This window comes from Pantoea sp. EKM10T (assembly GCF_011800685.1).
Taxonomy (GTDB): domain Bacteria; phylum Pseudomonadota; class Gammaproteobacteria; order Enterobacterales; family Enterobacteriaceae; genus Pantoea; species Pantoea agglomerans.
In genome coordinates, this window is record NZ_JAALEU010000007.1 from 1 (window position 1) to 114,990 (window position 114,990).

Sequence of the window (114,990 nt, forward strand, 5' to 3'; positions counted from 1 at the left end):
CGGGGTGGAGCAGCCTGGTAGCTCGTCGGGCTCATAACCCGAAGGTCGTCGGTTCAAATCCGGCCCCCGCAACCAATCATTTAAACACCTGAAAGGGTGTTTTTTTGTTTCTGACGTTCCCAAAAGCCGCTTTAGCCTCTTTCTGCCCTGAAAAGCGCGCGGATAGCCCGGCTACCCGCACTCTTTTACCGATGGGCCAGTGCCGCCCCACTCTCCACATACGCTTTGATGCCGTTCAGAATCGCCTCTGCCACCTGATGCTGGTAACGGGTGGTTCGCAACTTGCGCTCCTCCTCCACATTACTGATAAACGCCGTCTCGACCAGAATTGACGGGATATCAGGCGCTTTCAGCACCGCAAATCCGGCCTGATCCACGGTGCGTTTGTGCAGATGGTTGATGCGCCCCATGCGATGCAGCACCTCTTTGCCGAATTTAAGGCTGTCATGAATCGTCTGACGCTGCACCATATCGAACATGGTGTGATCGAGATAGCGGTCACCGCTTTTGCTGACGCCGCCAATCAGGTCTGATTCATTCTGAGTCTGAGCCAGGAAACGAGCCGCCGCCGAAGTGGCACCGCTGGTTGATAAGGCAAACACTGAAGAGCCACGTGCCGCGCGGCTGGTAAAGGCATCCGCATGGATCGACACAAAAAGGTCGGCACGCTGTTTACGGGCTTTGGCAACCCTGACGCGCAGCGGAATAAAGACATCTTCATTACGCGTCATATAGGCTTTCATATTGGACTCTTTATCGATCAGCGCTTTGAGTCGCCGTCCAATCTTCAGCACAATATCTTTCTCGCGGGTCTTATATTTGCCGTGCGCGCCCGGATCTTCCCCGCCGTGACCGGGATCGATCATGATAATGATCGGACGATCGCGCCCCGCTTTGCCGGGTAAGGGCGCCTGCACCCCTTCATCTTTCTCCAGATCGCCCTGGTTGTAATCTTTCAGCAGGGCCAGCAGAGGATCGTCCTCAACCTGGTTCTGGCTCGGATAGAGATCGACCACCAGCCGGTGATTGATCCCGGCGACCGGCGAGAGATTAAAGATCTTCGGCGCGACGTTGCGCTTTAATTCCAGTACCACGCGCACCGTGTTGCTGTCGAACTGACCGACACGGGCATTTTTAATAAAGGGATCGTCGACCCGAACCTGCTTATCTACCCCTTTCAGAACCGGATTGAGATGCAGCCCCTGAATATCAATCACCAGGCGTTCGGGATTGCTCAGCGCAAACTGCTTGTACTTCAGCGCGACATTGGACTCCAGCGTCATCCGCGAGTAGGTCGATGAGGGCCAGATACGCACCGCCACAATGTGGTTCTTCGCCGCCAACCCTGTCCGGCTGACGCTTAACAGCAGTAAGGCGCCCGTCCCCTGTAAAAATCGTCTGCGTGAAAAATGGGAATTAACGTCTGACATGCCGCTCCAGCTGCTGTGTAATGTCTAAAAAAGCGCCAGTTACTAAAATGGCGGCGAAAACTTTATCCAATCCGCAGCATGATGTCACCCCGGAAACCCTAAATAATGCAGGCTGTTAGCGGCTTTGACACCCAGAAAAACGTAAATTTTCGTCAGGATTAAGACTTGCAAAACCGGACGTAAAAGCATAAAAATACAAAAAATACGAATAAACATTCACTGAGGGTTGGCCGTGAAGGAACGTAGTACCGAACTGGTTCAGGGTTTTCGCCATACCGTTCCCTATATCAATGCCCACCGGGGTAAAACCTTTGTCATCATGCTGGGTGGCGAAGCGATTGAGCATGAGAACTTCTCTGGCATCGTTAATGATATCGGCCTGCTGCACAGCCTGGGCATTCGCCTCGTCGTGGTGTATGGCGCACGCCCGCAGATTGATGCCAGCCTGGCTCAGCAGCAGCTGGAGCCGGTTTACCATAAGTTTACCCGGGTCACCGACGCGCAATCGCTGGAGTTAGTGAAGCAGGCCGCTGGCCGACTGCAGTTAGATATCACGGCCCGCCTCTCAATGAGTCTCAACAACACGCCGCTGCAGGGCGCGCATATCAACGTGGTCAGCGGCAACTTCATTATTTCACAGCCGCTGGGCGTGGATGATGGCGTGGATTACTGTCACAGCGGCCGTATCCGTCGTATTGATGAAGAGGCCATTCATCGTCAGCTGGATAACGATGCGATTGTGCTGATGGGCCCGGTTGCGGTTTCTGTTACCGGCGAAAGCTTTAACCTGACTTCGGAAGAAGTGGCTACCCAGCTGGCGATTAAACTCAAAGCGGAAAAAATGATCGGCTTCTGCTCTGAGCAGGGCGTGCTGAACAGCGAAGGTGAAATCATCTCCGAGCTTTTCCCGAATGATGCGCAGGCCCGTATCGATGAGATTGAAAAGGAAGGCGATTATCTTTCCGGGACTGTCCGCTTCCTGCGTGGGGCGGTGAAAGCCTGCCGCAGTGGTGTACGCCGCAGCCATTTAATCAGTTATCAGGAAGATGGCGCGCTGTTGCAGGAGCTCTTCTCACGCGACGGTATCGGTACCCAGATCGTTATGGAGTCGGCAGAGCAGATCCGTCGCGCCAATATCAATGATATCGGCGGCATCCTCGAACTGATCCGTCCGCTGGAGCAGCAGGGTATTCTGGTGCGTCGCTCGCGCGAGCAGCTGGAAATGGAAATTGATAAGTTCACCATCATTCAGCGCGATAATCTGACCATCGCCTGTGCAGCACTCTATCCGTTTATGGATGAGAAGATTGGCGAAATGGCCTGTGTGGCGGTTCATCCTGACTATCGCAGCTCTTCACGCGGTGAGATGTTGCTGCAGCGCGTGGCACTTCAGGCACGCCAGATGGGGCTGGAAAAACTGTTTGTGTTAACCACCCGCAGCATCCACTGGTTTCAGGAACGCGGCTTTACGCCGGTAGATATTGAGTCCCTGCCCGAGAGTAAAAAAGAGATGTATAACTATCAGCGCCGTTCAAAAGTGTTGATGGCCGATCTCACCTGATTCAATCCGTAAGGGACAGGCACCCCCTGCGTGGTCTGTCCCCTCTCTTCTCAGCCAGATTCCCCCAGTCGCTCCACCAGACCGCTGCGACGCTGCGTTTGCAGCTGCACGGCACGCTGAAATACGCCGGGTTCGCTGTAGATGGTCAGTTGCCGCCGTGCACGTGTAATCGCGGTATAGACCAGTTCACGGGTCAGCACCGGCAGAAACTGCGTGGGCATCACCAGCGCGGTATGATCAAACTCCGAGCCCTGTGATTTGTGCACCGTCATCGCCCAGGCCGTTTCATGTGAGGGTAACCGGCTCGGCTGAATCGCCTTGATCGATCCATCCGGCAGCGGGAAAAAGACCTTCAGGTTGCCCTCTTCATCCCGCATCGTCATGCCGATATCGCCATTAAACAGGCCGAGCGCGCTGTCATTTCGGGTGATCATCACCGGACGCCCTTCATACCAGCGGCTGCCCATGCCAGGACGACGGATGCGCTGCAGCTGCATCAGTCGCTGCTCAATACGCTGGTTCAGACCCTGCACGCCAAATGGCCCGTCACGTAATGCACACAGCAGCTGATAACGGCCAAAAGCGGCAATCACTTCTGCGGGCGGCGCCTGCTGTCTGATGAGCTGCAGGAAGGGCTGATAACCCTGGGCTACCTCATCCAGCATCGCCTGATAAGCGTCAGCGCTGTTCAGCGGCTGGTAACTGATATCCTCATAAGCCGCAGCAAACACCGCTCTGACCTGCTCTGCATCGCCACGGTTGATCGCTTTTGCCAGCTGGCCGATGCCAGATGAGTCATCAAAACGATAACTCTTCTGCAGCAGACAGATACTGTCGCGGACTGCGGGTGCCTGCACATCGTCACTGCCCTGCAGTGTGCAGCCGGTCAGCAGGGCAAGCTGTTCAGCCCGTGCCAGGCTGTAACCGCTTTCGGTGCAGCGGCAGATGTCGCCCAGCACCGCACCGGCTTCGACCGAGGCCAGCTGATCGCGATCGCCCAGAAACACGACGCGGGCATGGGCAGGCAGCGCGGCGATCAGTTTTGCCATCATTGAGAGATCGACCATCGACGCTTCATCAACCACCAGCACATCAAGATGCAGTGGGTTACCGGCATGGTAGCGCAGCCGCTGAGTGTCGGGCTGAGCGCCCAGCAGGCGATGCAGCGTGGTAGCTTCGGCAGGAAAACGCCGGCGTTCTTCGTCGCTGACCGCCAGATCCTGCAGTGCGCTGCCCAGTGACTCGGTCAGTCGCGCGGCGGCTTTGCCGGTCGGTGCCGCCAGCTGAATCCGCAGTGCACCGGGATTCAGGCGAATCAGGGCAGCGAGGAGTTTCGCCACAGTGGTGGTTTTACCGGTACCCGGCCCGCCGGAAATAACCGCAGTCTTGCGGGTCAGCGCCACGGCCGCCGCAATTTTCTGCCAGTTCTCCGGCTGGTCGTCAAACAGGCTATTCAGCACGTCGCCTGCAGCATGCATATCAAACGCAGTTTTTACTTCCTGCGCAGCGAAGAAGTCGGCGACCCGGCCTTCGCTTTGCCACAGCCGATGCAGATATAAACGCTGATTGCTCAGCACCAGCGGCGTAACCAGGCTGCCATCACTGACAGCCGACCAGTCAGCAAAGCGTGCTGTCCAGTCTTGCGGCGCACCAGCAGCGTGCCAGATCGCCTGAGCCAGCGCAGGCTGGCGACCAGCGAACAGATTCGCTTCGCAGAGGTTGCTCAGCGGTAAACAGACGTGCCCCTCACCCGCGTCAGCGCTGACGCAGGCCGCAGCGAGCAGCAGCCCAGGCTGTGATTCCGGGGCCACCAGTTGGGCAAACTGTATATCCAGCGGCCGCAGGAGACGCTTCTCTACCGCCTGCAGCAGCAGACTCAGCATGTCACTCATAACATCTCCCCGGTTTCACCAAACAGTGCATCAATTTCTTCCACAAAGGCTTCAGCAGGTCGGGTGGCGAAAATGCCGTTGTCCGGCGAGCTGCCATCCATCCCGCGCAAAAACAGATAAAACACCCCACCAAAATGACGCTGATAGTCGTAGTCCGGCAAACGATGCTGCAGATAGCGATGCAGCGCCAGCGTATAGAGCTGATACTGCAGATCGTAGCGGTGGCCAATCATCGCCTGCGCCATCGCCTCTGGCGTGTAAGCGGCGTGGCTATCCCCCAGCCAGTTCGATTTGTAGTCGAGCAGATAATATTTTCCCTGCCAGCGGAAGACCAGATCGATAAAGCCCTTCAGCATGCCCCGCACCTGACGAAAATCCAGGGGGGCGGCCTGCTGAGAGAGACTGTCGTGCCGGCGCAGCAGAGCGTCAAGATCCGCCGCAGTCAGCAGATTGTTGATCGGCAGATAGAACTCCATCTCAATCAGGCGTTCGCTGCTTTTTATCGCCGACAGCGTCAGCCCCTCAGCATTGAGCGGCGTATGTAAGACCCGGTCAATCCACTGTTCCAGAACCGGCAACCAGCTCAGCGGATAGCCATTATGCTGCAGCTGATCTTCCAGCCAGACCCTGTCCGGCGGTTCGGTAAAGTCGATCGACTCAAACAGACCGTGCAAAAACGTACCAGGTGCCGCTCCGCGCGGAAAGTGGTGGGGTGTTAATGCAGCCTCTTCACCCTTCTCTTCTTCGCCCGCGGCATCAATATCAAAGTTGGGCATCGCATCCAGCAGCGGCGAGCTGTGATGCTGTTGCAGGCCTGAATAACTGGTTACCCGCCAGACGTCAGCCAGCGCGCGCGTAATGTCGCGGCTGCTTAAAACCTCATCGCCCTGCTGCGCATCCTGCCACATTTCTCCCGGCAGCAGAGCCTCTTCAACCAGCGCAATCCCTTCACCGGTTAACGCATTCAGTCGCTGAGTGAGCTGCTGCGCATCCGCCGCCTCGCCCTGCTGCACCAGGTAGCCCAGCGCGCTCTTGTGCAGATCGCTTTCGCCCTCTTTTTTGCGGGTGCCTTTGATCAGTGGCGCAATGCCGACGCTGCAGTGATAGACCGAACGGGTCAGCGCCACGTAGAGCAGACGCAGATCCTCCGCCAGGCGCTCCTCTTCGGCCAGCGCCAGACTTTGTGCATCACCCTGCACATCCAGCAGTGCCGTGAACGTGTCGCGATCGTGATAAAGCGCGCTGGCCGCCTCGCGGAACCCGGCAGCAAATGGCAGCCAGACCAGCGGATATTGCAGTCCTTTCGATTTATGGATGGTGATGATCTGCACCAGATGGCGGTCGCTTTCCAGACGCAACTGCTGGCTGGAGGCCTGGCTGTTTGGCCGGGCAATCTGCTGCGCCAGGAAGCGCACCAGGGCGTGCGGACTCTCCAGCTGCACCGAAGCCTCCTGCAGCAGTTCACCCAGATGCATCAGATCGGTCAGGCGACGTTCACCGTTCTCCGAGGCCAGCATATTCTCTGCCAGCTGCCGCCTGATCATCACGTCACGCAGCATCGGTAACACGCCGCGCTGATGCCACAGCTGCTGCCAGACGGCAAACTGCTCCACCAGCGCATCCCACTCGCGTTCATTCTGTGTCAGCGCGTCTAGCGTTGCTGCATCAATAGCAAAGATTGAGGTCGCCAGCGCGCTGCGCAGCAGACGTTCCTGCTCAGGTGCCTGTATCGCCTGCAGTAACCAGAGCAGTTCGCGCGCTTCCGGCGTGGTGTAGACGCTGTCCCGGCTGGAGAGATAGACCGAAGGAATCGACAGCGCATTCAGCGCGTCGCGGATTAAACCGGCCTCATTACGACTGCGCACCAGCACGGTGATATCGGAAGCCCGCACCGGCTGCAGCGCCTCGCCTTTGCCCAGGCGGGCGCGCCCCTGCTGTCCGGCCACCAGCCAGCGGCTGATATCGGCCGCACACTGCTGTGCCATAAACTGCTGGTAATCGCTGTTACCCACGCCCTCGCCAGGCTGCAGCCAGAACCGTAACGCCGGTTGCTGCTGCTCGTCAAAAATCAGTTTCAGCGACTGATTGGGCGCCGCAGGCTTAACTGGCTGAAAGGGGATCGCCGAGAACAGAAAAGGCGAATCGAGCTGAGAAAAGAGGCGGTTGACGCTCCCGACCATCTCAGGTGATGAACGCCAATTGGTATCGAGCGTGTAGTGAGCGCTGACTTCGTTTCTGGCCCGCAGATAGGTAAATATATCCGCACCGCGAAACGCATAGATCGCCTGCTTAGGATCGCCGATCAGAAACAGTGCCTGTTCAGGCTGATTAATATAGAGCGTGCGGAAGATGCGGTACTGCTGCGGATCGGTATCCTGGAATTCATCAATCAGGGCCACCGGGTAACGCGCCCGGATGGTTTCTGCCAGCAAAACGCCACCTGGCTGCTGCAGCGCTTCATCCAGTTTACTGAGCAGATCGTCGAAGCCTAACAGTGCACGTAACCGTTTCTCGCGCTGCACTGTGGCGCGTACATCGGTCAGCGCCTGCGCAATGATGACATCCCGCAGCGACAGCGGTTCTGCCAGAAACTGATCGATCGCCTCAAACAGCGAATGACGCGGCGCTTCACCCTTTTTAGTTTTCTCCTCCAGCACCTGCTGTCCAAAGCGCTCCAGCTCTTTGGGCAGCTGATAATCCAGCGTGTCACTGCTGGCCCACTGCGTGACGCGGGCGACCCAGTTGGGCAGATGTTTACTGCTGTAGCTGCGCTTATCAACGCCAGATGCAGTGATAATGCCCTCAACATCGGCGCTGAGCGCCTGCCACTGCTGCTTGATGGCCTCGATGCGCGCCAGATTGCGGGCGTGCCGTGATGCCAGCGTCTCATCGGCGGCAGGCGGACGTTTCAGCCCCGGGGACTCCCCCTGTAGCCAGGGGCGCAGCGTGGCCAGCAGACTGTCCGGCCCGCTCCACTCTGCGGCGATGATCCGCGCCACATCCAGACTCAGTGGATAGCACTGACGACGCCAGAAATCGGCGGCCGACTGCTTCAGCAGCGCCTGCTCATCTTCAATCAACTCCTGCTCGAACAGCATGCCCGACTCAAAGGCATTGAGATTCAGCATCCGCTGACAGAAGCCGTGAATGGTGAAAATGGCGGCTTCATCCATCTGCCGCTCGGCAGCCAGCAGCTGCGCGGCGGCCTGACTCAGATCCGGCATCTGCTCCAGCAGTAACTGGTGCATCGGATTGCTGCTTTTGCCGCGGATACAGGCCAGACGTAGCTGATGAATATTCTCGCGGATGCGCCCACGCAATTCGGCGGTCGCGGCCTCGGTAAAGGTCACGACTAAAATTTCTTCGACAGAGAGCGGCCGGCTGTAGGCGTTTCCACCGCCCAGCCCCAGCAGCAGGCGCAGATAGAGCAGACCAATGGTAAAGGTTTTTCCGGTCCCCGCTGACGCCTCAATCAGCCGCTCGCCTCTGAGCGGCAGCGTTAAAGGATTCAGCGATACGGGAGGTAACTGCGTCATTGGGTCTCACTCTTTACCGGCAGCGACTGCTGCAGTTGTGCCACTTCACTCCAGGTTTTCCAGCCAGCCTGACGGGCAAACTCAACTTTGCCATTGCCGGTGCCTGCAATCTGCGAGGTCATCACCATGCCCTTATGTTCGATCACGGCCTGCCGGAAAAAGTCTGCCAGGCTGGCCGGGGTTAACCGCTGAACCTGCTCTGTCATTTTTTGCCGGGTATCAAAATGATCATTCTGCCGATCAAAGTCGCGGCTAAAGCGATCCGCTTCCTCAAAGAGCGTCTGAGGACGCTGCTGCAAATCATTGATCATCGCCTGCTGATACTGGGCAAAGTCTGCCTGGCTCATACTGCGCAGACGTTTTTCCGCCTGCGGGTAGAAGGCCTGATAGCGCTGCAACAGCCAGCCCGGTTGTTTGCTGTTACTTTGCAGCAGGAAGCCGATTCCCCACTGGCGACCCACTGGCATCTGGAAGGCAAACACCGCGTAGCCGAGCTGCTCTTTGGTCCGCAGCTGATTGTAGAACCACGGCTGCACAATCTGGCTCAGCATGGAGCTGTGCGCCATGCTCTGATATTCACTGTATCCCAGTGGAACATAGAGCGCGGCAAGGGCGGAGTCGGTGCTGCTGCCTTTTTGTTGCAGGTTGGCTTTCAGCGGTTTTTTAATCGAGACATACTGACTATGCCAGTCGCGGGTCGCATGACTCTGCATCTGCTGTTTGAGCTCATGCCCCAGCTGCGTCACGCTGTCAGCACTGAGGTTGCCCACTACCAGCATCTCCGGCGTCGCGTCGCGGAACAGCGTATCGCGATAGTCAGTAACATCCTTAAGTGAGAGTGTGCTTACCAGCTTGCGGCGAGCCTCGCGCTGGGTATATGGCAGCTGCGACAGCAGTTGCATCGGCTGAATCGCCTGTTCAAACGCTTTGCCCTTTTCCGCCGCGTCCAGCCGCTCCAGATACCAGGATTTCGCCTGCTCCAGCTGCTGTTCTGTCGGCTGGAAAGTGGCGTAACCTTCCACCAGTTTCTTCAGCAGTGTCGGCAGACGCTGGGTGAAGCCGTTGGCGCTGAACACCAGCCCTTCATCTTCACCCGTTGAGAAGCTGATGCCGCCCACTGAAGCCTGTGAATTTAGCTCGTCCAGCGCCAGGCTGGAAAGGTAGTCATTCAGGCCAAACAGCACCTGCTGACGGGCATCACTGATGGTGTGCTTATTGCGTAACGCCAGGGTGATCGCCGCTTTTGGCTCGCTGGCGTAATAACGACTGGGCATCCAGTAAATACGCATATCATCCTGGTTATCCAGTCTCACCGGATGCTGATACGTTTTGCCGTCTGACGGTAACAGGGTGAAGTCGTCCGGGATATAGGGGTTCAGCACGGGCATCGCCAGCGTAATCTGGCTGGCGCGCTGCTGCCAGTCTGCAAAGGTTTGTGGAGTGATCTTCTCAACCTGATAAGGCGCATCCACAAAATAGGCTTTTTTGTTGTGCGGCTCCTGCGGGCTGATATACCAGATACGCGCATGCTGCGGGGTCATCTCTTCCAGCCGGGCATTAATCGCGGCGGCATCGTACTGATCCGCCAGATAGGGTGCATCCAGCGTATGTTCAACCGGTACGCGCAGCATGGTGTCGGCCAGCCATTCAATGTAATCCATATCGCGGGTAATTGAGGGATAGCGGAAGTCGAGCGCCAGCACATGCGAAACTTCATCGAAATAGCGCTTATCATCCCCCTGCTGACGCAGCAGATTGATGTAGCTGAATATCGCCGCCACGACCTGGTCGCGCTGCGCCAGACCTTTATCAGTCAGTGACGCGGTAATCGCAAACACGCCGCTGTTACGCTCGGTCATCGGGTCAGCGCCCGCATTCACCCCGTCGGCCAGCCCCTGTTTTTGCAACCAGTCAGTCAGCGTGTTTTTGCTGCGGTTACTGATTAAATAGCTGATCAGCGTGTCGGTTTTACTGCGGAACCGATCGCTGTTGTTGGCAATGCGGAATTCAATTTTGAGCTGCTTGCGCGGCTGGGCCGGAACGTAATGGATGATGATGCCCTGCTGCGCATCGGTCACCACCGGCACCGTAATCTCCGGCACGCTGGCGTCATGATTTTGCACCCGGCCAAAGGTTTTAGCCGCAATCGACGCCATCTCCGGCAGCGGTTTGTTGCTATAGATCACCGCTTTCATCAGATTGGCGGAGTAATGCGTATGATAAAAGTCCTGCAGCGCCTGGTGCAGTTTGCTGCCTGGCTTATCTTTCAGGGTCTCAAGATTGCCGCCCGAGAAACGTGACGCCGGATGCGCCGGGTTCAGGGTTTCTGCGCCGACCTGGGCCATACGCAGGCCATCGCGCGAGCGCGCCATGGTCAGCTCGGCATTCACGGCGTGGCGCTCGCGGTCAGCGTTAACCGGATCCAGCAGCGGCTCAGCCACCGCATCCGCCAGGCGATCAACCGCCGGTTCCAGCGCGTCATTTTCCACTTCCAGATAAAAGGCGGTGCGGTAAGAGGCTGTGCTGGCGTTGTGGCTGCCGCCATGCTTTTTCAGGAATTCGGCCAGGTTATCGGGCTGCGGGTAGTGCTTTGAACCCATCAGCACCATATGCTCAAGGTAGTGCGCCAGTCCCGCCTGCTGATCGGGATCGTCCAGCGATCCTATCGGCAGCGTCAGCGCCGCCAGCGATTTCGGTGCCACAGGATCGGAAACCAGTAACACCGTCATCCCATTATCAAGCCGGATAGCCTGATAGTGGCGGGGATCCTGTTCACTTTTGCGAATAGTGTCGTTAACCGGCTGCCAGCCTGATGATGCCTGCTCCTGCGCCTGCGCTGTGCAAGCCATCAGGCTTAACATTAGCGCCGCTATCCAGCGTGCGTGTACCCGCATGTAAACCCCTCTCGTTTCCCGATAAACCGCCAATGTCGGACGCGGCGGCTCAAAGCAGAGCAAAATTTCTGTGTAATGAGTCAGTCAGCAAAAACGCCTTCTGATCGGCTATTCATCATCCTGATGTGCAGCCAGTACCGGTAAATACCAGCGCTGTGCCGCCTCAGTTATCTGCTGTAGTTGTGGCTCATCCAGCACCCGGCAAAGACGTTGCAGATAGGGATCGCTGCCTTCACCCTCAAGCTGATAGCTGCCTGACCAGGCCGTCAGCAGGCGATTACGCGCCTTAAGCTGGGTTGCCTCATCAGTCAGTAACTGCTGACTTTTTTTGTCGTAGCTGGCGGTCAGCCATGCGCCGCCACTTTTGTTAAGCAGCATCAGCGGCTGACGCATACCCGCGAGATACCCCGTGACATACTCATTCAGCGCAGCAATCGCCTCTGCCTGCGGCACAGCAAGGAAGCACCAGCGGCTCTGCTGCCGGCCAAACATCCGGCTGCTGCCGGTGCCGCCCAGCGCGCAGTAGACCAGATGTTCCAGCCAGAGTAGCAGTCCGTCGTTCATGTTGAGTACGCCAGGCCGCCAGCGCAGCAATCCATCACTCTGAACCTGCGTCAGCCACCCGGTTAAGCTGACCTGCTCCAGTTGCAGATTCACTTCCCAGCTCTCGCCGTCGCTGCGCTGGGTGACCACTTCTGCCGCTACTTCCTGCATCTCATCGCGCTGCGCCTGCCAGAACAGCTCACCGAACGCGCCATAAGGCAGATTACCGGCCGCACGATGGTGCGCATAAAGCCGCTGAGTATCCTCGCCTTCGACCAGGGCATTCAGCAACTGCGCGTTAATCTGATAACGCTCAAGGTTGTCGAGCGCAAACGGCTCGCTGTCGGGCAGTTCGTTCTCCTCCAGCCAGAAACTCACGCCAAGCCGCTGGTGGAACCAGGCCCGGACCGGATGTCGCCAGAAGCGCAGGAACGCCTCCAGCGTCAGCGCGTCAATTAACGGCGCCTCCAGCGGCTGCACAAAATCGGGCTGCGGCTGCCCCGCGCCTCGCGCAGCAGGCAGCCACTCACGGGCGAAACTTTGCAGTCTGGCAGCAGGCTGGAAATTCTCGGCGGCAAACGGCATCCGGCTGTGCAGGTGCTGCAGGTGCATCCGCACCCGTTCGGCACTCTCATCCAGCTCAAGATGGCCATCACCGTCCAGATAAAAACTCTGTCCAATGTAATCCAGCAGTTCTGTGACCAGCACCGAGGGGTAGCGTTCCGTATTATCCTGAATCGCCCGGCCGATATAACTGATATAGAGCTGCTGCTGCGCCGAAATCATCGCCTCCAGGAAGAGATAGCGGTCATCATCGCGGCGACTGCGGTCGCCTTTGCGGGACTGCTGCTGCATCAGATCAAAACCTAACGGTGCTAAAGTACGGGGATAGACGCCGTCGTTCATGCCCAGCAAACAGACCAGCTGAAAAGGAATGGAGCGCATTGGCATCAGGGTACAGAAGTTAATCTGCCCCGCCAGGAAACGCTGACTGATGCGCTGTTGATCAAGCCGGCTACGCAGATCATCGCGCAACAGCGCCACCGGAATCGCCTCTTCAAACCGCGCATCCATGCCATATTCAATCAATTGCTGCCACTGCTCTTCCACCAGCAGCAAGGCGGCCTCGGTTTCTGCATCGGGGCTGAAAAAGGCATTGAGCAGTTCCCGGCACATGGGCAGCCAGGCCGCCAGTGGCCGGGGTTCGGCAAGCAGCTGCCGCCAGTGATTAAGCCGGGAGAGCAGCTCGGCCAGATGTCCCGCCAGCTCCCCCACCAGACCACCCGACTCGTCATAAGGCAGAATTCCTTCCCAGTCACCGTTGTGGCTCTCCATCGCATAACCCAACAGCATACGCTGCAGGCCAAAGCGCCAGGTGTGCTGGCCGGTAACCGGAAGTGACAGGGCTTCTACGCTGGCATCATCCAGCCCCCAGCGTACCCCCGATTCGCTGACCCAGCGCCGCAGTAAACGCAGGCCGCTTTCATCAATGGCGAAGTGGGAAGCGAGCGCCGGGACATCGAGCAGCGCCAGCACATCCTCCGAGACAAAACGGCTGTCCGGCAGTGCCAGCAGATGCAAAAACGCCACAATGGCCGGATGAGCCTGACTGGCACGGCGATCTGAAATCGCAAACGGCAGATAGCGATCGGCAGGTGCATTGGCGAACACCGCCTGAATAAAAGGGGCGTAGGCGTCGATATCCGCCACCATGACGATGATGTCACGTGCTTTCAGCGTCGGATCGGCCTCCATCATCGCCAGCAGATGATCCTGCAACACTTCAACTTCGCGCTGGGCACTGTGACAGACCTGCACCGCAATTGACCGATCTTCCGGATCCAGGCAGCGCTTCTGATCGCTGTGTGCCAGTTCCGCCGCATTCAGTCCGATGATGGCGTTATCCTGCAGATTGAGAAGATCGTGCTGCATACAGTGCAGCAGGTTGTCCGGCTCCACATCGACAAAAGCATCGATGTCGTCGTTTGACTCCATCTGACTCAGCAGAAACAGGTTGTCACGTCCCAGCTTGCCCCAGGAGGCGAGCAAAGGGTTGGTCAGTTGCTGTTCACCAGCGTCGTTAAACAGCGCCGGTGCCTGCTCAGCATCCCGGAAGAGTCCGCGTGATTCATCAGCACCATGGCGTAGGCGCTGACGACTTTGTAGTTTCGCCAGAAACGCATAATCCTGAATATCGCCCCAGTAATCGCGGCAGGGATTGGTGAACAGCAGATGGATGTCGATGTGACGTCCCAGCGCCTGCAACGCCTGCAGATAGACCGGCGGCAGCGCAGAGATGCCACAGATAAAGACCCGTTTGGGCAGATTTTCCGGCGTGCTTTTCGCCTGATCCAGCGTCTGGATAAATCGCGCATAGAGGTTAGCGCGGTGCCATTCAGGCTGGCGCAGGGCCTGGGTATAACTCACCAGATCGCGCCACAGGGAGGCCTGCCAGCGCTGCGCCTCGCCCAGCCCCTCAATGGTTTCGCCACGCTCCCAGCTGTTGAGCCAGTCGGCACGATAGACCAGATACTGGTCGAACAGATCGGCCACGCGGGAGCTGAGCTGAAACAGTTTACGCTTGTCGCCATCGTCATGGAGATAGTGGCGTAAAGAGGTAAACTCTTCATGCTTCAGCATCTCCGGCAGCCGGTGCATCAGCTTCCAGCCCATGCTGGCCTTACTGAAAGCACTTTCTACCGGGATATCGGGCAGTACGCGGACGAACATCTCCCAGATAAAACTGGCAGGCAGCGGGAATTCGATATTGGCAGCAATTCCAAAAGTTTGCGCCAGCTCCATCTGCAGCCACTGCGCCATACCCGGACTCTGCACCAGCACCATTTCTGAGGCGAAAGGATCATCAAGAGGGTCATGTTTAATCACCGCAGCCGCCAGAATCTTCAGCACATCAAGCTGATTTGAGTGATAAACGTGAAACATGAAAACTCCTGTGATAACTCAGAACGTGACTGCGGTATTGCGGCTCTGTCACTTTACCGCGTATCGCGGTTGAAACCCATCAAAAGGGCGACCGGGGAGAGTTAACATCGCAGCCGCGTCAGGGTGGCACGGCGCTGATAAGGTCCCGTCACGTCAGCCCGATCCAGGGTGCAGCCTGAAGGACCGCTCTGCTGTTGCAGTATTGAAGTCCAGCCGGGACTCTCATGTCCCATCAGTTGCTGCTCAGCCACCCGCCATGCCTCACGCTGATACCACTGCTGGCTGAATCCCAGTGCCAGTGCGCGATGATAGTGCAACAGCGTGCTGCTGCTTAATGCCATTAACAGCAGAGCAAACAACACTTCCGGCAGGCTGAATCCACCGCGCTTACTGGCAGGTGGCCGGGGGCGTGAGCGGGCAGTAGTCAATCCAGCCGTGCGGCAACGCGGTAATCTGATTGCCCCGTAACCGCACCCACTGCCAGACTGCCATGCCACTGCCGCTGGCCTCCCCTTTAAGCAGACCTTCATCCTTTTCACCTCGTTGTAAACAGCTGCGCCAGCCCTGGCGATCATCCTGCTGACAGCTGGCCGCCTCACTGGCTGACCAGCTCAGGGAGAAGCCCCATTGCAGCGCAGACTGCGCCCGCCAGAAACCCTGAATAAACTGCTGCTCATCCGCCAGCAGTCGCATTCCCTGCTCAGACATCTTACGGCTGGCATGCAGCGTAAAGCTGCCGATGACCATAATCATCAACACCATGCCCAGAGCGCTGCTGCCTCGCTGCTTCACAGGTTATCTGCCTCAACCCAGCTCTCCATCGTTTCAAGCCAGCGTCCGGCCCGTGCCTGCAGCACTATCCTGACCTGCGTGCCCTGCTGGCTGACGCTGAACTGCTCCAGCGTCATAAACACGGGATCGGAGAGCCGCTCCCAGCCCGCTGACTGACACTGGTCAACACCTCGCTGCATCTCAAGCTGCTGTTGTCGCAGGCGATAACCGTAATAGTCACTCTCTGCATGGCTCACCCCTTCCCATTTACCGTTGCTGTTCTCATCCCAGCGCAGCAGCAGGCAGTTCTCTCTGATTTGCAGCGCCTCACTGCCACACTCACCGTGACAATAACCGGCACGCCGCACCGCTTTTTCCAGTGTCGCCATCATCTGCTGTAACTCCTGACGCAGCTGCGCCCGTTGCATCACGCCGGCGTTCTCTGCCAGCAGCAGCGGCAGAAAACGGCCAGCACTTAACATCACGACGGCGCTGATTGCTAAGGCGATCAGCATCTCCAGCAGGCTGAATCCGGCGACTTTCAACGGCACGTCTCCTCATCCGTCATGCAGAGGCGAATACGGGCTCTGGCCGAGATAATCAGCCGCATTCGTCCGGCGCTGTTACCCAGCTCAATGCTACCCGCCCGGGCCACATTACGTCGGCCATAGAAGCCCGGTTCACCCCGGATGCCATAGAGCGAAACGCCAGCGTGCGGCGCCACGAATTGCAGCCGTTTTCGGCTATCACACCCTGCAACGGGGAGGCTTCCGGCACCGATGCACCAGGGATCGCCAGGCCGTGACCATAAAACCAGATCGCTATTTTGCCGGTTGGCCTGGGCACGCAGCCGAAGCAGGAATCCCTGCAGTTGCTGGACGCTGTCGCGCAGTTGCAGCCGCTGTTGCCAGCGCTGCCAGCCATGCAGCGCGGCAACGCTCAGCATGCCGGCAATCACCATCACCAGCAGCAGTTCCGGCAGGGTAAAACCGCGTAAGTGTGCTGTTTTCATAGCGTCAGAGTGCGGGTGATGAACAGATGAAACAAGGCGCGGTTTGGCAGGCTGGAAAGCACGTCGCAGAGAATCTTCCCCAACAGCATGATTTGGCAGAAGCGTGCGAGCGTTGCCGCAGATTTACCGGTTTGCGGGCAAAAAAAAGCCCCGGCGATGAAGCCAGGGCGTTATCTTTTATCGCGAATCAGATGGCGACAGGGGCTTTGATCGCGGGATGCGGATCGTAGCCTTCAATCTCAAAATCTTCGAACTGATAGTCAAACAGCGACGCCGGTTTGCGTTTGATAACAAGTGATGGCAGCGGACGCGGTTCGCGGGTCAGCTGCAGGCGCGCCTGCTCCAGATGGTTACTGTAGAGGTGGGTATCACCGCCGGTCCAGACAAAGTCGCCCACCTGCAGATCGCACTGCTGCGCCACCATATGTACCAGCAACGCATAGCTGGCGATGTTAAACGGCAGGCCCAGGAAGATGTCGCACGAGCGCTGATAGAGCTGGCAGGAGAGTTTGCCGTCCGCCACGTAGAACTGGAAGAACGCGTGGCAAGGGGCCAGCGCCATCTCGCTCAGCTCGCCGACGTTCCAGGCAGAAACGATAATCCGGCGTGAGTCGGGATCGCGCTTCAGCTGCTCCATCACCTGGCTTAACTGGTCAATCTCCTGGCCGCTGGCCGTTCCCCAGCTGCGCCACTGTTTGCCATACACCGGGCCGAGATCGCCATTCTCATCCGCCCACTCATCCCAGATGGAGACGTTGTTTTCTTTGAGATAACCGATGTTGGTATCGCCTTTCAGAAACCACAGCAGCTCATGAATAATCGAGCGGATATGACATTTCTTGGTGGTGACCAGCGGAAAACCATCCTGCAGATTGAAACGCATCTGGTGACCAAAAATTGAAAGCGTACCGGTGCCGGTACGGTCAGCTTTTGGCGTGCCTTCGTGCAGCACATGTTGCATTAAATCCAGATACTGTTTCATTTTTCCTCGCGAAATTGTGGCTGCGGGCGACGACGATACGCCCAGGTCATCATAATAATACCGGCAATAATCATCGGCACAGAGAGGATCTGTCCCATACTGATTCCGCCTTCAAACAGGCCAAGCTGGGCATCCGGCTGGCGGAAGAACTCAACGATAATACGGAAGGCGCCATAGCCAATCAGGAACAGGCCAGAGACGCTGCCCATCGGGCGTGGCTTACGAATAAACAGATTCAGGATGATAAACAGCACTATCCCTTCCAGCACCAGTTCATAGAGCTGCGAAGCATGACGCGGCAGCACGCCGTAGGTGTTGAGCAGCGCCTGGTATTGCGGATTGGTGGCGGCCAGCGCGACATCTTCGCTGCGGGAGCCAGGGAACAGCATGGCATAGCGGAAGCCCGGATCGACACGGCCCCAGAGCTCACCGTTAATGAAGTTGCCGAGACGACCGGCACCCAGACCGAACGGGATCAGCGGCGCGATGAAATCAGCCACCTGGAAGAAATTACGTCGGGTGCGGCGGGCAAAGACCAGCATGACGACAATCACCCCGATGAGGCCACCGTGGAACGACATGCCGCCATCCCAGACTTTGAACAGATAGAGTGGATTTTCCAGGAACAGCGGTAAGTTGTAGAACAGCACATAGCCGATGCGTCCACCCAGGAAGACCCCCAGGAAACCGGCATAAAGCAGGTTCTCCACTTCCTCTTTTTTCCAGCCGCTGCCCGGCTGATTGGCGCGGCGGACAGCCAGCCACATGGCGAAAACAAAGCCCACCAGATACATCAGACCGTACCAGTGAAGCGAAACCGGTCCAATCGAGAAGATCACCGGATCGAACTGCGGAAATGCAATATAGCCGTTATTCATCATTCACCGTCTATTTTTCAACCCTGAAAAGGGGGTGTTGTCAGGCACATAAATTAAGGCTGCGCATCATAGCACAGCCGGTTTTGTGAATTGTCCCGCAAATGTAAACGCGGATAACGCCCAGAGTCTGACTCGTGAGGCGTACATTGTTGCAGCCAGACTGGTCACGGACAGCGCGCAACAACCGGAGCGTACACGTAGTACGTGAGGATTACTCGCTGTGCTCGCCCCTTCAGGGCCGCCCTGACGGGCGTTCAGGTTGCTAAAGCAGCCTGTGTGAGCACTGCCCAGGGCCAGAATGGCAAATAAAATAGCCTGAAGTAGCGCTTAGCGACCGCCGCGGATTAATCCACCCAGCCCGCGACGCTCCATAAAGGTCGAGACCAGATGACGAACCTCAGTGGCGGTATGAGCATTCATCCCCTGCTCGCTGAGCTGCTGTGCTTCTTCGTGATCCAGATGGCGCAGCAGGTATTTCACCCGTGGTACGTTTTTGCCGTTCATGCTGAGATGGTGATACCCCAGCCCGACCAGCAGCGCCACGCACATTGGATCGCCGGCCATTTCACCACACAGGCACAATTCCAGATTGGCCAGACGGGCTTCCTGCGCAATCGTATTCAGTGCACGCAGCATCGCCGGATGCAGCGAGTCGTAGAGATTGGCCACGCGGGTGTTGTTGCGATCCACCGCCAGCAGATACTGGGTCAGATCGTTGGTGCCAACCGAGACAAAATCGACCCTTGACGCCAGATGCGGGATCATAAACAGCATCGACGGCACTTCAATCATGATGCCGATGCGCGGCGCGGGGATCGTATAGCCCAGCATCTCTTCGACTTCGCGTCCTGCGCGATCGATCAGCTTTTTCGCTTCGTCGATCTCATCGATATGGCTGATCATCGGCAACAGAATACTGAGGTTGCCGGATGCGGCGTTAGCACGCAGCATCGCGCGCACCTGCACCAGGAAAATTTCCGGCTGGTCAAGCGTCAGGCGGATGCCGCGCCAGCCCAGACAGGGATTCTCTTCACTGATAGGCATGTAGGGTAGCTGTTTATCTGCCCCCACATCCAGGGTACGCAGCGTCACAGGCTTGTTGTGAAACAGCTGTAACATGCCCTGATACTGCGCCACCTGCTCCTCTTCCGACGGGAAGCCGTTCTGCAGCATAAACGGGATTTCGGTGCGGTAGAGACCGATGCCATCCACCCAGTTGCCCAGCGTCTGCTCATGCTCCGGGCTTAAGCCGGCATTCAGCATCACCTGCACGCGCTCGCCACTTTTCAGCTCACCGGGCTGATCGACCACGCCTTCCGCCATTTTGCTCAGCGCATTCTCTTCGCTGATCAAACGCTGGTACTCCTGCACCAGCACCGGCTCGGGATCGATCAACAGCTCACCGCGATACCCATCGACGATAAGCAAACGTTTGTTGAGCTGATGAGGCTGGATGTCAGCGCCCATGACCGTCGGGATCCCCATCGCGCGCGTCAGAATCGCCGCATGGGAGTTGGCTGCGCCGTCACGCACCACCACGCCCGCCAGCCGCTCATGCGGCAGCTCAGCTAAAGTGGTGGCGGTCAGCTCATCGGCCACCAGCACAAAGCGTTCCGGCCAGGCATTGGTCCCGACCAGCGTATCGTCAAGGTGAAACAGCAGGCGCTGACCCAGCACCCGCAGATCGCCTGCGCGTTCACGCAGGTAGGTGTCCGTCAGGCTGGCAAACTGTTCAGCAAACTTCTCGATCACCTGTTTCACTGCCCATTCGGCGACCGATCCGCGTTCGATCTCGTCGAACAGATCTTTTTTCAGTCGGGCATCGGTTAACAGGTGAGAGTAAAGGTCGAAAATGGCCGCACTCTCTTTCTGAGCGCTGGCGCTGAAGCGTTTACTGAAGCGACGAAATTCACTGGTGGCTTCGCTCATGGCGAGCGACAGACGCTCACGTTCGCGATGAACATCCAGCGTTGAGGCAGCCGAAACCTGATCGAGCAGTGGCTGCGTCTCATCCACCCAGCCCGGTGCCACCGCCACGCCAGGCGCAGCTGCAATTGCGCGCACCCGCGTCTGCCGGAACTGACCAAACAGCTGAGCCATCTGCGACTGCGACAGCAATGCCGCCATCTGGGTGGCAAGGGTGACCAGAAACGACTCTTCGCTTTCATCAAACTGACGGTGCTCGCGCTGCTGTACCACCAGCACGCCCAGTAACTGGCGACGGCTGATAATCGGCACGCCGAGGAAGGAGCGGTAGCGCTCCTCTTTCACTGCGGGGATATATTTAAAGCTGGGATGACTCTGGGCGTCAGCAAGGTTAATCGGTTCGGCCAGACGGCCCACTAAACCGACGATCCCCTCGTCAAACGCCAGGGTCACGGTGCGGCCACGCGGTTTTTTAAGTCCGCGCGTCGCCATCAGGTAGTAGCAGTGACGATCGTGGTCGGCGAGGTAAACGGAACAGACTTCCGTATCCATCGCCAGACAGATCTCATTAACCAGGATGTCGAGTGCTTCATTGAGACGCGGCGCACTCGCCACTTTTTCTACAATTTCGCGCAACTGAGTGAGCATAAAGGGCGTGGCCTATCCTCTCTTACGTCGATGGGCAGGATTATTTCGCTGCCCCGCACTCTCCTGCATAGACATCACCACGCCAGCGAATTCCTTCATCACCCGACGATAAACGTCGCGCTTAAAGGAGACAACCTGACGCACCGGATACCAGAAACTGACCCAGCGCCAGCCATCGAACTCGGGCGTGCTGCTGTGCTGCACATTGATATCCGCGTCATTACACATTAACTGCAGAAGAAACCACTTTTGTTTCTGGCCGATACATACCGGCTTTGTGTCCCAACGCACCAAACGTTTTGGCAACTTGTAACGTAACCAGTTACGGGTAGAAGCAAGTATTCGAACATCTTTCCGGTGTAATCCGACTTCTTCGAACAGTTCGCGATACATCGCCTGTTCTGCGGTTTCACCGGGATTGATGCCTCCCTGAGGAAATTGCCAGGAGTGCTGTCCAAAGCGCCTGGCCCATAACACTTGTCCCTGCCGGTTACAGATTACGATACCAACATTCGGGCGGTAGCCATCATCATCGATCACCGGACTACCTCAAAGCAAAATTTGAATGAGCTGATTGTTTCACACTCCTTACAGGCGGTAAACCACTGGATTCATGGGGGGTTAAGCCATCATCGCCGGGATAACTCACAGAAAATGGCAAAGTTATAAACAATGACCGAGAAAAAGATCGATCTTATTCACCTTTTCTGTGGATAGCTTTGTGCAGAACGCGGGAGTTATCTGAATAACCTTTTCCGTGCGCGCTGAAGAGCCAAAATGAGCCAGCAACACATCCATCTGATTTTTAATGAAATTAAATCGAAAACCTTACCGGTAAATCTTTTATAAACAGTGAATATTTTCATGGCAACTGACAATTGCTTAAAATATAAGCACACTGCTTTTTATCCACAGATAATCGCTCAGGGTTAGGCCAGAGCGGCGAAATTATGGCCAGATCGTGAAAAGTCAAGGCTGTAAATGGAACCAGTACCGCACTCAGACGGTGGTTATCCCATTTTTCTGTGGATAACCGGGCTGGAGATCCTGTTCATTGTTGCGGGTAAGCTGGGATAACCCTGAAGCACCTGGGGCGGCGAGCGTGCAATCCGCTAAAAAAAGCACGATCTATCATGTTATTATCGATCCCTGACGCGGATTATTTATGTGAGAAACGTGACTCACCCGCTGCTGTACAAATTTTAATCATTGCGAGTGTTCACCATGAGTTACCAGCCAGGACCACCTGAAGATGAAGCCAGCCTGCTGGCACGCGCGCAGGATTTAGCCGGTTTAACCCTGGAAACCCTGGCCGCGCGCGCCGGTCTGCCCATGCCTGCGGATCTCAAACGCGACAAGGGCTGGGTCGGCATGCTGCTGGAGTGGCATCTTGGTGCCAGCGCAGGCAGCAAAGCGGAGCAGGACTTTGCCCATCTGGGTATCGAACTGAAAACCATCCCGATTGATGCGCAGGGTAAACCGCTGGAAACCACCTTTGTCTGCGTGGCACCTCTGACCGGCAACAGCGGCGTGACCTGGCTCACCAGCCATGTGCGCCACAAGCTGGCGCGGGTATTGTGGATCCCGGTTGAAGGCGGGCGTGAGATTCCGCTGCGGGAACGCCGTGTCGGCGCGCCGCTGTTATGGAGCCCCGATGCGGAAGAAGATGAGATGCTGCGACAAGACTGGGAAGAGCTGATGGATATGATTGTGCTGGGTCGCGTAGAGCAGATTACCGCGCGACATGGTGCCTGGCTGCAAATCCGGCCCAAAGCCGCCAATAGCAAAGCGCTGACAGAAGGAATCGGCGATCAGGGCCAGCCAATCATGACGCTGCCGCGCGGTTTCTACCTGAAGAAAAGCTTCACCGGGCCCCTGCTGGCGCGTCATTTTCTCCTCTGATTGTCGCCACCCGCGTTGATGTGTCGCAATTTTGTGGGAGATCGGCGAATTGAATGCGTATAATCGCCGTTTACTTTTCGTTTAGGATTAAATGTCGGTATGTTTGAGTGGATTTCCGATCCCAACGCCTGGCTGGCGCTGGGCACCCTGACCATCCTTGAGGTGGTGCTGGGTATTGATAACATCATTTTCCTGTCGCTGGTGGTTGCTAAACTGCCAAAACACCAGCAAGCCAGCGCACGTCGCATTGGTCTGATGGGCGCGATGCTGATGCGTCTTGGCCTGCTGGCTTCTATCGCGTGGGTAGCCCGTCTGACTAACCCGCTCTTTACGCTGATGGATCATGCGTTCTCGGCGCGCGATCTGATTCTGCTGTTCGGCGGACTGTTCCTGCTGTGGAAATCGAGCATGGAGATCCATGAAACGATTGAAGGCAGCGAAGGCGAACACAACACCCGCGTCCATTCCTTCCTGGGTGCGATTGTGCAGATCATGATGCTCGACATTATTTTCAGCCTCGACTCGGTGATCACGGCCATCGGCCTCTCCGATCATCTGTTCATTATGATGGCGGCGGTGGTTATTGCCGTGCTGATGATGATGTTCGCTGCGCGCGCGATCGGTGAGTTTGTTGACCGCCATCCGTCAGTGAAAATGCTGGCTCTCTCTTTCCTGATTCTGGTCGGTTTCACCCTGATCCTGGAGAGTTTTGCGGTCCACGTACCAAAAGGTTACATTTATTTCGCTATGTTCTTCTCAATGGCGGTTGAGTGTCTTAACCTGATGCGCAGTAAGAAAAAGCACGCCTGATAAAGTCAAGGGCGAGCCTGCTCGCCCGGTTATTTTCAGATTCATACGATTAACCCTGCCGGCAAAACCATTTATTACTACACTGTTTGCACTTGACCATTTGTGAGGATTAGGCGTGATGAAAGGGTTGGCAGGAGTAGCACTGGTGATGGTAACCGCCGCATTCTTAAGTGGATGCAGTTCTGATTATGTCATGGCGACCAAAGATGGCCGGATGATCATGACCGAAGGCAAGCCGAGCATTGATAAAGAGACCGGCCTGGTGGAGTACACTGACCAGACGGGTCATATGGTGCAGATTAACAGCGATGAGGTTTCTACGATCATTGAACGTTAAGTGCCCGATTTAATCACCTGCCACCGATTCCCGGCTGGCAGGTGATTTCCCCGACTTTTCCCCCTTCCTTCCCCGCCATTGCTCGCGCTATAGTCCCTGAGGACACAACATTCCATTCCATAAAGAAAAGGAAGCTGGCAATGCACTATCATCGTATTCCCCACAGCACGCTGGAAGTGAGTCAGCTGGGGTTGGGCACCATGACGTTTGGCGAACAGAACAGCGAAGCCGACGCCCATGCTCAACTGGATTTAGCTATCCGTTCCGGCATCAACTTTATTGATACTGCCGAGATGTATCCGGTGCCCCCGCGTCCGGAAACCCAGGGTCTGACCGAACAATATATTGGCAGCTGGCTTAAACAGCGCGGCAGCCGCGACAAAATCATTCTTGCCAGTAAAGTGGCCGGGCCTTCACGTGGCAATGATGCGTCGATTCGCCCGGATATGGCGCTGGACCGTAAAAACATCCGCGCAGCACTCGATGCCAGCCTGAAACGCCTGAATACTGACTACCTTGACCTCTACCAGCTGCACTGGCCACAGCGTCAGACCAACTATTTTGGCAAGCTTGGCTATCAGTACAGCGAAACCACTGCTCAGGTGACGCTGCTGGAGACGCTGGAAGCGCTGACCGAACAGGTGCGCGCTGGTAAGATCCGCTATATCGGGGTGTCGAACGAAACCGCGTGGGGCGTGATGCGCTATCTGCAGCTGGCGGAGAAGCATGAGCTGCCGCGCATTATCAGCATTCAGAATCCCTACAGCCTGCTGAACCGCAGCTTTGAAGTGGGTCTGGCCGAAATCAGCCAGCATGAAGGCGTAGAGCTGCTGGCATATTCCAGCCTGGCGTTTGGAACGCTGAGCGGCAAATACCTGAATGGCGCGCAGCCTGCGGGCGCACGCAACACGTTGTTCAGCCGCTTTACCCGCTACAGCGGCGAGCAGTCACAAAAGGCGATTGCCGAATATGTGGCACTGGCTCAGCAGCATCAGATCGACCCGTCGCAGATGGCCCTGGCCTATGTGCGTCAGCAGCCGTTTGTGGCCAGCACGCTGCTGGGCGCTACCACGCCTGAACAGTTGCAGATCAATATCGACAGCTTCAATCTGACCTTAAATGCAGAGATCCTGGAAGGCATTGAGGCGATCCATCGTCGTTATACTTATCCGGCTCCCTGAGCGTTCTGTTGCCAGCTGCCGCGTGGCGGCTGGCATCACTTACAGGTCGCGATAATAGAGTTTTACCGGCTTAGCGGGATACTCCAGCGCTTCACCCTGTGGCAGCCAGCCATAACGTTCGTAGTAACCCTCAAACGTTGACCATAACCACAACTGTGGATAGCCCCGTGCCTGTGCATAGGCGATGACATGCTGCTGCAGCGCTTGACTGACACCTTTGCCGCGCACCGACTCATCAACATAGAGCGCCGCCAGCCAGGGGAAAAGATCCTGACGGCTGATCAGGTCGCAGCGCCAGAATCCCACCGTGCCGACTGCCCTGCCCGCCTCCACGGCAACGAAAGTCACTGGAAAATCAGCACCGATAAGGCTGCTGTTCACCACACTGGCAAAGAACGCCCGGCTGGTGGCTTCACCAAATGCGCGCCACTGCCAGTCGATGATCTGATCGGCAAATTGGGGGGCATCGCTGAGCGATACAATCTCAATCACATCAGTTTCCCCTGAAAGATCGGGACTGAATCAAACAGGTAGCCATCAAAGTCAGGCGCATCGGCGTCGGAAAGCTCCAGCAGCGTATTCTTGACGTTCTCAAGGTGCTGCCAGGTGGATTGCCAGGCCCCCATCACATCACGCCGACGCAGAGCGGCCAGGATTGTCTGGTGATCGCCGAGCCACTTCAGGCGATAGGCGCGGGTTTCAAACTGCGGGCGCAGCTGCTGCCAGAGCGGGCTGCTGTCATGATGTCGCCAGATACTGGTGACGGTATCGAGCAGCATCTGGTTCTGACTGGCACCCGCCAGCAGCAGATGAAACAACTTGTCGTTGTCCTGACTGCTGTCGTTGGCGGCAATAGCACGCTGCTCCTGTTCCAGCGTTCGGCGCAGATTTTCAATGTCCGCTTTGGTCGCCATTTTTGCGGCAAAGGCTGCAATATTGCTCTCCAGCAACTGACGTGCCTGTAGCATTTCAAACGGGCCAACGTCGCTGCGGAAGAAGGCCTCTTCTTCGTCATCACTGGCGGAAGGAATACGCATCACATAGACGCCGGAGCTCTGGCGGATATCCACCGTACCTTCCAGCTCCAGCATCAATAATGCCTCGCGCACGATGGTCCGGCTGACGCCCCAGGTTTCAGCCAGCTGACGTTCAGGCGGCAGGCGCGATCCCACCGGATAGTGCCCGTCACAGATCTGCTGACGCAGGTGCTGACCAATTTCCTGATACTGCTTTTTTTCTTGCGGCGCTTCGGCTTTGTCCACACTGTCACCCTTTGCAATCAATGCGCTAACGGCATTGCCGCGGTTCCCTGCGCGACAATGCCCGCGAACCGGAGAGGCTGGCTCGCAAACTGGGGCTCAGTGTATCAAAGCCAGCGCCTGATCGAGTACCTTTGCACCATTCAGCGTGCCGTAAGCAACAGTATCGATCACCGCGATGGGCAACTGATAGCTGTCGGTAAGTTTTCTGTTCTCCTCCAGTTTGAAGCGCACCTGTGGCCCGAGCAGCACGACCACCACCTCGTTGCCGTAGTTTTGCAGCTCTTCACGCAGGTTTTGCTCCGGAATGGCGTAGATCTGAAATGCCAGTCCGCGAGCGGCAGCCTCCTTTTCCATCCGCGTCACCACCATTGAGGTCGACATGCCCGCAGCACAGGCCAGAACAATTCGTTTCATGCTCGTTTCCTCGCGTTATTTCGGCTCATCATCAAGCCACAGGGTAAATTGCTGCGTGTCGCGCAGCGTACGGAACCAGTGGGCAGATTTCTTCATACGGCGCTGACGCTGCTTATCTAAGTCGATTTCGATAAGACCATAGCGATTTTTAAAGGCATTCATGGGCGAGACATTGTCGGTAAACGCCCACAGCATGTAGCCCTGACAGTTAATACCCGCCTGACTGGCGCGTATCGCCTGATGCAGGTGCTCGCTGATAAACGCGATGCGGTAATCGTCCTGAATCTCCCCGTCGGCATTTTTGAACTGCGCTTCGTTCTCAATTCCCATACCGCTTTCAGCCACAAACCACGGGATATTGCCGTACTCATCGCGCATCCGCTGCGCCATATCCCAGATAATTTCAGGCTGAATTTCCCAGCCGCGTGAAGGGTTCATCCGTCGCCCCGGCAGTTCAAAGTGTTCGTAATACCAGGCGGGATGAAAGGGTGTCTCGGGATGCCAGGCGCGGGACGGTGCCTTCACGCGATGCGGATAGTAGAGATTAAGCCCGACTTCATCGACGGTATTGGCGGCAATAATCGCCAGCTCTTCCGGGGTGGTTTCCCACTCAATCTGATGCTTATCAAGCAGCGCCAGCAGCTCCGCCGGATACTCGCCTTTAATGGCGGGGTCGAGAAACACCCGGTTGTAGAACAGGTCATAAATATGCGCCGCCTTCTGGTCGTGCGGGGCTGACGATCGCGGATAGGTGACTTCCGGATTGAGTATGGTACCAATGCGACCGGCATAGCCTGCCGCGCGGAACAGCTGCACTACCCGGGCGGTAGCAAGATTTTTGTGGTGGTTCCACTGCATCCATTTATGGGTGTTCTGCTCATAAGGCCAGCGCAGCGCGTCAAGATAGACGCGGGTCTGCACCACAATCGGCTCGTTAAACACAAACCAGCGCGTGACCCGACCGGCATAGCGTTTAAACACCTGTTCGACATAGCGGATAAAGAGTTCAACGACATGCTTTGACTGCCAGCCGCCATACTGCGCCAGCAGCGTGGCGGGCAGCTCGTAATGCTCCAGACAGAGCATCAGTTCAATGCCCTGGCGCTGCATTTCATCAATCAGCCGGTCATAGTAAGCCGCGTACTCCTCATCGACCGTAGCGGTTTCGTAATCGATCAGGAAACGCGACCAGTTGATTGAAGTGCGGTAGTGGGTCAGCCCGCTGGCCTTCATTAGCGCCACATCCTCACTAAACCTGTTGATAAAGTCGGTGGCAACCGCCGGGCCATAACCGTTGTGCCAGACGTGACGATCCTGTTGATACCAGGCGTCAGGCCAGGAGTCCTGCCCCGCTTTTTTTCCGCTCCAGCCTTCCGTCTGCCAGGCGGAGGCAGCAGCTCCCAGAATGAAATTCTCAGGTATGTGGACAGTCTGACGACTCATAACACCTCCGTTCGGTTAGGGTTCAGCTCAGGTTGCAGGCTCTTTGCTTCCGCTGCTTCTGCTGCATCCGCGCGGCGGGCTGCGACTTTCACAAATGGCAGATAGATAAGTACTGACACCAGAATGCAGACGATCTGCGTCACCACCGCACCCATCGATCCGGCCGTTGACAGCCAGGCATTGATAATCGGAGGCGTGGTCCATGGCACCATCACCACGGCTTTCCCGGCAAATCCCATCACCGTAGCGAAGTAGCCGATAGAACCTGTCACTAGCGGTGTGATGATGAAAGGGATAGCCAGTATCGGGTTAAGCATAATCGGCATACCAAATATAACCGGCTCGTTGATATTGAAAATGCCTGGCCCGAACGACAGTTTGGCGATTTCACGCATCTCTTTGCGTCGCGTTGCCAGCATCACGGCGGTGAGCAGCCCGATGGTCAGGCCGGAACCGCCGATGCTCATATAAACATCCCAGAACGGCATGGTGATGATGTTCGGTGCCTCTTTTCCCTGCTCAAAAGCGGTCATGTTGACCATAATCGCGCCCAGCAACAGCGGCTCACGGATCGGCTTCACCATCTGGTTGCCGTGAATACCAATCACCCAGAACAGCTGGGCGACGAACATCAGAATCAGAATGCCCCACAGGCTCTGCACCACCGACTCCAGCGGCTGCTGCACCACCTGGTATACCGCATCGTAAAGGTACATGCCGGTGACGCGATGGAAGATAAAGCCAAAAGTCGCTATCAGCGTCACGGTGATGATTGAGGGGATTAGCGCGGAGAAAGAGGCGGCCACGTTGGGCGGCACCGTGTCGGGCATTTTGATTTTCAGCCGCTCAACCTGTTCGAGGCGGCAGTAGATCTCTACTGATAGGATGGCGATAAACATGCCGAGAAACAGGCTTTTGGTATCGGAGAATTGTTTGGCCAGCACGTCGGTGACCAGGTGCATCTGCCCATCGACCATCATCTGTAAGGTGGTCGGCGTCACGGATACAAAGCAGATGATAGCCAGCAGGCCGGGAAACAGCGTTTTTATACCGTTGATGCGCCCAAGCTCAATACCAATCAGGAACACCGCACCAATGTTGAGAAAGCTGAGCGTGGCGTAATTGATACTGCTGGTGATGGGCTTGAGGTCAGCTAAAAAAGCCAGGGCGGCAAAGCTGGCAAGGCCATTTTTGCTGTCCAGCACCATGTTAGAGATCAATACCGAGAAAGCGCCAACAATGATCACCGGCATCAGGGTAATGAATGAGGCTTTAATCGCCATGATGTAGCGATAACTGTTAAAGCGGGTAGCAAAGCTGCCCAGGGAATCGATAAGGCGGTCCTGTAGAGACATGATCAACCCTCAGAGATGTAAGATCGGTATTCCTGTAATCGTCGTGGTCTTCCCTGTTAGTGGCATACCAAAATGACGAATCCCCTCGGTTTTTTCTGTGACGAGCCTCCCGGAAACGCTTATTGGCATTCCAGTATGATTAAAACGGCCAATTTGGCATACCAATAGCGGAGGCGTTATGGATTACGAACAGACCATGATGGAATTGCTGATCAATGCAGGGGAAGCCCGTTCGTCGGCGATGATGGCGATTCAGTGTGCGCGCAAACGCGACTGGACCGGGGCTGACGCGGCGCTGGCAGCTTCAGATACCGCGGCAAAAGCGGCACATAAAATTCAGACCGCGTTGATTGGTGCAGACGAGGGAAGCGGAAAATTGCCGGTCACGCTGATTCTGGTGCATGCGCAGGATCATCTGATGAATGCAATGCTGTGCCGCGAGCTGGCAGAGGAGCTGGTCATGCTGCGCAAAGAGATCTATGGCTGACAGGCGGCGCGCCGGCCGCCTGAGCGAGGTGATTAGCTGATTTCCAGTGCCAGTAGCGACTCAATAGTCTGCGCGCGGCGGATCTCGCGCGGCTGGCCCTGCTCAAACAGCACTTCCGGGATCAGCGGACGGCTGTTGTAGTTAGAGGACATGGATGCACCGTAAGCACCGGTGTCGTGGAAGACCAGGTAATCGCCAACCTTTGCCGCCGGAATCGCGCGTGGTTCGACCATGCCGCCCTCCAGCTGGGTAAAGACATCACCCGATTCGCACAGCGGGCCAGCGACCACCGTGTCGATAGTCTGCTGCTCATCAATGGCCCGTTCATCGCCCGCCATCAGCGAGATATGGTGATAGCTGCCATACATTGAGGGGCGCATGAGGTCACTGAAACCGGCATCGACCAGCACGAAGTGACGGCTGCCCATCGACTTAACCGCCCGTACCTGAGAGACCAGCACACCGGCCTCGGCCACCAGGAAACGGCCCGGTTCGATCTCCAGCTTTATCGCGTGACCCAGATGCTGGGCAATACGCTGCCGTGCTGCATCCCACAGGCCGAAATAGTGATCGGTATCGATCGCCTCTTCACCATAGCGATAAGGCACAGAGAGGCCACCGCCCGCAGAGATCGCGGTCAGATCCTGACCCGACGCCATCACCAGTTCAACCATCGCATCACAGACCTGCTGCAGATGCGCATAATCGACGCCTGAGCCGATATGCATATGAATGCCCACCAGCTGCAAGCCGTGCTGCTTAATCGCCGCCAGCGCCTCGGCTAAATCGGCGTGCCAGATACCGTGCTTGCTGTTTTCGCCACCGGTATTGGTTTTCTGACTGTGGCCGTGACCAAAACCAGGATTGACCCGCAGCCACACCGCATGTCCCGGTGAGACCGCGCCGAGCTGATGCAGCATATCGATCGATCCGGCATTAACCGGCACCTTTAACGCGGTCACCCGCACCAGCGTCGGCTGATCGAACAGATCCGCGGTAAAGACGATCTCATCACCGCCAGGCTGGTAACCCGCGGCCAGCGCACGTTCGATCTCACCCAGCGATACCGAGTCCACTTTCACGCCTGCTGCGCGCATCAGGCGCAGGATATGCGTATTCGAGCAGGCCTTCTGCGCAAAGCGCACCACATCAAATGCCTGCAGCTGGGCAATACGCGCCTGAATAATCTGCGCATCATAAGCCCAGAATGGCCCGGCGTAGCGGCGTGCCAGCGGCAGCAGGTTAGCGGCGCTGAGTGCGATTTCGGTACTCTGTAAGGAACGTGGCATGGCAATTCTCCTGTGGCAATAGCTGCATTAAGCCAGAATCGTGTCATAGCGAAAAATATCTGTTTTAATAGCATCTATGCAGAATGGATATAGGAAGGGTGCGTGGCGAACATTAACTGGCGGCATATCGAGATTTTTCATGCGGTGATGACCAGCGGCAATCTGACTCAAGCCGCGACACTGCTGCACACCTCACAGCCGACGGTGAGCCGGGAGCTGGCACGCCTGGAGCAGCAGCTGGGATTAGAGTTGTTCGGACGGGTTCGTGGTCGCCTGCAACCGACGGTGCAGGGATTGCGTCTTTTCGAAGAGGTGCAGCGATCCTGGTACGGACTGGATCGCATCATGGAAGCGGCTGAAGGGCTGCGCCAGTTCCGTCAGGGTGAGCTGTCGATCGCCTGCCTGCCCGTTTTTTCGCAGTCGCTGCTGCCACCACTGTGTCAGCCCTTTTTACAGCGCTACCCGGATGTGAGCCTGAATGTGATTCCGCAGGAGTCGCCGCTGCTGGAGGAGTGGCTGTCAGCACAGCGCTACGATATCGGCTTAACCGAAACCCAGCACGCTCCGGCCGGCACTGACCGTCTCGCCCTGCTGACCTGCGATGAAGTATGCGTATTGCCTCAGCATCACCCTCTGAGTCAGCGTTCAGAGCTGACGCCGCACGATTTTGCGGGCGAACAGTATGTGAGCCTGTCGCGCAGTGACAGCTATCGTCAACTGCTGGATGCGCTGTTTCATGAGCAGGGCGTCGAGCGGCGGCTGGTGATGGAGACGCACAGTGCCGCTTCGGTGTGCGCCATGGTCAGAGCGGGCGTGGGCATTTCAATTGTGAATCCGCTGACGGCGCTGGATTACGCCGACAGCGGTGTGGTGATGCGTAAGTTCAGCGTGGCGGTTCCGTTTACCGTCAGCCTGGTGAGGCCGCAGCACCGCCCTGCATCGGCGCTGGTCGATGCCTTTGTCAGCCATCTGCAACGGCAGGTGGCTGACTTTCCGGCACGCATCTCCGCCCGCCTGGCTTAAGCGCGAACCCTGGCGGCTGCGCGGCCCGATTTGCGGAAGGTGATCAGACAGATCAGCAGGCCGATTGCCGCCAGCGCAGCGGCAGCAACCGGCACCGCCGTCAGGCCATATCCACGGCCAATCACCGCACCGCCGACCCAGGCACCCAGCGCATTGCCCACGTTAAACGCCGAAATGTTCAGGGTTGAGACCAGGTTAGGCGCCTCTTTGCCGTGCCGTACCACGTTGATCTGCAGACCCGGCACCGTCGCAAAGGTCGCCATCGCCCACAGGAACAGGGTGATCTCCGCCAGCCACAGCGCATGGCTGGTCCAGCTGAACAGCAGCGAGAAGATGGCGATCAGTGAGAAGCTGAGGATCAGGCTAAAGGAGACTTTCCAGTCGGCCAGTTTGCCGCCAAGAATATTACCGACCGTCAGGCCTGCGCCAATCAGGAACAGCGTCCAGCTGACGCCGCGATCGCTGATGCCCGTCACCTCTAGCAGCAGCGGCGCAATGTAGCTGAACAGCGCAAACATCGCCGCGGCAAAGAACACCGTCATCAGCAGCGACAGCCACAGTTTCCCGTTGGCCAGTGCACCAATTTCACTCGCCAGGTGAACCGGCTTTTCCTGTTTATTGTTGGGCAGACTCACGATCAGGGCGATAAACGCCAGCACGCCAATCACTGCCACGCCCCAGAAGGTGGCTCGCCAGCCAAACATCTGTCCGAAACTGGTTCCCAGCGGAACGCCCAGCACGTTGGCTAAGGTCAGTCCGGTGAACATCAGTGCGACAGCGGAAGCCTGACGACCGGCTGGTACCAGACTAGCGGCGACCACCGCGCCAATACCGAAGAAGGCACCGTGACAAAGCGCGGTGACGATGCGTGCCAGCATCAGCAGGTTATAGTTGTAAGCCAGCGCACACAGCAGGTTGCCGACAATAAATATCACCATCAGCAGAATCAGCGTTTTTTTACGCGGCAGCCTGGCGGTGAGCAGCGCCATAATCGGCGCACCTATCGCCACGCCCAGCGCGTAGCCGCTGATCAGCCAGCCCGCCGACGGAATCGACACCTGAAGGTCACGCGCCACCTCCGGCAGCAATCCCATAATGACAAACTCAGTGGTTCCGATGGCGAACGCACTCAACGCCAGCGCCATTAATGCTACAGGCATAACACTCTCCCAATATCATTTGCAGGTGAACTGCACAGACGCGCAGCCCCTCGACGCTTATTAAAATTTGATCTGCGTCACGGTGAGCATTACAGCACAGTGCTGATGCGCGACATAGCCTGCGCGCAGCAAAGGATTATTGCCGGGGCCGCAATAATCCTGCCGCTTTGCCGGAAAAAATGGCTTTGTCAGCCTGCTGGCTAAGCCCGTTAAAGCGCACATGACCCAGGGTCAGGTTGTCATTTCCCGCGAACCCGTTACGCTTTTTAGTGCGTATTTAATTAATAAATCCTTAACGTTGCCGATATATCCCTAATCAATTGCCAGGTGATGTGATCAACTTCTGACGCAGGGAGAGAGAATGCAACGACTCATAGCCTTAATGGTGTTTGGCTTAACCGGTTGCTCGGTGGGTCATTATGAGTACAGTAAAGAAGCTGAAAAACGGGTGGATATGACCGTGACCGGCATTCCCACCGTGCTGGGTTTAGGCACGCTCGGTACCACCATCCCACTGACGCCGGAGTACAGCCTGACCGCCGCACATGTGGCAAAGTTTTCGCTTTACCGGGTCAAAGCCTGGCATCCGCAATGCGATCTGGCCGTGGTCTACCACAAAAACAGCGAAATGAACCTGCCACCCAACTTTCGTAACAGCCACATCGGCGATCAGGTCAATCTCTACGGCTACAGTTTTATTTCGGCCATGCCGGTCAGTTCCAGCGGGCAGAACCTGATCAATACCACGCTGGCGAACAGCTGGAACAAATCAGACTGCGTCGTGGTGGCGGCGAATGCGGGGGTGGTTAAAGGGATGTCGGGCGGCGCAGTCTATAACGCCTCTGACGATACGCTGGCGGGCGTGATTATTGGCTACAGCAATAACATCAACGACAATGTCAGCGGTAAGACACTCTATAAGAACGTTGCGCTCTATGTGCCTTACTCGCGATTTCAGACATGGCTGGATCAGGCGATTAAATCCTAAGATTTTGTGTCGGGCAAACCTGGATGGTTGCCCATAAGATGTTCGGGCGGATTAAGCCATCTGTCTTTACGGGTTGCTTCGTATTCCGGGTTAAGAGGATAAGTAATACGATTTTCAGGCTTGCTGGTCTCCCCCACCACTAAAAAGCGTGCCTCGTGCTCGCTGTTATTGATAAAGGTGTGGCAAATGCCAGTGCCCGCCGGAAAAGCCACTGCATCGCCCGGCGACAACGGGTACAGCTCGCCGTTGATCCAGGCGTCAGGATGACCTTCAAGCACAAAAATGAACTCTTCTTCTGCGCTCTCCGCGTGGGGATAAGACATGCGGCGTCCGGGCAAGAGCCTTTCATGGTGAATGCCAAGGCGGGTTAATCCCAGCAACTTAGCCAGTGGCGCACCAATCGACATGCGCTCATCGCTGTCAGCATAATGTTCGTTATCTTCGCCTTCAAGCGCTTGCCAGTGGCGAATACAGTCGGGACGTTGTGTCATGATGGTTGCTCCAGGTTGAGACATTCAGCCTGGCAGAGGGAGCGACATGACTCAAGCATGGCGAGGCGAACAGCAGACATAAAAAAGGCCGGGATGCCCCGGCCTTTTCTGAGAACAGTCAAACTTACTTGCTGCCTGGACGCAGTGCCGGGAACAGAATCACATCGCGGATAGTGTGGCTGTTGGTAAACAGCATCACCATACGGTCAATACCGATACCCAGACCGGCGGTTGGCGGCAGACCGTGCTCCAGTGCGGTGACATAGTCTTCGTCGTAGAACATCGCTTCGTCGTCGCCAGCATCTTTGGCATTCACCTGCTGCAGGAAACGCTCAGCCTGATCTTCCGCATCGTTCAGCTCGGAGAAGCCGTTACCGATTTCACGACCGCCAATGAAGAACTCAAAGCGATCGGTGATTTCCGGGTTCTCGTCGTTACGACGGGCCAGCGGAGAGACTTCAGCCGGATATTCGGTGATGAAGGTCGGCTGAATCAGATGCGCTTCAGCGGTCTCTTCAAAGATTTCGGTTACGACACGGCCCAGACCCCAGCTTTTCTCAACCTTGATGTGCAGTGATTGAGCAATCGCCACCGCTTTATCAAAGTCTTCCAGATCGGCCAGATCCGTTTCCGGACGGTATTTCTTGATCGCTTCACGCATGGTCAGTTTTTCAAACGGCTTACCGAAATCAAACTCCTGCTCGCCGTAAGGCACCACGGTGCTGCCCAGCACATCCTGCGCCAGCGTACGGAACAGGCTTTCGGTCAGCTCGATCAGATCTTTGTAATCCGCATAAGCCATATAGAGTTCCATCATGGTGAACTCTGGGTTATGACGTGGCGAAATACCTTCGTTGCGGAAGTTACGGTTGATCTCGAACACGCGATCGAATCCGCCCACCACCAGACGCTTCAGATAAAGCTCTGGAGCGATACGCAGATACATGTCGATATCCAGCGCATTGTGATGGGTGATGAACGGACGCGCAGACGCGCCGCCAGGGATCACCTGCATCATCGGGGTTTCCACTTCCATAAAGTCGCGGCCCACCATGAACTGGCGAATGCCGGCCATGATCTGCGAACGAATTCTGAAGGTGTTACGCGACTCCTCGTTGGCGATGAGATCAAGGTAACGCTGACGGTAGCGCGTTTCCTGATCGGCCAGGCCGTGGAACTTGTCCGGCAGCGGACGCAGTGCTTTGGTCAGCAGGCGCAGTTCAGAACAGTGAATCGACAGTTCGCCGGTTTTGGTTTTGAACAGTTTGCCGCGCGCGCCCAGGATATCGCCGAGATCCCACTTTTTGAACTGCTCGTTGTAGATGCCTTCAGCCAGATCGTCACGCGAGACGTAAAGCTGAATCCGGCCACCCACATCCTGCAGGGTCACGAAAGAGGCTTTACCCATGATACGACGGGTCATCATACGTCCGGCAACGCTGACTTCGATGCCGAGATCTTCAAGCTCTTCGTTACTCTTCTCGCCATAGCTCTCATGCAGCTGGTTTGAGAGACTGTCACGACGAAAATCGTTAGGAAACGCCACGCCGTTTGCACGCAGCACGCTCAGCTTTTCGCGACGCGCTTTCAGTTCGTTATTTAACTCAACGGCGGCATCAGCGCTCTGCGGTTGTTGTTCAGACATGTCGGTTCCTTATAACCCTGCTTTTAAACTAGCTTCAATGAATCGATCCAGGTCGCCGTCCAGCACCGCCTGGGTGTTACGCGTCTCTACGCCGGTGCGCAGATCTTTGATGCGTGCATCATCGAGAACGTAAGAACGGATCTGACTTCCCCAGCCGATGTCGGACTTGTTGTCCTCCAGCGCCTGTTTCTCAGCGTTTTTCTTCTGCATCTCAAGCTCATACAGCTTCGCTTTCATCTGCTTCATCGCCTGATCTTTGTTCTTGTGCTGAGAACGGTCATTCTGACACTGGGTGACGGTACCGGTTGGAATATGGGTAATACGTACCGCAGATTCCGTCCGGTTAACGTGCTGGCCGCCCGCCCCTGACGCGCGATAGACGTCAATGCGCAGATCGGCTGGGTTGATGTCGATATCAATATCGTCATCCACTTCCGGATAGATAAAGGCGGAGCTGAATGAGGTGTGACGACGGCCGCCGGAGTCAAACGGGCTCTTACGCACCAGGCGGTGCACGCCCGTTTCGGTGCGCAACCAGCCAAAGGCGTAGTCGCCTGACACGCGAATGGTCACAGATTTAATGCCTGCAACTTCACCTTCAGACTCTTCGATAATTTCAGTTTTGAAGCCTTTGGCTTCAGCCCAACGCAGATACATACGCATCAGCATGCTGGCCCAGTCCTGCGCTTCGGTGCCGCCGGAACCCGCCTGCAGATCGATGTAGCAGTCGGCGCTGTCATACTCGCCAGAGAACATGCGGCGGAATTCCAGCTCGCCCAGCTTGCTCTCAAGGACATCCAGCTCGGCAACCGCTTCGTCGAAAGTCTCTTCGTCTTCCGCTTCTACCGCCAGTTCAAGCAGACCCTGCACATCTTCCAGGCCCTGCGACATCTGATCCAGCGTCTGCACGATCGCTTCCAGCGAGGAGCGCTCTTTGCCCAGCGCCTGAGCGCGTTCAGGTTCGTTCCAGACATCGGGCTGTTCCAGCTCGGCGTTTACTTCTTCGAGGCGTTCTTTCTTGGCATCGTAGTCAAAGATACCCCCGAAGAACGTCGCTGCGCTCACTGAGGTCCTGAATACGGTTTTTGACCGGGTTGATTTCAAACATGGCTTTAGCGTCTTTCTTATGTTCGATGGGACAGGAAATTTAACGCACAAGTTTACCCGAAACTGGCGGCAGATTGTAGCGCTGAGACAGCGGGCTGATGCCGGGGCGGCGTGACGCGTTGCATTTGCTTATCGGGCTGCGACGACAACCGCTCGCACAGCAGGTTAACGCAGGGAAAAAACAGGCTGACGCGCCTCTGCTGTGACCGGAGACGCGCGCGCCTTAGAAAAATCAAAGCGGCCAGATATGGTCAATGATCAGCTGTACCGAGCGGTTACCACGATACTCATTGATATCCAGCTTATAGGCCAGCTCGACCTGACGAATGCTGCTGTCGGGCCACAGGGTGGTATCGACATTAAAGGCGATCCCGTCGATCAGCGGACCGCCGTCCAGCGCTTCGACCATCACTTTCAGATGTCGCTCGCCCACCAGCCGCTGTTGCAGCAGCTTAAATTTGCCGTCAAAGGCGGGTTCCGGGAACGCCTGGCCCCAGGGCCCCGCTTCGCGCAGCATCTCAGCGGTCTGCAGCGAAAACTCCTGCGGCTGCAACGCACCATCTGACCAGATGATGCCCTGCAGAGATTCGCCATCCAGCCACTCACCGACCAGATCGGCAAAGCGCTGACGAAACTCCTCGTAGCGTGCGGTTTCCAGTGATAAGCCTGCCGCCATGGCATGACCGCCGAACTTCAGCATCAGGCCGGGATTCAGCGTATCCAGACGCTCCAGCGCGTCGCGCAGATGCAGACCGGCAATTGAGCGGCCTGAGCCTTTCAGCGTGCCGTCGCCCGCCGGAGCAAAGGCAATCACCGGACGATGGAAACGCTCTTTCAGACGGGAGGCGAGGATCCCCACCACCCCCTGATGCCATTCGGGATGATAAAAGGCCAGCCCCAGCGGCAGATCGCGCTGCTCACGCTCCAGCGCCTGACACAGCGCCAGCGCTTCGCTCTGCATGCCCTGCTCTATCTCTTTTCGTGTCTGGTTCAGCGCGTCCAGCTCACTGGCTAACATCCGTGCCTGACTGAGATCCTCAGTCATTAACAGCGCCACGCCCACCGACATATCGTCGAGCCGGCCTGCGGCATTGAGCCGTGGCCCCAGCGCAAAGCCGAGATCGCTGGCTGCCATCTGACGCGCATCGCGATTAGCAATCTCCAGCAGCGCCCGGATGCCTGGCCGGCATTTTCCCGCCCGGATGCGGCTGAGTCCCTGCCACACCAGAATGCGGTTGTTGACGTCGAGCGGCACCACGTCGGCAACCGTGCCGAGCGCCACCAGATCCAGCATCTCCGCCAGATTGGGTTCGGTGCGAGTGGCACCAAACCAGCCCTGGGTGCGCAGATGGGCGCGCAGCGCCAGCATCAGATAGAACGCAACGCCCACGCCCGCCAGTGCACGTGAGGGAAAGTTGCAGTCCGGCAGATTGGGATTAACGATCGCCTCAGCGGCTGGTAAGGTCTCGCCCGGCAGGTGGTGGTCGGTAATCAGCACCGGAATCCCGTGCTGATGGGCACATTCAACGCCGGCGTGGGAGGAGATGCCGTTGTCGACGGTCAGGATCATCGCCGCGCCGCGCGCCCGCGCCTGCTCAACCACTTCAGGGCTGAGGCCATAACCATCTTCAAAGCGGTTAGGCACCAGATACTGCACGTTGCCGCCGCCCATGCTGCGCAGCGCCATGACCGTCAGCGCGGTACTGGTCGCGCCATCGGCATCAAAGTCGCCCACCACCATAATGCGACGCCCATCCAGCAGCGCCTGATGCAGCAGTTCCACTGCGCTCTCAATCCCGCTTAAGGACTGGTACGGCAGCAGGTTTTTCGCCCCGCGCTCCAGCTCTGCCGCGTCGCGCACGCCGCGTTGCAGATAGAGTCGTTTCAGCAGCGGCGGCAGCGTCGCCGGAAGCGCATCGTCAACCGTCACCTCACGGCGACGGAGTTCCACATCCTGTTTTACCACCGATTAACCACCACGCTTCTGATTGTCCAGCACCTGCTTCAGCTCCTGCGGCGACTGATAACCTGGGATCATCATGCCGCTGTCAGTCAGCATCGCGGGCGTGCCCTGAATGCCGAACAGCACGCCAAGTTTATAGTGCTGGGCGATATCGATTTTGCAGCTGTCTGGTGCGGCCATCTTCGGCGCATTGCCTTTCATCGCCTCATCAAACGCTTTATTGCGGTCGGCGCTGCACCAGATCGCTTTCATCGCTGGCTCAATCTGACCATTCAGCCCTTCACGCGGAAACGCCAGGTAGCGCACGGTGATGCCCAGCGCATTGTAGTCCGCCATCTGCTCGTGCAGCTTGTGACAGTAGCCACAGGTGATGTCGGTAAAGACCGTGATCACGTGCTGCTCTTTAGGCGCTTTGTAGACGATCATCTCCGGCACCAGCGCTTCGACTTTTTTGTCCAGCAGCTGGTTGGTGACGTTGACCGGCTGTTTGCCGCTGACGTCATAGAGCGGGCCCTGGATCATGTGTTTGCCGTCGTCGGTCACGTAGAGCACGCCGCTTTCTGACAGCACGGTTTTAAAACCCGGCAGCGGTGACGGGCTGATCTCCGTCTGGTTCAGACCGAGCTTTTTAAGTGATTGCTGAATGGCGCTGTCATCGGCCTGTGCGAGACCGGAAAAGGCGCTGGCTAAAAGAGCCAGCATGGCAAAATGCTTGTTCATTTTTGTCCTTATCGCCGCGGTTCAGGCCCGCGGATGGTGTTGTTGATGCAACTGACGCAGGCGCTCAGTGGCGACGTGCGTATAAATTTGGGTGGTGGAGAGATCGCTGTGTCCCAGCAGCATCTGTACGACACGCAGATCGGCACCGTGGTTCAGCAGATGGGTCGCAAAGGCATGGCGCATCACATGCGGTGATAACTTTTCGCTGTCAATCCCCGCCAGCGTGGCGTAATGCTTGATGCGATGCCAGAAGGTCTGGCGCGTCATCTGCTGCGCCCGATTACTGGGAAACATCACGTCCAGCGTCTGACCGTTGAGCAGCCACGGACGACCATGTTCCATATATTGCTCCAGCCAGTAAACCGCTTCTTCACCTAAAGGCACCAGCCGCTCTTTATCCCCTTTACCGATAACCCGGACAACGCCCTGGCGCAGGCTGATGTCGCTGAGCGTCAGGCCAATCAGTTCGGAGACGCGCAGGCCCGTGGCGTAGAGAAGCTCCAGCATCGCTTTGTCGCGCAGCTCCAGCGGGATATCGATATTCGGCGCCTGCAACAGTCGCTCGACCTGCGCCTCACTGAGATCTTTCGGTAAACGCTGCGGCAGTTTTGGTGCTGACAACAGCGCGCTGGGATCGTCCGGGCGCAGCTTTTCGCGGTAAAGATACTGGAACAGGCGACGCATGGCGCTGAGCAGCCGCGCTGAGCTGGTCGCCTTGTAGCCTCCCTCCAGCCGTTCAGCCAGAAACTGCTGCAGATCCAGCGGCGCAACGCTAAGCAGCGTCAGCTGATGATGCGCCAGCCATCCGGTCAGCGTCTGGAGGTCCTGGCGATAAGAGGAGAGAGTGTTCTGCGCCAGATTGCGTTCAATCCAGAGCGCATCAAGAAACTGTTCTGTCAGATCGCTGTCCTGCACGTTATCTCCGCCGTCTGGTGTAAAATCATGCTCATTATGCCTGATTCAGCAGCGCTTCTGGTACAATTGCGCCAAAGTCAGTATTTACAGAGTGTTATCTGCATGAAAATCGGTCTTTTTTACGGTTCCAGTACCTGTTACACCGAAATCGTAGCGGAGAAAATTCGCGATTTTATTGGCGAAGAGTTAGTGACGCTGCATAACGTGAAAGATGACGACCCACGCCTGATGGAGCAGTACGACTTGCTGATCATGGGCATCCCGACCTGGGATTTCGGTGAGTTGCAGGAGGACTGGGAGGCGATCTGGCCGCAGTTGCCCGCGCTGAATCTGCAAAACAAGATTGTCGCACTGTATGGCATGGGCGATCAGATTGGCTATGGCGAGTGGTTTTTAGATGCGCTCGGCATGCTGCACGATTTGCTGCAGCCGATGGGGGTACGTTTTGTTGGCTACTGGCCGCTTGAAGGCTATGAGTTCACCAGCCCGAAACCGCTGAGTGCCGATGGCTCGCAGTTTGTGGGTCTGGCGCTTGATGATGTGAATCAGTTCGAGGTCACCGATGAGCGCGTTGAGCAGTGGTGCGAACAGGTGTTAACCGAAACCGCAGGACTGCTCTGACGGCCCTTCTGCCGGTGTCGAACCCTGGCATGAACAGGTGAGCGGCTTTAATCGCTCTTGCCTGTCATTATTGAACCGCAGTGCAGGCAGATGAACGGCTTCAGACGCTCTTGCCTGCACTGCTGCCATTAATGCCGCGCCGGGCTGAAGCAGCAGGCGCGTAACGCCCGCCATTCGCCAGGCTGCATATTGTCCTGCATCAGCCACCAGCGCAGCGTGGCACCCTGTTCGCTCTTCGCCACCAGCAGCACGCCAACGGGTAACCAGCGTAGTGGCTGAGTTGGCCGCCAGCGTTTTCCCTGCCAGATCCAGCAATGGACGCTTTCCCGCTGTAACGTACCCTGCCGTTGAATCAATCGCCAAACGCTGCGCCAGCCCTCAGCCAGCAACAGCAGAATAATCGGCGCTTTAACCAGCCAGCCGCCTGCAGGCAGCGTCATCAGCACCACGCCAGTCACGGCTGCTATCAGCCAGGCGCAGACTAACCCGCACGCCAGACGAGAGGGCCGCAGCTTACATTGCCACCGGGCCGCGAGCATGGTTACGCTGCTGGATCAGGTTCACCATCCGCTTAAGCTCCGGATCCTTTGGCTCACCGTGATTCATCAGCCAGTTAAACAGATCGGGATCGTCACTCTTTAGCAAATCCACAAAGACCTGCTTATCGGTGTCGCTCAGCGTCTCATACTCAAATTTGAAGAACGGCATAATAGCCACATCCAGTTCCAGCATGCCGCGACGGCAGGCCCACTGAATGCGTGATTTATCATTAATATCCATGCATCAATTTCCACAATTCACAACGTGGCGCCTAGTGTAACCTGGTTTAATGCGGCTCGCAGGCGCAGCGTCGCATGCTGTGCAACCTGCCACATTTCAGGCTGGATCTTTTCAGGGTTATCACGCCTTTTGTGCGCCGTTTTCCGTAAACAGGTTGCATTGCCAGTCGGCTATTTTAACATTAAAGATATTATTCCGGATGAACCTTCTTATACAGGATATCTCCATGCCCACATTTACTTTACCGCCGCGCCAGCCTGCCGCGTCGTCTCGTCTGCCGTTAACCCTGATGTCACTGGATAGCTGGGCGCTGGTTTCCATTACCGGCGCCGACAGCACCTCTTACCTGCAGGGTCAGTTAACGCTGGATGTCGCCGCGCTGGATGCCGACCACCATTCGCTCGCCGCACACTGCGATGCTAAAGGCAAAATGTGGAGCAATATGCGCCTGTTCCATCGCGGTGAAGGCTATGCTTATCTGATCCGTCGTGAGCTGCGCGACATCCAACTGCCCGAGTTAAAGAAATACGCCGTGTTTTCGAAAGTGTCGATGGTGGCTGATGATGAGTCAGTATTGCTGGGCGTGGCCGGTTTCCAGGCGCGCGCCGCGCTGGCAAATCTGTTTGATAGCCTGCCCGACAGCGAGAAACCGGTGGTGCAGCAGGGAGAAACCACGCTGCTGTGGTTTGCCCATCCGGCCGAACGTTTTCTGATTGTCACTTCGCTGGCCCAGGCAGAAGCGCTGAAGCAGAAGCTCAATGACGATGCACAGTTTAATGACAGTCAGCAGTGGCTGGCGCTGGATATTGAAGCGGGCATTCCGGTGATTGATCCCGCCACCAGCGTGCAGTTTATTCCGCAGGCCACCAACCTGCAGGCGCTGGATGCCATCAGCTTTAAAAAAGGGTGCTATGCCGGTCAGGAGATGGTGGCCCGGGCCAAATATCGCGGCGCCAATAAACGCGCGCTCTACTGGCTGGCGGGTCAGGCAAGTCATCTGCCAGAAGCCAATGCCCCGCTGGAGTTGCAGATGGGTGAACGCTGGCGTCGAACCGGCAGCGTGCTGGCTGCGGTGCAGTTAGATGACGGGATTAGCTGGATTCAGGTCGTGATGAATAACGATCTGGAGCCGGACAGCGTGCTGCGGGTGGAAGGTGATGAAGGCGGACATCTGACCATTCAGCCACTGCCCTACTCGCTGGATGAAAGCTGATTGAGCGTATGGCCCTTCCGCTAAGGGAAGGGCCAGTGCCACAATTCAGAGCAGGCTCAATTTAGCGCACATAAAAGTAGATAGCGCAGAAGTGACAGAGACTGCCGCCCAGCACGAACAGATGCCAGATGGCGTGATTAAACGGAATGCGGCGCGCCACATAGAAAATCACCCCCAGCGAATAGATAATCCCGCCTGCGGCAAGCAGCCAGATGCAGCCCGGCGGCAGGATCATCGCCAGCTGATAAACCACAATCAGCGACAGCCACCCCATACAGAGATAAGTCACCAGCGACAGCGCTTTAAAGCGATGTGCAATCGTGAACTTGAACAGAATACCGGCCAGCGCCAGCCCCCAGATCACCGCCATCAGTCCATACGCCAGCGGCGTCCTCAGCGCGACCAGCAGAAACGGCGTATAGGTGCCGGCAATCAGCAGATAGATGGCGCAATGATCAAACTTTTTCAGCCAGGGTCTGGCCGGGCCAGCCGGAATAGCGTGATAGAGCGTCGAGGCCAGAAACAGCAGGATCATGCTGCCACCATAGAGGCTGTAACTGATAAAAGTGAGGGTGTCGGCCTGCCTCTCCGTTGCCTGATTAAGCATCAGCACCAGTCCGACGATACCGAACAGGCAGCCAAGACCGTGACTGATACTGTTGGCAATTTCCTCGGCGAACGAATAGCCCGCAGCGTGTTGATGTTTGTGAGAGAGTGTGGGGGTCATAACAGGTTCCTGATCAGCTCCATAGCAGTGATATCGTTATCCAGCGTAGCCAACAATTTTTTCAGTGTACACTTGTACGCTAAAATTATCCTGGTGAAATTCACTATCCCTTAAACCGGGTGATGAATCTGGTAAACTGGCCGCCAGTCAACTGTTCAATGAGTCATTCATGTTTTCGCATAGCGATCTCGCCCGCCTTAACGATCTGGAAATGCAGGTCTATCAGTTCATCATTAAGCACCGCGAAGGCGTCAGCTACATGACGATCCGCGAGCTGGCTGAGCAGGCTGGCGTCTCCACCACCACCGTGCTGCGTTTCTGTCGCAAGATGGGCTGTGAAGGCTGGTCGGAATTCCGCATCCGCCTGCGCTTAAACGAACAGCAAAGTGCGCCAATGCTCAACACGGCGGGCGTCAGTGAAATGCTGAGCTTTTTTAAGAGCATCAATAATCCGGAGTTTGAACAGCTCATCGCTGAGGCCGCGCAGAAGATTAATCAGGCTGAGCGGGTCTTCTTTATTGGCGTCGGCACCTCCGGCAGTCTGGCAAAATATGGCGCACGCTTTTTCTCTAACCTCGGTAAATTCAGCCACGCGATTGACGATCCCTATTATCCGGTCAGTCCCGATCTCTATGAAAACGCCATTGCCATTATTTTATCGGTTTCCGGCGAAACGGAAGAGATCCTGCGCATTGCCAGCCAGTTCAGCCTGAATAAGTGCAAAATCATTGCGATAACCAACACGGAGAGCTGCTCGCTGGCGAAGATCGGTGATTTCAACCTCTGCTACCATGTGCCCATCATCCGTATGGCGGACAATTCCGACATTACGACTCAGGTGCCAGTGACCTATATTATTGAAGCAATCGGCCGCCAGCTGGGGAAATAAAACAGCCTGTTTTTTGGATGTAACAAACGTAATTATTGCCGCGCTGTTATATCGTGACTTTCATTATTGCCTTGCTACACTCAGCTCAATTTCAATATCCGTAATGGGGTGAAGCATGAGTGCAGAATTGCAGTTACCAAAAGGCTTTCTTTGGGGCGGAGCGGTGGCAGCGCATCAGGTTGAAGGCGGCTGGGATCAGGGCGGCAAAGGCGTCAGCATTGCTGACGTGATGACTGGCGGTTCACACGGCGTTGACCGGGTGATCACCGACGGCGTGCAGCCGGGTCATTTCTACCCGAACCACAAGGGTGTGGAGTTTTACTCCCACTACAAACAGGATGTCGCGCTGTTTGCCGAGATGGGCTTCAAATGTTTCCGCACCTCGATTGCCTGGACCCGTATCTTCCCTAACGGTGACGAGCAACAGCCCAACGAAGCGGGCCTGCAATTCTATGACGACCTGTTTGATGAACTGCTGAAGTATGGCATTGAACCGGTCATCACCCTTTCGCACTTCGAAATGCCTTATCACCTGGTCAAAGAGTATGGCGGCTGGCACAACCGCAAAGTGGTCGACTTCTTTGTGCGCTTCAGCGAAGTGGTGCTGAACCGCTATAAAAGCAAAGTGAAATACTGGATGACCTTCAATGAGATCAACAACCAGCGTAACTGGCAGTATCCGCTGTTTGGTTACTGCTGTTCAGGCGTGATCTTTACCGAACATGAGAAACCTGAACAGGCGATGTATCAGGTGATGCACCACCAGTTTGTTGCCAGCGCAAAAGTGGTGAAACTCGGCCACGACATCAATCCTGACTTTCAGATTGGCTGCATGATCGCCATGGTGCCGGTCTATCCCTTCTCCTGCCACCCGGACGATGTGGTGCTGGCGCAGGAATCGATGCATCAGCGCTATGTGTTCAGTGACGTGCAGATGCGCGGCTACTATCCGGCCTACACCCTGAAAGAGTGGGCGCGCAAGGGTTACGACATTCAGATGGAAGCGGATGATGCCGAGACGCTGCGCCAGGGCTGTGCAGACTATGTCGGTTTCAGCTACTACATGAGCAACGCGGTGAAAACCGATGCCAGCGGCGTTGACGATCCGATCACCGGCTTTGAAGGTGTGGTGAAAAACCCGCATGTGAAAGCGTCCGACTGGGGCTGGCAGATCGATCCGGTTGGCCTGCGCTATGCGATGAACGAACTGTATGAGCGTTACCAGAAGCCGCTGTTTATTGTTGAAAACGGCTTTGGTGCTATCGATAAGCCAAATGCCAATGGCGTAATTGAAGATGATTACCGCATCGACTATCTGCGTGCGCATATCGAAGAGATGAAGAAAGCCGTGGCGTACGATGGTGTTGAATTAATGGGCTATACGCCGTGGGGCTGCCTCGATTGCGTCTCGTTTACCACCGGCCAGTACGACAAACGTTACGGCTTTATTCATGTGAATAAAAACGATGATGGCAGCGGCGATTTTTCTCGTGGGAAGAAAAAGAGTTTCAGCTGGTATCAGCAGGTTATCGCCAGTAACGGCGAAAACCTGTAAGTCATCACGCCGCATCAGCGGCGAAGTGAGTTAACGCCCACCGGCAGCGTCAATGATGCTGCCGGTGACGTAAGAGGCCGCGTCGCTGGCCAGCCAGACGATCGCTTCCGCCACCTCTTCTGCTTCACCGCCGCGTCCCATCGGGATCACGCTGGCAAGCCTGTCTACTCTGCCTGGCTCTCCGCCATCGGCATGCATCTCTGTATAGATGAATCCCGGACGCACGCCGTTGACCCGAATCCCCTGCTGCGCCACTTCCAGCGACAATCCTCTGGTCAGCGTGTCCATCGCCCCTTTTGAAGCGGCGTAATCGACATATTCGCCAGGCGCACCGGTACGCGACGCTGCTGATGAGACGTTGACGATGGAGCCGCCCTGACCGCCGTGATGTGTGCCCATCCGCTTAACCGCCTCACGACAGCAGAGAAAAGACCCAATCACGTTGGTGGCAAAGACCTTATGCAGGCGTGCCGCATCCAGCTGCTCGGTGCGACACTGCTGAAACAAAATCCCGGCGTTGTTCACCAGCAACGCCAGCGGTTCGGACTGCTGGTCGAGCTGCGCAAACATCGCCATCACCTGGGCTTCATCACTGATATCTGCCTGAACAGCAAAGGCTTCACCGCCCTGCTGCCGGATCTGTGCCACCACCTGTTGAGCTTCCGCTTCGCGCTGACGGTAGTTCACCGCAACCCGATAACCCCGGACGGCCAGTAACAGCGCCGTGGCCCGCCCGATACCGCGCTGCCCCCCGTAACCAGTGCCAGTTTCATGCTGATTCTCCAGTACAAAGGGCCGACGAATCGACCCTTTGTGGTTAACGTTTGCCTGCGGGGAAATTACTGATAGTCGCTCATCGGCACACAGGAGCAGAAGAGATTACGGTCGCCAAACACATCATCCAGACGTTTTACCGTCGGCCAGTATTTGTTGTGGCTGCCCGCCGGGAAGACTGCCAGTTCACGGCTGTAAGGATGTGACCACTCACTGACGATTTCCAGCTGAGTATGCGGCGCATTAACCAGTGGGTTGTCATCCAGCGGCCATTCACCTGACGTCACCCGATCAATCTCCATGCGGATCGCCAGCATCGCGTCGATAAAGCGATCCAGTTCGATTTTGCTTTCCGATTCGGTCGGCTCCACCATCAGGGTGCCCGCCACCGGGAAGGACATCGTTGGTGCGTGGAATCCGTAATCGATCAGGCGCTTAGCAATATCCAGCTCACTGATGCCGGTCTGCTCTTTCAGCGGACGGATGTCGAGAATACATTCGTGCGCCACGCGACCGTCACGGCCAGTGTAAAGCACCGGATAGGCCGACTGCAGGCGGCGGGCAATGTAGTTGGCATTCAGAATCGCGACCGAGCTGGCCTGTTTCAGCCCTTCCGCGCCCATCATGCGAATGTACATCCAGCTGATTGGCAGAATGGATGCACTGCCAAACGGCGCTGCGGATACGGCGCCCTGCTGCGTCAGTACACCGTCGATCTGTACCACGCTGTGCCCCGGCACAAACGGGGCCAGGTGCGCTTTGACGCCAATCGGTCCCATACCCGGGCCGCCGCCGCCGTGCGGAATGCAGAAGGTTTTATGCAGATTCAGGTGCGAGACATCCGCGCCGATATAGCCAGGCGTGGTGATGCCGACCTGCGCATTCATGTTCGCGCCATCCAGATAGACCTGACCGCCATACTGATGCACGATCTGGCACACTTCGCGGATGGTCTCTTCATAAACGCCATGAGTTGACGGGTAAGTCACCATGATGCAGGAGAGCCTGTCGCCCGCCTGAGCCGCTTTCTCGCGCAGATCGCCAAGGTCGATGTTGCCCTGTTTATCGCAGGCCACTACCACCACGTCCATGCCCGCCATCTGGGCTGAGGCCGGGTTAGTCCCGTGCGCCGAGCTCGGGATCAGGCAGAGATGACGATCACCCTCGCCACGGCTTTCGTGATAGCGGCGGATCGCCAGCAGTCCGGCATATTCACCCTGCGCGCCGGAGTTTGGCTGCATACAGAGTGCATCATAGCCGGTGAGCTGCACCAGCCACTGTGAAAGCTGGCCGATCATCTGCAGATAGCCGGTAGCCTGTTCAGCCGGGCAGAATGGATGCAGCTCCGCAAATTCCGGCCAGGTGATCGGGATCATCTCTGCCGCGGCATTGAGCTTCATGGTGCAGGAGCCCAGCGGGATCATCGCCTGATTCAGCGCCAGATCCTTTTTCTCCAGGCTGTGCATGTAGCGCATCATCTCGGTTTCGCTGTGATGACGGTTGAACACCGGATGGGTCAGGATCTCGCTGTGGCGTTGCAGGCCAGCAGGAATTGCATGGCTTTCGCTGGCCACTTCGCTGTCGAGCTTTTCCAGGTCCTGGCCGTGTTCATCACCCAGCAGAATGGCGAACAACGCCAGAATATCTTCGCGGCAGGTGGTTTCATCCAGCGTGATACCCACGGCATTATGGATGTCGCTACGCAGGTTAACGCCAAAGCTCAGGGCGCGGTTCAGCACGGCGGCTTTATCCGCCACTTCCACCGTCAGCGTATCGAACCAGTGCTGATGGCGCAGCTTCAGGCCGCCCTGTTGCAGTCCCGCCGCCAGAATGTTGGTGAAGCGATGAATGCGTGAGGCAATGCGTTTCAGGCCCGCCGGGCCGTGGAACACCGCATAGAGACCGGCGATGTTTGCCAGCAGCACCTGCGACGTACAGATGTTGGAGTTGGCCTTTTCACGGCGGATATGTTGTTCACGGGTCTGCATCGCCATACGCAGCGCCGTGTTGCCCGCCGCATCACGTGAAACACCAATGATACGGCCTGGCATAGAGCGTTTATGCTCGTCGCGGCTGGCGAAGAATGCCGCGTGAGGGCCGCCGTAGCCCATTGGCACGCCGAAGCGCTGAGCTGAACCAAAGACAATGTCTGCACCCTGTTTGCCTGGCGCTTCCAGTAACACCAGCGACATAAAGTCCGCCGCCACGCTGACCACCACTTTGCGGGCTTTCAGTCCGGCAATCAGCGCGCTGTAATCGTGCGCTTCGCCGGTGGTGCCCACCTGTTGCAGCAGCACACCAAACAGGTCGTCATGATCGGGTGCTTTGTCCGCGCTATCAATAATCAGTTCGAAACCGAACGTCTCCGCACGGGTGCGGACCACATCCAGCGTCTGCGGATGGATATCATCGGCAATGAAGAATTTATTGGCATTTTTGAGCTTACTGACGCGTTTTGCCATCGCCATCGCTTCAGCGGCAGCGGTCGCTTCGTCCAGCAGTGAGGCGGACGCGATATCCATGCCGGTAAGATCCAGCGTCAGCTGCTGGAAGTTCAGCAGCGCTTCCAGACGGCCCTGGGAGACCTCAGGCTGATACGGGGTATAGGCGGTGTACCAGCCCGGATTCTCCAGCATATTACGCAGGATGACCGGCGGGGTGATCACCGCGCTGTATCCCATACCGATCCAGGATTTGTAACGCAGATTCTGGCTGGCAATCGCTTTCAGTTCGGCCAGAGCCTGCTGTTCAGTGGCGGCTTCGCCAACCGCTGGCGGGCCTGGCAGCTGAATGTCTGCCGGCACAATCGTGCTGATTAACGCTTCCAGCGAACGGGCACCAATAGCGTCAAGCATCTGCGCCTGCTGCTCAGGTGAAGGACCGATATGGCGCTCAATGAATGCACCGTTGTGTTCAAGCTGGCTGAGAGTCTGAGTCATTAGCAGTAAATCCTGAATCGGGCTGGGGGAACCGGAGAGCAAACATAAATCTGCGGCCTCTGTGTGAGGCCGCCTGACGACTACTCGTCGATGGAGGCTTTGTAAGCATCCGCATCCAGCAGCGTGTCGATTTCAGACGCGTCGCTGGCTTTGATTTTGAATAACCAGCCGCCTTCATAAGGCTCGCTGTTGACCTGCTCCGGTGAGTCAGTCAGTGCTTCGTTGACCGCCACAATCTCACCGCTGATCGGCGCATAGATATCTGAAGCCGCTTTAACGGATTCCGCGACCGCGCACTCTTCACCGGCGGCAAACGTCGCGCCCACTTCCGGCAGATCGACAAACACCATGTCGCCCAGTAGCTCCTGCGCGTGTTCAGTGATACCCACGGTGTAGCTGCCATCTTCTTCTTTGCGCACCCACTCGTGGCTGTCGCGATACTTCAACGTATTCGGCACATTGCTCATTGGCCATTTCTCCTGAATAAAATTTACTGAGCGACCGGTTTACCGGCGCGGACAAAAACGGGACGGGTAACCTGGACGGGCATCTGGCGGTTACGGATCTCAACGATGGCGGTGCTGCCGACTGAGGCCGGTACGCGCGCCAGGGCGATGCTGCAACCCAGCGTCGGAGAGAAAGAGCCACTGGTGATGATCCCCTCCTGCGGCTGCCCCTGGTCATCGGTGAAACGCACCGGCAAGCCGTTACGCAGCACCCCTTTTTCTGTGAGGATGAGTCCTACCAGCTTTTCGGTACCGCGTTCACGCTGCAGTTCCAGCGCTTCCCGGCCGATGAAATCGCGGTCAGCAGGTTCCCAGCAGACCGTCCAGCCCATGTTGGCAGCCAGCGGTGAAACGCCTTCATCCATCTCCTGACCATACAGATTCATACCCGCTTCCAGACGCAGAGTGTCACGTGCGCCCAGTCCGGCAGGTTTAACGCCAGCAGCCAGCAGACGCTGCCAGAAATCGGCTGCCTCCTCTGCAGGCATAGCAATCTCATATCCCGCTTCGCCGGTATAGCCGGTGGTGGCGATAAACAGGTCGCCTGACTGCACGCCGAAAAATGGCTTCATGCCGGCAACAGCCTGACGCTGCTCCTCGCTGAACAGCGTCTGTGCCTTCTGCTGCGCCTGCGGACCCTGCACGGCAATCAGCGCCAGGTCGTCGCGTTCCGTCAGCGTAATGCCATAGCCCTGCGCGTGTTGCGTGATCCAGGCGAGATCGTTTTCACGGGTGGCAGAGTTCACCACCAGGCGGAAGAACTCTTCGCTCATAAAGTAAACAATCAAATCGTCAATGACGCCACCCGAGGCATTCAGCATCCCGGTGTAGAGCGCTTTGCCTGGCTGGGTCAGTTTTGCCACATCATTTGCCAGCAGGTAGCGCAGGAATTCACGGGTACGCGGGCCTGTCAGGTCGACGATGGTCATGTGAGAGACATCAAACATACCGGCGTCGGTGCGCACCACATGATGTTCATCCATCTGGGAGCCATAGTGCAGCGGCATCATCCAGCCATGAAAATCCACCATGCGGGCACCGCAGGCCTGATGCTGTTCAAACAGAGGTGTTTGCTGAGTCATAACCATCCTGTGCAGAAGCGAGTAAGTGCAAAAGTGCGCCGGAATTCAGTGCCGACGCAAACGTTCTCTTAGGGCTGACGTTACCACCGAATCTGACGATTAACCATAAGCAAACCGGGGTCGAAAGCAGAGGCACAGCCTAACCAGGAACGGCTGCTAACAGGATATAAAACTGCAATTTTGTGATTAATCGCGCAATAAATGCAGGGAATTTAAATATACGCAGCAAATTTATGCGGGATGGCATTCAGGATGTTAAAAAAATCCCGCGCCAAGCGGACAGAAGAATGAGAAAAAGTAATGCGAATTCGCCCGCAAAATTAGAATAAATCAAACGAAGACCTCTGCTGGTGCAGCGTTGCCTTTTTGTGGTGCAGCGCGGTGTCAGGCATAAAAAAAGCCAGCAGAAGCTGGCTTAATAGAAGGGCAGATTTAGCGTAGCCAGGCGGGCAGATCATTCAGGCCCATCGCCTGCTTCAGCATCATGGGTTTAACACCCGGCAGGCGGTCAGCCAGTTTCAGACCCACGTCGCGCAGCAATTTTTTCGCCGGATTATTGCCTGCGAACATTTCACGGAAGCCCTGCATTCCCGCCAGCATCATTGCGGCGCTGTGCTTACGGCTGCGCTCATAGCGTCGCAGATAGAGGTGCTGACCAATATCTTTGCCCTGCTGATGCAGGCGGCGAATCTCACCGATCAGCTCGGCGGCATCCATAAACCCAAGGTTAACGCCCTGACCCGCCAGCGGATGAATGGTGTGAGCCGCATCGCCCACCAGCGCCAGACGGTGTGCCGCGAAGTTGCGGGCATAGCGCGCCACCAGCGGAAACGATTTGCGCTCGCTTTCCAGCTGGCACAGGCCGAGCCGCATATCAAACGCCACCGAGAGCTGCTGATTGAACAGCGCTTCCGGCATGGTTTCCAGACGGCTCGCTTCCTGCGGCGAGAGCGACCAGACGATGGAACTGAGATGCGGATCCTGCATCGGCAGGAAAGCCAGAATGCCGTCGCCGTGGAATACCTGGCGCGCTACTGCGTCGTGCGGCTTCTCAGTGCGGACATTAGCCACTAACGCATGGTGATCGTAATCCCAGAAGGTCAGCGGGATATCGGCTTTGTTGCGCAGCCAGGAGTTAGCGCCGTCAGCGGCAATCATTAATCGCGCACTTAACATGCTGCCATCCTGCAGGGTAACAAAGGCTTCGTTGTCACCAAACGCGACCTGCTGTAACTGCGAGGGTGCCATAATCGTCACGTCGCTGCAGGCGCTGGCACGTTGCCAGAGCGCATTGTGGATCACCGGGTTTTCGATGATATGGCCCAGATGCGACAGGCCCTGCTGCTCATCATCAAAGGCGATGGAGCCGAAACTGTCCTTATCCCACACTTCCATGCCGTGATAAGCGCTGGCGCGCAGCGAGAGAATGGTCGACCAGACATCCAGCTTCTGCAGCAGCCGTTCGCTGGCGGCATTGATTGCCGACACGCGAACTGACGGTGACGCACTCAGCGCCAGCGGTGGCTCCGGTGATTTTTCCAGTACGGCGATGCGCAGTCCGCTGCCCTGCAAGCCGCAGGCCACCGCCAGTCCCACCATACCGCCACCGGCAATCACCACATCAAAAGTTTGCATCTGAGCCTCTTTATTAACGCTTAACCCAGCCAAGCGTGCGCTCAGCCAGTTGATTTCTTAACCACGGCAGATGATCCATCGCCAGCAGGCCCAGGTTACGTCCTGCCACCAGCGGGCCATAGCGATTCGCAAAGACGCGAACCAGTCCGTCGGTGATACCGATGGTGGCGGCGCGGTCGGGCTGACGACGCTGCTGGTAATGATGCAGCACCGCATAGCTGCCGGGGTCCTGCTGCTGCCGATGGGCGGCTGCCAGCGTTTCAGCCAGCGACATCACATCTCGCAGGCCCAGGTTGAAGCCCTGCCCGGCAATCGGATGTAGCGTCTGCGCCGCATTGCCCACCACCGCCACGCGATGCGTCACTGGCGACATCGCCCGGTGCAGCGCCAGCGGGTAATACTCACGCTGGCCGGTGTGGGTAAATTTACCCAGCCGCCAGCCAAAGGCACGCTGCAGCTGGCGGAGGAATTCGGCCTCGCTCCACTGCTCAATGCGTTCACGCTGCGAAACCGGATGACACCAGACCAGCGACAGGCGATTGCCGGACATCGGCAACAGCGCCAGCGGGCCATGTTCGGTAAAACGTTCAAATGCCCGGCCCTGATGGGGCAGCGCGGTGGAGACATTGGCAATCACGGCAAGCTGTTGATAGTCGTCTCTTTGCCACTGAATGCCGCACGAAGCCGCCAGCGCAGAGCGCGTGCCATCCGCCGCCACCAGCAGTTTGCCGCTGAGTGGTTCGCCACTGTCCAGCGTCACCTCAACCTGCTGCTCATGGCGGTTAGCCTGGATGACACGAGCCGGACAGCGCAGCGTTACGCCGGGTGCTTTTTTCAGTTCCGCAAACAGACGCTGACCGACGTCAAACAGCTCGACAACCTGTCCCAGCGCCGGAATAGCGTAGTCAGACGCCGCCAGCGACACAAAACCGGCGTGACCGCGATCGGAGACATGGATGTCGGTAATCGGCGTGGCACAACGGGCGATGTGCTGCCACAGATTGATGTCCGCAAGCTGCTGGCAGGTACCGGCAGAGAGCGCAATAGCGCGGCCATCGAAACCGGGATGCGCCCGACTGCCAGGCTCGCTGCTTTCAATCAGCGTTACCGGCAGAGTGCCCTGGGTCAGATGGGAGATCGCCAGCGCCAGCGTCGCCCCGGTCATGCCGCCACCAGCAATCAGAATCGTCATGCCTGTTTTGCCGCCGCCATCAGTGCTTCAATCTCATCCGCCTCTTTAACTACGCTGTCGGTGAGATTTTCAATGCCATCTTCAGTGATCACAATGTCATCTTCGATTCGGATACCAATGCCGCGATACTGCGCGGGCACGTCGGCATCCGGTGCGATATAAAGACCCGGCTCGACGGTTAACACCATGCCCGGTTCCAGTACGCGGTCGCGGCTCGGGGTGCCGTAGTGGCCGACATCATGCACATCCAGCCCCAGCCAGTGGCCCAGGCCATGCATATAGAACTGACGATGGACTTCCTCGGCGATAAATGTATCGACGTCGCCCTCCAGGATGCCCAGCTCCACCAGCCCGGTGACCATGATGCGCACCACTTCATCATTCACTTCACGAATGCTGATGCCTGGCCGGAACAGTTCAAGCGATCGGTTCAGGCAAGCCAGCACGATGTCATAAATCGCGCGCTGCGCCGGGCTGAATTTGCCGTTAACCGGGAAGGTGCGGGTGATATCGCCTGCATAGCCGTGGAACTCACAGCCTGCATCGATCAGCACCAGATCGCCGTCGCGCATTTCGCTTTCGTTTTCGGTGTAGTGCAGAATGCAGCCGTTAACTCCGGCACCCACAATGGTGTTATAGGAGGGAAAACGCGCACCGTGACGGTTAAATTCGTGCTGAATTTCCCCTTCGAGCTGATACTCGAACAGGCCTGGCCGACAGGCTTGCATGGCGCGGGTATGCGCCAGTGCACTGATTTTCCCGGCGCGACGTAACAGTTCAATCTCATCCGCATCTTTAAACAGGCGCATCTCATACACCCAGGGACGCCAGTCAGTGAGGGTATCGGGCGCACTGAGATGCTGGCGGAAGCCGCGACGCAGCTTATCCAGCGCGCTGAACACCAGTGTGTCCGCGTGGGCATATTCGCCCTGCGCATGGTAAACCACATCCAGGCCATTCAGCAGCAGGTGCAGCTGGTCACCAATATCATTCCAGGGTAAAGCGCGATCGACGCCCAGTTTGTCGGGTGCGGCCTCCTGACCCAGACGACGGCCAGACCAGGTTTCCGCCGCAGGATCGCGCACGCGATTAAACAACACGCTGTGGTTATGATTCTCATCGCTTTTGATCAGCACCAGCAACGCCTGCGGCTCGTTAAAACCGGTGAAATACCAGAAGTCGCTGCTCTGGCGGAACGGATATTCGGTGTCATTACTGCGCATCACTTCTGGCGCAGCAAAGATTAACGCTGCGCTGCCAGGCACCATCTTCGCCAGCAGCGCCTGACGACGCTGCAGGAATCGTTCCAGTGAAATCATCTCTGCACTCCCTGTAAACTGACCGGTTAAACTCGTTGACCTGAAATTAGTGTAGCGTCGGTTTTTGCACTTCTGGCGCGGTTGGCTGCGGGCGGGTGAACGTATCGTGGCACAGCAGCGCGGCGACACGAACGTACTCAATCACCTCCTCCAGCGACTGCTCCAGCTCCTCCTGGTCTTCATCTTCTTCGTAACCGAGCTGTGCGATAGTGCGCAGATCATCGATCGCTTCGCCGGTTTCGCCGGTGACTTTATCCAGTTTAGGCTGTGTTACGCCCAGGCCGAGCAGAAAATGGTTAACCCAGCCCGCCAGCGCGTCGGCACGGTCAAATACAGTGATGTCGTCGTCAGCAGGCAGCAGCAGCTGAAACAGGAAGCCTTCATCTTCCAGCGTGGTCGCCGTATGCTCGTGTAGTTCCGCCAGTGGCACGGCAAGAGTGTGTGAAAACGCCATGCCTTCGTTAGCCAGATCGTGTACCAGCGTCTTCCAGCTGGTGTCCTGGTTACCACCGCAGAGGATCCCGCTCAGCAGGCCATGCATTTCCGCGGGCGTCATTCCAACGCCCTGCTGTGAGAGCACCGCCGCGAGCGCGTTGTAATCGGGGGTTGCGTTCTGTAAGGACATAAGTTTTCATCGTCGTTGGCAGAATAAGTTCGTGTTATGCTACCACTAGCTGCCTCAAGGTTTCCAGAAAAGGGGTTGTATCTTATTTCGTGGGTCTATATAGTTGCCCGCCTCCCAAGCCATTGACTGCTAAGGGAGTTGCGAGCGAAGTAATCAGTCAGGAAGGTGGCATGTCTGCACAACCGGTAGATTTACAAATTTTTGGTCGTTCGTTGAGAGTAAATTGTCCGCCAGAGCAGCAAGATGCGCTCAATAGCGCGGCTGAAGATCTCAATCAACGGTTGCAAGATCTAAAAGTTCGCACTAGAGTCACCAATACAGAACAACTGGTGTTCATCGCCGCGTTAAACGTCTGCCACGAGCTGGCGCAAGAGAAAGTGAAAACGCGCGATTATGCTGCTAATATGGAACAGCGTATCCGTATGTTGCAGCAGACGATTGAACAGGCATTAGTTGAGCAGGGTCGCATCTCTGAGCGTGAGGGTGCGAAGTTCGAATAAAACTTCATGGTTGCTATACTTAAGTAACGGTGAGGTAAATTTTCTCTGAGATGTTTGCATGTGGGCCAGTCCCCTGAGCCGATATTTCGAAAAAACAGAATGTGACGCTCGTAACCTGTGTGCATGCTCGGTTCGTCCGAGAAGCCTGATGGTTATGACGGCATGTTCACCTTGAACCAAGGGTTCAAGGGTTACAGCCTACGGCGGCATCTCGGAGATCTCTCTTCCTGTAGTCCTGCTTTTTTCCCCTGACTGACATGTTATAGTCGCTCAACAGCGACTTATCCGGCGGGGAAATCATGTCTGAACCTTCAATGACCCAGCGTCAGGCGATTCGCCAGCATGTGCGACATCTGCGACGGGCACTTACCGATGAGCAGCAAACGCAGGCCGCTGAGCAGCTCGCCGAACACGCGCTCAACTACGCCCCGGTGACTGAAGCGCGCAATATCGCCCTGTTTCTGTCGGTGGATGGCGAACTGAATACCCGTCCGCTGATTGCCCGCCTCTGGCATCTGAAGAAAACGGTCTGTCTGCCGGTTTTACACCCCTTCTCCCCCGGTAATTTGTTGTTTCTGCGCTACTCGCCCGATACCCCATTGCTCAAAAATAAGCTGCGCATTCCTGAACCGCCGCTGGATATCCGGCAGGTGATCACGCTTGATCAACTGGATCTGATGATGGTGCCGCTGGTGGCGTTTGATCAGCATGGGCAGCGTCTGGGGATGGGCGGCGGCTTTTATGATCGCACCCTGCAGAACTGGCGGCAGCACGGTTTTTTGCCGGTGGGCCTGGCACACGATTGTCAGCAGGTCGATAGCCTGCCGGTGGCAGAATGGGATGTGCCGTTGCCGGCGGTAATGACGCCGTCAAAACTCTGGCAGTGGGAGTAGAAGAGTCGCTTTTGCAGACAAGTGAAAACCCACATCCGGGCGCATCTGGCTGCAATGAAATAGCTCAACGCGCAGGGAACATGGTCATAAGAGGAAAGCGTCCCGCCGCCCGGATAAAAACGCCGGGAGCGTTTTTGAACAACGCCACGCGTTGGCCCGGTTACGGGCGCACCTCAGGGATGAGGTGCGTAATCGCGCGGGCCGGACATGCCATGGATGGCGGCTTTTGCGTCTTTCCGATCTGACCGTGTTCTCTTCGCAGTCCCGGTCTTACAGCAAATCGGGACAGCCTGTATTAACTACCTGAAGAGACGCAACTAAGCGCCTGTTCAGGTTGGTAGCGCTTAGTAAAGCAGACGGGCGCGGATAGTACCCGGAATCGCCTTCATCAGTTGCAGCGCGTTCTCAGCCACTTCCGGCTCTGCATCAATGTCGATCACCACATAGCCCATAAACGGCGAGGTTTGCAGATACTGGGCGGCGATGTTGATGCCCTGCTCGGCAAAAATCTGGTTGATGGCCGTCAGCACGCCAGGGCGGTTCTCATGGATATGCAGCAGACGACTGGCGCTGATACCGTGAATCGGCAGTGACACTTCAGGGAAGTTAACAGCCGAGAGAGTCGAGCCGTTATCGGAGTATTTCGCCAGCTTGCCCGCCACTTCAATGCCGATGTTCTCCTGCGCTTCTTCCGTCGAGCCGCCAATGTGCGGCGTCAGGATCACGTTGTCGAACTCACTCAGTGGAGAGATAAACGGCTCGCTGTTGGTAGCTGGCTCGCTCGGGAAGACGTCGATGGCTGCGCCACCCACATGCTTGCTGGCCAGCGCATCGCACAGCGCCGGGATATCCACCACAGTGCCGCGTGAGGCGTTAATCAGCAGCGCGCCAGGCTTCATCTGCGCCAGCTGCTCTGCACCAATCATATCCTGTGTAGAGACGGTTTCCGGCACGTGCAGGCTGACCACATCGCTCATGTTGAGGAGATCGGCCAGATGGCGTACCTGCGTGGCATTACCCAGCGGCAGCTTGTTTTCAATGTCGTAGAAGAAAACATGCATACCCAGGCTTTCTGCCAGCACGCCCAGCTGCATTCCGATGTGGCCGTAACCGATAATACCCAGTTTTTTGCCACGCGCTTCAAATGAGCCTTTGGCAATCTTATTCCAGATGCCACGGTGTGCTTTCGCATTCGCTTCCGGGATGCCACGCAGCATCAGCAGCATCTCACCAATCACCAGCTCCGCAACCGAGCGGGTATTTGAGAACGGCGCATTGAACACGGGAATACCCCGGCTGGCAGCCGCCTGCAGATCAACCTGGTTGGTGCCGATACAGAAACAGCCAACGGCGACCAGCTTTTCAGCCGCCGCAAAAATCTCTTCAGTGAGCTGGGAGCGGGAACGGATACCAATAAAGTGTGCATCACGGATCGATGCTTTTAACGCGTCGGAATCCAGTGCGCCCTTATGGAATTCGATGTTGGTATAACCTGCAGCCCGCAGGTTCTCCAGCGCGCTCTGATGGACACCTTCCACCAGCAGGAACTTAATCTTATCTTTTTCCAGTGATACCTTTGCCATTTCCCGATCCTATTCAGCATTCAATGAGGACTACCATAAGCCAGCCTTCTGTCAAAATATCAAAAAAATCGCGTCGGGCAATACAAACGATTGCCCGGCCGCCAGCACGGCAGCGGCTGACGGCAGCACATTGCCGGACAAAATAAGGAGGTCGGACTGGAAGAGAGAACGAACCCGCTGCCGATGACGGTTATGTGACATAAGTCACCAAATTTCACCGCAGCGAGAAAAGATGATTTGCAGGCAGAAATAACCGACGCCGCATCGACGCCGGACAGATCATTTTTTGATGGTTTTCACGCCATCAGGCCCGCCAATCAGTGCAATATCGGCACCACGCGCGGCAAAAAGGCCCACGGTCACGACGCCAGGCAAGGCGTTGATGGTTTTTTCCAGCTCAATGGGATCGAGAATGCGCAGATTATGCACATCGAGAATAATGTTGCCGTTATCGGTGACCACGTTCTGACGATACTCAGGCAAGCCGCCCATTTTCACCAGCTGACGCGCCACATAACTGCGCGCCATCGGGATCACCTCGACCGGCAGCGGGAAACGGCCCAGCACATCGACCTCTTTTGAAGCGTCAGCGATACAGATAAAGGTTTCAGCCACGGCGGCCACGATCTTTTCGCGCGTCAGCGCCGCGCCGCCGCCTTTGATCATCTGCATCTGTGGGTTGATCTCATCCGCGCCATCTACGTACACCGACAGCAGGTCAATCTCGTTCAGGTCGAACACCTGAATACCCAGGCTCTTCAGCTTCTGGGTTGAGGCATCCGAGCTGGAGACGGCACCTTCAATCTGATGCCTGACCGTGGCAAGCGCATCGATAAAGTGGGCAGCGGTGGATCCGGTGCCCACACCAACAACGGTGCCCGGCTGCACGTACTCAAGTGCAGCCCAGCCAACGGCTTTTTTCAGTTCATCCTGGGTCATGGTATGTTTAAAACCTGTGCGACAACGAAGTGCGCGTAGTATAAAACAAGGCTTGCTGAAAATGCTCGGCTGACCGACGCGGATTTATCGCTTTGGAAGCCAGCCCACAAAAAACAAGAGAGCCATCACAGGTGACACTTTTGTGGCATAGTGACATCCATCCTGAAGGAGAGAGAAGAATAATGAAACGCCCGGATTATCGAACGCTTCAGGCGCTGGATTCAGTGATCCGCGAACGCGGATTTGAGCGTGCCGCTCAAAAATTATGTATCACCCAGTCAGCGGTTTCACAGCGTATCAAGCAGCTGGAGAATCTGTTTGGTCAGCCGCTGCTGGTGCGCACGGTGCCACCACGTCCGACCGAACAGGGTCAGAAACTGCTGGCTTTGCTGCACCAGGTGGAACTGCTGGAAGAGGAGTGGCTGGGCGATGAGAACAGTGGCACCACGCCACTGCTGCTGTCGCTGGCGGTCAATGCCGACAGTCTGGCGACCTGGCTGCTGCCTGCACTGAAGGATGTGCTGGCAGATTCACCCGTACGCCTGAATCTGCAGGTCGAAGATGAAACCCGCACCCAGGAGCGTCTGCGTCGTGGTGAAGTGGTGGGTGCGGTGAGTATTCAGCCGCAGCCGCTGCCCAGTTGCCTGGTGGATCAGCTCGGTGCGCTCGACTACCTGTTTGTGGCATCGCGCGACTTTGCCGATCGCTTCTTTCCCAACGGCGTCACCCGCTCTGCCCTGCTGAAAGCGCCTGCGGTGGCGTTTGACCATCTTGATGATATGCATCAGGCCTTCCTGCAACAGAACTTTGATCTTTCACCTGGCAGTGTGCCCTGCCACATCGTGAACTCCTCTGAAGCCTTTGTGCAGATGGCGCGACAGGGTTCGACCTGCTGTATGATCCCGCATCTGCAGATTGAGCGTGAGCTGGCGAGCGGTGAGTTAATAGATCTGACGCCAGGCTTGTGTCAGCGCCGGATGCTCTACTGGCATCGTTTTGCGCCGGAAAGCCGGTTAATGCGTCGGGTGACCGATGCGCTGATTGCGCATGGACATCGGGTACTGCGTCAGGATGACGTCGCAGCCTGAAAACAAAAACGGGGCGAAAGCCCCGTTTTTACTGCTGACAAATTATGCCCCGAACGGCTGTAAGGATGGATTGGCTCAGGGAACAAGGTCAGATCGGAAAGGCGCTTAAGCCAATCCCTGGCCGCTCGGCCCGCGCCGTCCATGGCGCGGGACGCTTTCCTCCTCTGACCATGTTCCCTTCGCTTTGAATTTATTCATTGCGGTCAGATCCTGAGATTCATCGGCAGTCTTAACGGGGCATCAGCCCCATTTTGCACTATGGCGTATTGGGCTTGATCTCAAACACCACATCAACCTGATCGTCAAAGTTGATGCTCTGCTGATCGTAGGTCTCCTGCGCCGAGGTATCTGCCGCTGCAGCCGCTTTATACATACGGTTCATCGGCATCGGCTGATAGTTAGCGACCTGATAACGAATGCTGTAGATCGATCCCAGCTTCGCGTTAAAGCCTTCAGCCAGCTGTGATGCCTGCTGAGTCGCATTTTTAATCGCTGCTTTACGCGCCTGCTCTTTGTAGCTCTCCGGATTTGCCACGCCTAACTCGACGCTACGCACCTCATTCAGACCGGACTTCAGCGCCCCGTCCAGCAGATCATTCAGCTTGTCCAGCTGACGCAGGGTTACCTGCACCTGACGCACCGCACGGTAGCCTTTCAGGACTGATTTACCCTCTTTGGTGTAATCGTACTCAGGCTGGGTGCTCAGGTTTGCCGCATCAATATCTTTCTTCTCAATGCCGTTTTTTTGCAGAAAATCGAAATATTGTGCAACCCGGCTATCCGCCTGCTTTTTCGCATCTGCGGCATCTTTTGACGACACGTTCACCACGATAGAGAGCGTGGCGATATCGGGACGGGCATCGACCGTTGCCTTGCCTGAGGTCACCACGTGTGGCCCGTTCGGTAACTCATCAGCGTGTACGCCAGGCAATGCCCCGGCGCTCATGATTGCGGCCAGAGCCAATGCTTTCAGTTTCATGAAAGTCCTCCTTGAAAAGGTACTATGACGGCTTCCAACCGGCGAAGCCCAACAGCGCATCGGTATGCGCCATGCTTTGAGTGGTCATTATGGCAAAAGTTCGGCCTCCGCGCGGCAATAACCGCACCGGATCGACGTTGGGATCAAAATCCGGCAATGCCCTGGCGCGCCAGTTGCAGGGCGATAAACCACATCACCGCGCCTACCAGCAGGTTAATGATGCGCTGGGCTTTGGCGGTGCGCAGGCGTGGTGACAGCCAGGCGGCCAGCAGCGCCAGACCAAAGAACCACAGGATCGACGCACTGATGGTGCCCAGCGCAAACCACTGACGCGCAGTGGTGGTCGGCAACTGACCGCCAAGACTGCCCAGTACCACAAAGGTATCGAGATAGACGTGCGGATTGAGCCAGGTCACTGCCAGCAGCGTCGCGATAATGCGTCCCCTGCTCTGCTTTAATGGCTCACCGTCCGCCAGATCGGCGTCGCCGCGAAAAGCGCTACGCAGTGCGCCCCAGCCATACCACAACAGAAAGGCTACGCCCGCCCAGGTGATCACCATCAGCAGCAGTGGAGACTGGCTCAGCAAGGCGCTGCCGCCAAAGATCCCACCGCAAATCAGCAGAATATCGCTCAGCGAGCAGAGGGCCGCCGTCATCAGATGATATTGACGCTTCACGCCCTGATTCATCACAAAAGCGTTCTGCGGGCCCAGCGGCAGAATCAGCGCGGCGCCCAGGGCAAGCCCCTGAAAATAGAGAGATAACACAGGATTATTTCCTCACATCGTTAGAGGAGGAGAAGTATAAAGAGAGAGGATGATTAGCGGAAATTGAAAGAATTAATCTGCGATTAGCAAAATGAATGGGCGACAGACGCCGCCCACTGAAAGATTACTGTGGCTGAGTCTCTGGCGTAGTTGCGTCCGACTGTCTGACACGGTGCAGATGCACATCCATCTGCGGATAAGGAATACCAATCCCTTTTCCATCCAGCGCACGCTTAAAGTTCTTCAGCAGATCCCAGTAAACGTCCTGCAGGTCGCCGCTGTTGCTCCAGCAACGCACCACAAAGTTCATAGAGGAGGCTGCCAGTTCGTTAAGACCGATCTGAATACCTTTATCTTTCAGCACGCGGCTATCCGCTTCTACAACCTGTTGCAGTAAGGCGATCACTTCATCCACATCCGCCTCGTAAGCCACGCCAATGATAAATTCATTACGGCGAACCGGTTCACGCGAGAAGTTGACGATGTTCCCGCTGATGATCTTGCCGTTTGGCACCACCACGATTTTGCCGTCTGCCGTTCTCAGCGTGGTGGAGAAAATCTGCACATGCAGCACGGTTCCCATAACGCCGCCCAGATCGACGAACTCGCCGGTGCGAAACGGACGGAAAGTGACCAGCAGAACGCCTGCAGCAAGGTTAGAGAGTGACCCCTGCAGCGCCAGACCCACGGCCAGACCCGCAGCACCCAGCACGGCAATCACCGAGGCGGTCTGCACACCGATGCGTCCCAGCGCTGCGATAACGGTGAAGGCGATAACCCCATAGCGCACCAGTGCGGAGAGGAAGTCCGCCACGGTAGCGTCTATGTGACGGGCGCGCAGCAGGCGATTTACGGCATTAGAAATGATACGGGCGATAATCATCCCGATAATAATGATGGCAATAGCTGCAACGATATTTACGGCATAGCTGATGATCAGCGCCTGATTGCGAACCAGCCAGTTACCTGCGTTGTTTAAGCCGTCGACGACGTGTAACTCTTCCATTAATAAGCCCTGTTGTTAGATTCCCACCGGGAATGAAAAAAATGCCAGATGACATCCGACACCCTGCCATCAAGGGTAATCAATTATCTCCTTAAGCGCCAAACCGACCGGCGTTTAACCCTGTTTTTCCAGAAATTGTGCATAAAAAAAGGCCCTTTCGGGCCTTTTTTGTACGGTAACGACTCTTCAGTTACAGCACGTCGACAGCGTTAAGCTCTTTGAAAGCCTGCTCCAGACGCACTACCATAGAGGCCTGGGCTGAACGCAGCCAGACGCGTGGGTCGTAGTATTTTTTATTTGGCTTGTCAGCGCCTTCCGGGTTACCCAGCTGCGACTGCAGATAGCCTTCGTTCTTTTTGTAGTACTGCAGGATGCCGTCCCAGGTTGCCCATTGGGTATCGGTATCGATGTTCATCTTGATCACGCCGTAGCTGATAGACTCTTCGATTTCTGCAGCAGAAGAACCTGAACCGCCGTGGAAAACGAAGTCCAGCGCGTTGTGCGGCAGGCCATGTTTTTCACACACATATTTCTGCGAATCGCGCAGAATGGTCGGAGTCAGTTTCACGTTGCCTGGCTTGTAAACGCCGTGAACGTTACCGAATGATGCCGCAATGGTGAAGCGCGGGCTGATAGCATTCAGTTTTTCGTACGCGTAGTTCACATCTTCTGGCTGGGTGTACAGTGCAGATGCGTCCATGTGGCTGTTATCAACGCCATCTTCTTCACCACCGGTGCAGCCCAGTTCGATTTCCAGCGTCATGTCGAGTTTCGCCATGCGCGCCAGATATTTGCTGCTGATCTCGATGTTCTCTTCCAGTGACTCTTCTGACAGGTCGATCATGTGAGAAGAGAAGAGTGGCTTACCGTTTTTCTGGAAGTACTCTTCACCTGCGTCCAGCAGACCGTCGATCCATGGCAGCAGTTTCTTGGCACAGTGGTCAGTGTGCAGGATAACCGGCACGCCATACTGCTCAGCCATCAGGTGGACATGGTGCGCACCCGCGATAGCGCCGAAAATTGCCGCGCCCTGTGGTTTGTCAGTTTTGAAGCCTTTACCCGCGATAAATGCAGCACCGCCGTTAGAGAACTGGATGATGATTGGCGCTTTAACTTTCGCCGCTGCTTCCAGTGCCGCATTGATGGAGTCGGTGCCGACGCAGTTTACGGCTGGCAGTGCGAATTTGTTCTCTTTCGCAACTTTGAAGATCTTCTGTACGTCATCACCAGTGACAACGCCGGGTTTTACGAAATCAAAAATTTTAGACATGATTGTGTCCTGTTTCGTGACCGTTGTTCCCCTTGAGGAACGTCGATTTAAACGCCCAGACGGGCAAGACTTCAGGCGATGCCGCCAGGCATCGCCCCCAAAGGATTACTGCTTCGCACGCTCTTCCAGCATGGCAACTGCAGGCAGTTTTTTGCCTTCCACGAACTCAAGGAACGCGCCGCCGCCGGTAGAGATGTAGGAAATTTTGTCTTCGATGCCGAACAGGTCGATAGCCGCTAAGGTATCGCCGCCGCCTGCAACAGAGAAGGCATCGCTGTCTGCAATGGCGTTAGCCACGATCTCGGTGCCTTTACGGAAATTAGGGAACTCAAACACGCCCACCGGGCCGTTCCACAGGATGGTTTTAGCATCCTTCAGGATGGCAGCCATCGCCTGTGCGGTTTCATCACCAAAGTCCATAATCTCTTCGTTATCCGCAACTTCAGAAACCTTTTTCACGGTAGCGGTCGCAGTTTCAGAGAATTCTGTGCCGACACGTGAGTCAGTTGGAACCGGAATACCGTGCTGATCGCGCAGGCCTTTAGCCGCTTCAACGAAGTCTGGCTCATACAGAGATTTGCCGACGTTGTTGTCGATAGCGACGAAGGTGTTGGCAATGCCGCCGCCCACAATCACGGTGTCCGCGATTTTGACCAGAGATTGCAGCACATCAAATTTGGTAGAGACTTTAGAACCCCCTACCACAGCCACCAGCGGACGCTCCGGGTTGCTCATGACTTTACCCAGCGCTTCCAGTTCTGCAGAGAGCAGCGGGCCAGCACAGGCGATAGGGGCAAATTTGCCGACGCCGTGGGTAGAAGCCTGTGCGCGGTGCGCGGTACCAAAGGCGTCCATCACAAAGACGTCGCACAGAGCAGCATATTTTTTAGACAGTGCTTCGTCATCTTTCTTTTCGCCTTTGTTAAAGCGAACGTTTTCCAGCACAACCAGTTCGCCAGCGCCGACTTCAACGCCATCGAGGTAATCTTTTGCCAGGGTCACGGTGGTGCCGCTAAGCTTGTCTTTCAGGTAGTTAACTACCGGCAGCAGCGAGAACTCTTCATTGTATTCACCTTCGGTCGGACGACCCAGGTGAGAGGTAACCATTACTTTCGCGCCCTGTTTCAACGCCGCTTCAATGGTTGGCAGAGAAGCACGGATACGTGCATCAGACGTCACTTTACCTTCTTTAACCGGTACGTTCAGATCGGCACGGATCAGAACGCGTTTACCAGCCAGATCCAGATCGGTCATCTTAATTACAGACATGGTGAATCCTCTCGTTGATTCTCATAAGTTTTGCCAGACGCATACCGCGTCTTACCTGAAACCGCTTGCGGCCATCGCTAACGTCGTGTCGAGCATTCGGTTAGCAAAGCCCCATTCGTTGTCACACCAGACCAGGGTCTTGATAAGGTGTTGACCGCTGACCCGCGTTTGTGTTCCGTCCACAATGGCACTGTGCGGATCATGGTTAAAATCTACTGAGACTAACGGTAATTCCGTATAGTCAACTATACCACGAAATGTCCCTTCTGCCGCGCTTCGCAACAGGGTGTTAACTTCACACGCCGTCACCGCCTGATGCACAGAAACGCTGAGATCAATGGCCGTCACGTTAATCGTCGGGACGCGAACGGCTATCGCCTCGAAGCGATCGTTGAATTTCGGAAAAATACGGGTAATGCCAGCCGCCAGGCGAGTGTCCACCGGAATGATCGACTGACTGGCTGCACGCGTACGGCGCAGATCGCTGTGATAGGCGTCGATCACCTGCTGATCGTGCATCGCCGAGTGGATCGTGGTGACGGTGCCGGATTCGATACCAAACGCATCATCCAGCAGTTTAATCACCGGGATAATGCAGTTAGTGGTACAGGAAGCGTTGGAGACGATGCGGTCACTGGCGGTGAGTGACTGCTGGTTAACGCCATACACCACTGTGGCGTCGAGATCGTTTCCGCCGGGATGAGAGAACAGCACTTTTTTGGCGCCAGCCTGAAGATGCGCTTCGCCATCAGCGCGTGAGCCATAGACGCCGGTGCAGTCCAGCACCACATCCACGTCGAGTTCACGCCACGGCAGATCGGCAATGGCTGCACGGTGCAAAATGCGCAGGGTATCGCCACCCACCCACATTACATCGCGCTCCTGGCGGACATCGAAAGCAAAACGGCCATGGCTGGTATCGTATTTCAGCAGATGCGCCATACCGGTGGCTTCTGCCAGCTCGTTAATCGCGACCACGGTGATCTCTGCACGTCGGCCCGTTTCATACAGCGCGCGCAGGACGTTGCGTCCAATCCGGCCAAAACCATTTATCGCTACCCGTACCGTCATTTCTCTCCTGCCACGTCAGACTGAAAAAAACGTGCCGTTAGCCTGAGCGTTTCACTGCATTTTGTACAGGAGATTCTTACCCGGCATTGTCCGAAACCAGGGCGATTTGCCTGGCGACTGAAACGGTTCAGCTACAATAATAGAAGGAAGGAATAACAGGAATGATTGTGATCAATCTGGCTGCTTAAATTTGGATCTGCGTCACAAATTAAGGCAAAAGGCGGTTATTACTGCAGGAATAAAAAAATAAAAGGGACGAAAATCTCGTCCCTCTGTTTTTACAGCCGGGCGGGAACAGGCCCGCCTGACCGGTTTTACGCCAGCAGCGCTTTCGCTTTCGCGACGACGTTGTCGACGGTAAAGCCAAACAGTTCGAACAGCTGATCGGCAGGTGCAGATTCGCCGAAGCTGGTCATGCCCACGATAGCGCCGTTCAGGCCGGTGTATTTGAACCAGTAATCAGCGATGCCCGCTTCGATTGCGACGCGTGCGCTGACCGCTTTTGGCAGTACGGATTCACGGTACTCATCACTCTGCTTGTCGAAGGCATCCGTTGATGGCATAGAGACCACGCGCACTTTGCGGCCTTCGCTGGTGAGTTTGTCCCAGGCACCGACAGCCAGTTCAACTTCGGAACCGGTGGCGATCAGGATCAGCTCAGGCGTGCCATCGCAATCTTTCAGCACGTAACCGCCGCGCGCTACGTTAGCCAGCTGTGCAGTGTCACGCTCCTGCTGCGCCAGGTTCTGACGGGAGAAGATCAGCGCAGTCGGGCCATCTTTACGCTCAATGGCATATTTCCACGCCACCGCGGATTCAACCTGGTCACATGGACGCCACAGGCTCATGTTTGGCGTGGTGCGCAGGCTCGCCATCTGTTCAACCGGCTGGTGCGTCGGGCCATCTTCGCCCAGACCGATAGAGTCGTGGGTGTAGACCATGATCTGACGGATCTTCATCAGTGCCGCCATACGCGCTGCGTTACGCGCATATTCAACAAACATCAGGAAGGTCGCGGTGTAAGGCAGGAAGCCGCCATGCAGCGCCAGGCCATTGGCGATTGCGGTCATACCGAACTCACGCACGCCGTAGTGGATGTAGTTACCCGCAGCATCTTCGTTAATCGGCTTAGAGCCAGACCAGATTGTCAGGTTGCTGGGTGCCAGATCGGCTGAGCCGCCAAGGTATTCCGGCAGAATTTTACCGAAAGCTTCAATAGCATTCTGTGAGGCTTTACGGCTGGCGATCTTCGCCGGGTTCGCCTGCAGCTGCTCAACGAACTTCTGCGACTCTTCCTGCCAGTTAGCTGGCAGTTCGTTGCTGACGCGGCGTTTAAACTCGGCAGCCAGTTCAGGATGAGCCTGTGCGTAAGCGGCGAATTTCTCATTCCATGCAGACTCTTTCGCCTGGCCCGCTTCTTTCGCGTCCCACTCAGCGTAGATATCAGAAGGAATTACGAACGGCGCGTGGGTCCAGCCCAGCTGTTTGCGGGTCAGTGCCACTTCATCATCACCCAGCGGTGCGCCGTGTGAATCATGGGTACCGGCTTTGTTCGGTGAACCAAAACCGATAACGGTTTTGCACATCAGTAGTGAAGGCTTGTCGCTGACGCTTTTCGCTTCCTCGATCGCTTTCGCAATCGCATCCGCATCGTGACCATCGACGCCGCGCACCACGTGCCAGCCATAAGCTTCAAAGCGCTTAGCGGTGTCGTCGGTGAACCAGCCATCAATGTGACCATCGATAGAGATACCGTTGTCATCATAAAACGCCACCAGTTTGCCCAGCTTCAGGGTACCGGCCAGTGAGCAGACTTCGTGCGAGATACCTTCCATCATGCAGCCATCACCCATGAAGACATAGGTGTTGTGGTCTACGATGTCATGACCCGGACGGTTGAACTGTGCTGCCAGCGTGCGCTCAGCAATGGCAAAACCGACTGCGTTAGCGATGCCCTGCCCCAGCGGACCGGTAGTGGTTTCAACGCCCACGGTGTAGCCATATTCCGGGTGACCTGGAGTTTTTGAGTGCAGCTGACGGAAGTTTTCCAGTTCGCTCAGGGGCAGATCGTAACCGGTCAGGTGCAACAGGCTATAGATCAGCATTGAGCCGTGACCGTTAGAGAGCACGAAACGGTCGCGGTCAGCCCACAGCGGGTTGGTTGGGTTGTGGTTCAGGTAGCCGCGCCAGAGTACTTCAGCGATGTCCGCCATGCCCATTGGGGCACCCGGATGTCCCGATTTCGCTTTCTGTACTGCATCCATACTTAACGCACGAATGGCGTTGGCAAGCTCTTTACGAGAGGGCATTTTCTACTCCAGGTCGGATTAATGCTTCGCACCTTAACTTATTGTTATTAATGAGTTACCGGGCAAAACAAGGAAAAAGTTGCCCATCAATGTACATGAGAAACGGGGCAAAAGTACATGCTGTAAAACGCTAAATGCAGCCGCTTCGTATGGCTTTTCCAGCCATATCTGCTAGCAAAGTGCAGACTGGCACGCTATAACCAAATCGTTTATTCACCTGTCTGAGTTTCAGGTGTTTGTTTTTCTTACCTTGTTATGAATGGGATACAGCATGAAAATCAAAAAAATGGTGTTAGCGCTTGGACTGACGACGCTGCTCAGTGGCTGTCAGGGTTTAGACAACAATGCGCTGATGCAGTCGGGCGCGCAGGCGTATCAGGCTTATACCCTCAGCGACGATCAGGTAAAGCAGCTGAGCGATAAATCCTGTGAGCAGATGGACAAAGATAATCAGATTGCGCCTGCTAACAGTGATTATCAGCAGCGTCTGAACAAGATCGCCGCGGCGCTGGGCGATAACATCAACGGCGTACCGGCTAACTACAAGGTTTATCAGACCAAAGATGTCAACGCCTGGGCGATGGCAAATGGCTGTATTCGTGTTTACAGCGGTCTGATGGATATGATGACTGACAATGAAGTGGAAGGCGTGCTGGGTCATGAGATGGGCCACGTCGCGTTAGGTCATACGCGCAAGGCGATGCAACTGGCATATGCCACAACCGCGGCCCGCACCGCAGCCGCCTCGGTTGGCGGTGTGATTGGTTCACTGTCGCAGTCGCAGCTGGGTGAAATGGGTGAAAAACTGGTGAATGCGCAGTTCTCCCAGACGCAGGAATCACAGGCGGATGACTACTCCTACGACCTGATGAAGAAGCGCAATATCGATCCAATGGGCCTGGCCACCAGCTTTGAAAAGCTGGCGAAGATGGAACAGGGGCGTCAGAGTTCGATGTTTGACTCGCATCCCGCCTCTGAAGCGCGCGCCGCGCATATTCGTGAGCGAATTGCTGCCGACAGCAAGTAATTCCGCCGCTGAGCGCGCATGCATCCGGCGTGCGCGCTTAGCCGTGCGAAGTCCGCTAGCGCTTAAATATCTTATCCACCATCGAGCCCAGATCCAGCTTATTGTCATGCAGCGCCTGTTCATCCATGTGTCCCTGCGGCGACATTTTATCAATCAGCTGCGGCAATAGCGCGGCCAGCGTACCCGATGCCCCTTTCACATCGGTGCCGAGTTTGTCGGCCAGTGACTGCAGTTCATCCTGACCAAAAGCAGACTGAATCTCACTGTGGCCAACCGGATGGTTATCGCCGGTGCCGATCCAGGAACCAAACACCTCACCCAGCCCGCCCTGCTGGAATTTTTGCAGCAGCACTTCAATACCGCCCTGCTCCTGCACCCAATGCCAGACAGCCTGTAACTGTCCCGGCGGATGCCCTTCACTCTGGTTGCCATCCAGTGCGCCAGCCAGTTCATCAAGAAAGCCCATGATTATCTCCACTACGCCATTTTTACGCTGTAAGTTTAGTTGCAGATAGGGGTTCGCGCCTGACGGTTACCCGTCGGGGTCAGAAGGGAATCGATCGGATCCGGCAAAGAGAGGAAGATCACAGCAGCGGCGTCTGCCCGATGGACAGGACGCCGCGTTCAGCGCCTGCCGGACTGAAGCCGACAGGCAGCAGGCATCAGCCTTTGTTTACAGCCTGAACATGCAGCATATCCAGCGCCAGCGTAGCCGCTGCCAGTGCCGTCAGATCAGCATGATCGTAACCCGGTGCGACTTCCACCAGATCCATGCCGACAATGTTCATGCCCTGCAGGCCACGGATCAGCTTGGTCGCTTTATCGGTGGTCAGCCCGCCAATCACCGGCGTGCCGGTGCCAGGTGCATGCGCCGGATCCAGACAGTCGATATCGAAGGTCAGATAGACCGGCAGATCGCCGACGATGCGTTTCACTTCGGCGAGGATATCGTCAACGCTGCGGTCATTGACCTGCGCCGCATCCAGCACGTTGAAGCCCAGGCTCTTGTCGAATTCGGTACGGATACCAATCTGCACTGAGTGCTGCGGATCGATCAGACCCTCTTTCGGCGCGGTAAAGAACATGGTGCCGTGGTCAAAGGTCGGGCCGTTGGAGTAGGTGTCGGTATGCGCATCAAAGTGCACCAGCGCCATCTTGCCAAAGTGTTTTGCATGGGCGCGCAGCAGCGGCAGTGTGACATAGTGGTCGCCGCCAAAGGTCATCATGCGCTTGCCATTGGCCAGCAGTTTTTCAGCATGGGCCTGCAATTTGTCGGAGAGATCCTGCGAATCACCGAAAGCGTAAACCAGATCGCCGCAATCGACGACGTTCAGACGCTGACGCAGGTCGAAATCCCACGGCCAGCGGCAGCCTTCCCAGGCCAGATTGGTGGAGATCTGGCGAATCGCGCCCGGACCCAGGCGGCTGCCCGGACGACCCGAGGTCGCGGCATCAAACGGCACGCCGGTGATAACCCACTCGGCGTCGCTGTCGTAAGGCTGAAAATTCAGCGGAAAACGCATGAAACCAAAGGCGTTAGAAACCAGGGAGTTGTCGTACTGATTGCCAAGCGTGTTATACATAATTGCTCTCTCTATGTGCGTAAGTCGGTCCAGCCCGCAAACCATTAAGGTTGAGATGAAAAAAATCCCCTCCGCGTCGTTAGGCCCGACGAGGAAGGGATTGAGTGAGTCAGATTATCGACATAGTTAACGGCAACTGCAATATGCGATTACCGGTCGCCATAATCGATTATTCATCTTCTAAATAGGTATAGCCGTAAAGGCCGCTCTCGAACTCTTCCAGGAACTGCGCGCGCAGCTCTTCGTCGAGATCGGATGCCTGAACCTGATTGCGGAACAGCGCCATCAGCTCGTTGGGATCAAGCTGCACGTAACGCAGCATGTCCGCCACGGTGTCGCCTTCATCGGAGAGCTGCACTTCCACATCGCCATTTTCGCGTGCGTAGACATCCACCGCTTCGGTGTCACCAAACAGGTTATGCATGTTGCCCAGAATTTCCTGGTAAGCACCCACCATAAAGAAGCCCAGCATGGGCGGGTTATCAAGGTCATATTCCGGCATCGGCATGGTCGTCGCGATACCGTCGCCATCCACATAGTGATCGATGGTGCCATCGGAGTCACAGGTGATGTCGAGCAGCACGGCACGGCGCTCCGGCTTCTTGTTCAGCCCTTCCAGCGGCAGTACCGGGAACAGCTGATCGATACCCCACGCATCCGGCATTGACTGGAACAGCGAGAAGTTAACGTAAATCTTATCCGCCATCCGCTCCTGCAGTTCGTCGATGATTGGACGGTGTGCACGGTTGCTCGGATCGAGATGCTGCTGAATATAGTGGCAGATGCTCAGATAGAGCTGCTCAGCCCATGAACGCTGCTTGAGATCGTAGGTGCCTGACGAGTAGCCGGTATGGATATCAAACAGATCCATCTGGCTGTCATGCAGCCATTCACGCAGCGAACGGCGGGTACTTGGCTCGTGCATCTCCTGCCAGGTTTCCCACATGCTGAGGATCGGGCGCGGCGCATCCGCATCCGGCGTTTCAGGTTCGCTGAACTCGTTGCGCTCCACACCAATGATGTTGGAGACCAGCACCGTGTGGTGCGCGGTTACGGCACGGCCCGACTCGGTGATCACCGTCGGATGCTCCAGACCGTGCTCATCACAGGCAGCACCAATCGCCCAGATTACGTTGTTGGCGTACTCATTCAGGCCGTAGTTGACCGAGCAGTCAGACTGCGAGCGCGTTCCTTCGTAATCGACGCCCAGACCGCCGCCGACGTCGAAACATTTAATGTTGACGCCCAGCTTGGCCAGTTCGACATAGAAGCGCGCCGACTCACGCACGCCGGTAGCGATGTCGCGGATGTTGGACATCTGCGAGCCCAGATGGAAATGCAGCAGCTGCAGGCTGTCGATGCGACCCGCTTCGCGCATGATCTCAACCAGTTTCAGCACCTGGGTGGCTGACAGGCCAAACTTCGACTTTTCGCCGCCGCTCGACTGCCATTTACCGGAGCCCTGCGAAGCCAGACGTGCACGGATACCAAGACGCGGCACCACATTCAGACGCTCTGCTTCTTCCAGCACCAGCCGCACTTCGGTCATCTTCTCCAGCACCAGATAGACCTTATGGCCCATCTTCTCACCGATCAGCGCCAGACGAATATATTCGCGATCTTTATAGCCGTTACAGACGATCACCGAACGGGTCTGACCGGCGTGCGCCAGCACCGCCATCAGCTCGGCTTTTGAGCCCGCTTCCAGTCCCAGCGGTTCGCCGGAGTGGATCAGTGACTCAATCACGCGTTTGTGCTGGTTAACTTTAATCGGGTAAACCAGGAAGTAGTCGCCTTTGTAACCGTAGGATTCACGCGCACGTTTAAAGGCGGCGTTAATGGAACGCAGACGGTGTTGCAGGATCTGCGGGAAGCAGAATAAAGCGGGCAGACGCTGGCCCTGCGCTTCGCGCTCTTTGACCAGACGGGCTAAATCGACGCGCACATCAGGACGATCCGGATCGGGACAGACACTGATGTGGCCCAGTTCGTTAACGTCGTAATAGTTGTTGCCCCACCAGGCGATGTTGTACGTACGCAACATTTTGCTCGCATCCTGATCGTTCATTGCCACCTCCTGCATGGAGCGGAGTGTACCCTGTTCGCCAGCTGACGAACCTTTGATATTCTTCATGTCGTCAGACATCGCGAACCTCAATTTTCCGTTGAAAGATGAAACTGTTAACCGGCTTTATGGCCGCTAATCTGAAAACCTGTTGCCACATTAAACGCAATGTCCTGTTCACCTGACGTTGCCGTCAGCGCGATTCACGCATGAGAGTTAAGTGTAAAACACCCGGGCCATCTCCGTTTAAACAGAGAACATTTAACTGATCTGTATTGACCATGGATAACCTGCGTCGTTCCGCTGCGCGAGCGCAGAGAAGAGACAAAACCGATCGAGCAGAGATAAAGATTAGCCTGCGCCTGTGTCGGTAAAATTACCGCATCGGACATCGCGTCGGCAGGAAAGAGAAACAGATGGGAGGCAGGAGAGAGCCAGCGCAGCGCCGCAGCGCAGAGAACCGGAAGAAGAAAAAGCGTGGTTCATTACTTGTATCACCTCCGCATATGCCAGGGGCACATGGAAAACAACCTGGGTGAAAGCCAGACCAGAGTCTGACAGGCGCGACGCAAACAGTGGCGTCATCCTTGCTGCTGCTATCAAAGCAGCGGCGTTTTATACAGTTTACAGCCGTAAAATGCAAAAATATTATCGGGGAATTGCGTGTAGCGTCAGCAAATTATGCCGATAACAGAGACAGGTTAAATGCTGAAACAGAAAAAGGGCTGGTAATTGGTTTACCCTCTATCCTAAAATAGCCGTCCAGATGGTTTTCCATCTAAACAGGTTACTATCCAGGCGGTGTTGGCCTGCTGTGCTGACACAACCTCACTGCTCGCGGCTTTGCCTGAAGGGGCGTCAGGTCAGACCACCTCACTGGCGCTATGCAGTCGTACTCAAACCATATTTAAGGTAAAGAACAGAATGGCTAAACACCTTTTTACGTCCGAGTCTGTATCAGAAGGACATCCCGATAAAATCGCCGACCAGATCTCCGATGCTGTGCTGGATGCGATCCTTGAACAGGATCCTAAAGCGCGCGTGGCCTGCGAAACCTACGTTAAAACCGGTATGGTGCTGGTTGGCGGTGAAATCACCACCAGCGCCTGGGTTGATATCGAAGAGATCACCCGTAAAACCGTACGTGAAATCGGCTATGTCCATTCCGATATGGGCTTTGACGCCAACTCCTGCGCGGTATTAAGCGCGATTGGTAAACAGTCTCAGGATATCAATCAGGGCGTTGACCGTACCGATCCGCTGGAACAGGGCGCGGGCGACCAGGGCCTGATGTTCGGCTATGCCACTAACGAAACAGACGTGCTGATGCCTGCGCCGGTGACCTATGCGCACCGTCTGGTACAGCGTCAGGCTGAAGTGCGTAAAAATGGCACCCTGCCGTGGCTGCGTCCGGATGCCAAGAGCCAGGTCACTTTCCAGTATGACGATGGCAAAATCGTGGGCATCGATGCAGTTGTGCTCTCTACCCAGCACGCTGAATCCATCAGCCAGAAAGATCTGCAGGAAGCGGTGATGGAAGAGATCATCAAGCCGGTTCTGCCCGCAGAGTGGTTGAGCGCCTCGACCAAATATCACATCAACCCAACCGGTCGCTTTGTGATCGGCGGCCCGATGGGCGATTGCGGTCTGACCGGTCGTAAAATCATCGTAGACACCTACGGCGGCATGGCGCGTCATGGTGGCGGTGCGTTCTCGGGTAAAGATCCATCTAAAGTTGACCGCTCTGCAGCCTATGCGGCACGTTACGTGGCGAAAAACATCGTAGCGGCCGGCCTGGCTGACCGTTGTGAAATCCAGGTCTCCTACGCTATCGGCGTGGCTGAACCCACTTCTATCATGGTGGAAACCTTCGGTACCGAGAAAATCTCTACCGAACAGCTGACGCTGCTGGTGCGCGAGTTCTTCGACCTGCGTCCATATGGTCTGATCCAGATGCTGGATCTGCTGCACCCAATCTATAAAGAGACCGCAGCTTACGGTCACTTTGGTCGTGAACATTTCCCATGGGAAAAAACCGACAAAGCTGCCCTGCTGCGTGAAGCGGCTGGCCTGTAAGGTTACCGGCTGCTGATAAAAACCCTGCCACTGCGGCAGGGTTTTTTATTGCCTTTTCAGCCCCATTGCTAACCGGAGCAATTTTGCTCCCGCTACCCTTCTGAACAACAGGCCAGCGCAATTTCTGGTGAGCGCGTGACGACAAAAAAAACGCATCTGCCCGACATCTTCTTCTCTCTGCAGCAAATTTTCAGTTCTCAGCTACACTTCTTTTCGCTTTTTCTGACGACTAAATGTTAACGATTACAAATTGAAATGCTTTGTTTATCCGATATTTAGGAATTAACGCACGTAGTTATTCTGCTGAAAATGCGTTATTTTCAGCGTCGTCTGATAGCCAGTAAATAGAGCATTGTCAGAAACTTAATGAGTGCTATACCTCACTGGTTAATTAATCTTTCCGGGAAAAATATGCTGAATTTCAGGGTTTCAGCGTGTGTAAGCGATTACACTGATGTGATCAGGCTCACTTTTTTCCCGCAAAAGGTTTTTTAACATTGATAAAAACAATGATGGATAAACCTGGAGGCTAAAATGCCTGGCAATACACACAAAAGCAGAACTTCAAATAAGGCGATGACCTTATTTGTCTGCTTTCTGGCGGCCCTTGCGGGTCTGCTGTTCGGTCTGGATATCGGCGTTATCGCCGGTGCTCTGCCGTTTATCGCAAAGGACTTTAACGTCACCCCTCATCAGCAGGAGTGGATCGTCAGTTCCATGATGTTTGGTGCGGCGGTCGGTGCTATCGGCAGCGGCTGGATGTCATCCCGCCTGGGCCGTAAAAAAAGCCTGATGGCCGGTGCGATTCTGTTCGTTATCGGTTCACTCTGGTCGGCGATGTCGCCAAACCCGGAAATGCTGATCAGCGCCCGCGTTCTGCTGGGCCTGGCAGTCGGTATCGCCTCTTATACCGCCCCGCTTTATCTTTCTGAGATCGCTCCGGAAAAAATTCGCGGCAGTATGATTTCGCTTTATCAGCTGATGATCACCATCGGTATTCTTGGCGCTTACCTGTCCGATACGGCGTTCAGCTTTACCGGCAACTGGCGCTGGATGCTGGGCATCATCACTATTCCGGCACTGTTGCTGCTGGTCGGCGTTTTCTTCCTGCCAAACAGCCCACGCTGGCTGGCGGCGCGAGGCAACTTCCGCGATGCACAACGCGTACTGGATCGTCTGCGTGACACCAGCGAGCAGGCAAAACGTGAGCTGGAAGAGATCCGTGAAAGCCTGAAGATCAAACAGTCTGGCTGGGGTCTGTTCACCAGCAGCAGCCACTTCCGTCGTGCGGTCTATCTCGGCATCCTGCTGCAGGTGATGCAGCAGTTTACCGGCATGAACGTCATCATGTACTACGCGCCAAAAATCTTTGAAATCGCGGGCTTCACCAATACCACCCAGCAGATGTGGGGCACGGTGATTGTGGGTCTGGTTAACGTACTGGCGACCTTTATTGCCATTGGCCTGGTGGATCGCTGGGGTCGTAAACCTACTCTGATTCTGGGCTTTATGGTGATGGCAGCCGGTATGGGCGTTCTGGGTACGATGCTGCACTTCGGCATTCACTCGCCGGGCGCACAGTACTTTGCGGTAGGTATGCTGCTGATGTTCATCATCGGTTTTGCGATGTCAGCCGGTCCGTTGATCTGGGTACTCTGTTCCGAAATTCAGCCGCTGAAAGGCCGTGATTTCGGTATCACTGTCTCCACCACCACCAACTGGATCGCGAACATGATCGTAGGTGCGACCTTCCTGACGATGCTGAATACGCTGGGCAATGCGAACACCTTCTGGGTCTACGCACTGCTTAACCTGTTCTTCATTCTACTGACGGTGATGCTGATCCCTGAGACCAAAAACGTCTCGCTGGAACACATCGAACGTAACCTGATGGCAGGTAAAAAACTGCGCGACATCGGTTCACGCGACTAACTTTACCCGGTAAAAAACGCGGTAAAAAAAACGGCGGGGTTTCTCTGGAAACCCCGCCGTTTTTATTTGTTCAACGCTCCACTACGCTGTGGTTACCCGCGTTACCGGCAGGGGCCGCCGTATGCAGCAGAGCGCCAGTGCCATAATGAAAATGGTCGCGGTCTGATTATAGGGCAGCACCGAATCGGTCAGTCCGGTGGTAAATAGCGCCACCATCGGCAGCGCCACGCCGCGCAGATCACACTTCTTCAGCCAGCCCGCCAGCACAGTCAGATAGAGCAGCGCCAGCGACGCCGTACCCAGCCAGCCCTGCAATGACGTCACCTCGAGGAACTCGTTGTGCATGTTGTATTTAACGTTGGTGAAGCCTTCAACATTGAGAGGATAGTGCACAGTGATGAACTGACGCGCCTCAGTGGTGCGCGCATCCGGCGTCGCAAAACCGCCATGGTGCTCAATAAAGTTGACCGCCCCGCCCCAGATGGCGACACGTGCGCCCAGCGAGGTCGAACTATTTGAACCAAAGTTCTCAATATCCTGCACCCCCTCCACCCAGCGGTTGCTGGTCATCAGAATCAGCACCGCCATTACGCCCACCAGCAGAGCGCTAATCCGCCAGTTGGTCAGCAGCGACAGCCGGTAGGTCTGCACCAGGAACAGCAGCCCCACGGCAATCAGCGCAATCAGAGTCACACGGGTGCCGCACAGGTAGAGCAAGGCAAAGGTCACTGCCAGCACAGCGATATCGGCCACCTTCCAGTAAGCGTGCGTCTCATAGCGGCTTAGCCACAGCCAGGCACAGTAGATAAACAGAATCATGTAGGAGGACATGGAGGCGGCTTCGGTGGTGAGCTTGATGCGGATATTCTCAGTGTAGAGATGCTCGTGGATACCAAAGCCCAGCGTAATCAGCAGGCCGATAAGGATGAGCCCTTTTCCGACGCGTAGCGTGGTCAGGGAGACCCGATCCCCATAAACAGCCAGACTGAGCAGCACAAAGGCACCCATCAACAGCCGCTTCGCCCCCAGCAGATAGTTGCCCATATTAGTGATGGCATCGCTTGAGGGCGCGGTTTCGATCCCCTTCACGTGAATCGCCCAGAACAGCCGAATCAGGGCAAAGATAATCAGCACAGCAAACAGGGCGATATAAAAACCGTTCTCTTTAAACTCCACCCGCCTGCGCACCAGGCCATACAGCACGGACGCGACAGAGAGATAAGAGACCAGATAGAATATTTTTTGCGGCAGGCCGGTAACAAACATATTCAGCGACAGCGCCAGGCAGAGCGCAATAACTGAAAAATTAACCATTAACGTTAATCCATTGCGACTGATTTTATTCGTCATGCTTAACCTCAGTAAGGCGGTTAAACACACTCATCAGGTGCTTCATATAATTTTCCTCATAAAAACCGGTGATGCTCGCTTTAATAGCCTGATGATCGGGGAAGTGGAAACCCCCGCTCATAGCGTTGAGAATCGCGGCCAGCGCCATGCTGTCATGGGTGGGATAGAGCTGACCATTAATACCGTTCTGAATAATTTCCGCCGGGCCGCTGATACAGTCGGATGAAACACAGTAGACGCCGCGCGACATCGCCTCCAGCAGGATCAGCGGGAAGCCTTCGAAGTTAGAGGTCATGACCAGGCAGGTGACCTGTCTGATATGGCGGATGACATACTCCCAGGCATTCTCCTGCCAGCCATGCCAGGTGATGCGATCCTGAATGCCGAGTTGCGTCACGTAGTGCTGACATTGCGTCAGATCTTCCCCGTCACCCACTATCTCCAGCGTCCAGGGCGCATCCAGCTGCTGCAGGGCATCAAACAGATCTTTAAGCTGTTTCTGCCGCTGATAATGGACGCGACCAATATAGAGAAACTTCAGCGCCTGGGGTCTGCCGATTACCGTGTCATTGCGTTTGATCGGGTTATAGATCACGTCAACGTCAGTGGCGCGTGCGCCCAGTTCCACCAGCTGCTCTTTAATCTGATTACTGATCGCAAAATGGTGATCGGCCCGCAACAGATAATGGGGACGATAACGTTCACGCGGAGGCAGGTGCATCCAGCTCGACAATACGATTTTACGTCCTGAAAGCGTGATTGCCCGGCGCGTCATCAGGCAGGGAATGGTGTTGAGGGTCAGGACATGATCAGGCTGATAACGACGAAAGAAGGCAGCCATTCTCAGCGTATGAATAAGATTTTTTATTTTCTTATTCCGCAGCGTGCAGACGCTCTCAGCCAGAACAGCATTGGCGGTCCAGGCGCGGGAGTGGCTCTCCTCTCCGCTGTTGATAATAAACAGCCCTGCTTCGGTACCGGGTTCCGCATTCAGGGCCGTGATCAACTGACCGGTCACATTTTCCATCCCACCACGACCGGCCATCAGATCCGTCACCAGCACAATCCGTTGTTTCCTGACGTTATCATTATTTTTCATTGGTTTATCCATGCCCTGTGCCGTTCGCTTTTCATCCATCCACTCTGCGGTGAATGTCATTAATAGAATATTCTAAAAAAGAGCATAACAATATTTAAACCAGAAATTTTCCCCAGCCAGAACCGCACTTGTCGCTGGCGACGTTGAGTTCCTGCGCGGCGGCGATTATTCTGAGCGCCATGAAAACGCCTCGTCTCCCCATTGCCCTGCAGCAAGCCGTGATGCGCTCGCTGCGCCAGTCGCTTGAACGTGCGAATCAGGCGCTGAAAACCCGTTATCCGGAACCGAAACTGCTCTACCAGCAGCGTGGTACGGCGGCGGGCACCGCCTGGCTGGCGTCCTGGGAAATTCGCATCAATCCTGTGCTGCTGCTGGAAAACCAGCAGGCATTTATCGATGAAGTGGTGCCGCATGAGCTGGCGCATCTGCTGGTCTGGAAGCAATTTGGTCGCGTTGCGCCGCACGGCAAAGAGTGGAAGTGGATGATGGAGCAGGTGCTGGGCGTTCCGGCACGGCGTACTCACCAGTTTGAGATCGCATCCGTACGCAGCAACACCTTTGCCTACCGCTGTCAGTGTCAGCAGCATCAGCTGACCGTGCGCCGCCACAATCGTATACTGCGCAAAGAGAGTGAATATCGCTGCGTGCACTGTGGCAGCCTGCTGATCGCGGGTGAATTTGTCGCGTCCTGAGAAGAATCCCCATTCCGCCCTATTCCACATTCTGTTACCCTGCCGCCCTTTTTCGTACTGAGTAGAAATCTGGAATATGTCTCGCATACTAAGTCTGGCGGTTGCGCTGCTGTTTGCGCCCGCCGCTGACGCCCTCAACCTGAATAACTATCATCAAAATAACTTTCAGCAGGCCAAAACCTTTGCGGCGGCGATCAACGCCGATGCACCGGGTTCTTTTTACTGTGGCTGTAAGATTCAGTGGCAGGGAAAAAAGGGGATTCCCGATCTCAACAGCTGTGGCTATCAGGTGCGCAAAAACGCCAATCGCGCCGCACGCATTGAGTGGGAACATGTGATGCCCGCCTGGGAGTTTGGCCATCAGCGTCAGTGCTGGCAGGATGGCGGTCGTAAAAACTGCAGCAAAGATCCCGACTACCGCCGCATCGAAACCGACCTGCACAACCTGCAGCCTGCGGTGGGTGAAGTGAATGGCGACCGTGGCAACTTCGCCTACAGTCAATGGAACGGCAGCGAGCAACAGTACGGCCAGTGTGAGATGAAGATCGACTTTAAACTCAAACAGGCGGAGCCACCTGCGCGGGCGCGCGGTGCCATTGCCCGCACCTATTTCTATATGCGCGACCAGTATCATCTGCGTATTTCGCGCCAGCAGACGCAGCTGTTTAACGCCTGGAACAAGCTCTATCCCGTGACAATTTGGGAGTGCGAACGCGACCAGCGCATTGCAAAGGTTCAGGGCAATCACAATCCTTATGTGCAGCAGGCTTGCCAGCGCTAAAATCCCTGCCCTACACTAGCTCTTTTTCCAATGACGCCGCTGCAGCGCGGCGTCCGGTCTCAGGAACCTTATGCGTATACCTCGCATCTATCACGCCGGGCCATTAAGCATCGGCAGTGAAATTACCCTGGATGAAGATGCATCCAATCATGTGGGCCGGGTGCTCCGGATGACGGCAGGTCAGCGTCTGGAACTCTTTGATGGCACTAATCTGACTTTTGCAGCAGAGATCACGCATGTAGATAAAAAGCGTGTAAAAGTATCGGTCACAGAGAGCCAGCCGGACGATCGCGAGTCACCGTTACATCTGCATTTAGGTCAGGTGATGTCGCGCGGTGAAAAAATGGAATTCACTATCCAGAAATCGATCGAACTGGGCGTGAATGTCATTACACCCTTGTTTTCCGAGCGCTGTGGCGTAAAGCTTGATGCTGAGCGTCTGGCGAAGAAGATCCAGCAGTGGCAGAAAATTGCTATTGCCGCCTGCGAGCAGTGCGGCCGTAATCGCGTGCCGGAGATTCGTGAAGCGATGACGCTGGAAGCCTGGTGCGCAGAAGCAGATAGCGGACTGAAGCTTAACCTGCATCCGCGCGCCAGCCACAGCATCAACACGCTGCCCCAGCCTGTTGAGCGGGTAAGGTTGCTGATTGGCCCTGAAGGCGGTTTGTCTGCGGACGAGATTGCGATGACGGCGCAGCACGATTTTACTGACATTCTGCTTGGCCCACGGGTATTGCGTACCGAAACTACCGCGCTGACGGCCATTACGGCACTTCAGGTGAGGTTTGGCGACCTGGGTTAAGCGATACTTTCAGCGGAAAGAGAGCAGGCATGATGTCCTGACCGATCGGCCCACTGCAGACCGAACCAGACGAGGCGGTAAATGCCGCCTCACCGAGGAGATAATAATGATTAAACTTGGCATCGTGATGGACCCTATTTCGTCCATCAATATTAAAAAAGACTCCAGCTTCGCTATGCTGCTGGAAGCACAGCGCCGTGGTTATGAAATTCACTACATGGAGATGCACGATCTCTCACTGCGCGGTGGCGTGGCCTCGGCCCGCACCCGCCTGCTGACCGTCGAGCAGAACCCTGAGAACTGGTATCAGTTCGGCAGCGAGCAGGTGATCCCGCTGGCTGACCTGAATGTGGTGCTGATGCGCAAAGATCCGCCATTCGATACCGAGTTCATCTATGCGACCTACATTCTGGAGCGCGCTGAAGAGCTGGGTACGCTGATCGTGAACAAACCGCAGAGCCTGCGTGACTGTAACGAAAAGCTCTACACCGCCTGGTTTGCCGAGTTTACGCCTGACACTCTGGTGACCCGCAGCAAAGCGCAACTGCGCGCTTTCTGGCAGGAGCATGGCGACATCATCATGAAGCCGCTGGATGGCATGGGTGGTGCGTCGATTTTCCGCGTGAAGAAAGATGATCCTAACTTTGGCGTGATTACCGAAACCCTGACCGAGCATGAGAGCCGTTTCTGCATGGCGCAGAATTATATTGCGGCGATCACCGAGGGTGACAAACGCGTGCTGGTCGTCGATGGCGAGCCGGTGCCTTACTGCCTGGCGCGTATCCCTCAGGGCGGTGAAACGCGTGGTAACCTCGCCGCCGGTGGTCGCGGTGAAGCGCGTCCGCTGAGCGAAAGCGACTGGGAAATCGCGCGCCGTGTTGGTCCGACGCTGAAAGCAAAAGGGCTGATTTTTGTCGGTCTGGACATCATCGGTGATAAACTGACTGAAGTTAACGTGACCAGCCCAACCTGCATTCGTGAAATTGAGGCTGCGTTCCCGATCTCCATCACCGGCATGTTGATGGATGCCATTGAGAAGCGCCTGGGCTGAGCATGACGCCGGGGCGAAGCTCCGTGATCAACCCAATACCGGTGCGGCCGTCGCGTGCCGGTTATTTTTTTGGTACATCGTGTGAGAATGAATTTACAACATCACTTTTTGATTGCCATGCCTTCATTGCAGGATCCTTTCTTCAAACGTTCCGTAGTCTATCTCTGCGAACATAATGAAGAGGGTGCAATGGGACTGATCATCAATAAACCCATGGAAAACCTGACGGTTGAAGGCATTCTGAAGAAGCTTAAAATCTCTGCTGACGATCGCGATCCGGCGATCAAGCTGGATAAACCGGTTTTTACCGGCGGTCCGCTGGCGGAAGATCGTGGCTTTATCCTGCACTCCGCGCAACGCACCTTTACCTCCAGTATTCGTGTTTCAGATAACACGATCATCACCACGTCCCGTGACGTGCTGGAGTCGATCGGTACGGCGTCTCAGCCCACTAACGTGCTGGTCGCGCTGGGTTACTGCGCCTGGGAAAAAGATCAGCTGGAGAATGAGCTGATGGAAAATGCCTGGCTGACCACGCCCGCTAACAGCAACATCCTGTTCCAGACGCCGATTTCAGAGCGCTGGCGCGAAGCGGCGCGCAGTATTGGCGTCGATATTCACAACATGGCCAGCGACGCCGGACACGCCTGATGTCAACTCAAACTCTGTTAGGATTCGACTTCGGCACCAAAAGTATTGGTGTCGCCGTAGGTCAGCAACTCACTGGCAGCGCCCGTCCGCTGACCGCCCTGAAAGCGCAGGATGGCATCCCGGACTGGCTGGTAATTGAAAAACTGCTGAAAGAGTGGCAGCCCGATTTCGTGGTGGTGGGATTACCGCTGAATATGGATGGCACCGAGCAGCCGCTGACCGATCGCGCACGTAAATTTGCCAACCGCCTGCACGGGCGCTTTGGCATCCGCGTGGAGCTGCAGGATGAACGACTCAGCACGGTAGAAGCGCGTGCTGGCCTGTTTGAACGCGGCGGCTATCGCGCGCTCAATAAAGGATCGGTCGACTCACAGTCTGCTGCCATCATTTTGCAGGACTGGTTCGAAAACCATTACTGACATCCTCACTCAATCAGTCCGGCAGCCTGACGCGCCAGCCTGCTCTGCTCAAACGTCTGCATACCGGCCTGTGCGCCGGTTTGTAACAGCGCAGGGATCTGGTGCATCTTGCCTTCTCTGATCAGATTGGTGATGCCCGGTGTGGCGATCAGTACCTCAAACAGTCCGATGCGCGAACCGGCAACTGATGGCACCAGCCGCTGTGCAATTACCGCTTTCAGGCTGCCCGCCAGCTGAGTACGCACCAGCTGTTTCTCCTCTGCCGGAAAGACATCAACCAGCCGATCCACCGCCTGCGCTGCGCCACGGGTGTGCAGCGTCGCCAGCACCAGATGGCCGGTCTCCGCAGCTGTCAGTGCCTGACGAATAGTGTCGCTGTCGCGCAGTTCGCCCAGCAGTATAACGTCGGGATCTTCACGCAGTGCTGCCTTTACCCCCAGCGAGAACGAACCGCAGTGCAGGCCGATTTCCCGCTGCTGTATCAGCGACTGCTGGCTGTGATGGATAAATTCAATCGGATCTTCCAGCGTGATGATATGCCGCGCCTGCTGGCGGTTCAGCGCATCGACCAGCGCCGCCAGCGTGGTTGATTTACCGCTGCCGGTCGCACCCGTCACCAGAATCAGCCCATCCTGCTGCTCCAGCAGCGTCGGGACAATGGCGGGCAGTTGCAGGCTCGCAAGCGTCGGGCATGCCGTGGCGATGATGCGCAGTGCCAGTGACAGGCCGTTGCGCTGCATAAAGAGATTGGCGCGCAGACGCTGACCATCGGCCAGGCTCAGGGCGAAATCGAGCTGCCCTGCGCGCTCCAGCTCCTGACGCTGCGGGTCACTTAGCCAGCGGGCCATAAACTGCGCCATCCATGCACCAGAAAGCGGGCACTGCTGCGGCATCGCCTCCAGCCTTCCCTGACGCCGCCAGTAGGGCAAATGTCCGCTGCAAAGGTGCAGATCGGCGGCATTATGCTTTACACTAAGCCCCACCATTTCATCCAGATTCATAATTTCTCCTGACTATGACCTCAATCCAGCAGAACCTACAGCAAGTGCGGCAGCGAATCGCTGCTGCTGCCGCGAGTTGCGGCCGCGCACCAGAAGAAATTACCCTGCTTGCAGTCAGTAAAACCAAACCTGAGAGCGCGGTCGAAGAAGCCTTTGCCGCTGGCCAGATTGCCTTTGGTGAAAATTACGTTCAGGAAGGGGTTGAAAAGGTCCAGGCACTGGCCGCACATCCTGAGCTGGAGTGGCACTTCATCGGCCCGCTGCAGTCCAATAAAAGCCGTCTGGTGGCAGAACATTTCGCCTGGTGTCACACCATTGACCGTCAGCGCATCGCGCAGCGGCTCAACGATCAGCGGCCTGCTTCGCTGCCACCACTGAATGTGTTAATTCAGGTAAATATCAGTGACGAGAACAGCAAATCTGGCATCATGCTGGAGGCCGTTTCCGGGCTGGCGGAGCAGATCGCTGCCCTGCCGCAACTGCGGCTGCGCGGATTAATGGCGATTCCGGCAGCAGAGAGTGATTACGCGCGGCAGCTGGCGGTGTGTCAGCAGATGGCGGAAGCCTTCCGGCAGCTGCAGCAGCACTATCCGCTAGCAGACACGCTTTCGCTGGGAATGAGCGATGACATGGAGGCGGCAATCGCCGCAGGCAGTACGATGGTGCGTATCGGCACCGCCATTTTTGGCGCACGAGATTATGCGCACAACTCACAACAATAACAGAGGAACTTCATGTTAACACTGACGTTTTTAGTAAAAACGCTGATCGATCTCTACGTCATGGTGCTGCTGTTACGCATCTGGATGCAGTGGTCCCGCTGCGATTTTTACAATCCAGTGGCGCAGTTTGTCGTAAAAGTGACACAGCCGATTGTTAAGCCGCTGCGCCGTATACTGCCGGCACTGGGACCGATTGATACCGCCTCGCTGCTGCTGGCATTTGTGCTGACCACGCTGAAATACCCGATTTTATTGCTGATTCAGGTGGGCGTTTTCTCGGTCGACCCAACCAATCTGCTGGTCGGCCTGCTGTCGCTGGTTAAATCCGCCGGCTATCTGGTCTTCTGGGTGATTATTATTCGCTCCCTGATGAGCTGGATCAGCCAGGGCCGGGGTCCTGTCGACTATCTGCTGGTGCAGTTAACCGAGCCGATGATGGCACCTGTTCGCCGTATTCTGCCTGCGATGGGCGGCATCGATTTCTCAGCAATGATCGTCATCCTGGTGCTGTATGCCCTGAACTTTCTCGGCATGGACCTGTTCCCGGGTCTCTGGTATCTGCTGTAAATGAATCAAACTGGAACTGTTATGCAAAAAGTTGTCCTCGCAACCGGCAATCCCGGCAAAGTGCGTGAACTGGCGGAGTTACTCTCCGCCTTTGGTCTGGATATCGTCGCACAGACCGACCTTGGGGTTGAATCGGCGGAAGAGACCGGCCTGACCTTTATTGAGAACGCGATTCTCAAGGCGCGTCACGCGGCACAGATCACCGGATTACCGGCCATTGCCGATGATTCCGGCCTGGCCGTAGATGCGCTGGGCGGCGCGCCCGGCATCTACTCGGCGCGCTACGCCGGTGAAGAGGCCAGCGATCAACAGAACCTGGAGAAGCTGCTGCAGGCGCTGGAAAACGTGCCGGACGGTCAGCGCCAGGCACAATTTCACTGCGTGCTGGTCTATCTGCGTCATGCGGAAGATCCGACCCCGCTGGTGTTCCATGGCAGCTGGCAGGGTGAGATCACCCGCGCCACCGCTGGTGCCGGTGGTTTTGGTTACGACCCGATTTTCTTTGTCCCGGCACTGGGTAAAACCGCGGCCGAACTGAGTAAAGCGGAAAAAGGTGCAGTTTCTCACCGGGGTAAAGCATTGACGCTGTTGCTGGAAGCGATGCGTAATGCCTAATCTGCCGCCGTTAAGTCTCTATATCCACATTCCGTGGTGCGTACAGAAATGTCCCTACTGTGATTTTAATTCCCACGCGCTGAAAGATGAGGTGCCGCACGTTGAATACGTGCAGCACCTGTTGCGCGATCTGGAGATCGATTTACCGCTGATCAATGGTCGGGAAGTGCGCACGATCTTCATCGGTGGCGGCACGCCCAGCCTGCTGAGCAGCAGCGCGATGCAGATGCTGATGGATGGTGTGCGGGAGCGTCTGACGCTCTCGCCCGATGCGGAAGTGACCATGGAAGCCAATCCGGGCACCGTGGAAGCGGACCGGTTCAGCGCCTATCAGCGCGCTGGTATCAACCGTATTTCGATTGGCGTACAGAGTTTCAGTCCGCAAAAGCTGCAGCGCCTTGGCCGCATTCACGGCCCGGAAGAGGCGGTCCGCGCCGCTGAACTGGCCGAGTCGCTGTCGCTGCGCAGTTTTAACCTTGACCTGATGCATGGCCTGCCCGATCAGTCGCTTGAAGAGGCGCTCGACGATTTACGTCAGGCGATTGCGCTTAATCCGCCGCATCTCTCCTGGTATCAGCTCACGATTGAACCCAACACCCTGTTTGGCTCACGCCCGCCGGTGCTGCCGGATGATGATGCGCTATGGGATATTTTCGAACAGGGCGATCAGCTGCTGCAGGCTGCCGGTTATCAGCAGTATGAGACCTCTGCCTACGCGAAGCCGGGTTATCGCTGTGAGCACAACCTCAACTACTGGCGCTTTGGCGACTATCTGGGGATTGGGTGTGGCGCACACGGTAAGCTGACGCAACCGGATGGCCGCATAGTCCGCACGGTGAAAACCCGTCATCCGCGTGGATTTATGCAGGGGAACTACCGCGAAAAGCAGTATGACGTTGCCGATAGCGACAAGCCGTTTGAATATTTCATGAACCGCTTTCGCCTGCTGGAAGCCGCGCCGCGTGACGAGTTCAGCCGCTATACCGGTTTATCAGAGCAGATCATCCGTCCGCCGATGGATGCCGCGATTGCCGCGGGTTACGTGACTGAAACCGCGGAGCAGTGGCAGATTACGGAGAAAGGGAAGCTGTTCCTGAATTCGCTGCTGGAGCTGTTCTTAGCAGAAGAGTAACAAAAGCGCCTCAGCCCGACAGGCTGAGGCGTTGACCTATTTTTTCAGTGCGCCGGTAAGCTGTTTACGCTGATCTTCCAGCGAAATAACGCGATTACACACCTCGTGACCGAAGTTCTGGAAATCCTGCTCCTGCTTGCTCCACTCAGCCTGAATCGACTGCTGCAACCCGCCCAGATTACCCATAATCGCCTGCAGCGGATTACTGCCGCCGCTGCCCTGCTTACTGCCCATCTCGTTCAGGCTATCCTGCATCACGCCGCCCAGTGTCGACTGCACCAGCCTTTCACCTTCGGCGCGAACCTGATCAATCGCCTGATGGTGGAACGTCAGCCCATCTTCACGGTGTTCAATGATGCGGTTCATCTGCTGTTTCAGCTGACCATTCAGCGTGGTCAGGCGATTACGCACGTTGCTGTCGGTGCCCAGTTTTTCAACGATGACCTGATCCAGTGCCGAACGCCCTTTCTCCAGACGTGATGTCGCCCCGCTGTCGATCCACGGCAAATCGCGACGCAGCGCGTTCTGATAGTCGATCGCTTTCTGGCGTCCGGCCGTATCGAGCGTGACCTTCTGTCCATTGAACTGCACGTCGCCCTGCGGCGAGATTTCCATATTGCCGTTGGCACCGACCACCTGCACGCTCTGCGGCTTAATCACCACATCGTCCTGCGGCTTAACGCTGCATTCATAGGCTGCCTGAGCCTGGGTTGCTGCCACCAGCAGCACAGCAAGAAGCGCTTTACGCATCATATCTACTCCCTAAGATCGGGTCTGAAACCCTTTGATCGGGCCTCAGCCCGACACTGTGTGACGACTTAGTCCCACCAGACGTCAAAGAGTTCAGTCATCTGAACGTCCTGCAGCTTGCGATCTTCCAGCCATTTACGAACCAGAGCACGATGCTCATCGGTGCATTTGCCGGTTTTCTGCAGGCAAACCAGACCTTCCCACACCAGGTAACCGCTGCCATCGAAGGCCAGGCCGTTAGGGTCGATCGCTTCATTGATGAACTGGTTCAGCGTCTCATCAATTTCGCTTTCGCTGGTGCCTTCCGGGAAGCGCCAGGCAACCGAGAAGCCCAGTTCCTGAAACTCATCAATGTGCAGTTTTTTACGTAAACGGCGGCTGCGTTGTGTGGCCATTATTTCACCCTCTCAAACATTAAATCCCATACGCCGTGGCCTAAACGCTGCCCGCGCTGCTCAAACTTGGTCAGTGGACGCGTCTCAGGACGCGGCACATAATTCTGTTGTTCTGACTGGTTGCGGTAACCATCGATGCTGTTCATCACTTCCAGCATATGCTCCGCGTAGGCTTCCCAGTCGGTCGCCATGTGGAAAACGCCGCCCAGCTTCAGTTTACGCATCACCAGCTCAGCGAAAGGCACCTGGACGATACGGCGTTTATTGTGACGCGCTTTATGCCACGGATCGGGGAAGAAAAGCTGAACCATGCGCAGCGAGTTATCCGGAATCATCTTCTCCAGCACTTCCACCGCGTCATGGCACATCACCCGAAGGTTCTGCACATCGGCTTCTTTGGCGGCGGCCAGACAGGCACCCACGCCCGGCGCATGCACTTCAATACCCAGGAAGTTCTGGTGCGGCGTGTTCTGCGCCATCGTTACCAGCGAAGCGCCCATGCCAAAGCCAATTTCCAGCGTCACCGGGGCTTCGCGGCCAAACAGCGCGGGCAGATCGACAGGCTCCGGCTGATATTCCACCCCCATGACCGGCCACAGGGTGTCCAGCGCCTGCTGCTGGCCTTTGGTTAAGCGGCCCTGGCGGCGCACAAAGCTGCGGATCCGGCGTAATGGCCGCCCGTTCTCATCAAATTCTGGGGTGATGACGTCATTAATCATGTAAAAGCCTGCTGGTTAGCCTGTTCCGGGAAACGGGCATTATGCAAAGTTCATAAGCAGAAGCAAGCCTTTGCAATCTTCCGGTTTACACCCAGGTGCGCATGTGCTGGAATTCCTGCCTGAGTGTAGAGTAAACACGGAAAATTTCCTTCTTATGATGCAAGCGCCGCAGTTCGCGCAACAGGTGCTGGACTGGTATCAGCGCTTTGGTCGCAAAACCCTGCCGTGGCAGCTGGAGAAAACGCCTTACAAGGTGTGGCTCTCCGAAGTGATGCTACAGCAAACCCAGGTTGCCACGGTTATTCCCTATTTTGAACGCTTTATGGCGCGCTTCCCCACGGTCACCGATCTGGCTGCGGCTCCGCTGGATGAGGTGTTACATCTCTGGACCGGCCTCGGCTACTACGCCCGTGCGCGTAATCTGCATAAAGCCGCAAAGCAGATTGTCGAGGTTCATCAGGGCGAGTTCCCGCGTAATTTCGATGATGTCTCTGCCCTGCCCGGCGTAGGCCGCTCCACGGCGGGCGCGATCCTGTCGCTGTCACTGGGGCAGCATTTCCCGATTCTGGATGGCAACGTCAAGCGCGTGCTGGCCCGTTGCTATGCTGTCAGCGGCTGGCCGGGTAAGAAAGAGGTCGAAAAGCGGCTCTGGCAGATCAGCGAAGAGGTCACACCCGCCGAGGGCGTCAGCCAGTTTAATCAGGCGATGATGGATCTGGGTGCTATCGTCTGTACCCGATCAAAGCCGAAGTGCGAAATCTGCCCGCTGAACAGCGGTTGTGAGGCGTATGCCAGCAGCAGCTGGGCGAGCTATCCCGGTAAGAAGCCTAAGCAGGTGCTACCAGAGCGCAGCGGCTGGTTCCTGATGATGCAGGATGGTAATGATGTCTGGCTGGAGCAGCGCCCGCCTGTGGGCTTGTGGGGCGGCCTGTTCTGCTTCCCGCAGTTCACTACGGAAGCGGCACTGACCGACTGGCTGGCGGCCCGCGGCATCCATGCAAAACCGCAGCAGCTTACTGCGTTCCGTCACACCTTCAGCCATTTCCATCTCGATATCGTGCCAATGTGGCTGACGTGGCCTTCTGTCGGGGCGGCGATGGATGAAGCAGGCGGTCTCTGGTATAACTTAGCGCTGCCACCATCTGTGGGATTAGCCGCACCCGTTGAGCGCCTGTTACACGAGCTGCGCCATCCCCGACAACTGGCTTTGAACAGTTGTGAGATTAATGAGGAAGAATAATGAGCCGCACTATTTTTTGTACTTTTTTACAGCGCGACGCGGAAGGACAGGATTTTCAGCTCTACCCGGGCGATCTGGGTAAGCGCATTTACAACGACATTTCTAAAGAAGCCTGGCAGAAGTGGATGGCGAAACAGACCATGTTGATCAACGAGAAGAAGCTCAACATGATGAATCCCGAAGATCGTAAAGTGCTGGAGAAGGAGATGATCAATTTCCTGTTTGAAGGTAAAGACGTTCATATCGAAGGCTATACACCGCCAGAAGCGTAAACATTCCGGGCCTCATCGCTGAGGCCGGTTATCCAGGTCAGGCTTGCATTCTCAATGAATAAAAAATTAATCGCCCTGCTGGTGATAGCACCACTTTTGGTTTCCTGTTCCGGGTCAAAGAAACAGCAGTCCCACGAGGAGTGGGTAAAAGATACCAACGCCTTTGATATTCTGATGGGGCAGTTTGCTCATAATATTGAGAATATCTGGGGTATCAATGAGGTCCTGATCGCCGGACCCAAAGATTACGTCAAATATAGCGACAACTATTACACCCGCAGCCACATTAACTTTGAAAGCGGTAAGCTGACCATCGAGACGATTTCTGGCACCGATCCTATGGCCAGCCTGCGTCAGGCAATCGTGACCACCCTGTTGATTGGCGAAGATCCGGGTAATGTCGATCTCTACTCTGACGCCAACGATATTGAAATCAGTAAAGAGCCGCTGCTGTATGGGCAGGTGCTGGATAATACCGGTCAGCCGATTCGCTGGCAGGGTCGCGCGGAAGCCTTTGCTGACTATCTGATTCAGAATAAATTGCAGCGCCGCACCTCGGGTCTGCATGTGATTTACACCATTTCGATTCCGATGGTGCCGAACCACCTGGATAAGCGTGCGCACAAATACCTGCCGATGGTGCGTAAAGCCGCCGATCAGTATGGTGTCGATGCCTCGTTGATTCTGGCGATTATGCAGACCGAGTCGAGCTTTAACCCCTACGCCGTGAGCCATTCTGATGCGCTGGGTCTGATGCAGGTGGTGCAGCATACTGCCGGTGTTGACGTGTTCCGCATGAAGGGTAAATGGGGCAAGCCGAGCCGCAGCTACCTGCTGGATCCAGAGAACAATATTGATGCGGGTACCGCTTATCTGTCGCTGTTGCAGCGTAGCTATCTGGGCGGCATTCAGGATCCGGTGTCACGTCGTTATGCGGTGATCACCGCCTATAACGGCGGCGCAGGCAGCGTGCTGCGCGTCTTCTCCAGCGATAAAGACCGGGCGTTTTCGATGATTAACGGCATGTCACCGAGCAAGGTTTACCAGACACTGGCGAACCAGCATCCGTCGGCGGAATCGCGTCGTTATCTTTATAAGGTGAGTACCGCGCAGAAGAGTTATCGGGGATTCTGATGGGCTCAGCGCTAAAGCGGGGGAGTGTTCGCTGCGCGAACGGGCTTAGGTGCAGCGCCTGAAGCTGGGATTGTTCGCTGCGCGAACAGGCTATGAGAAGGTTTCGTTCGCTTAGCAGCGGGTATGCACTGAGCGGGTTCCGCCCGCCAGGCGATCAGGAGTGAAGCGCCTGAAGCTGGGAGTGTTCGCTGCGCGAACGGGCTATGAGAAGGTTTCGTTCGCCTGATTAGCCGGGCAGTTTCAGATTCGCCTCTGCAGGCGACCGACAAGGGGGCGCCAGTCGCCGCGCCCCCTTGACCCCGGGCTCCGGCCTGCTTCACCGCCGCTTCGCGGTTCCTTCGCCTCTTCAGGATTTCTCACGGAACGGCGGGACGCGCCATCCATGGCGCGAACCCGCCTCTTCGCGACATCCCTGTCGCTCGTCCTGAAATCCCTCATCCGCTCAGCGGCTCTGACGGCCTCCCCACCCCCTCGCTGTTATCTTTTCTTCTTATATTGGGTTCGCTGTCGCTGTGAGTTTGGGATTGCCTCTGACTTTCGGCTCAGCAAACAGAATGGCATTCAACTCGCCCGCTGTTATTTCTGCTTTTATGTTGAGTGCTTTTTCGCTGTAGTTTTTTTGGGATTGCCTCTGACTTTTGGCTCAGCAGACCGAATGTTATTCAACCCACCCGCTGTTATCTCATCTTGTTATGTCGGGTACTTTATCGCTGTATTTTTTTGGGATTGCCTCTGACTTTCGGCTCAGCACACAGAATGGCATTCAACCCTACCCGCTGTTATCTCGTTTTCAGGTAACTAAGATTGTTGCGGTGAACTTCAGGAATTGAGACTGGCTTTCAGACCACCAGGCAACTGTGCACCAAAGAAAACATAAAGAAATCACAGGCGGGGGTTTCCCAGAGGCGTCCGAAGCGCTGAGGAACAACCGCAGGCCAGGATGAGCCGACAGGACGTCGGCGAAAGGACGGCACGAGCCAGGGATGGCGAGTCCGGACGGTCCGTCGGCCGCAGGGCGTGACGAAGGCACCCCGCACAGCGGGGCGCGGAGGCAGCCGGACGCCGGGATTGTTAAGGGGCGGGCGTCCGCCCCTTGACGCGTCCGCCTGCTCAGGCAACCTGAAACTCCCCATCGCCTGGCGGGCGGAACCCGCTCAGTGTTAGCACGCTGCTAAGCGAACGAAAATCTCTCATAGCCCGTTCGCGCAGCGAACAGGGCCTGCCGGGCGAAAACCCATTAAGTGCCAGCTCGCTGCAAAGCGTACACCGCCGCCAGGCGAAACCTTCTCAGCCCCGTTCGCGCAGCGAACAAAAAGGCAGGCGGGCCGCTACCCGCCTCTGCCTACGCTCAGATCAGCGCCCCACTATCATATTGGCCACCAGATACTTCCGTCCCTGGTCATCCTCTTCGGTGTAAACGCCCTGCAGCTCTGGCGAGAAGCCAGGCAGCAGATTAAGCCCCTCTTCCAGCGCCAGGAAGTAACGCTGCACCGCGCCGCCCCAGACTTCCCCCGGGACGACGCACAGCACACCCGGTGGATAAGGCAGTGCACCTTCCGCGGCAACCCGGCCTTGCGCTTCGGCTATCGGCACCAGCTCCACTTCGCCGCGAATATAAGCCTGATGCGCATCCTGCGGATTCACCCTGACCGGCGGGAACTCCGCGGCGCGGAACATCAGGCGCTGCAGATCCTTGACGTTGTGACTGACGTAAAGGTCGTGCATCTCCTGACAGAGGCGACGCAGGGTATACCCGGCATAGCGTTCGGCATTTTTGCGGTAAATGGTCGGCAGCACTTCGGCCAGAGGCGCATCCTCTTTGACGTGCTGCTCGAACTGCGCCAGCATCGCCACCAGATTGGCCATCTTCTCCGGACTCTCTGCCGGGGTCAACAGGAACAGGATTGAGTTGAGATCGCACTTCTCCGGCACAATGCCGTTTTCGCGCAGATAGTTCGCCAGAATGGTCGCCGGAATCCCGAAATCACTATACTCACCGCTGGCCGCATCAATCCCCGGCGTGGTCAGCAGCAGCTTGCAGGGATCCACCCGATACTGATCGCGCGCATAGCCCGCGAAACCGTGCCACTTCGCCTGCGGTTCAAAGCTGAAGTAGCGCAGATCGCGGGCGATCGTCTCAGTGGGCGCATCCTGCCAGCGCTGGCCATCCACCGTCTCCGGCACAAACGGCAGGATCATCTCACAGCGATCCAGGATCGATTTACGCGCCTCAATACCCAGCGTGACGCACTCATCCCACATGCGACGCCCCGCTTCGCCCTGATGCATTCTGGCGTTGATATCCAGCGCGGCAAACAGCGGATAAAACGGACTGGTTGATGCGTGCAGCATAAAGGCGTTATTCAGTCGCTTATGCGGGCAGAAGCGGCGCTGTCCGCGAATATGATTATCTTTTTTATGGATCTGCGAAGTCTGCGAAAAACCTGCCAGCTGCTTATGCACTGACTGCGTGACAAAAATGCCGGGATCGTTCTCATTCAGTTGCAGGGTCAGCGGCGAACAGCCTTCCATCAGTGGAATGAACTGCTCATAGCCCAGCCACGCGGAATCAAACAGGATGTAATCACACAGATGGCCGATGCGATCCACGACCTGGCGCGCGTTGTAGACCGTGCCGTCGTAGGTGCCCAGCTGGATGATCGCCAGACGGAAAGGCCGCTCTTCAGCCGCGCGCTGCGGAGCCACGGCCGCGATCTGCTCGCGCAGATAAGCCTCATCAAAACAGTGCGCGTCAATGCCGCCAATAAAGCCGAAAGGATTGCGCGTCGCTTCAAGATAAACCGGGGTCGCGCCCGCCTGAATCAGCGCACCATGATGGTTCGACTTGTGATTGTTGCGGTCGAACAGCACCAGATCGCCACGCGTCAGCAGCGCATTGGTCACCACTTTGTTGGCACTTGAGGTACCGTTGAGCACAAAGTAGGTTTTATCGGCGTTGAACACCTTTGCCGCATACTTCTGCGCATCTTTAGCCGAGCCTTCGTGGATCAGCAGATCGCCCAGTTTGACATCGGCATTGCACATATCAGAGCGGAAAACATTCTCGCCGTAGAAGTCATAAAACTGTTTGCCCGCCGGATGCTTTTTAAAGAACGCACCGCCCTGATGTCCGGGACAGGCAAAGGTGCTGTTCTGCATATCGACATAGCGGGTCAGCGTTTCGAAGAAAGGGGGCAGCAGCGCCGCTTCATACGCCTGCGCAGCCGCTTCCAGCGCGATCCACTCCTGCGGATCGCCATTCAGCTCACCGCTGACGCCGGGCAGGTGCATCACCTCTTCTTCAAACGCGTTAGCGACAAATACCGGCAAATTAAAGCCGGTATGACGCAGCAGCGCCAGCACGCCGCTACGGGTATCCGCCAGCGAGACGACAACCGCCGCCACATCGGTGAAGTCGGTGTTATCCAGCGTCACCACGTCTCGCGCAGTGTTCAGGGTCAGACTGGGCGCCACAGCGGCGCTGGCAGCAATTTTCAGTGGAGTCATAACAGAATCCCTAACGTCAGGGAGGAAGTGCCAGAGGCACAATTATGGGGACAGTGCCCCGGCGAATACTTAACAGTCAGAAGGCGTTACGCAGCCCGTGGAGAGCAGATCCATAGCCGCTGCCTGGCTGGCCTCACCGCATGGTGAATAACGGAGATATCGGAAAAGAGGAAAACCCGGTGAGCGCCGGAAAAAGCGAACGGTAATCCGGGCGGATGCGCGGTGAACCGGACATGGCGACGTCCTCTGTGGCAAAGAAGCAGGGTCAAAAAGTGGCGGTCATAATGTCATCTTTTTCAGGCATGGACAACCCGAACGAGGTAATTATTCAGTCACCCTCTTCGCATGTAACAACATGATTTTTATAGTCTATTTATCATAAAAAATTCACAATACGACTAATTATCTGAATTATATGCAGATTTATGCACTTAACTCACTGCCGCTGTCAGCCTGTTTTTCCGCTCGTGTCGTCTTCATTGCCCGCAGACGCGACCATTGCCCTACCGCATTGCATCTGCCAGGCGTAAACTGATCTTCTCTTTCCCACTCTGCCGGAGGCTGCATGTTCAAGGCACTGGTCATTGAAAATGACGAACAAGGTTACCGTTCCCTGCTGAAAGATCTCCCCGAATCTCAACTGCCTGACCACGATGTCACGCTCGACGTCAGCTACTCATCCCTGAACTACAAAGATGCCCTGGCTATCTGTAACAAAGGCCCGATTGTGCGCCACTTCCCGATGGTGCCAGGTATCGATTTTGTTGGCAGGGTGACGGCCAGCCGCCATCCCGACTGGAAAGAGGATGATGTGGCGCTGCTGACGGGCTGGGGCGTGGGCGAAAAACAGTGGGGCGGCCTGGCACAGAAAGCCAGCGTCAGCGGCGACTGGCTGGTGCGCCCGCCCGCCACGCTGAGTCCGCTGCAAACCATGGCAATCGGTACGGCGGGACTGACCGCAATGCTCTGCGTGATGGCGCTGGAAAAACAGGGCATCACACCTGAACAGGGGCCGGTACTGGTAACCGGTGCCAGTGGCGGCGTCGGCAGCTATAGCGTCAGCCTGCTGGCGCGTCTGGGTTATCAGGTGATCGCTTCCAGCGGGCGCACCAGCGACCATGCCTATCTGATCGAAACGCTGGGCGCGGCATCGGTCATTGATCGAGAAGAACTCTCCCGGCCCGGCAAGCCACTGGCAAAAGAGCGCTGGGCCGCCGCGATAGACAGCGTCGGCAGTCACACCCTGGCGAATGTGCTGGCCGCCACCCAGCGGGACGGCGCGGTTGCCGCCTGTGGTATGGCGCAGGGACTCGACCTGCCAGCCAGCGTCGCACCCTTTATTTTGCGTGGCGTTACGCTGGCCGGTGTTGATAGCGTGATGTGTCCGAAGCCGCTTCGTCAGCAGGCGTGGCAACGACTCGGTGAGCTGATGGATAGCGAACGGCTCAGTAAGCTGAGCCGGGTGATCCCGCTAAGTGAAGCCAGAGAAGGTGCGCAGGCATTGCTGGATGGTAAAGTGCAGGGTCGTCTGATTGTCGACTGCCGCTAAGCCTGTTTAAAGGCGCGTTTCGCGCCTTTAACGATCGGCTCGCTGCAGCCGTTTTATAAGTCCTTCCAGCGCGAACTGCGTGCCCTGCTCCATCACCGATTTCGGATCGCCGCTGAACTGATGGCACTCCGCTTCGTCTCTGCCGTCGGGCAATACCCAGCCAAACCAGATGGTGCCCGCCGGTGTACCATCTTCGCCGCCATCCGGTCCGGCATAGCCGGTAATGGATAATCCCACCGGTTCGCCGGAGCGGGCGCAGGCGCCCTGCACCATCTCCCGCGCCGTCTGTTCGCTCACCGCCGTGTGCTGTTTCAGCGTGTCAGGGCGCACCCCCAGCAGACGGATTTTGGCATTTTCGCTGTAGGTCACAAAGCCGCTGGTATAAAAGTCTCCGCTGTTTTCCACCGCGGCCAGCGTCATGCTGATCAGCCCGGCGGTACAGGATTCGGCGGTCGCCAGATGAAGTCCGGAAGAGAGTAAAATATTACCCAGTTGCTCAGCGGTCTGATCTAATGATTTTGCCATTATGGTCTCCTTGAATCTGTCCGGAACTCCAGGTATAGCGCAAAATCAGCGAATAAAACCGCGCAAGGCGATGTTTTTAAAGCGAAACGGTCGGATTTACCCGCAGAATAACGGTCACTTTACTCGTCGCCTCTATCCCTCAGCAATAGAGGATGGGAGCTGTGCGTCAGCATTTTTTGAATCTTTGTTCGGTACTGTGGTTTCAGTTGTCAGCGCGGGTCACCCCGCCGGATGGCCTCTCTGCGACAGATGCACAGGCGGCCTGAAACAGGGTGGCGAGCAACATCTGCTAAAACTGACGCGGTTGCGTCAATCTCCGAAAACGTGGTGACATAGGCGCGAATTGCCTGATTAATTGTTAGTATTCGCTCACTTGCTTGCTGGCATCACAAAAACGGCTCTGCATAAAAGCCGTAAAAAAGCAGAACAGCATGTGGATGAAGTAAAGATCGCACCTGGTCAGACGCAATTAAGCATTTTTTTAAATAGATTTATGAATTCATAAATAACCACAGCGCACAAATTGTTAACCCGAATGCATTGGCATTTATCAACACGTAAAGGAATAGAGTTATGGCGCAAAAACCTGTGGTTGTTATTCACTACTGTATGCAATGCAACTGGCTGATGCGGTCAGCGTGGATGGCACAGGAACTTCTGCATACGTTCGCTGAGGATCTGGCGGAGGTGACGCTGAAACCGGGCACCGGCGGTATCTTTGAGATTACGCTGGATGAGCATCTGCTGTGGGAACGTAAGCGGGATGGTGGCTTCCCGGATGCGACCACGCTGAAACAGCGTGTGCGGGACATCTGCTTCCCGGATCGTACGCTGGGCCACATCGACAAACACAAAACTGAAGTCAGCTAACTCCGCGATTAGCTGAGGGTGATTTTTTCTGCCGCGTCGTGCAGCGCCTTAATCAGCGTCTGCAGCGCGGCTTCTGAGATATCTTCCTGCGCAAGCCGCCGGTTCAGCGCGACCTTCAGCCCATGAATCGCCTGCTCAACAGCAGGAATGCTGCGGTTATTGACCAGAATCGCCAGCGTAGAGAGCCGTGTAATCAGGCTGCTGACCGTTTCACGATTCTCTGCCAGATGCGCCTCTCCCGCTGCCGTCAGGCGGTAGGCTTTACGCGTTGCCTGCGCATCCACCACCTGAATCGCCTCCATCTCTTCCAGCAGCGTCAGGTTGGGGTAAATGATCCCCGGACTGGGCGAATACTCTCCCTTTGACAGCTCCTCAACAGACTTGATCAGCTCATAGCCGTGCGCGGCATTCTGCGCCAGGAAATGGAGCATCAGCAGGCGAATCTCACTCGCTTCCAGCATCTTTTCACGTCGCTTGCGCCGTCCGCTGCAACTGCCTGCGCGCGCAGTTTGATCGTCAGATGAAGTGGAAGTCGGATGCTGTTTCATGGCCTGCCCTGCTGCGAAAAAGTGGGATTGATGGTAGTGCGCCGCCTGGCAAAACTCAATTGCCTTAGCGACTTACTTCTGGTGCCAGTAGGCCACCGCCCGTACGAAGTCACTGTTGAGGCCGCGCTGCACCGTGAAGTAGTCACACAGCGCTTTAACAAACTCACCTTCGCCGGTCAGCCAGACAAAGTAATCTTCCGTCGGGATAGTGATCTGATCCAGCCGGGCAATCAGCTGGCTGAGCTGCGCTTTCTGCATCTGGCCGCTGCCGAGCCAGTTTGTCGTCACATCAGCCGTATCAGATAAATAGTCGCGGCCCGTCGCTTCATCGGTAAAGGCATAGAGATGCAGCGCCTGCGCCCGGGCGTCACGCTGACGGCGCGCAAAAGCCGGCAGCCCGGTTTCATCACAGACATAGAGCTGGAATGCGTAATCGGTCGGCACCACCAGCGAGCCGCGTGGCCCGCCGACAATCAACCGATCGCCAGGCTGCGCCTGAGTTGCCCAGTCACTGGCTACGCCCTGCTCATGAATATAGAAATCGAGGGTCAGTGAAGATTCACCATCGAATTCCAGCGGTGTGTAATCACGCGCCTGCGGACGCACCCCTTCCGGCCAGACAATCCCCGCATCGGTGATTTGTGGCAGAGCCAGTGTGGCTCCTTCAGCGGAAGGGAAGAAAACCTTAATGTGGTCATCAAAGCCTGGCGACGTAAAGCCCGCCAGATCGCTGCCGCTGAACCGGATACGCCAGAATTTACCGGCAATGTTAGTTTTACTCGCGACCTGAATATGACGGAAACGCAATTCATTACGGACGCGCTGTGGTACACGCTGATCGGCTGATACAGGCAAAATTTCTCTCCTGAAACGGGATGGATGCCCGTGACTCAAGGGCATGCTGATAATAATGGAATAACAATCATTCTCATCTGAAGTGCCAAGATTAGCTATGATATATCTTCACTACAAGAACGAAAAATGCGATCCAGCGGCTTAAGATATATTTTATGCCGGTACGGGTGTGCGTAGTGCAGACGAAGAGCGGCCCTGATAAGAGCATTCAGAGAGAGGTAAGCAGCAGGTGCGGCGTGTTTACGGGGGCAGGCAGAGAAGGCGGAAACTGTCCGGCTCCTGACGAGCCGGGCATGATGTTGCGCCGCACATTCTGGCAGCGCGTGACCACTTACAGTGTGTCGTTGAATCCTGAGAGGGAAGGATTGCTGCTGGTGTGTTCCGGCAGCTCACCATCACCCAGAATTTCATGCTGGGTGGCCTGAGAGTGCGGATGCAGTCCGGCAGGAGGTGAAAAAGGTTCAGCCTGTTGTGCCATCGCCATGACAGGCAATGCCAGGATCAGTGAAATCATTAAGCGTCGCATAGTTGTCTTCGTTTGTTTTTTTGACCAGAAAAGGCCTGAAATGCAGGTAAATATTCCAGCCCTGGCACAGATGCACGATGATTCAGGCATGGCAGGGTTTCGGGAGAGGATTTTACGCCAGAACGGCGAGTTATTTTATAAAATCGTGCGGTTTGTCACGGTTTACCGCACGAATTATGCATTAAAGGGGTCGGGAGCCACACACTCTGCCCTGCTGGCTACGCCTGCATCACCGGAATAGAAAAAACGCCGCTCAGCCAGTCGGGCTTACAGTGCGCAAAATCGAGACGCAGCAGATCTTTACCCGGACGACGTGACACACCCAGTGCTGGCAGATGCTGATAGTAAATATCCTCGATAAAGCGTGTCAGCTGCTCCGGGCTGCCGCTCCAGCGGATCGACGCATAGAGTCCACGAACCTCGCTCCAGCTGGCGGTGTTGTCACCCAGCAGCCCGGCATGTTGCGGCTCCAGCGCCTGAAACAGGCTGATATTTTGCTGATCAGCAGAGCTATGGCCGGGGCCATACTGAAAGCCTAACCAGCCCTGCGACACGCGGCCGCCCGCCAGCGCCACCAGTTGCCGCGCCTGTTCAGCCACCCGGTGATCGCGATCGGCAATGTAATCGCCAAACTTACACTCCCACTCCAGCGTTTCTCCGCACAGATGCAGCTCTTCCTCACGCTCCACCAGCGTTGCACGCTCTGCCAGCGATCGCACCAGAATGCGGCCATGGAAGTTTTTAACCGGCAAATGGGGAATACGGCGAAACGCGCCAGGCGTCAGCGAAAAGTGACCTTTGAATACCCGGGTAAAATTTTGCTGGTTATCAAAACCAAAACGTACGGCGATATCGATCAGCGTCATGCGGGTCAGACGCAGCGCCATAGCGGCCATCGTCAGACGCCGTTTACGGGTGTAAGCCGCCAGGGTCTGTCCGGTCATCTCCTTAAACATGCGCTGCATGTGCCATTTGGAATAACCTGATTTGAGGGTAATCTGATCGATATTAAGATCGTCGGTGAGATTGGCTTCAATCCACTCGACCAGATCGTTGATGTGCTGTTTTTTAATGGCCTGACTGAGCATGATGGCGATTTACGACGCGGGTTAGGACTGGGATTTCAGTTACAAAAGGATAACAAAAATCGCAAATCGGTGTAAGGAAAGGGTAAGCATTGCGCGCCCGTTCAGGGCGTTTCCGCATTAATTGCTTAGGTTACTAACTAAAAAAGGCTGACTTACGTCAGCCTTCTGATTATTGATAAAAACTGCGCCGGATAGCTGTAAGACGGAGCCTGCGACAACTAATGACTGCGCATTCCGGCCGCTGTCATCATCATGCGGAACAGCGAGGCGACAACGCCTAGCGCAAGTACGCTGGCGGCATAGATAAACACCAGCCACATCACACGCTTCCACCATGGCGCTTTCGTTTCTTCATTGTGATTGTGGTCTTTCATGCTGCTGAGGCTTTTCATATCAATGATATCCTGCGTCTGCTTTGATTTTTCCACGGAACACGTAGTAGCTCCAGAAGGTGTAGCCCAGGATCATCGGGATAATCAGCAGGCTACCCACCAGCATAAAGGCCTGGCTCTGCGGCGGTGAGGCGGCAGCCCAGATGGTCACTGATGGCGGAATAATGTTTGGCCAGATACTGATGCCCAGCCCGGAGAAGCCCAGGAAGATCAGCGCCAGCGTCAGCAGGAACGGTGAATAGTGCGCCTCGCGCTTAATGGCGCGCACAATGCCCCACGAACAGAGCAGCACCAATACCGGAACCGGCAGGAACAGGAACAGGTTGGGTTTGCTGAACCAGCGATGCGCGATATCCGCATGCGCAAACGGTGTCCACAGGCTGATGATGCCGATAATCACTAACAGCGCAATCACCAGCGGCGTAGCCAGCGCAGACATTTTACGGTGCAACTCATTCTCGGTCTTCATGATAAGCCAGGTGCAGCCCAGCAACGCGTAGGCAACAACCAGACCCACGCCGCAGAACAGCGGGAACGGTGCCAGCCAGTCCATTGCGGAACCGGCAAAACGGCGTCCCTCAACCGGAATGCCATCCAGCAACGCACCCACGGCCACACCCTGACTGAAGGTGGCGATGACTGAACCGGCAATAAATGACTTGTCCCAGAACGCCCGATGGCCTTCTACGGCCTTGAAGCGGAACTCAAAGGCGACACCACGGAAAATCAGGCCAATCAGCATAGCGGTCAGCGGAATCGACAGCGCATCGGCAATCACCGCATAGGCCAGCGGGAACGCGCCGAACAGGCCAGCACCACCCAGAACCAGCCAGGTTTCATTTCCGTCCCAGACCGGCGCGACGGTGTTAACCATCATGTCGCGCTCGCCAGCATCTTTATTGAACGGGAACAGCAGACCAATACCCAGGTCGAAGCCATCCATCACGATATACATCAGGGTTGCGAAAACGATAATCGCAAACCAGATAACGGAATAATCGATCATCTTAGTGGTCTCCATCCTTAAAGGTGGCAGCGGAAAGCGGACGCGCCGGGGTTTTCTTCTGACCAGGACCACCCTCTTCGGTGATATGGCCTTCGCCGGTAACCGGTCCCTGCTTAATCAGACGCATCATGTAGTGATACCCCACGCCGAACACCGAGCTGTAGACCAGAATAAAGGCCAGCAGGCTGATGCTCATGTGCATATCCCCATGTGCCGAGACCGCATCAATCGTGCGCTGCACGCCATAGACCACCCACGGCTGACGACCGATTTCAGTGGTAAACCAGCCTGCCAGAATCGCAATCAGACCCGATGGCCCCATCAACAGCGCAAACCACAGGAAAGGACGCGACTCATAGAGACGCCCTTTGAAACGCAGCCACAGGCTGACCACGCCCAGCGTAATCATCAGCAGGCCCAGCGCCACCATCACGCGGAAGGACCAGAAGATGACCGTTGAATTAGGCCGGTCCTGTTTCGGGAAGGACTTCAGCGCCGGGACCTGCTTGTCCAGGCTATGCGTCAGAATCAGGCTGCCAAGATAAGGCACCTCCAGCGCATATTTGGTACGTTCCTGCTCCATGTCGGGGATCCCGAACAGGATCAGCGGTGTGGCTTCCCCCGGTGGATTTTCCCAGTGCCCTTCAATCGCCGCGATTTTGGCAGGCTGGTGTTCCAGCGTATTCAGACCATGAGCATCACCAATCATCGCCTGAATCGGCGCGACAATCAGTGCCATCCACAACGCCATTGAGAACATCTTGCGGATTGCGGGATTGTTATTCCCCTTCAGCAGATGCCAGGCCGCCGACGATCCCACAAAGAAAGCACTCGCCAGGAACGCCGCTACAGACATATGGAACAGGCGATAAGGGAATGAGGGGTTAAAGACGATTTTGAACCAGTCCTGCGGAACCACGATGCCATTCTGAATGATGTAGCCCTGAGGCGTATGCATCCAGCTGTTAGAGGCCAGGATCCAGAAGGTGGAAATCAGCGTACCGAGGGCGACCATGCAGGTGGCAAAGAAGTGCAGCCCGGGACCCACGCGATTCCAGCCAAACAGCATCACGCCCAGGAAGCCCGCTTCCAGGAAGAACGCCGTCAGTACTTCATAGGTCAGCAGCGGACCGGTGATACTGCCAGCAAACTCCGAGAAGCCGCTCCAGTTCGTCCCGAACTGATAAGCCATGACCAGTCCTGATACCACACCCATGCCGAAGTTAACGGCAAAGATTTTCGACCAGAAGTGGTAGAGATCGCGATAGGTGTGATCGCGGGTTTTGAGCCACATACCTTCGAGCACGGCCAGAAAACTGGCGAGACCGATGGTGATGGCGGGAAAGATAATATGGAAGGAAACAGTAAATGCGAACTGAATCCTGGCCAGATGAAAGGCATCTAATCCGAACATTGCTTACCTCTTTGCCACATAGAACACCATGTATTTACTTATAATTAACAACTTAAGCCTGATGCGCCTGGTTCTCTGCGCTTATTGAAATTCCCGCCGCAAATTTAAAACTATTCGCGGCGAGGAAATAGAAACAGTGGGGTTAATGAAAACTATAACAGTCTTTATTGATTCTGATCATTGTTTTTGACGGGAATTATTTATTTAAAAATAAGGCCTAAAGGTTAATCAGAGCGTGTTTATGTGTCGTTAATGTTACGGTAATTTGTACTTTAAAAATCGAGCGCGCTAAAGCGAACCTTGCCTGAAAAAGGCCTTCAACAGGCTGTTTTCAGACACTATTTTGTTATAAACCCTGATTGAGTAAAGGTCAAATTTTAGAGCCTCCAAATTAAATACCCTTATTTTTTAACAGGTTAAAAGAGTAAACAGTTACCTCTGCCGCTTTGTTTGATTTTTTGCTTTTTCCTGGCTAATGCAGCTATAACTTCTGACAGAAAAAACGCAAAACGGCGCTTTTAAGCGCCATCAGAGATGTTAATAAAATGAGTCAAAAAGAAGGTATGAATTAACAGCACGCTGCGGGCAGTCGATTATTCCGGGCCAGAGATTCATAAAACGATTTAATAACCAGCAACCGTGCGAAAAGAGCGCCGGGATTATTTGCGCTGCCGTTACGTTATCGCGCTTTCAGGAAGTGAGATAACAGACAAATGGGGTTATAAATTTTGCAGCGAGTATACCCATGCCGTCACGTTATGACGGCTGATACAGGGTGATTTTACTCTGCCGCAGATTTTTCGCGCTGTGCCAGAATCCGGCTCAGGTTCAGCTCCAGCCAGTCAGCCAGCCCCACAACCTGTTCACCGACTTCGCGTCCAAGCGGGGTTAAGCGATATTCCACGTGCGGTGGCACCACATCGTAGGCGATACGCTGCACGAAGCCATCTTCTTCCAGGTAGCGCAGATTCTGCGCCAGCATCCGCTCGCTGACGCCACCGACCGTCCGGCGCAACGCGCTGAAGCGCAGCGTCTGGTCCTGCAGGGCCAGCAGAATTAATACGCTCCAGCGGCTGGTCACGCGTTTCAGCACGTCACGTGACGGGCAGTTGACGTTGAGCAGTTCGCCGCGGATAAATTTTTCACTCATTTTTTCAGACATTTAACTTACCCATCTCAAACTAACAATTCTGTAAGTACTTACTAAAAATTAGTTTATACACTAGTCTGAATTTCACCAACAGCCACAGGAGTATTAACATGATTGCAGTTACAGGTGCCACCGGCCAGCTGGGCCGTTTCGTGATTGATGCATTACTGAAAAAAGTCCCGGCGGGAGAAATTGTTGCCGCCGTCCGTACGCCTGCCAAAGCGGCCGATCTCGCAGCGCTGGGCGTCATTGTCCGTCAGGCCGATTATGGTCAGCCAGAGACGCTGGAGGCCGCTTTTGCAGGCGTGGATAAGCTGCTACTGATCTCCGGTAGTGAAGTGGGCCAGCGTGAAGCGCAGCATAAAGCCGTCATTGAGGCTGCTCGGGCGGCGGGCGTGGGCTTTATCGCTTACACCAGCCTGCTGCATGCGGATACCTCGCCGCTGGGCCTGGGCGTTGAACACCGCGCAACAGAAGCGCTGCTGAAAGCCTCTGGCATCCCGTTCGCCCTGCTGCGTAACGGCTGGTACAGCGAGAACTACGCAGCGAGCATCCCACCGGCGCTGGCGCATCATGCGTTTATTGGCGCAGCAGGCGAAGGTCGTATCGCCTCGGCAGCGCGTCAGGATTACGCCGAAGCGGCGGCAGAAGTAATGACCCGTGAGGATCAGGCGGGCAAAGTGTATGAACTGGCAGGTGATGACAGCTACACGCTGGCGCAGTTTGCTACGGAGATTGCCGCACAGAGCGGTGAAAAGGTTGATTACGTCAATCTCTCTCAAAGTGAGTTTGCGGCGGCGCTGAAAAACGCAGGCCTGCCAGAAGGTCTGGCGGAAATGCTGGCGGATTCTGATGCCGGTGCAGAGAAAGGCGGTTTGTTCGATGACTCCCGTCAGCTGAGCCAGCTCATTGGTCGCCCTACCACCACCTGGCAGGCAGTCATTCGCGCGGCACTGGCAAATCGTTAATTCTGTCGTTCATGAGCGGACAATCGGGTCCGCTCACCTCACTCTCCTGTCCGAATTCCCGTTGGGTATGCCACTTTCTGCACTCTTTGCGGCTGCGGTTTCTTTTACAAAATGTGAATAAATGCCAGTTTTCTTCAGGTTAAATTTTTTTATTCAGGTCGCTAAGAGATTCATCTGAAATGCGTTTTTTGTGAACATCACTATATTTGGTTGAATTATCTGGAATTTATCCAAAAACATCGATTAATCGACAATATTTATTACGTTCATAGATATTCTGCATTGTTGTTCCGGGGGATGAGAGGTCTATAATTTGTCCTTTGTGCAACCACGACCGCTCAGGAGGCCGTTATTAATACCCATCGCCAGCAACAAAATGCACTTGAAGAGGTTCGTGCCGGGGCGGAAGTTGAGTATCAATACGATCCCCATGAACTGAAGCTGGATCGCATGCAGGATTCTGAACCGGAGCCGGAGCTGATTGAAGGCTTGCCGGCGCCGGATGCGCTGACCCCTGCCGATCGTTATCTGGAACTGTTTGAACATGTTCAGATGTCGCGGATTTTCGAGGACAGCAAAACCTTCCCCGACTGTTCGCCCAAGTACGATCCGCTGGATGTGCTGATGCGCTATCGTCGACAGAAACGCAGCAGTGATTTTGACCTGTCGCGTTTTGTCGCCGATCACTTTTATCTGCCTGGCGTAAACGAAAGCTTTTATGTCTCCAACCCGGATAAAACGCTCAATGAGCATATCGACGACCTGTGGCCGGTTCTGACCAAAATGCCGCAGCAGCATATGCCGCACTCATCGCTGCTGCCATTACCCAAACCCTATGTGGTGCCGGGCGGACGTTTTGGCGAAACCTACTACTGGGACTCTTACTTCACCATGCTCGGCCTGGCAGAATCGGGCCGCGACGATCTGCTGCGTCACATGGCGGATAACTTTGCCTGGCTGATCGATAACTACGGTCATGTGCCAAACGGAAACCGTACCTATTACCTCAGCCGCTCGCAGCCGCCGGTGTTTGCCCTGATGGTTGAGCTGTTCGAAGAAGATGGCGTGCGCGGTGCTAAGCGCTATCAGGAACAGCTGATGAAGGAATACCAGTTCTGGATGGACGGTGCCGGTTCACTGATGCCGAACCAGGCTTATCGTCACGTGGTGCGGATGCCAAACGGCTCACTGCTGAACCGCTACTGGGATGACCGCGATACGCCGCGTGATGAGTCGTGGATAGAAGATGTGGAAACCGCCCGCGAATCGAAACGTCCGGCCAGCGAAGTGTATCGTGACCTGCGTGCCGGAGCGGAATCGGGCTGGGATTACTCCTCGCGCTGGCTGCGTAACCCGAAACGGCTGTCGAGCATCCGTACCACGCAGTTTATTCCTATCGATCTGAACTCGTTCCTGTACAAGCTGGAGCTGATGATCGCCACCCTGTCGCACGCGAAAGGGGAAGAGCTGACCGCGCTGGCCTGGCAGAAAAAAGCGGAAGCGCGCAAGCGTGCGATTACCCGTTATCTCTGGGACAGCACCGCCGGTGTGTTCCGTGACTACGACTGGCGTCGGGAGCGTTTCGGTGCCTTTACCGTCGCCTCCGTGGTTCCGCTATTTGTCGGTCTTGCGACGCCGCATCAGGCGCACCTGCAATCGATCTCGCTGCGCCATCTGCTATTGAGCAACGGCGGCCTGCTGACCTCAATGGTGGAAAGCGGTGAGCAGTGGGATCGACCCAACGGCTGGGCACCGATGCAGTGGATGGCGGTTGTTGGCCTGAATAATTACGGTGAAGAGACGCTGGCGACTGAAGTGGCAGTGAACTGGCTCAACACGGTCAACAACTTCTATCAGTTGCACCATAAGCTGGTAGAGAAGTATGACATCAGCGGCGAGCGCGCCCGTCCTGGTGGCGGTGGTGAGTATCCGTTACAGGATGGATTCGGCTGGACTAACGGCGTCACACGTAAGCTGATGACGATGTATGGGCATTTAATGGCTGACTGAGTAGCGCAGCCGGTAAACCTTTAAAACGCAAAAAGCCGGGTTTTCCCGGCTTTTTCATGTTTCATGCAGGCTATTCAGCGCTACTTCTTCGCTTCAGTGCCTGGTTGTGACGCACGTTGCAGGAACTGCTGTGTCACTTCAGGCAGGTGCTGCAGCAGCCACTCCGCCATCGCCACTTCCTGATCGCGGATCTCATTCAGTATGCGTACGCCCTGCGCATCACCAACCTGCTCAGCCGCAGCGATCAGGCTGGTGTAGCTGGCGATCTCGGCATTCTCGAATACATAGCCACTGATGGCGCCCTTCACCACTTCATCTGAGTTAAACATGCCGCCCACGGCCTGGCCGGTGGCTGCCATTTTGCCTATCGCATCTTTCATTACAGAGTGATCGATACCGTGGCTGTCGAGCAGCTGTTCCAGCAGAGTCAGCTGATGTTTGGTCTCTTCAAGATGTTGCGCCAGACGCTGTTCCAGCGCCGGATAGTGTTCAAGACGACCTGACATCTTGCTCAGCATGCTTTCTGCTTGTTTTTCCATCGCATGCGCATCGCGCAGCCAGTCGTGATAATGTTCAATCGCAGTCATGTGTTGCTCCTTAAGAGACGGTAATAGAGTCGGCTACCGAGGTGAGCTTCTCATCCGTTTGCTTCTCTTCATTCAGGGTTTCTTCCAGCAGCTGTGCGGCTTTGGTGTAACCCAGCTTCAGCGCCAGCGCATGCAGGGTACCGTAGGTGGCAATCTCATAATGCTCAACTTTCTGCGCCGCACCGATCAGTCCATGATCGCGAATCTCGCCCTTCTCGACCGAGTCGATAATTTCCTGCGCTTCTTCAACCAGACCTTCCAGCGCATGACATTTCATTCGTTTGATTTTGACTTCAGGTGTCACTTCCACCAGTTCGTCGAGTCGTTCAATCTGAGCACGGGTCTCTTCCAGATGCTGATTAAACGCAGCGATAAGATTTTCGTCACTGGCTGCACGCGCCATTTTAGGCAATGCACGGGTTATCTGCTTCTCAGCGCTGTATACATCGGATAAGTCATGGATGAACAGGTCGTTTAACGTTTTCACTGTCATAAGATAGCCTCATTGATTAAAAAGCTGCGTCTGTAATAACGCAGCGCCAGTCATATCGTTGACACCTGAAAAGTCTAGTGGAGATTCTTAATATCGCACGCTGCATCAGTATGAATTTAAGACAAAAGTGGCATGTAAAATGCACTTTCCTTTTTACAGCAACGCGTTAGCTAAAAATTGTTTTTAAGATTGCGGCTTCGCTAGCAGTGCTGGATTTTGTACAAAGTGATAAATCGTTGTATACATTTTTTAAGATTAACTGCATAAAAAAGTACCACTCGAAACTTATCTGTACAAAGTTGTATTTAACGGTACAGCTTTAATCGATAGGAAATAAAAAACCGGAAGGGAAAACCCTTCCGGTTCAATTCACAGCTCCAGCCATTGCCAATGATGGAGCAATGACATAATTCAGGGTGTAATTATCTTCACGAGGAACTAAAAAGATTCAAAATGCCCGGCTAACAGAGTAACCCTGCCGTTACAGCAGTGTTAAAGACGTTCAGCTCCGGCGGCTAACCTTACCTCCCTTGCGCCCCGCTTCAATGGCACGTTCAGGATCGTTTTTGAAGTTACCGCCGCTTTTCTGGCCTCCTTTGCGCCCTGCTTCAGCAGCACGCTCTTTGTCGGCCGCAAAATTCCCGGCCCCACCGCGATATTGAGTCATATGCGTCCTCTTTGAATTTTAAAAATTGGAATTTGCACAGTTAACGCTTCATCAGGCCGATTCAGCAACATAAATGTAGACAGAAAACCGGACCGATCAAGTCAGAGAAATAAAAAACCCGTCACAGTTCTGGTTTATTGGCCGTCCTACCCTCAACCGGATTGATAACGGATTTCAACCATCGCTCTTTTCTATTCATAAAAGAGCCGCAGCATGAAAAATATTTATAACGAAAATCGCCGCGCCCTATTAATCGATCATTTTCAAAAAAAGTCCAATTGAAAAAATATAAGCGAAGCGGCAAAGAGATAATTTCATCAATATCAGGTAGTGAAGATGATCAACAAACCATCAAATTCCCCAAGCGAAGCGCTAATTAGAAATCTGAAACGCTGCTTTTACGTTAAAAATAAGCGAAGCGTGACGCATTGATAGCACCAGTTAAAAATAGCCTGAATCGATCAATAAACGATCAATTATGCTGGTTAGATGAAAATTTTTATTAAAAAGAGAGGTCAGATTTAGCACTGATATCTGAATATAACCGAAGCGGCAAGATTCAGGTATTTGGTGGCAAAAAGCGGGTTTTCGGAATAGTACTAAAAAGCATTTTCTGCGGGGATACGCATAAATTTTGCATGCCTGCGAAAAGGGGAATTCAACGTTATGAATGAGATGGCGCAAAGCCATGAGGGGGAGATTGTGCGTTAATGGCAGGCAAAACATATGCCCTGTTCAGCAGAGTCAGAGGGAGTCGGGAAAAGTGGAATCAAAAGCGACACCGCGCTTGCCATTTTTCTTGATGCGGTACATCGCTTCATCAGCACGCTGCAGTGCAGTATCAAAGTCATCTTTGTCCTGCGCCTGAGACACACCGACAGACGCCCCAATGAGGGCATGCCCGTTTGCCATATCAAAAGGTGTCATTACCGCGTCAAGACAGGCGTGCGCCAGTTTCTTTACCCGCGGATGGTTCAGCGCCCAGGGTATTAACAATACAAACTCGTCGCCGCCCAATCGGCCAATGATCACTTCTGCCGGAGAGAGTTCCGTAAACCGCTGACTTAACTGGATGAGGACTTCATCTCCGCTGCGGTGCCCCAGGGTGTCGTTGACGTGTTTGAAGTTATCAAGGTCAATAAAGACCACGCAGAGCGGTCCCTGAGCTTTCATTTCACCAAAATAATTCTGCAGAGCATGACGATTGTTGAGCAGCGTAAGGGGATCGTGCAGCGCCAGCAGGGCGAGCTGCTCTTCATATTGCTTCTCTTTGGTCATATCGATGTGAGTGCCGATCACTTTAACCGGCTCTCCGTGCGCATTCCATTCGCTGACCCGGCCCCTATCCAGCACCCACGTAATGCTGCCATTTTTGGCGATCATGCGATGCAGAGCCTCGTAATAAGGCGCTTTCCCGGCGATGTGGTCGTTGAATGCCTGTAAAACGTCGGCGGCATCATCGGGATGCAGGCTCTCTTTCCAGGATTCAAAGTTGGCGTCGGTCTCTTTCGGCTGGAAGCCCAGCATCGCCCCCCAGCGCCGGTTGAAAATCACCAGTTTGCCGCTGGGAATATCCAGCTGCCACAGGAACAACCCGGTACCATCCAGCGCCGCATTAAGTTTTGTGCGGGCGTCATGCGCTATACGCTTCAGACGCGCATTGTGCTTTTTGAGGTTCTGTATCTGCAGACGCAGCGCTTCTTCTGACATAACCGTGTGAG

103 protein-coding genes, 1 other RNA gene and 1 pseudogene are annotated in these 114,990 nt (G+C 55.8%); 36 read left to right on the forward strand and 69 right to left on the reverse strand.

All coding sequences use genetic code 11. From position 1 onward, the window contains the following. Positions 1–185: 185 nt before the first annotated feature. On the reverse strand, positions 186–1,430 hold the full coding sequence (gene amiC / locus HFD95_RS14125; protein WP_010248623.1) for an N-acetylmuramoyl-L-alanine amidase AmiC: 1,245 nt from the start codon (positions 1,428–1,430) through the stop codon (positions 186–188). A gap of 232 nt (positions 1,431–1,662) precedes the next feature. Here amiC and argA point away from each other — a divergent pair, with 232 nt between their 5' ends. Next, the gene (argA, locus tag HFD95_RS14130; RefSeq protein ID WP_010248624.1) at positions 1,663–2,991 is read left to right on the forward strand and encodes an amino-acid N-acetyltransferase; all 1,329 of its coding nucleotides are present in this window, start codon (positions 1,663–1,665) and stop codon (positions 2,989–2,991) included. A 50-nt stretch (positions 2,992–3,041) separates the two neighbouring features. Here the strand turns inward: argA and recD are convergent, their stop codons facing one another. From recD to rppH, 12 genes are all read right to left on the reverse strand, one after another. Then, positions 3,042–4,883 carry an exodeoxyribonuclease V subunit alpha gene (recD, locus tag HFD95_RS14135; RefSeq protein ID WP_167430384.1) on the reverse strand — a complete coding sequence of 614 codons (1,842 nt, stop codon included), beginning with the start codon at positions 4,881–4,883 and terminating at the stop codon, positions 3,042–3,044. Continuing rightward, on the reverse strand, positions 4,880–8,419 hold the full coding sequence (recB, locus tag HFD95_RS14140; protein ID WP_167430385.1) for an exodeoxyribonuclease V subunit beta: 3,540 nt from the start codon (positions 8,417–8,419) through the stop codon (positions 4,880–4,882). The genes recD and recB overlap by 4 nt, the downstream gene beginning before the upstream one ends. Continuing rightward, positions 8,416–11,313, reverse strand: coding sequence for a pitrilysin (gene ptrA, locus HFD95_RS14145; RefSeq protein WP_167430386.1), 2,898 nt, complete (start codon positions 11,311–11,313; stop codon positions 8,416–8,418). Before ptrA ends, recB begins: the two co-directional genes overlap by 4 nt. 108 nt (positions 11,314–11,421) lie before the next feature. Continuing rightward, entirely contained in the window at positions 11,422–14,799 is a 3,378-nt protein-coding gene (gene recC / locus HFD95_RS14150; RefSeq protein ID WP_167430387.1) for an exodeoxyribonuclease V subunit gamma, read from the reverse strand. 101 nt (positions 14,800–14,900) lie between these two features. Further along, positions 14,901–15,227, reverse strand: coding sequence for a prepilin-type N-terminal cleavage/methylation domain-containing protein (locus HFD95_RS14155; RefSeq protein ID WP_232526489.1), 327 nt, complete (start codon positions 15,225–15,227; stop codon positions 14,901–14,903). Further along, on the reverse strand, positions 15,187–15,591 hold the full coding sequence (locus HFD95_RS14160; RefSeq protein WP_033769930.1) for a DUF2509 family protein: 405 nt from the start codon (positions 15,589–15,591) through the stop codon (positions 15,187–15,189). The genes HFD95_RS14155 and HFD95_RS14160 overlap by 41 nt, the downstream gene beginning before the upstream one ends. Then, positions 15,588–16,115 (reverse strand): prepilin peptidase-dependent protein, encoded by a 528-nt coding sequence (locus tag HFD95_RS14165; protein ID WP_181955272.1) that lies wholly within the window; start codon positions 16,113–16,115, stop codon positions 15,588–15,590. Before HFD95_RS14165 ends, HFD95_RS14160 begins: the two co-directional genes overlap by 4 nt. Beyond that, a complete protein-coding gene (locus HFD95_RS14170) occupies positions 16,112–16,582 on the reverse strand; it encodes a prepilin-type N-terminal cleavage/methylation domain-containing protein (protein ID WP_167430389.1) in 471 nt (156 codons plus the stop codon). The genes HFD95_RS14165 and HFD95_RS14170 overlap by 4 nt, the downstream gene beginning before the upstream one ends. A gap of 187 nt (positions 16,583–16,769) precedes the next feature. Further along, a complete protein-coding gene (gene thyA, locus HFD95_RS14175; protein ID WP_010248642.1) occupies positions 16,770–17,564 on the reverse strand; it encodes a thymidylate synthase in 795 nt (264 codons plus the stop codon). After that, positions 17,561–18,442, reverse strand: a complete 882-nt coding sequence (gene lgt / locus HFD95_RS14180; RefSeq protein ID WP_167430390.1) for a prolipoprotein diacylglyceryl transferase — start codon at positions 18,440–18,442, stop codon at positions 17,561–17,563. The genes thyA and lgt overlap by 4 nt, the downstream gene beginning before the upstream one ends. Positions 18,443–18,769: 327 nt before the next feature. After that, positions 18,770–21,016 (reverse strand): phosphoenolpyruvate--protein phosphotransferase, encoded by a 2,247-nt coding sequence (gene ptsP, locus HFD95_RS14185; protein WP_010248647.1) that lies wholly within the window; start codon positions 21,014–21,016, stop codon positions 18,770–18,772. Between the two features lie 12 nt (positions 21,017–21,028). Beyond that, on the reverse strand, positions 21,029–21,556 hold the full coding sequence (gene rppH, locus HFD95_RS14190) for an RNA pyrophosphohydrolase (RefSeq protein WP_009087042.1): 528 nt from the start codon (positions 21,554–21,556) through the stop codon (positions 21,029–21,031). A gap of 684 nt (positions 21,557–22,240) precedes the next feature. On the opposite strand from rppH, the gene mutH reads away from it, so the two are divergent. From mutH to HFD95_RS14210, 4 genes are all read left to right on the forward strand, one after another. Beyond that, the gene (gene mutH / locus HFD95_RS14195; RefSeq protein WP_010248652.1) at positions 22,241–22,918 is read left to right on the forward strand and encodes a DNA mismatch repair endonuclease MutH; all 678 of its coding nucleotides are present in this window, start codon (positions 22,241–22,243) and stop codon (positions 22,916–22,918) included. Positions 22,919–23,017: 99 nt separating this feature from the next. Continuing rightward, a complete protein-coding gene (locus HFD95_RS14200) occupies positions 23,018–23,728 on the forward strand; it encodes a TerC family protein (protein WP_010248654.1) in 711 nt (236 codons plus the stop codon). Between the two features lie 118 nt (positions 23,729–23,846). After that, positions 23,847–24,065, forward strand: coding sequence for a YgdI/YgdR family lipoprotein (locus tag HFD95_RS14205; RefSeq protein WP_003853956.1), 219 nt, complete (start codon positions 23,847–23,849; stop codon positions 24,063–24,065). 140 nt (positions 24,066–24,205) lie between these two features. After that, positions 24,206–25,246 (forward strand): NADP(H)-dependent aldo-keto reductase, encoded by a 1,041-nt coding sequence (locus HFD95_RS14210; protein ID WP_010248659.1) that lies wholly within the window; start codon positions 24,206–24,208, stop codon positions 25,244–25,246. 39 nt (positions 25,247–25,285) lie between these two features. Here HFD95_RS14210 and HFD95_RS14215 read toward each other — a convergent pair whose 3' ends face one another. The 5 genes from HFD95_RS14215 to HFD95_RS14235 form a co-directional block, all read right to left on the reverse strand. Next, the gene (locus HFD95_RS14215) at positions 25,286–25,738 is read right to left on the reverse strand and encodes a GNAT family N-acetyltransferase (RefSeq protein ID WP_167430391.1); all 453 of its coding nucleotides are present in this window, start codon (positions 25,736–25,738) and stop codon (positions 25,286–25,288) included. Next, entirely contained in the window at positions 25,735–26,508 is a 774-nt protein-coding gene (locus HFD95_RS14220; RefSeq protein WP_010248663.1) for an FCD domain-containing protein, read from the reverse strand. The genes HFD95_RS14215 and HFD95_RS14220 overlap by 4 nt, the downstream gene beginning before the upstream one ends. Before the next feature lie 96 nt (positions 26,509–26,604). Then, complete coding sequence (locus HFD95_RS14225) at positions 26,605–26,922, reverse strand: PTS sugar transporter subunit IIB (RefSeq protein ID WP_010248665.1); 318 nt, start codon at positions 26,920–26,922, stop codon at positions 26,605–26,607. A 15-nt stretch (positions 26,923–26,937) separates the two neighbouring features. Beyond that, positions 26,938–28,365, reverse strand: coding sequence for a glycoside hydrolase family 1 protein (locus HFD95_RS14230; protein WP_163762503.1), 1,428 nt, complete (start codon positions 28,363–28,365; stop codon positions 26,938–26,940). Next, the gene (locus HFD95_RS14235) at positions 28,362–29,720 is read right to left on the reverse strand and encodes a PTS sugar transporter subunit IIC (RefSeq protein ID WP_010248669.1); all 1,359 of its coding nucleotides are present in this window, start codon (positions 29,718–29,720) and stop codon (positions 28,362–28,364) included. The genes HFD95_RS14230 and HFD95_RS14235 overlap by 4 nt, the downstream gene beginning before the upstream one ends. A 178-nt stretch (positions 29,721–29,898) precedes the next feature. Between HFD95_RS14235 and HFD95_RS14240 the strand changes: the two genes are divergently transcribed. Next, complete coding sequence (locus HFD95_RS14240) at positions 29,899–30,207, forward strand: PTS lactose/cellobiose transporter subunit IIA (RefSeq protein ID WP_010671044.1); 309 nt, start codon at positions 29,899–29,901, stop codon at positions 30,205–30,207. Positions 30,208–30,239: 32 nt separating this feature from the next. Here HFD95_RS14240 and lysA read toward each other — a convergent pair whose 3' ends face one another. After that, positions 30,240–31,496 (reverse strand): diaminopimelate decarboxylase, encoded by a 1,257-nt coding sequence (lysA, locus tag HFD95_RS14245; RefSeq protein ID WP_167430392.1) that lies wholly within the window; start codon positions 31,494–31,496, stop codon positions 30,240–30,242. A gap of 102 nt (positions 31,497–31,598) precedes the next feature. Here lysA and HFD95_RS14250 point away from each other — a divergent pair, with 102 nt between their 5' ends. Continuing rightward, positions 31,599–32,519, forward strand: coding sequence for a LysR family transcriptional regulator (locus HFD95_RS14250; RefSeq protein ID WP_159226961.1), 921 nt, complete (start codon positions 31,599–31,601; stop codon positions 32,517–32,519). Here the strand turns inward: HFD95_RS14250 and HFD95_RS14255 are convergent. Continuing rightward, complete coding sequence (locus HFD95_RS14255; RefSeq protein WP_010248677.1) at positions 32,516–33,679, reverse strand: MFS transporter; 1,164 nt, start codon at positions 33,677–33,679, stop codon at positions 32,516–32,518. The genes HFD95_RS14250 and HFD95_RS14255 overlap by 4 nt on opposite strands. 361 nt (positions 33,680–34,040) lie before the next feature. On the opposite strand from HFD95_RS14255, the gene HFD95_RS14260 reads away from it, so the two are divergent. Further along, positions 34,041–34,667, forward strand: coding sequence for a serine protease (locus HFD95_RS14260; RefSeq protein WP_029519406.1), 627 nt, complete (start codon positions 34,041–34,043; stop codon positions 34,665–34,667). Here the strand turns inward: HFD95_RS14260 and HFD95_RS14265 are convergent. The 6 genes from HFD95_RS14265 to xerD all read right to left on the reverse strand — a co-directional run bounded on the left by HFD95_RS14265 (position 34,664) and on the right by xerD (position 41,508). Then, positions 34,664–35,158 carry a cupin domain-containing protein gene (locus HFD95_RS14265; RefSeq protein WP_167430393.1) on the reverse strand — a complete coding sequence of 165 codons (495 nt, stop codon included), beginning with the start codon at positions 35,156–35,158 and terminating at the stop codon, positions 34,664–34,666. The genes HFD95_RS14260 and HFD95_RS14265 overlap by 4 nt on opposite strands. Positions 35,159–35,282: 124 nt before the next feature. Continuing rightward, on the reverse strand, positions 35,283–36,803 hold the full coding sequence (lysS, locus tag HFD95_RS14270; protein ID WP_010248682.1) for a lysine--tRNA ligase: 1,521 nt from the start codon (positions 36,801–36,803) through the stop codon (positions 35,283–35,285). A gap of 9 nt (positions 36,804–36,812) precedes the next feature. Then, a protein-coding gene (gene prfB / locus HFD95_RS14275) for a peptide chain release factor 2 (protein ID WP_167430394.1) occupies positions 36,813–37,911 on the reverse strand; the annotation gives its coding sequence in 2 pieces (ribosomal slippage) (positions 36,813–37,835 and positions 37,837–37,911; 1,098 coding nt in all). Positions 37,912–38,142: 231 nt separating this feature from the next. Next, the gene (gene recJ, locus HFD95_RS14280; protein WP_167430395.1) at positions 38,143–39,876 is read right to left on the reverse strand and encodes a single-stranded-DNA-specific exonuclease RecJ; all 1,734 of its coding nucleotides are present in this window, start codon (positions 39,874–39,876) and stop codon (positions 38,143–38,145) included. A 3-nt stretch (positions 39,877–39,879) separates the two neighbouring features. Then, complete coding sequence (dsbC, locus tag HFD95_RS14285; RefSeq protein ID WP_010671049.1) at positions 39,880–40,593, reverse strand: bifunctional protein-disulfide isomerase/oxidoreductase DsbC; 714 nt, start codon at positions 40,591–40,593, stop codon at positions 39,880–39,882. 21 nt (positions 40,594–40,614) lie between these two features. Next, a complete protein-coding gene (gene xerD / locus HFD95_RS14290; protein ID WP_010248689.1) occupies positions 40,615–41,508 on the reverse strand; it encodes a site-specific tyrosine recombinase XerD in 894 nt (297 codons plus the stop codon). Positions 41,509–41,610: 102 nt separating this feature from the next. Between xerD and fldB the strand changes: the two genes are divergently transcribed. Further along, the gene (gene fldB / locus HFD95_RS14295; RefSeq protein ID WP_010248777.1) at positions 41,611–42,129 is read left to right on the forward strand and encodes a flavodoxin FldB; all 519 of its coding nucleotides are present in this window, start codon (positions 41,611–41,613) and stop codon (positions 42,127–42,129) included. A gap of 128 nt (positions 42,130–42,257) precedes the next feature. Here fldB and HFD95_RS14300 read toward each other — a convergent pair whose 3' ends face one another. Then, positions 42,258–42,668 carry a protein YgfX gene (locus tag HFD95_RS14300; RefSeq protein ID WP_033780732.1) on the reverse strand — a complete coding sequence of 137 codons (411 nt, stop codon included), beginning with the start codon at positions 42,666–42,668 and terminating at the stop codon, positions 42,258–42,260. Further along, the gene (gene sdhE / locus HFD95_RS14305) at positions 42,643–42,909 is read right to left on the reverse strand and encodes an FAD assembly factor SdhE (protein WP_010248781.1); all 267 of its coding nucleotides are present in this window, start codon (positions 42,907–42,909) and stop codon (positions 42,643–42,645) included. Before sdhE ends, HFD95_RS14300 begins: the two co-directional genes overlap by 26 nt. 226 nt (positions 42,910–43,135) lie before the next feature. On the opposite strand from sdhE, the gene ygfZ reads away from it, so the two are divergent. Continuing rightward, the gene (gene ygfZ / locus HFD95_RS14310; protein ID WP_033769915.1) at positions 43,136–44,122 is read left to right on the forward strand and encodes a tRNA-modifying protein YgfZ; all 987 of its coding nucleotides are present in this window, start codon (positions 43,136–43,138) and stop codon (positions 44,120–44,122) included. A gap of 61 nt (positions 44,123–44,183) precedes the next feature. Here the strand turns inward: ygfZ and HFD95_RS14315 are convergent, their stop codons facing one another. Continuing rightward, positions 44,184–44,849 carry a hemolysin III family protein gene (locus HFD95_RS14315; protein ID WP_167430396.1) on the reverse strand — a complete coding sequence of 222 codons (666 nt, stop codon included), beginning with the start codon at positions 44,847–44,849 and terminating at the stop codon, positions 44,184–44,186. Between the two features lie 169 nt (positions 44,850–45,018). Between HFD95_RS14315 and HFD95_RS14320 the strand changes: the two genes are divergently transcribed. Both HFD95_RS14320 and HFD95_RS14325 read left to right on the forward strand, forming a co-directional pair. Further along, positions 45,019–45,738 (forward strand): MurR/RpiR family transcriptional regulator, encoded by a 720-nt coding sequence (locus HFD95_RS14320; RefSeq protein WP_010248792.1) that lies wholly within the window; start codon positions 45,019–45,021, stop codon positions 45,736–45,738. 115 nt (positions 45,739–45,853) lie between these two features. Beyond that, positions 45,854–47,293, forward strand: a complete 1,440-nt coding sequence (locus HFD95_RS14325) for a 6-phospho-beta-glucosidase (RefSeq protein ID WP_029519408.1) — start codon at positions 45,854–45,856, stop codon at positions 47,291–47,293. A 30-nt stretch (positions 47,294–47,323) separates the two neighbouring features. Here the strand turns inward: HFD95_RS14325 and HFD95_RS14330 are convergent. The 8 genes and pseudogenes from HFD95_RS14330 to HFD95_RS14365 form a co-directional block, all read right to left on the reverse strand. After that, positions 47,324–48,066, reverse strand: a pseudogene (locus tag HFD95_RS14330) (SDR family oxidoreductase). Positions 48,067–48,132: 66 nt separating this feature from the next. Beyond that, positions 48,133–51,006 (reverse strand): aminomethyl-transferring glycine dehydrogenase, encoded by a 2,874-nt coding sequence (gcvP, locus tag HFD95_RS14335; RefSeq protein WP_050680494.1) that lies wholly within the window; start codon positions 51,004–51,006, stop codon positions 48,133–48,135. 80 nt (positions 51,007–51,086) lie between these two features. Further along, a complete protein-coding gene (gene gcvH / locus HFD95_RS14340) occupies positions 51,087–51,473 on the reverse strand; it encodes a glycine cleavage system protein GcvH (protein WP_010248802.1) in 387 nt (128 codons plus the stop codon). A 23-nt stretch (positions 51,474–51,496) separates the two neighbouring features. Then, positions 51,497–52,594 carry a glycine cleavage system aminomethyltransferase GcvT gene (gene gcvT, locus HFD95_RS14345; protein ID WP_010248804.1) on the reverse strand — a complete coding sequence of 366 codons (1,098 nt, stop codon included), beginning with the start codon at positions 52,592–52,594 and terminating at the stop codon, positions 51,497–51,499. A gap of 432 nt (positions 52,595–53,026) precedes the next feature. Further along, a complete protein-coding gene (ubiI, locus tag HFD95_RS14350) occupies positions 53,027–54,229 on the reverse strand; it encodes an FAD-dependent 2-octaprenylphenol hydroxylase (RefSeq protein WP_010671056.1) in 1,203 nt (400 codons plus the stop codon). A gap of 13 nt (positions 54,230–54,242) precedes the next feature. Beyond that, positions 54,243–55,421 carry a 2-octaprenyl-6-methoxyphenyl hydroxylase gene (ubiH, locus tag HFD95_RS14355; protein ID WP_167430397.1) on the reverse strand — a complete coding sequence of 393 codons (1,179 nt, stop codon included), beginning with the start codon at positions 55,419–55,421 and terminating at the stop codon, positions 54,243–54,245. After that, the gene (pepP, locus tag HFD95_RS14360; protein WP_167430398.1) at positions 55,418–56,740 is read right to left on the reverse strand and encodes a Xaa-Pro aminopeptidase; all 1,323 of its coding nucleotides are present in this window, start codon (positions 56,738–56,740) and stop codon (positions 55,418–55,420) included. Before pepP ends, ubiH begins: the two co-directional genes overlap by 4 nt. A gap of 46 nt (positions 56,741–56,786) precedes the next feature. Beyond that, the gene (locus HFD95_RS14365; RefSeq protein ID WP_022623836.1) at positions 56,787–57,365 is read right to left on the reverse strand and encodes a YecA family protein; all 579 of its coding nucleotides are present in this window, start codon (positions 57,363–57,365) and stop codon (positions 56,787–56,789) included. 170 nt (positions 57,366–57,535) lie between these two features. Between HFD95_RS14365 and zapA the strand changes: the two genes are divergently transcribed. From zapA to HFD95_RS14380, 3 genes are all read left to right on the forward strand, one after another. Next, positions 57,536–57,865, forward strand: a complete 330-nt coding sequence (zapA, locus tag HFD95_RS14370) for a cell division protein ZapA (protein WP_008925677.1) — start codon at positions 57,536–57,538, stop codon at positions 57,863–57,865. A gap of 39 nt (positions 57,866–57,904) precedes the next feature. Continuing rightward, positions 57,905–58,087: non-coding RNA, 6S RNA (ssrS, locus tag HFD95_RS14375), on the forward strand. 77 nt (positions 58,088–58,164) lie between these two features. Further along, a complete protein-coding gene (locus HFD95_RS14380; protein ID WP_010671060.1) occupies positions 58,165–58,758 on the forward strand; it encodes a 5-formyltetrahydrofolate cyclo-ligase in 594 nt (197 codons plus the stop codon). A gap of 344 nt (positions 58,759–59,102) precedes the next feature. On the opposite strand, the gene serA is transcribed toward HFD95_RS14380, so the two are convergent. Continuing rightward, entirely contained in the window at positions 59,103–60,341 is a 1,239-nt protein-coding gene (gene serA / locus HFD95_RS14385) for a phosphoglycerate dehydrogenase (protein WP_010248817.1), read from the reverse strand. Positions 60,342–60,620: 279 nt separating this feature from the next. After that, a complete protein-coding gene (rpiA, locus tag HFD95_RS14390) occupies positions 60,621–61,280 on the reverse strand; it encodes a ribose-5-phosphate isomerase RpiA (protein WP_010248819.1) in 660 nt (219 codons plus the stop codon). Positions 61,281–61,462: 182 nt separating this feature from the next. Here rpiA and HFD95_RS14395 point away from each other — a divergent pair, with 182 nt between their 5' ends. Beyond that, positions 61,463–62,368 carry a LysR family transcriptional regulator ArgP gene (locus tag HFD95_RS14395; RefSeq protein ID WP_010248822.1) on the forward strand — a complete coding sequence of 302 codons (906 nt, stop codon included), beginning with the start codon at positions 61,463–61,465 and terminating at the stop codon, positions 62,366–62,368. A 256-nt stretch (positions 62,369–62,624) separates the two neighbouring features. On the opposite strand, the gene HFD95_RS14400 is transcribed toward HFD95_RS14395, so the two are convergent. The 7 genes from HFD95_RS14400 to tkt all read right to left on the reverse strand — a co-directional run bounded on the left by HFD95_RS14400 (position 62,625) and on the right by tkt (position 71,039). Continuing rightward, positions 62,625–63,347, reverse strand: coding sequence for an oxidative stress defense protein (locus tag HFD95_RS14400; RefSeq protein ID WP_010248826.1), 723 nt, complete (start codon positions 63,345–63,347; stop codon positions 62,625–62,627). Positions 63,348–63,490: 143 nt separating this feature from the next. Further along, a complete protein-coding gene (gene argO, locus HFD95_RS14405; protein WP_010671062.1) occupies positions 63,491–64,114 on the reverse strand; it encodes an arginine exporter ArgO in 624 nt (207 codons plus the stop codon). Positions 64,115–64,238: 124 nt separating this feature from the next. Further along, positions 64,239–65,120, reverse strand: a complete 882-nt coding sequence (mscS, locus tag HFD95_RS14410) for a small-conductance mechanosensitive channel MscS (RefSeq protein WP_167430399.1) — start codon at positions 65,118–65,120, stop codon at positions 64,239–64,241. 190 nt (positions 65,121–65,310) lie between these two features. After that, complete coding sequence (fbaA, locus tag HFD95_RS14415) at positions 65,311–66,390, reverse strand: class II fructose-bisphosphate aldolase (RefSeq protein ID WP_010248835.1); 1,080 nt, start codon at positions 66,388–66,390, stop codon at positions 65,311–65,313. A 105-nt stretch (positions 66,391–66,495) separates the two neighbouring features. Then, a complete protein-coding gene (pgk, locus tag HFD95_RS14420; protein ID WP_010248837.1) occupies positions 66,496–67,659 on the reverse strand; it encodes a phosphoglycerate kinase in 1,164 nt (387 codons plus the stop codon). Positions 67,660–67,710: 51 nt separating this feature from the next. Further along, positions 67,711–68,730 (reverse strand): erythrose-4-phosphate dehydrogenase, encoded by a 1,020-nt coding sequence (gene epd, locus HFD95_RS14425; RefSeq protein ID WP_010671063.1) that lies wholly within the window; start codon positions 68,728–68,730, stop codon positions 67,711–67,713. A gap of 314 nt (positions 68,731–69,044) precedes the next feature. Further along, on the reverse strand, positions 69,045–71,039 hold the full coding sequence (gene tkt / locus HFD95_RS14430; protein ID WP_031592557.1) for a transketolase: 1,995 nt from the start codon (positions 71,037–71,039) through the stop codon (positions 69,045–69,047). A gap of 271 nt (positions 71,040–71,310) precedes the next feature. Here tkt and HFD95_RS14435 point away from each other — a divergent pair, with 271 nt between their 5' ends. Beyond that, positions 71,311–72,066: a M48 family metallopeptidase gene (locus tag HFD95_RS14435; protein WP_031592558.1), complete on the forward strand. Its 756-nt coding sequence runs from the start codon at positions 71,311–71,313 to the stop codon at positions 72,064–72,066. Positions 72,067–72,121: 55 nt separating this feature from the next. Here the strand turns inward: HFD95_RS14435 and HFD95_RS14440 are convergent, their stop codons facing one another. From HFD95_RS14440 to speA, 3 genes are all read right to left on the reverse strand, one after another. After that, on the reverse strand, positions 72,122–72,532 hold the full coding sequence (locus HFD95_RS14440) for a YidB family protein (RefSeq protein WP_167430400.1): 411 nt from the start codon (positions 72,530–72,532) through the stop codon (positions 72,122–72,124). Between the two features lie 196 nt (positions 72,533–72,728). Next, positions 72,729–73,649, reverse strand: coding sequence for an agmatinase (gene speB, locus HFD95_RS14445; RefSeq protein WP_167430401.1), 921 nt, complete (start codon positions 73,647–73,649; stop codon positions 72,729–72,731). A gap of 169 nt (positions 73,650–73,818) precedes the next feature. Further along, positions 73,819–75,795, reverse strand: a complete 1,977-nt coding sequence (gene speA, locus HFD95_RS14450) for a biosynthetic arginine decarboxylase (RefSeq protein WP_010248849.1) — start codon at positions 75,793–75,795, stop codon at positions 73,819–73,821. An 843-nt stretch (positions 75,796–76,638) separates the two neighbouring features. Between speA and metK the strand changes: the two genes are divergently transcribed. After that, positions 76,639–77,790 (forward strand): methionine adenosyltransferase, encoded by a 1,152-nt coding sequence (gene metK, locus HFD95_RS14455; protein ID WP_010248851.1) that lies wholly within the window; start codon positions 76,639–76,641, stop codon positions 77,788–77,790. A 534-nt stretch (positions 77,791–78,324) separates the two neighbouring features. Beyond that, positions 78,325–79,722, forward strand: coding sequence for a sugar porter family MFS transporter (locus HFD95_RS14460; protein ID WP_010248855.1), 1,398 nt, complete (start codon positions 78,325–78,327; stop codon positions 79,720–79,722). 81 nt (positions 79,723–79,803) lie between these two features. Here HFD95_RS14460 and HFD95_RS14465 read toward each other — a convergent pair whose 3' ends face one another. Then, positions 79,804–81,036 carry an O-antigen ligase gene (locus tag HFD95_RS14465; protein ID WP_167430402.1) on the reverse strand — a complete coding sequence of 411 codons (1,233 nt, stop codon included), beginning with the start codon at positions 81,034–81,036 and terminating at the stop codon, positions 79,804–79,806. A 25-nt stretch (positions 81,037–81,061) separates the two neighbouring features. Next, positions 81,062–82,210 carry a glycosyltransferase gene (locus tag HFD95_RS14470; RefSeq protein ID WP_050482734.1) on the reverse strand — a complete coding sequence of 383 codons (1,149 nt, stop codon included), beginning with the start codon at positions 82,208–82,210 and terminating at the stop codon, positions 81,062–81,064. 140 nt (positions 82,211–82,350) lie between these two features. Here HFD95_RS14470 and HFD95_RS14475 point away from each other — a divergent pair, with 140 nt between their 5' ends. From HFD95_RS14475 to ruvX, 6 genes are all read left to right on the forward strand, one after another. Then, entirely contained in the window at positions 82,351–82,863 is a 513-nt protein-coding gene (locus HFD95_RS14475) for a SprT family zinc-dependent metalloprotease (protein ID WP_010671067.1), read from the forward strand. A gap of 76 nt (positions 82,864–82,939) precedes the next feature. Then, positions 82,940–83,644, forward strand: coding sequence for a deoxyribonuclease I (gene endA / locus HFD95_RS14480; RefSeq protein WP_129063128.1), 705 nt, complete (start codon positions 82,940–82,942; stop codon positions 83,642–83,644). A gap of 70 nt (positions 83,645–83,714) precedes the next feature. Further along, complete coding sequence (gene rsmE / locus HFD95_RS14485; RefSeq protein WP_010248866.1) at positions 83,715–84,446, forward strand: 16S rRNA (uracil(1498)-N(3))-methyltransferase; 732 nt, start codon at positions 83,715–83,717, stop codon at positions 84,444–84,446. A 106-nt stretch (positions 84,447–84,552) separates the two neighbouring features. Further along, a complete protein-coding gene (gene gshB / locus HFD95_RS14490; RefSeq protein ID WP_010248868.1) occupies positions 84,553–85,497 on the forward strand; it encodes a glutathione synthase in 945 nt (314 codons plus the stop codon). Positions 85,498–85,584: 87 nt separating this feature from the next. Continuing rightward, on the forward strand, positions 85,585–86,148 hold the full coding sequence (locus tag HFD95_RS14495; protein ID WP_010248870.1) for a YqgE/AlgH family protein: 564 nt from the start codon (positions 85,585–85,587) through the stop codon (positions 86,146–86,148). Next, positions 86,148–86,567 carry a Holliday junction resolvase RuvX gene (ruvX, locus tag HFD95_RS14500; protein WP_003853387.1) on the forward strand — a complete coding sequence of 140 codons (420 nt, stop codon included), beginning with the start codon at positions 86,148–86,150 and terminating at the stop codon, positions 86,565–86,567. The genes HFD95_RS14495 and ruvX overlap by 1 nt, the downstream gene beginning before the upstream one ends. Before the next feature lie 5 nt (positions 86,568–86,572). Here the strand turns inward: ruvX and HFD95_RS14505 are convergent, their stop codons facing one another. After that, a complete protein-coding gene (locus HFD95_RS14505) occupies positions 86,573–87,568 on the reverse strand; it encodes a type IV pilus twitching motility protein PilT (protein ID WP_033780717.1) in 996 nt (331 codons plus the stop codon). Between the two features lie 14 nt (positions 87,569–87,582). On the opposite strand from HFD95_RS14505, the gene HFD95_RS14510 reads away from it, so the two are divergent. From HFD95_RS14510 to hemW, 4 genes are read left to right on the forward strand one after another with little or no spacing between them, the layout of a single operon-like run. Then, positions 87,583–88,290 carry a YggS family pyridoxal phosphate-dependent enzyme gene (locus tag HFD95_RS14510; RefSeq protein WP_167430403.1) on the forward strand — a complete coding sequence of 236 codons (708 nt, stop codon included), beginning with the start codon at positions 87,583–87,585 and terminating at the stop codon, positions 88,288–88,290. Positions 88,291–88,302: 12 nt separating this feature from the next. Continuing rightward, on the forward strand, positions 88,303–88,857 hold the full coding sequence (locus tag HFD95_RS14515) for a YggT family protein (RefSeq protein WP_010248879.1): 555 nt from the start codon (positions 88,303–88,305) through the stop codon (positions 88,855–88,857). A 21-nt stretch (positions 88,858–88,878) separates the two neighbouring features. Next, entirely contained in the window at positions 88,879–89,472 is a 594-nt protein-coding gene (locus HFD95_RS14520; RefSeq protein ID WP_122889638.1) for an XTP/dITP diphosphatase, read from the forward strand. Further along, complete coding sequence (gene hemW / locus HFD95_RS14525; RefSeq protein ID WP_167430404.1) at positions 89,465–90,604, forward strand: radical SAM family heme chaperone HemW; 1,140 nt, start codon at positions 89,465–89,467, stop codon at positions 90,602–90,604. Before HFD95_RS14520 ends, hemW begins: the two co-directional genes overlap by 8 nt. A 36-nt stretch (positions 90,605–90,640) precedes the next feature. Here hemW and HFD95_RS14530 read toward each other — a convergent pair whose 3' ends face one another. The 3 genes from HFD95_RS14530 to trmB all read right to left on the reverse strand — a co-directional run bounded on the left by HFD95_RS14530 (position 90,641) and on the right by trmB (position 92,468). After that, a complete protein-coding gene (locus tag HFD95_RS14530; protein WP_010671073.1) occupies positions 90,641–91,357 on the reverse strand; it encodes a DUF2884 domain-containing protein in 717 nt (238 codons plus the stop codon). Between the two features lie 65 nt (positions 91,358–91,422). Continuing rightward, the gene (locus HFD95_RS14535) at positions 91,423–91,749 is read right to left on the reverse strand and encodes a YggL family protein (protein ID WP_003853403.1); all 327 of its coding nucleotides are present in this window, start codon (positions 91,747–91,749) and stop codon (positions 91,423–91,425) included. After that, complete coding sequence (gene trmB / locus HFD95_RS14540) at positions 91,749–92,468, reverse strand: tRNA (guanosine(46)-N7)-methyltransferase TrmB (RefSeq protein WP_010248887.1); 720 nt, start codon at positions 92,466–92,468, stop codon at positions 91,749–91,751. Before trmB ends, HFD95_RS14535 begins: the two co-directional genes overlap by 1 nt. A 154-nt stretch (positions 92,469–92,622) precedes the next feature. Here trmB and mutY point away from each other — a divergent pair, with 154 nt between their 5' ends. Genes mutY through mltC form a run of 3 tightly spaced genes read left to right on the forward strand, consistent with a single transcriptional unit; the run spans position 92,623 to position 95,114 of the window. After that, positions 92,623–93,708: an A/G-specific adenine glycosylase gene (gene mutY / locus HFD95_RS14545; RefSeq protein ID WP_167430405.1), complete on the forward strand. Its 1,086-nt coding sequence runs from the start codon at positions 92,623–92,625 to the stop codon at positions 93,706–93,708. Continuing rightward, a complete protein-coding gene (locus HFD95_RS14550) occupies positions 93,708–93,980 on the forward strand; it encodes an oxidative damage protection protein (RefSeq protein ID WP_003853409.1) in 273 nt (90 codons plus the stop codon). The genes mutY and HFD95_RS14550 overlap by 1 nt, the downstream gene beginning before the upstream one ends. Positions 93,981–94,034: 54 nt before the next feature. Next, positions 94,035–95,114 (forward strand): membrane-bound lytic murein transglycosylase MltC, encoded by a 1,080-nt coding sequence (mltC, locus tag HFD95_RS14555; RefSeq protein WP_033758737.1) that lies wholly within the window; start codon positions 94,035–94,037, stop codon positions 95,112–95,114. A 1,353-nt stretch (positions 95,115–96,467) separates the two neighbouring features. On the opposite strand, the gene HFD95_RS14560 is transcribed toward mltC, so the two are convergent. Further along, positions 96,468–98,621 carry an ornithine decarboxylase gene (locus tag HFD95_RS14560; protein ID WP_060681035.1) on the reverse strand — a complete coding sequence of 718 codons (2,154 nt, stop codon included), beginning with the start codon at positions 98,619–98,621 and terminating at the stop codon, positions 96,468–96,470. A 565-nt stretch (positions 98,622–99,186) separates the two neighbouring features. Here HFD95_RS14560 and HFD95_RS14565 point away from each other — a divergent pair. Further along, positions 99,187–100,170: an MDR family oxidoreductase gene (locus HFD95_RS14565; RefSeq protein WP_167430406.1), complete on the forward strand. Its 984-nt coding sequence runs from the start codon at positions 99,187–99,189 to the stop codon at positions 100,168–100,170. A gap of 27 nt (positions 100,171–100,197) precedes the next feature. Here the strand turns inward: HFD95_RS14565 and HFD95_RS14570 are convergent, their stop codons facing one another. Further along, complete coding sequence (locus HFD95_RS14570; RefSeq protein WP_010671076.1) at positions 100,198–100,695, reverse strand: CinA family protein; 498 nt, start codon at positions 100,693–100,695, stop codon at positions 100,198–100,200. A 573-nt stretch (positions 100,696–101,268) separates the two neighbouring features. Here HFD95_RS14570 and HFD95_RS14575 point away from each other — a divergent pair. Beyond that, entirely contained in the window at positions 101,269–101,565 is a 297-nt protein-coding gene (locus tag HFD95_RS14575; RefSeq protein WP_010248912.1) for a SelT/SelW/SelH family protein, read from the forward strand. Between the two features lie 8 nt (positions 101,566–101,573). Here the strand turns inward: HFD95_RS14575 and HFD95_RS14580 are convergent, their stop codons facing one another. From HFD95_RS14580 to HFD95_RS14615, 8 genes are all read right to left on the reverse strand, one after another. After that, a complete protein-coding gene (locus HFD95_RS14580; RefSeq protein ID WP_010248915.1) occupies positions 101,574–102,113 on the reverse strand; it encodes a PadR family transcriptional regulator in 540 nt (179 codons plus the stop codon). A 72-nt stretch (positions 102,114–102,185) separates the two neighbouring features. Next, positions 102,186–102,968, reverse strand: coding sequence for a siderophore-interacting protein (locus HFD95_RS14585; protein WP_045139633.1), 783 nt, complete (start codon positions 102,966–102,968; stop codon positions 102,186–102,188). A gap of 331 nt (positions 102,969–103,299) precedes the next feature. Further along, positions 103,300–103,494, reverse strand: coding sequence for a hypothetical protein (locus HFD95_RS14590; RefSeq protein ID WP_010671084.1), 195 nt, complete (start codon positions 103,492–103,494; stop codon positions 103,300–103,302). 218 nt (positions 103,495–103,712) lie between these two features. Continuing rightward, positions 103,713–104,582: a helix-turn-helix domain-containing protein gene (locus tag HFD95_RS14595; RefSeq protein ID WP_010248922.1), complete on the reverse strand. Its 870-nt coding sequence runs from the start codon at positions 104,580–104,582 to the stop codon at positions 103,713–103,715. Positions 104,583–104,800: 218 nt separating this feature from the next. After that, positions 104,801–104,974, reverse strand: a complete 174-nt coding sequence (locus HFD95_RS14600; protein ID WP_010671086.1) for a DUF2474 domain-containing protein — start codon at positions 104,972–104,974, stop codon at positions 104,801–104,803. A gap of 1 nt (position 104,975) precedes the next feature. Then, positions 104,976–105,980, reverse strand: a complete 1,005-nt coding sequence (cydB, locus tag HFD95_RS14605; protein WP_010248926.1) for a cytochrome d ubiquinol oxidase subunit II — start codon at positions 105,978–105,980, stop codon at positions 104,976–104,978. A 1-nt stretch (position 105,981) separates the two neighbouring features. Then, positions 105,982–107,394 (reverse strand): cytochrome ubiquinol oxidase subunit I, encoded by a 1,413-nt coding sequence (locus tag HFD95_RS14610; protein ID WP_060681052.1) that lies wholly within the window; start codon positions 107,392–107,394, stop codon positions 105,982–105,984. A gap of 781 nt (positions 107,395–108,175) precedes the next feature. Continuing rightward, positions 108,176–108,556: a helix-turn-helix domain-containing protein gene (locus tag HFD95_RS14615; protein WP_010248931.1), complete on the reverse strand. Its 381-nt coding sequence runs from the start codon at positions 108,554–108,556 to the stop codon at positions 108,176–108,178. A gap of 98 nt (positions 108,557–108,654) precedes the next feature. Between HFD95_RS14615 and HFD95_RS14620 the strand changes: the two genes are divergently transcribed. Both HFD95_RS14620 and treF read left to right on the forward strand, forming a co-directional pair. Next, positions 108,655–109,512, forward strand: a complete 858-nt coding sequence (locus tag HFD95_RS14620; RefSeq protein ID WP_022623861.1) for an SDR family oxidoreductase — start codon at positions 108,655–108,657, stop codon at positions 109,510–109,512. Between the two features lie 351 nt (positions 109,513–109,863). Further along, positions 109,864–111,522, forward strand: a complete 1,659-nt coding sequence (treF, locus tag HFD95_RS14625) for an alpha,alpha-trehalase TreF (RefSeq protein ID WP_045139632.1) — start codon at positions 109,864–109,866, stop codon at positions 111,520–111,522. An 80-nt stretch (positions 111,523–111,602) separates the two neighbouring features. On the opposite strand, the gene HFD95_RS14630 is transcribed toward treF, so the two are convergent. The 4 genes from HFD95_RS14630 to HFD95_RS14645 all read right to left on the reverse strand — a co-directional run bounded on the left by HFD95_RS14630 (position 111,603) and on the right by HFD95_RS14645 (position 114,979). After that, on the reverse strand, positions 111,603–112,109 hold the full coding sequence (locus HFD95_RS14630) for a ferritin-like domain-containing protein (protein ID WP_010248938.1): 507 nt from the start codon (positions 112,107–112,109) through the stop codon (positions 111,603–111,605). Positions 112,110–112,119: 10 nt separating this feature from the next. After that, positions 112,120–112,602 (reverse strand): ferritin-like domain-containing protein, encoded by a 483-nt coding sequence (locus HFD95_RS14635; protein ID WP_010248940.1) that lies wholly within the window; start codon positions 112,600–112,602, stop codon positions 112,120–112,122. Positions 112,603–113,104: 502 nt separating this feature from the next. After that, complete coding sequence (locus HFD95_RS14640; RefSeq protein WP_004571242.1) at positions 113,105–113,269, reverse strand: general stress protein; 165 nt, start codon at positions 113,267–113,269, stop codon at positions 113,105–113,107. Between the two features lie 744 nt (positions 113,270–114,013). Next, on the reverse strand, positions 114,014–114,979 hold the full coding sequence (locus HFD95_RS14645) for a sensor domain-containing diguanylate cyclase (RefSeq protein WP_163799410.1): 966 nt from the start codon (positions 114,977–114,979) through the stop codon (positions 114,014–114,016). Between the last annotated feature and the right edge of the window lie 11 nt (positions 114,980–114,990).

What these genes read in the sequence shown, in the direction of transcription:
- amiC (WP_010248623.1), bottom strand. Translation starts at nt 1,430, where the DNA reads ATGTCAGACGTTAATTCCCATTTTTCACGCAGACGATTTTTACAGGGG.
- recD (WP_167430384.1), bottom strand. Translation starts at nt 4,883, where the DNA reads ATGAGTGACATGCTGAGTCTGCTGCTGCAGGCGGTAGAGAAGCGTCTC.
- recB (WP_167430385.1), bottom strand. Translation starts at nt 8,419, where the DNA reads ATGACGCAGTTACCTCCCGTATCGCTGAATCCTTTAACGCTGCCGCTC.
- ptrA (WP_167430386.1), bottom strand. Translation starts at nt 11,313, where the DNA reads ATGCGGGTACACGCACGCTGGATAGCGGCGCTAATGTTAAGCCTGATG.
- recC (WP_167430387.1), bottom strand. Translation starts at nt 14,799, where the DNA reads ATGTTTCACGTTTATCACTCAAATCAGCTTGATGTGCTGAAGATTCTG.
- HFD95_RS14170 (WP_167430389.1), bottom strand. Translation starts at nt 16,582, where the DNA reads ATGAAAACAGCACACTTACGCGGTTTTACCCTGCCGGAACTGCTGCTG.
- thyA (WP_010248642.1), bottom strand. Translation starts at nt 17,564, where the DNA reads ATGAAACAGTATCTGGATTTAATGCAACATGTGCTGCACGAAGGCACG.
- lgt (WP_167430390.1), bottom strand. Translation starts at nt 18,442, where the DNA reads ATGAATAACGGCTATATTGCATTTCCGCAGTTCGATCCGGTGATCTTC.
- ptsP (WP_010248647.1), bottom strand. Translation starts at nt 21,016, where the DNA reads ATGCTCACTCAGTTGCGCGAAATTGTAGAAAAAGTGGCGAGTGCGCCG.
- mutH (WP_010248652.1), top strand. Translation starts at nt 22,241, where the DNA reads ATGAGTTACCAGCCAGGACCACCTGAAGATGAAGCCAGCCTGCTGGCA.
- HFD95_RS14200 (WP_010248654.1), top strand. Translation starts at nt 23,018, where the DNA reads ATGTTTGAGTGGATTTCCGATCCCAACGCCTGGCTGGCGCTGGGCACC.
- HFD95_RS14205 (WP_003853956.1), top strand. Translation starts at nt 23,847, where the DNA reads ATGAAAGGGTTGGCAGGAGTAGCACTGGTGATGGTAACCGCCGCATTC.
- HFD95_RS14210 (WP_010248659.1), top strand. Translation starts at nt 24,206, where the DNA reads ATGCACTATCATCGTATTCCCCACAGCACGCTGGAAGTGAGTCAGCTG.
- HFD95_RS14225 (WP_010248665.1), bottom strand. Translation starts at nt 26,922, where the DNA reads ATGAAACGAATTGTTCTGGCCTGTGCTGCGGGCATGTCGACCTCAATG.
- HFD95_RS14230 (WP_163762503.1), bottom strand. Translation starts at nt 28,365, where the DNA reads ATGAGTCGTCAGACTGTCCACATACCTGAGAATTTCATTCTGGGAGCT.
- HFD95_RS14235 (WP_010248669.1), bottom strand. Translation starts at nt 29,720, where the DNA reads ATGTCTCTACAGGACCGCCTTATCGATTCCCTGGGCAGCTTTGCTACC.
- HFD95_RS14240 (WP_010671044.1), top strand. Translation starts at nt 29,899, where the DNA reads ATGGATTACGAACAGACCATGATGGAATTGCTGATCAATGCAGGGGAA.
- lysA (WP_167430392.1), bottom strand. Translation starts at nt 31,496, where the DNA reads ATGCCACGTTCCTTACAGAGTACCGAAATCGCACTCAGCGCCGCTAAC.
- HFD95_RS14255 (WP_010248677.1), bottom strand. Translation starts at nt 33,679, where the DNA reads ATGCCTGTAGCATTAATGGCGCTGGCGTTGAGTGCGTTCGCCATCGGA.
- HFD95_RS14260 (WP_029519406.1), top strand. Translation starts at nt 34,041, where the DNA reads ATGCAACGACTCATAGCCTTAATGGTGTTTGGCTTAACCGGTTGCTCG.
- HFD95_RS14265 (WP_167430393.1), bottom strand. Translation starts at nt 35,158, where the DNA reads ATGACACAACGTCCCGACTGTATTCGCCACTGGCAAGCGCTTGAAGGC.
- lysS (WP_010248682.1), bottom strand. Translation starts at nt 36,803, where the DNA reads ATGTCTGAACAACAACCGCAGAGCGCTGATGCCGCCGTTGAGTTAAAT.
- dsbC (WP_010671049.1), bottom strand. Translation starts at nt 40,593, where the DNA reads ATGAACAAGCATTTTGCCATGCTGGCTCTTTTAGCCAGCGCCTTTTCC.
- fldB (WP_010248777.1), top strand. Translation starts at nt 41,611, where the DNA reads ATGAAAATCGGTCTTTTTTACGGTTCCAGTACCTGTTACACCGAAATC.
- HFD95_RS14300 (WP_033780732.1), bottom strand. Translation starts at nt 42,668, where the DNA reads ATGCTCGCGGCCCGGTGGCAATGTAAGCTGCGGCCCTCTCGTCTGGCG.
- sdhE (WP_010248781.1), bottom strand. Translation starts at nt 42,909, where the DNA reads ATGGATATTAATGATAAATCACGCATTCAGTGGGCCTGCCGTCGCGGC.
- ygfZ (WP_033769915.1), top strand. Translation starts at nt 43,136, where the DNA reads ATGCCCACATTTACTTTACCGCCGCGCCAGCCTGCCGCGTCGTCTCGT.
- HFD95_RS14315 (WP_167430396.1), bottom strand. Translation starts at nt 44,849, where the DNA reads ATGACCCCCACACTCTCTCACAAACATCAACACGCTGCGGGCTATTCG.
- HFD95_RS14320 (WP_010248792.1), top strand. Translation starts at nt 45,019, where the DNA reads ATGTTTTCGCATAGCGATCTCGCCCGCCTTAACGATCTGGAAATGCAG.
- HFD95_RS14325 (WP_029519408.1), top strand. Translation starts at nt 45,854, where the DNA reads ATGAGTGCAGAATTGCAGTTACCAAAAGGCTTTCTTTGGGGCGGAGCG.
- gcvP (WP_050680494.1), bottom strand. Translation starts at nt 51,006, where the DNA reads ATGACTCAGACTCTCAGCCAGCTTGAACACAACGGTGCATTCATTGAG.
- gcvH (WP_010248802.1), bottom strand. Translation starts at nt 51,473, where the DNA reads ATGAGCAATGTGCCGAATACGTTGAAGTATCGCGACAGCCACGAGTGG.
- gcvT (WP_010248804.1), bottom strand. Translation starts at nt 52,594, where the DNA reads ATGACTCAGCAAACACCTCTGTTTGAACAGCATCAGGCCTGCGGTGCC.
- ubiI (WP_010671056.1), bottom strand. Translation starts at nt 54,229, where the DNA reads ATGCAAACTTTTGATGTGGTGATTGCCGGTGGCGGTATGGTGGGACTG.
- ubiH (WP_167430397.1), bottom strand. Translation starts at nt 55,421, where the DNA reads ATGACGATTCTGATTGCTGGTGGCGGCATGACCGGGGCGACGCTGGCG.
- pepP (WP_167430398.1), bottom strand. Translation starts at nt 56,740, where the DNA reads ATGATTTCACTGGAACGATTCCTGCAGCGTCGTCAGGCGCTGCTGGCG.
- HFD95_RS14365 (WP_022623836.1), bottom strand. Translation starts at nt 57,365, where the DNA reads ATGTCCTTACAGAACGCAACCCCCGATTACAACGCGCTCGCGGCGGTG.
- zapA (WP_008925677.1), top strand. Translation starts at nt 57,536, where the DNA reads ATGTCTGCACAACCGGTAGATTTACAAATTTTTGGTCGTTCGTTGAGA.
- HFD95_RS14380 (WP_010671060.1), top strand. Translation starts at nt 58,165, where the DNA reads ATGTCTGAACCTTCAATGACCCAGCGTCAGGCGATTCGCCAGCATGTG.
- serA (WP_010248817.1), bottom strand. Translation starts at nt 60,341, where the DNA reads ATGGCAAAGGTATCACTGGAAAAAGATAAGATTAAGTTCCTGCTGGTG.
- rpiA (WP_010248819.1), bottom strand. Translation starts at nt 61,280, where the DNA reads ATGACCCAGGATGAACTGAAAAAAGCCGTTGGCTGGGCTGCACTTGAG.
- HFD95_RS14395 (WP_010248822.1), top strand. Translation starts at nt 61,463, where the DNA reads ATGAAACGCCCGGATTATCGAACGCTTCAGGCGCTGGATTCAGTGATC.
- HFD95_RS14400 (WP_010248826.1), bottom strand. Translation starts at nt 63,347, where the DNA reads ATGAAACTGAAAGCATTGGCTCTGGCCGCAATCATGAGCGCCGGGGCA.
- mscS (WP_167430399.1), bottom strand. Translation starts at nt 65,120, where the DNA reads ATGGAAGAGTTACACGTCGTCGACGGCTTAAACAACGCAGGTAACTGG.
- fbaA (WP_010248835.1), bottom strand. Translation starts at nt 66,390, where the DNA reads ATGTCTAAAATTTTTGATTTCGTAAAACCCGGCGTTGTCACTGGTGAT.
- pgk (WP_010248837.1), bottom strand. Translation starts at nt 67,659, where the DNA reads ATGTCTGTAATTAAGATGACCGATCTGGATCTGGCTGGTAAACGCGTT.
- epd (WP_010671063.1), bottom strand. Translation starts at nt 68,730, where the DNA reads ATGACGGTACGGGTAGCGATAAATGGTTTTGGCCGGATTGGACGCAAC.
- tkt (WP_031592557.1), bottom strand. Translation starts at nt 71,039, where the DNA reads ATGCCCTCTCGTAAAGAGCTTGCCAACGCCATTCGTGCGTTAAGTATG.
- HFD95_RS14435 (WP_031592558.1), top strand. Translation starts at nt 71,311, where the DNA reads ATGAAAATCAAAAAAATGGTGTTAGCGCTTGGACTGACGACGCTGCTC.
- HFD95_RS14440 (WP_167430400.1), bottom strand. Translation starts at nt 72,532, where the DNA reads ATGGGCTTTCTTGATGAACTGGCTGGCGCACTGGATGGCAACCAGAGT.
- speB (WP_167430401.1), bottom strand. Translation starts at nt 73,649, where the DNA reads ATGTATAACACGCTTGGCAATCAGTACGACAACTCCCTGGTTTCTAAC.
- speA (WP_010248849.1), bottom strand. Translation starts at nt 75,795, where the DNA reads ATGTCTGACGACATGAAGAATATCAAAGGTTCGTCAGCTGGCGAACAG.
- metK (WP_010248851.1), top strand. Translation starts at nt 76,639, where the DNA reads ATGGCTAAACACCTTTTTACGTCCGAGTCTGTATCAGAAGGACATCCC.
- HFD95_RS14460 (WP_010248855.1), top strand. Translation starts at nt 78,325, where the DNA reads ATGCCTGGCAATACACACAAAAGCAGAACTTCAAATAAGGCGATGACC.
- HFD95_RS14465 (WP_167430402.1), bottom strand. Translation starts at nt 81,036, where the DNA reads ATGGTTAATTTTTCAGTTATTGCGCTCTGCCTGGCGCTGTCGCTGAAT.
- HFD95_RS14470 (WP_050482734.1), bottom strand. Translation starts at nt 82,210, where the DNA reads ATGGATGAAAAGCGAACGGCACAGGGCATGGATAAACCAATGAAAAAT.
- HFD95_RS14475 (WP_010671067.1), top strand. Translation starts at nt 82,351, where the DNA reads ATGAAAACGCCTCGTCTCCCCATTGCCCTGCAGCAAGCCGTGATGCGC.
- endA (WP_129063128.1), top strand. Translation starts at nt 82,940, where the DNA reads ATGTCTCGCATACTAAGTCTGGCGGTTGCGCTGCTGTTTGCGCCCGCC.
- rsmE (WP_010248866.1), top strand. Translation starts at nt 83,715, where the DNA reads ATGCGTATACCTCGCATCTATCACGCCGGGCCATTAAGCATCGGCAGT.
- gshB (WP_010248868.1), top strand. Translation starts at nt 84,553, where the DNA reads ATGATTAAACTTGGCATCGTGATGGACCCTATTTCGTCCATCAATATT.
- HFD95_RS14495 (WP_010248870.1), top strand. Translation starts at nt 85,585, where the DNA reads ATGAATTTACAACATCACTTTTTGATTGCCATGCCTTCATTGCAGGAT.
- ruvX (WP_003853387.1), top strand. Translation starts at nt 86,148, where the DNA reads ATGTCAACTCAAACTCTGTTAGGATTCGACTTCGGCACCAAAAGTATT.
- HFD95_RS14505 (WP_033780717.1), bottom strand. Translation starts at nt 87,568, where the DNA reads ATGAATCTGGATGAAATGGTGGGGCTTAGTGTAAAGCATAATGCCGCC.
- HFD95_RS14510 (WP_167430403.1), top strand. Translation starts at nt 87,583, where the DNA reads ATGACCTCAATCCAGCAGAACCTACAGCAAGTGCGGCAGCGAATCGCT.
- HFD95_RS14515 (WP_010248879.1), top strand. Translation starts at nt 88,303, where the DNA reads ATGTTAACACTGACGTTTTTAGTAAAAACGCTGATCGATCTCTACGTC.
- HFD95_RS14520 (WP_122889638.1), top strand. Translation starts at nt 88,879, where the DNA reads ATGCAAAAAGTTGTCCTCGCAACCGGCAATCCCGGCAAAGTGCGTGAA.
- hemW (WP_167430404.1), top strand. Translation starts at nt 89,465, where the DNA reads ATGCCTAATCTGCCGCCGTTAAGTCTCTATATCCACATTCCGTGGTGC.
- HFD95_RS14530 (WP_010671073.1), bottom strand. Translation starts at nt 91,357, where the DNA reads ATGATGCGTAAAGCGCTTCTTGCTGTGCTGCTGGTGGCAGCAACCCAG.
- HFD95_RS14535 (WP_003853403.1), bottom strand. Translation starts at nt 91,749, where the DNA reads ATGGCCACACAACGCAGCCGCCGTTTACGTAAAAAACTGCACATTGAT.
- trmB (WP_010248887.1), bottom strand. Translation starts at nt 92,468, where the DNA reads ATGATTAATGACGTCATCACCCCAGAATTTGATGAGAACGGGCGGCCA.
- mutY (WP_167430405.1), top strand. Translation starts at nt 92,623, where the DNA reads ATGATGCAAGCGCCGCAGTTCGCGCAACAGGTGCTGGACTGGTATCAG.
- HFD95_RS14550 (WP_003853409.1), top strand. Translation starts at nt 93,708, where the DNA reads ATGAGCCGCACTATTTTTTGTACTTTTTTACAGCGCGACGCGGAAGGA.
- mltC (WP_033758737.1), top strand. Translation starts at nt 94,035, where the DNA reads ATGAATAAAAAATTAATCGCCCTGCTGGTGATAGCACCACTTTTGGTT.
- HFD95_RS14560 (WP_060681035.1), bottom strand. Translation starts at nt 98,621, where the DNA reads ATGACTCCACTGAAAATTGCTGCCAGCGCCGCTGTGGCGCCCAGTCTG.
- HFD95_RS14565 (WP_167430406.1), top strand. Translation starts at nt 99,187, where the DNA reads ATGTTCAAGGCACTGGTCATTGAAAATGACGAACAAGGTTACCGTTCC.
- HFD95_RS14570 (WP_010671076.1), bottom strand. Translation starts at nt 100,695, where the DNA reads ATGGCAAAATCATTAGATCAGACCGCTGAGCAACTGGGTAATATTTTA.
- HFD95_RS14575 (WP_010248912.1), top strand. Translation starts at nt 101,269, where the DNA reads ATGGCGCAAAAACCTGTGGTTGTTATTCACTACTGTATGCAATGCAAC.
- HFD95_RS14580 (WP_010248915.1), bottom strand. Translation starts at nt 102,113, where the DNA reads ATGAAACAGCATCCGACTTCCACTTCATCTGACGATCAAACTGCGCGC.
- HFD95_RS14590 (WP_010671084.1), bottom strand. Translation starts at nt 103,494, where the DNA reads ATGCGACGCTTAATGATTTCACTGATCCTGGCATTGCCTGTCATGGCG.
- HFD95_RS14595 (WP_010248922.1), bottom strand. Translation starts at nt 104,582, where the DNA reads ATGCTCAGTCAGGCCATTAAAAAACAGCACATCAACGATCTGGTCGAG.
- HFD95_RS14600 (WP_010671086.1), bottom strand. Translation starts at nt 104,974, where the DNA reads ATGAAAAGCCTCAGCAGCATGAAAGACCACAATCACAATGAAGAAACG.
- cydB (WP_010248926.1), bottom strand. Translation starts at nt 105,980, where the DNA reads ATGATCGATTATTCCGTTATCTGGTTTGCGATTATCGTTTTCGCAACC.
- HFD95_RS14610 (WP_060681052.1), bottom strand. Translation starts at nt 107,394, where the DNA reads ATGTTCGGATTAGATGCCTTTCATCTGGCCAGGATTCAGTTCGCATTT.
- HFD95_RS14615 (WP_010248931.1), bottom strand. Translation starts at nt 108,556, where the DNA reads ATGTCTGAAAAAATGAGTGAAAAATTTATCCGCGGCGAACTGCTCAAC.
- HFD95_RS14620 (WP_022623861.1), top strand. Translation starts at nt 108,655, where the DNA reads ATGATTGCAGTTACAGGTGCCACCGGCCAGCTGGGCCGTTTCGTGATT.
- HFD95_RS14630 (WP_010248938.1), bottom strand. Translation starts at nt 112,109, where the DNA reads ATGACTGCGATTGAACATTATCACGACTGGCTGCGCGATGCGCATGCG.
- HFD95_RS14635 (WP_010248940.1), bottom strand. Translation starts at nt 112,602, where the DNA reads ATGACAGTGAAAACGTTAAACGACCTGTTCATCCATGACTTATCCGAT.
- HFD95_RS14640 (WP_004571242.1), bottom strand. Translation starts at nt 113,269, where the DNA reads ATGACTCAATATCGCGGTGGGGCCGGGAATTTTGCGGCCGACAAAGAG.
- HFD95_RS14645 (WP_163799410.1), bottom strand. Translation starts at nt 114,979, where the DNA reads ATGTCAGAAGAAGCGCTGCGTCTGCAGATACAGAACCTCAAAAAGCAC.